This is a genomic window from Streptomyces sp. AC1-42W (assembly GCF_003248355.1).
Taxonomy (GTDB): Bacteria; Actinomycetota; Actinomycetes; order Streptomycetales; family Streptomycetaceae; genus Streptomyces.
On record NZ_QKWY01000002.1, the window covers coordinates 509,862 to 622,045 of the forward strand.

Annotated in this window: 105 protein-coding genes and 3 pseudogenes (2 of these 108 cut by a window edge); 59 read left to right on the forward strand and 49 right to left on the reverse strand. The window is 71.0% G+C overall.

All coding sequences use genetic code 11. The annotated features are described in order from the left end of the window. On the forward strand, window positions 1–526 hold the 3' end of the coding sequence (locus DNK56_RS20180; RefSeq protein WP_111336771.1) for a glycoside hydrolase family 9 protein. The gene continues 2,114 nt to the left of window position 1, outside the view; only the last 526 of its 2,640 coding nucleotides appear in the window; its start codon lies beyond the left edge, outside the window; it ends in the stop codon at window positions 524–526. 51 nt (window positions 527–577) lie between these two features. Here DNK56_RS20180 and DNK56_RS20185 read toward each other — a convergent pair. Then, window positions 578–2,651: pseudogene (locus tag DNK56_RS20185) on the reverse strand (HelD family protein). Between the two features lie 375 nt (window positions 2,652–3,026). On the opposite strand from DNK56_RS20185, the gene DNK56_RS35475 reads away from it, so the two are divergent. Continuing rightward, the gene (locus tag DNK56_RS35475; protein ID WP_199563668.1) at window positions 3,027–3,197 is read left to right on the forward strand and encodes a hypothetical protein; all 171 of its coding nucleotides are present in this window, start codon (window positions 3,027–3,029) and stop codon (window positions 3,195–3,197) included. A 37-nt stretch (window positions 3,198–3,234) separates the two neighbouring features. On the opposite strand, the gene DNK56_RS20190 is transcribed toward DNK56_RS35475, so the two are convergent. The 3 genes from DNK56_RS20190 to DNK56_RS20200 all read right to left on the reverse strand — a co-directional run bounded on the left by DNK56_RS20190 (window position 3,235) and on the right by DNK56_RS20200 (window position 8,211). Beyond that, a complete protein-coding gene (locus tag DNK56_RS20190) occupies window positions 3,235–4,878 on the reverse strand; it encodes a DNA repair helicase XPB (RefSeq protein ID WP_111336773.1) in 1,644 nt (547 codons plus the stop codon). An 81-nt stretch (window positions 4,879–4,959) separates the two neighbouring features. Then, on the reverse strand, window positions 4,960–5,493 hold the full coding sequence (locus DNK56_RS20195; protein ID WP_241990013.1) for a hypothetical protein: 534 nt from the start codon (window positions 5,491–5,493) through the stop codon (window positions 4,960–4,962). 273 nt (window positions 5,494–5,766) lie between these two features. After that, window positions 5,767–8,211: a helicase C-terminal domain-containing protein gene (locus tag DNK56_RS20200; RefSeq protein ID WP_111336775.1), complete on the reverse strand. Its 2,445-nt coding sequence runs from the start codon at window positions 8,209–8,211 to the stop codon at window positions 5,767–5,769. Window positions 8,212–8,296: 85 nt separating this feature from the next. On the opposite strand from DNK56_RS20200, the gene DNK56_RS20205 reads away from it, so the two are divergent. Both DNK56_RS20205 and DNK56_RS20210 read left to right on the forward strand, forming a co-directional pair. Next, entirely contained in the window at window positions 8,297–9,370 is a 1,074-nt protein-coding gene (locus DNK56_RS20205) for a hypothetical protein (RefSeq protein ID WP_111336777.1), read from the forward strand. A 60-nt stretch (window positions 9,371–9,430) separates the two neighbouring features. Continuing rightward, a complete protein-coding gene (locus DNK56_RS20210; protein WP_111336779.1) occupies window positions 9,431–10,090 on the forward strand; it encodes an HAD family hydrolase in 660 nt (219 codons plus the stop codon). A 16-nt stretch (window positions 10,091–10,106) separates the two neighbouring features. On the opposite strand, the gene DNK56_RS20215 is transcribed toward DNK56_RS20210, so the two are convergent. From DNK56_RS20215 to DNK56_RS20240, 6 genes are all read right to left on the reverse strand, one after another. Continuing rightward, entirely contained in the window at window positions 10,107–11,525 is a 1,419-nt protein-coding gene (locus DNK56_RS20215; protein WP_199563667.1) for a DUF6177 family protein, read from the reverse strand. 36 nt (window positions 11,526–11,561) lie between these two features. Further along, entirely contained in the window at window positions 11,562–12,422 is an 861-nt protein-coding gene (locus tag DNK56_RS20220) for a hypothetical protein (RefSeq protein WP_241990014.1), read from the reverse strand. 152 nt (window positions 12,423–12,574) lie between these two features. Further along, window positions 12,575–13,990, reverse strand: a complete 1,416-nt coding sequence (locus DNK56_RS20225; protein WP_111336783.1) for a hypothetical protein — start codon at window positions 13,988–13,990, stop codon at window positions 12,575–12,577. A 317-nt stretch (window positions 13,991–14,307) separates the two neighbouring features. Beyond that, on the reverse strand, window positions 14,308–14,934 hold the full coding sequence (locus DNK56_RS20230; RefSeq protein ID WP_111336785.1) for a hypothetical protein: 627 nt from the start codon (window positions 14,932–14,934) through the stop codon (window positions 14,308–14,310). Window positions 14,935–14,939: 5 nt separating this feature from the next. Then, a complete protein-coding gene (locus DNK56_RS20235; RefSeq protein WP_111336787.1) occupies window positions 14,940–15,338 on the reverse strand; it encodes a DUF6507 family protein in 399 nt (132 codons plus the stop codon). A gap of 95 nt (window positions 15,339–15,433) precedes the next feature. Then, window positions 15,434–15,658: a hypothetical protein gene (locus tag DNK56_RS20240; RefSeq protein ID WP_111336789.1), complete on the reverse strand. Its 225-nt coding sequence runs from the start codon at window positions 15,656–15,658 to the stop codon at window positions 15,434–15,436. A 201-nt stretch (window positions 15,659–15,859) separates the two neighbouring features. On the opposite strand from DNK56_RS20240, the gene DNK56_RS36480 reads away from it, so the two are divergent. From DNK56_RS36480 to DNK56_RS36485, 3 genes are all read left to right on the forward strand, one after another. Beyond that, the gene (locus DNK56_RS36480; protein ID WP_111336791.1) at window positions 15,860–16,243 is read left to right on the forward strand and encodes a cold-shock protein; all 384 of its coding nucleotides are present in this window, start codon (window positions 15,860–15,862) and stop codon (window positions 16,241–16,243) included. A 94-nt stretch (window positions 16,244–16,337) separates the two neighbouring features. After that, on the forward strand, window positions 16,338–16,970 hold the full coding sequence (locus tag DNK56_RS20250; protein ID WP_146610450.1) for a hypothetical protein: 633 nt from the start codon (window positions 16,338–16,340) through the stop codon (window positions 16,968–16,970). Then, window positions 16,967–17,098 (forward strand): hypothetical protein, encoded by a 132-nt coding sequence (locus DNK56_RS36485; protein WP_274543560.1) that lies wholly within the window; start codon window positions 16,967–16,969, stop codon window positions 17,096–17,098. The genes DNK56_RS20250 and DNK56_RS36485 overlap by 4 nt, the downstream gene beginning before the upstream one ends. Window positions 17,099–17,417: 319 nt before the next feature. Here the strand turns inward: DNK56_RS36485 and DNK56_RS20255 are convergent, their stop codons facing one another. After that, window positions 17,418–18,338, reverse strand: a complete 921-nt coding sequence (locus DNK56_RS20255) for a formylglycine-generating enzyme family protein (RefSeq protein ID WP_111336795.1) — start codon at window positions 18,336–18,338, stop codon at window positions 17,418–17,420. Between the two features lie 9 nt (window positions 18,339–18,347). Next, window positions 18,348–19,130 (reverse strand): aminotransferase class IV family protein, encoded by a 783-nt coding sequence (locus DNK56_RS20260; protein ID WP_199563666.1) that lies wholly within the window; start codon window positions 19,128–19,130, stop codon window positions 18,348–18,350. A 574-nt stretch (window positions 19,131–19,704) separates the two neighbouring features. Here DNK56_RS20260 and DNK56_RS20265 point away from each other — a divergent pair. The 3 genes from DNK56_RS20265 to DNK56_RS20275 all read left to right on the forward strand — a co-directional run bounded on the left by DNK56_RS20265 (window position 19,705) and on the right by DNK56_RS20275 (window position 21,162). Continuing rightward, window positions 19,705–20,253, forward strand: a complete 549-nt coding sequence (locus tag DNK56_RS20265; RefSeq protein ID WP_241990015.1) for a hypothetical protein — start codon at window positions 19,705–19,707, stop codon at window positions 20,251–20,253. Window positions 20,254–20,372: 119 nt separating this feature from the next. Further along, complete coding sequence (locus DNK56_RS20270) at window positions 20,373–20,555, forward strand: FxLD family lanthipeptide (protein WP_111336799.1); 183 nt, start codon at window positions 20,373–20,375, stop codon at window positions 20,553–20,555. 133 nt (window positions 20,556–20,688) lie between these two features. Further along, the gene (locus DNK56_RS20275; protein ID WP_158558498.1) at window positions 20,689–21,162 is read left to right on the forward strand and encodes a lantibiotic dehydratase; all 474 of its coding nucleotides are present in this window, start codon (window positions 20,689–20,691) and stop codon (window positions 21,160–21,162) included. Window positions 21,163–21,260: 98 nt separating this feature from the next. On the opposite strand, the gene tnpA is transcribed toward DNK56_RS20275, so the two are convergent. Then, window positions 21,261–21,689: an IS200/IS605 family transposase gene (gene tnpA / locus DNK56_RS20280; RefSeq protein WP_111336803.1), complete on the reverse strand. Its 429-nt coding sequence runs from the start codon at window positions 21,687–21,689 to the stop codon at window positions 21,261–21,263. Window positions 21,690–21,712: 23 nt separating this feature from the next. On the opposite strand from tnpA, the gene DNK56_RS20285 reads away from it, so the two are divergent. The 7 genes from DNK56_RS20285 to DNK56_RS36125 all read left to right on the forward strand — a co-directional run bounded on the left by DNK56_RS20285 (window position 21,713) and on the right by DNK56_RS36125 (window position 30,895). Continuing rightward, entirely contained in the window at window positions 21,713–23,068 is a 1,356-nt protein-coding gene (locus DNK56_RS20285) for an RNA-guided endonuclease InsQ/TnpB family protein (protein ID WP_199563574.1), read from the forward strand. A 7-nt stretch (window positions 23,069–23,075) separates the two neighbouring features. After that, window positions 23,076–24,602: a lantibiotic dehydratase family protein gene (locus tag DNK56_RS20290; RefSeq protein ID WP_241990016.1), complete on the forward strand. Its 1,527-nt coding sequence runs from the start codon at window positions 23,076–23,078 to the stop codon at window positions 24,600–24,602. Next, entirely contained in the window at window positions 24,599–25,672 is a 1,074-nt protein-coding gene (locus DNK56_RS20295) for a lanthionine synthetase C family protein (RefSeq protein WP_111336807.1), read from the forward strand. Before DNK56_RS20290 ends, DNK56_RS20295 begins: the two co-directional genes overlap by 4 nt. Window positions 25,673–25,708: 36 nt before the next feature. After that, complete coding sequence (locus tag DNK56_RS20300; protein ID WP_111336809.1) at window positions 25,709–26,692, forward strand: thiopeptide-type bacteriocin biosynthesis protein; 984 nt, start codon at window positions 25,709–25,711, stop codon at window positions 26,690–26,692. Then, window positions 26,689–27,915: a methyltransferase, FxLD system gene (gene fxlM, locus DNK56_RS20305; RefSeq protein ID WP_241990017.1), complete on the forward strand. Its 1,227-nt coding sequence runs from the start codon at window positions 26,689–26,691 to the stop codon at window positions 27,913–27,915. The genes DNK56_RS20300 and fxlM overlap by 4 nt, the downstream gene beginning before the upstream one ends. Window positions 27,916–27,919: 4 nt before the next feature. Further along, the gene (locus DNK56_RS20310; RefSeq protein ID WP_111336813.1) at window positions 27,920–29,041 is read left to right on the forward strand and encodes a hypothetical protein; all 1,122 of its coding nucleotides are present in this window, start codon (window positions 27,920–27,922) and stop codon (window positions 29,039–29,041) included. 252 nt (window positions 29,042–29,293) lie between these two features. Continuing rightward, window positions 29,294–30,895: an IS1634 family transposase gene (locus DNK56_RS36125; RefSeq protein ID WP_241989718.1), complete on the forward strand. Its 1,602-nt coding sequence runs from the start codon at window positions 29,294–29,296 to the stop codon at window positions 30,893–30,895. Window positions 30,896–31,245: 350 nt separating this feature from the next. On the opposite strand, the gene DNK56_RS20325 is transcribed toward DNK56_RS36125, so the two are convergent. Genes DNK56_RS20325 through DNK56_RS20345 form a run of 5 tightly spaced genes read right to left on the reverse strand, consistent with a single transcriptional unit; the run spans window position 31,246 to window position 35,378 of the window. Continuing rightward, on the reverse strand, window positions 31,246–31,815 hold the full coding sequence (locus DNK56_RS20325) for an SMI1/KNR4 family protein (RefSeq protein ID WP_241990018.1): 570 nt from the start codon (window positions 31,813–31,815) through the stop codon (window positions 31,246–31,248). 54 nt (window positions 31,816–31,869) lie between these two features. After that, window positions 31,870–32,733, reverse strand: coding sequence for a 1,4-dihydroxy-6-naphthoate synthase (locus DNK56_RS20330; protein WP_111336815.1), 864 nt, complete (start codon window positions 32,731–32,733; stop codon window positions 31,870–31,872). Continuing rightward, window positions 32,708–33,412 (reverse strand): futalosine hydrolase, encoded by a 705-nt coding sequence (locus tag DNK56_RS20335; protein WP_111336817.1) that lies wholly within the window; start codon window positions 33,410–33,412, stop codon window positions 32,708–32,710. Before DNK56_RS20335 ends, DNK56_RS20330 begins: the two co-directional genes overlap by 26 nt. 25 nt (window positions 33,413–33,437) lie before the next feature. After that, window positions 33,438–33,929 (reverse strand): DUF2771 domain-containing protein, encoded by a 492-nt coding sequence (locus DNK56_RS20340; protein ID WP_111336819.1) that lies wholly within the window; start codon window positions 33,927–33,929, stop codon window positions 33,438–33,440. 27 nt (window positions 33,930–33,956) lie between these two features. Beyond that, window positions 33,957–35,378: an MFS transporter gene (locus tag DNK56_RS20345; RefSeq protein WP_111336821.1), complete on the reverse strand. Its 1,422-nt coding sequence runs from the start codon at window positions 35,376–35,378 to the stop codon at window positions 33,957–33,959. A gap of 380 nt (window positions 35,379–35,758) precedes the next feature. Between DNK56_RS20345 and DNK56_RS20350 the strand changes: the two genes are divergently transcribed. Both DNK56_RS20350 and DNK56_RS20355 read left to right on the forward strand, forming a co-directional pair. Then, the gene (locus DNK56_RS20350; protein WP_199563664.1) at window positions 35,759–36,670 is read left to right on the forward strand and encodes a DUF3027 domain-containing protein; all 912 of its coding nucleotides are present in this window, start codon (window positions 35,759–35,761) and stop codon (window positions 36,668–36,670) included. Between the two features lie 88 nt (window positions 36,671–36,758). Next, entirely contained in the window at window positions 36,759–39,965 is a 3,207-nt protein-coding gene (locus DNK56_RS20355) for a sacsin N-terminal ATP-binding-like domain-containing protein (RefSeq protein ID WP_111336825.1), read from the forward strand. 40 nt (window positions 39,966–40,005) lie between these two features. Here DNK56_RS20355 and DNK56_RS20360 read toward each other — a convergent pair whose 3' ends face one another. Continuing rightward, a complete protein-coding gene (locus tag DNK56_RS20360; protein WP_111336827.1) occupies window positions 40,006–42,477 on the reverse strand; it encodes an HAD-IC family P-type ATPase in 2,472 nt (823 codons plus the stop codon). A 101-nt stretch (window positions 42,478–42,578) separates the two neighbouring features. Beyond that, window positions 42,579–42,863, reverse strand: coding sequence for a DUF2530 domain-containing protein (locus DNK56_RS20365; RefSeq protein WP_111336829.1), 285 nt, complete (start codon window positions 42,861–42,863; stop codon window positions 42,579–42,581). 193 nt (window positions 42,864–43,056) lie between these two features. On the opposite strand from DNK56_RS20365, the gene DNK56_RS20370 reads away from it, so the two are divergent. Further along, window positions 43,057–44,511, forward strand: a complete 1,455-nt coding sequence (locus tag DNK56_RS20370) for an NCS2 family permease (RefSeq protein WP_111336831.1) — start codon at window positions 43,057–43,059, stop codon at window positions 44,509–44,511. A gap of 20 nt (window positions 44,512–44,531) precedes the next feature. On the opposite strand, the gene DNK56_RS20375 is transcribed toward DNK56_RS20370, so the two are convergent. Beyond that, window positions 44,532–44,720 carry a ribbon-helix-helix protein, CopG family gene (locus DNK56_RS20375; RefSeq protein ID WP_111336834.1) on the reverse strand — a complete coding sequence of 63 codons (189 nt, stop codon included), beginning with the start codon at window positions 44,718–44,720 and terminating at the stop codon, window positions 44,532–44,534. Window positions 44,721–44,877: 157 nt separating this feature from the next. On the opposite strand from DNK56_RS20375, the gene DNK56_RS20380 reads away from it, so the two are divergent. The 3 genes from DNK56_RS20380 (at window position 44,878) to DNK56_RS20390 (ending at window position 48,028) form a co-directional block, all read left to right on the forward strand. Further along, window positions 44,878–45,318, forward strand: coding sequence for a MarR family winged helix-turn-helix transcriptional regulator (locus DNK56_RS20380; RefSeq protein WP_111336836.1), 441 nt, complete (start codon window positions 44,878–44,880; stop codon window positions 45,316–45,318). A 57-nt stretch (window positions 45,319–45,375) separates the two neighbouring features. Then, a complete protein-coding gene (locus tag DNK56_RS20385) occupies window positions 45,376–46,710 on the forward strand; it encodes an MFS transporter (RefSeq protein ID WP_111336838.1) in 1,335 nt (444 codons plus the stop codon). Between the two features lie 328 nt (window positions 46,711–47,038). Then, window positions 47,039–48,028, forward strand: a complete 990-nt coding sequence (locus DNK56_RS20390; RefSeq protein WP_111336840.1) for an aldo/keto reductase — start codon at window positions 47,039–47,041, stop codon at window positions 48,026–48,028. 59 nt (window positions 48,029–48,087) lie between these two features. On the opposite strand, the gene DNK56_RS20395 is transcribed toward DNK56_RS20390, so the two are convergent. The 5 genes from DNK56_RS20395 to pip all read right to left on the reverse strand — a co-directional run bounded on the left by DNK56_RS20395 (window position 48,088) and on the right by pip (window position 52,361). Continuing rightward, complete coding sequence (locus DNK56_RS20395; RefSeq protein ID WP_146610449.1) at window positions 48,088–48,924, reverse strand: hypothetical protein; 837 nt, start codon at window positions 48,922–48,924, stop codon at window positions 48,088–48,090. A 65-nt stretch (window positions 48,925–48,989) separates the two neighbouring features. Next, window positions 48,990–49,925 (reverse strand): ABC transporter ATP-binding protein, encoded by a 936-nt coding sequence (locus tag DNK56_RS20400; protein WP_111336844.1) that lies wholly within the window; start codon window positions 49,923–49,925, stop codon window positions 48,990–48,992. A gap of 19 nt (window positions 49,926–49,944) precedes the next feature. Beyond that, window positions 49,945–50,214 (reverse strand): hypothetical protein, encoded by a 270-nt coding sequence (locus DNK56_RS20405; RefSeq protein WP_111336846.1) that lies wholly within the window; start codon window positions 50,212–50,214, stop codon window positions 49,945–49,947. A gap of 95 nt (window positions 50,215–50,309) precedes the next feature. Beyond that, entirely contained in the window at window positions 50,310–50,774 is a 465-nt protein-coding gene (locus DNK56_RS20410; RefSeq protein ID WP_146610448.1) for a hypothetical protein, read from the reverse strand. Between the two features lie 459 nt (window positions 50,775–51,233). Next, a complete protein-coding gene (gene pip / locus DNK56_RS20415) occupies window positions 51,234–52,361 on the reverse strand; it encodes a prolyl aminopeptidase (RefSeq protein ID WP_111336850.1) in 1,128 nt (375 codons plus the stop codon). Between the two features lie 126 nt (window positions 52,362–52,487). On the opposite strand from pip, the gene DNK56_RS20420 reads away from it, so the two are divergent. The 6 genes from DNK56_RS20420 to DNK56_RS20445 all read left to right on the forward strand — a co-directional run bounded on the left by DNK56_RS20420 (window position 52,488) and on the right by DNK56_RS20445 (window position 57,086). Then, window positions 52,488–52,979 (forward strand): hypothetical protein, encoded by a 492-nt coding sequence (locus tag DNK56_RS20420; RefSeq protein ID WP_111336852.1) that lies wholly within the window; start codon window positions 52,488–52,490, stop codon window positions 52,977–52,979. Window positions 52,980–53,108: 129 nt separating this feature from the next. After that, window positions 53,109–53,954, forward strand: coding sequence for a hypothetical protein (locus tag DNK56_RS20425; protein ID WP_111336854.1), 846 nt, complete (start codon window positions 53,109–53,111; stop codon window positions 53,952–53,954). Then, window positions 53,951–54,625 (forward strand): DUF4166 domain-containing protein, encoded by a 675-nt coding sequence (locus DNK56_RS20430; RefSeq protein WP_111336856.1) that lies wholly within the window; start codon window positions 53,951–53,953, stop codon window positions 54,623–54,625. The genes DNK56_RS20425 and DNK56_RS20430 overlap by 4 nt, the downstream gene beginning before the upstream one ends. Next, window positions 54,622–55,329, forward strand: a complete 708-nt coding sequence (locus tag DNK56_RS20435; RefSeq protein WP_241990019.1) for a TetR/AcrR family transcriptional regulator — start codon at window positions 54,622–54,624, stop codon at window positions 55,327–55,329. The genes DNK56_RS20430 and DNK56_RS20435 overlap by 4 nt, the downstream gene beginning before the upstream one ends. After that, on the forward strand, window positions 55,326–56,285 hold the full coding sequence (locus tag DNK56_RS20440; protein ID WP_111336858.1) for an endonuclease/exonuclease/phosphatase family protein: 960 nt from the start codon (window positions 55,326–55,328) through the stop codon (window positions 56,283–56,285). Before DNK56_RS20435 ends, DNK56_RS20440 begins: the two co-directional genes overlap by 4 nt. A gap of 105 nt (window positions 56,286–56,390) precedes the next feature. Then, the gene (locus DNK56_RS20445; RefSeq protein ID WP_111336860.1) at window positions 56,391–57,086 is read left to right on the forward strand and encodes a VOC family protein; all 696 of its coding nucleotides are present in this window, start codon (window positions 56,391–56,393) and stop codon (window positions 57,084–57,086) included. Window positions 57,087–57,115: 29 nt separating this feature from the next. On the opposite strand, the gene DNK56_RS20450 is transcribed toward DNK56_RS20445, so the two are convergent. Further along, window positions 57,116–57,658 (reverse strand): NUDIX hydrolase, encoded by a 543-nt coding sequence (locus DNK56_RS20450; protein ID WP_111336862.1) that lies wholly within the window; start codon window positions 57,656–57,658, stop codon window positions 57,116–57,118. A 182-nt stretch (window positions 57,659–57,840) separates the two neighbouring features. After that, window positions 57,841–58,146 carry a hypothetical protein gene (locus DNK56_RS36800; RefSeq protein ID WP_446750475.1) on the reverse strand — a complete coding sequence of 102 codons (306 nt, stop codon included), beginning with the start codon at window positions 58,144–58,146 and terminating at the stop codon, window positions 57,841–57,843. Here DNK56_RS36800 and DNK56_RS36805 point away from each other — a divergent pair. The 6 genes and pseudogenes from DNK56_RS36805 to DNK56_RS20475 all read left to right on the forward strand — a co-directional run bounded on the left by DNK56_RS36805 (window position 58,030) and on the right by DNK56_RS20475 (window position 62,570). Next, entirely contained in the window at window positions 58,030–58,395 is a 366-nt protein-coding gene (locus DNK56_RS36805) for a hypothetical protein (RefSeq protein ID WP_446750420.1), read from the forward strand. The genes DNK56_RS36800 and DNK56_RS36805 overlap by 117 nt on opposite strands. A gap of 579 nt (window positions 58,396–58,974) precedes the next feature. Beyond that, window positions 58,975–59,112: pseudogene (locus DNK56_RS35045) on the forward strand (YxiG-like protein); the annotation flags it as partial. Window positions 59,113–59,279: 167 nt separating this feature from the next. After that, a pseudogene (locus DNK56_RS36810) lies at window positions 59,280–59,615 on the forward strand (YxiG-like protein); the annotation flags it as partial. A 42-nt stretch (window positions 59,616–59,657) separates the two neighbouring features. After that, the gene (locus tag DNK56_RS20465) at window positions 59,658–60,395 is read left to right on the forward strand and encodes a class I SAM-dependent methyltransferase (RefSeq protein ID WP_241990020.1); all 738 of its coding nucleotides are present in this window, start codon (window positions 59,658–59,660) and stop codon (window positions 60,393–60,395) included. 52 nt (window positions 60,396–60,447) lie between these two features. Then, a complete protein-coding gene (locus DNK56_RS20470) occupies window positions 60,448–61,704 on the forward strand; it encodes a glycosyltransferase family 4 protein (protein WP_111336864.1) in 1,257 nt (418 codons plus the stop codon). Next, on the forward strand, window positions 61,701–62,570 hold the full coding sequence (locus DNK56_RS20475; protein WP_111336866.1) for a hypothetical protein: 870 nt from the start codon (window positions 61,701–61,703) through the stop codon (window positions 62,568–62,570). Before DNK56_RS20470 ends, DNK56_RS20475 begins: the two co-directional genes overlap by 4 nt. Window positions 62,571–62,694: 124 nt before the next feature. Here DNK56_RS20475 and DNK56_RS20480 read toward each other — a convergent pair whose 3' ends face one another. The 3 genes from DNK56_RS20480 to DNK56_RS20490 form a co-directional block, all read right to left on the reverse strand. Then, window positions 62,695–63,150 (reverse strand): NUDIX domain-containing protein, encoded by a 456-nt coding sequence (locus tag DNK56_RS20480; RefSeq protein ID WP_111336868.1) that lies wholly within the window; start codon window positions 63,148–63,150, stop codon window positions 62,695–62,697. Between the two features lie 133 nt (window positions 63,151–63,283). After that, complete coding sequence (locus DNK56_RS20485) at window positions 63,284–64,309, reverse strand: hypothetical protein (protein ID WP_241990021.1); 1,026 nt, start codon at window positions 64,307–64,309, stop codon at window positions 63,284–63,286. Next, complete coding sequence (locus tag DNK56_RS20490) at window positions 64,293–65,180, reverse strand: phosphotransferase (RefSeq protein WP_241990022.1); 888 nt, start codon at window positions 65,178–65,180, stop codon at window positions 64,293–64,295. Before DNK56_RS20490 ends, DNK56_RS20485 begins: the two co-directional genes overlap by 17 nt. Before the next feature lie 104 nt (window positions 65,181–65,284). On the opposite strand from DNK56_RS20490, the gene DNK56_RS20495 reads away from it, so the two are divergent. From DNK56_RS20495 to DNK56_RS20505, 3 genes are all read left to right on the forward strand, one after another. Then, complete coding sequence (locus DNK56_RS20495) at window positions 65,285–65,956, forward strand: histidine phosphatase family protein (protein WP_111336870.1); 672 nt, start codon at window positions 65,285–65,287, stop codon at window positions 65,954–65,956. 9 nt (window positions 65,957–65,965) lie between these two features. After that, entirely contained in the window at window positions 65,966–67,087 is a 1,122-nt protein-coding gene (locus tag DNK56_RS20500) for a hypothetical protein (protein ID WP_111336872.1), read from the forward strand. Window positions 67,088–67,301: 214 nt separating this feature from the next. Further along, window positions 67,302–68,054, forward strand: a complete 753-nt coding sequence (locus tag DNK56_RS20505; protein WP_111336874.1) for a GntR family transcriptional regulator — start codon at window positions 67,302–67,304, stop codon at window positions 68,052–68,054. A 39-nt stretch (window positions 68,055–68,093) separates the two neighbouring features. On the opposite strand, the gene DNK56_RS20510 is transcribed toward DNK56_RS20505, so the two are convergent. Continuing rightward, a complete protein-coding gene (locus DNK56_RS20510; protein ID WP_111336876.1) occupies window positions 68,094–68,750 on the reverse strand; it encodes a CatA-like O-acetyltransferase in 657 nt (218 codons plus the stop codon). An 83-nt stretch (window positions 68,751–68,833) separates the two neighbouring features. On the opposite strand from DNK56_RS20510, the gene DNK56_RS20515 reads away from it, so the two are divergent. Beyond that, complete coding sequence (locus tag DNK56_RS20515) at window positions 68,834–69,352, forward strand: DUF1203 domain-containing protein (RefSeq protein ID WP_111336878.1); 519 nt, start codon at window positions 68,834–68,836, stop codon at window positions 69,350–69,352. On the opposite strand, the gene DNK56_RS20520 is transcribed toward DNK56_RS20515, so the two are convergent. Beyond that, the gene (locus DNK56_RS20520) at window positions 69,342–69,584 is read right to left on the reverse strand and encodes a DUF397 domain-containing protein (protein ID WP_111336880.1); all 243 of its coding nucleotides are present in this window, start codon (window positions 69,582–69,584) and stop codon (window positions 69,342–69,344) included. The two genes, DNK56_RS20515 and DNK56_RS20520, sit on opposite strands and share 11 nt — an antisense overlap. Beyond that, window positions 69,581–70,357, reverse strand: a complete 777-nt coding sequence (locus DNK56_RS20525; protein ID WP_111336882.1) for a helix-turn-helix domain-containing protein — start codon at window positions 70,355–70,357, stop codon at window positions 69,581–69,583. Before DNK56_RS20525 ends, DNK56_RS20520 begins: the two co-directional genes overlap by 4 nt. Window positions 70,358–70,501: 144 nt before the next feature. On the opposite strand from DNK56_RS20525, the gene DNK56_RS20530 reads away from it, so the two are divergent. The 4 genes from DNK56_RS20530 to DNK56_RS20545 all read left to right on the forward strand — a co-directional run bounded on the left by DNK56_RS20530 (window position 70,502) and on the right by DNK56_RS20545 (window position 73,543). Further along, window positions 70,502–70,900, forward strand: a complete 399-nt coding sequence (locus tag DNK56_RS20530; protein WP_111339418.1) for a hypothetical protein — start codon at window positions 70,502–70,504, stop codon at window positions 70,898–70,900. Window positions 70,901–71,006: 106 nt separating this feature from the next. Next, window positions 71,007–72,107, forward strand: a complete 1,101-nt coding sequence (locus DNK56_RS20535; protein ID WP_241990023.1) for a hypothetical protein — start codon at window positions 71,007–71,009, stop codon at window positions 72,105–72,107. A gap of 9 nt (window positions 72,108–72,116) precedes the next feature. Next, complete coding sequence (locus DNK56_RS20540; RefSeq protein WP_111336884.1) at window positions 72,117–72,791, forward strand: TetR/AcrR family transcriptional regulator; 675 nt, start codon at window positions 72,117–72,119, stop codon at window positions 72,789–72,791. Window positions 72,792–72,925: 134 nt separating this feature from the next. Beyond that, complete coding sequence (locus DNK56_RS20545) at window positions 72,926–73,543, forward strand: helix-turn-helix domain-containing protein (protein ID WP_111339419.1); 618 nt, start codon at window positions 72,926–72,928, stop codon at window positions 73,541–73,543. 191 nt (window positions 73,544–73,734) lie between these two features. Here the strand turns inward: DNK56_RS20545 and DNK56_RS34755 are convergent, their stop codons facing one another. Continuing rightward, window positions 73,735–74,247, reverse strand: a complete 513-nt coding sequence (locus DNK56_RS34755; RefSeq protein WP_146610447.1) for a hypothetical protein — start codon at window positions 74,245–74,247, stop codon at window positions 73,735–73,737. After that, on the reverse strand, window positions 74,241–80,417 hold the full coding sequence (locus DNK56_RS20550; protein WP_111336886.1) for an RHS repeat domain-containing protein: 6,177 nt from the start codon (window positions 80,415–80,417) through the stop codon (window positions 74,241–74,243). Before DNK56_RS20550 ends, DNK56_RS34755 begins: the two co-directional genes overlap by 7 nt. Before the next feature lie 511 nt (window positions 80,418–80,928). On the opposite strand from DNK56_RS20550, the gene DNK56_RS20555 reads away from it, so the two are divergent. Then, a complete protein-coding gene (locus tag DNK56_RS20555; protein ID WP_199563663.1) occupies window positions 80,929–81,357 on the forward strand; it encodes a hypothetical protein in 429 nt (142 codons plus the stop codon). Between the two features lie 356 nt (window positions 81,358–81,713). On the opposite strand, the gene DNK56_RS20560 is transcribed toward DNK56_RS20555, so the two are convergent. Genes DNK56_RS20560 through DNK56_RS20570 form a run of 3 tightly spaced genes read right to left on the reverse strand, consistent with a single transcriptional unit; the run spans window position 81,714 to window position 84,408 of the window. Beyond that, a complete protein-coding gene (locus DNK56_RS20560; protein WP_241990024.1) occupies window positions 81,714–82,196 on the reverse strand; it encodes a hypothetical protein in 483 nt (160 codons plus the stop codon). Beyond that, window positions 82,193–83,668: a HAMP domain-containing sensor histidine kinase gene (locus tag DNK56_RS20565; protein WP_342211048.1), complete on the reverse strand. Its 1,476-nt coding sequence runs from the start codon at window positions 83,666–83,668 to the stop codon at window positions 82,193–82,195. Before DNK56_RS20565 ends, DNK56_RS20560 begins: the two co-directional genes overlap by 4 nt. A gap of 47 nt (window positions 83,669–83,715) precedes the next feature. Continuing rightward, entirely contained in the window at window positions 83,716–84,408 is a 693-nt protein-coding gene (locus tag DNK56_RS20570; protein WP_111336888.1) for a response regulator transcription factor, read from the reverse strand. A 134-nt stretch (window positions 84,409–84,542) separates the two neighbouring features. Between DNK56_RS20570 and DNK56_RS36130 the strand changes: the two genes are divergently transcribed. From DNK56_RS36130 to DNK56_RS20585, 4 genes are read left to right on the forward strand one after another with little or no spacing between them, the layout of a single operon-like run. Then, entirely contained in the window at window positions 84,543–85,196 is a 654-nt protein-coding gene (locus DNK56_RS36130; RefSeq protein WP_241990025.1) for a hypothetical protein, read from the forward strand. Further along, on the forward strand, window positions 85,193–86,257 hold the full coding sequence (locus tag DNK56_RS36135) for a peptidoglycan-binding protein (RefSeq protein ID WP_241990026.1): 1,065 nt from the start codon (window positions 85,193–85,195) through the stop codon (window positions 86,255–86,257). The genes DNK56_RS36130 and DNK56_RS36135 overlap by 4 nt, the downstream gene beginning before the upstream one ends. After that, on the forward strand, window positions 86,254–87,024 hold the full coding sequence (locus tag DNK56_RS20580) for an ABC transporter ATP-binding protein (RefSeq protein ID WP_111336890.1): 771 nt from the start codon (window positions 86,254–86,256) through the stop codon (window positions 87,022–87,024). Before DNK56_RS36135 ends, DNK56_RS20580 begins: the two co-directional genes overlap by 4 nt. After that, window positions 87,021–88,214, forward strand: coding sequence for an ABC transporter permease (locus DNK56_RS20585; RefSeq protein ID WP_111336892.1), 1,194 nt, complete (start codon window positions 87,021–87,023; stop codon window positions 88,212–88,214). Before DNK56_RS20580 ends, DNK56_RS20585 begins: the two co-directional genes overlap by 4 nt. 36 nt (window positions 88,215–88,250) lie before the next feature. On the opposite strand, the gene DNK56_RS20590 is transcribed toward DNK56_RS20585, so the two are convergent. Beyond that, on the reverse strand, window positions 88,251–88,967 hold the full coding sequence (locus DNK56_RS20590) for a GDSL-type esterase/lipase family protein (protein ID WP_111339424.1): 717 nt from the start codon (window positions 88,965–88,967) through the stop codon (window positions 88,251–88,253). Window positions 88,968–89,026: 59 nt separating this feature from the next. On the opposite strand from DNK56_RS20590, the gene DNK56_RS20595 reads away from it, so the two are divergent. Beyond that, window positions 89,027–90,028 carry a WD40 repeat domain-containing protein gene (locus tag DNK56_RS20595; RefSeq protein ID WP_111336894.1) on the forward strand — a complete coding sequence of 334 codons (1,002 nt, stop codon included), beginning with the start codon at window positions 89,027–89,029 and terminating at the stop codon, window positions 90,026–90,028. Between the two features lie 6 nt (window positions 90,029–90,034). Here DNK56_RS20595 and DNK56_RS20600 read toward each other — a convergent pair whose 3' ends face one another. Then, window positions 90,035–90,436: a PPOX class F420-dependent oxidoreductase gene (locus DNK56_RS20600; RefSeq protein ID WP_111336896.1), complete on the reverse strand. Its 402-nt coding sequence runs from the start codon at window positions 90,434–90,436 to the stop codon at window positions 90,035–90,037. A gap of 81 nt (window positions 90,437–90,517) precedes the next feature. On the opposite strand from DNK56_RS20600, the gene DNK56_RS20605 reads away from it, so the two are divergent. Further along, entirely contained in the window at window positions 90,518–91,024 is a 507-nt protein-coding gene (locus tag DNK56_RS20605) for a GNAT family N-acetyltransferase (RefSeq protein ID WP_111336898.1), read from the forward strand. A gap of 3 nt (window positions 91,025–91,027) precedes the next feature. On the opposite strand, the gene DNK56_RS20610 is transcribed toward DNK56_RS20605, so the two are convergent. The 6 genes from DNK56_RS20610 to DNK56_RS20635 all read right to left on the reverse strand — a co-directional run bounded on the left by DNK56_RS20610 (window position 91,028) and on the right by DNK56_RS20635 (window position 96,041). Beyond that, entirely contained in the window at window positions 91,028–91,654 is a 627-nt protein-coding gene (locus DNK56_RS20610; protein ID WP_111336900.1) for a Uma2 family endonuclease, read from the reverse strand. A 150-nt stretch (window positions 91,655–91,804) separates the two neighbouring features. Beyond that, on the reverse strand, window positions 91,805–92,923 hold the full coding sequence (gene serC, locus DNK56_RS20615; protein ID WP_111336902.1) for a phosphoserine transaminase: 1,119 nt from the start codon (window positions 92,921–92,923) through the stop codon (window positions 91,805–91,807). 101 nt (window positions 92,924–93,024) lie between these two features. Continuing rightward, window positions 93,025–93,687, reverse strand: a complete 663-nt coding sequence (locus tag DNK56_RS20620) for a GTP-binding protein (RefSeq protein WP_241990027.1) — start codon at window positions 93,685–93,687, stop codon at window positions 93,025–93,027. Next, window positions 93,668–94,033, reverse strand: coding sequence for a DUF742 domain-containing protein (locus DNK56_RS20625; RefSeq protein ID WP_111336904.1), 366 nt, complete (start codon window positions 94,031–94,033; stop codon window positions 93,668–93,670). The genes DNK56_RS20620 and DNK56_RS20625 overlap by 20 nt, the downstream gene beginning before the upstream one ends. After that, window positions 94,030–94,464: a roadblock/LC7 domain-containing protein gene (locus DNK56_RS20630; protein WP_111336906.1), complete on the reverse strand. Its 435-nt coding sequence runs from the start codon at window positions 94,462–94,464 to the stop codon at window positions 94,030–94,032. Before DNK56_RS20630 ends, DNK56_RS20625 begins: the two co-directional genes overlap by 4 nt. Next, on the reverse strand, window positions 94,461–96,041 hold the full coding sequence (locus tag DNK56_RS20635; RefSeq protein WP_111336908.1) for a sensor histidine kinase: 1,581 nt from the start codon (window positions 96,039–96,041) through the stop codon (window positions 94,461–94,463). Before DNK56_RS20635 ends, DNK56_RS20630 begins: the two co-directional genes overlap by 4 nt. A gap of 290 nt (window positions 96,042–96,331) precedes the next feature. Here DNK56_RS20635 and DNK56_RS20640 point away from each other — a divergent pair, with 290 nt between their 5' ends. Then, window positions 96,332–99,208: an FAD-binding and (Fe-S)-binding domain-containing protein gene (locus DNK56_RS20640; RefSeq protein ID WP_111336910.1), complete on the forward strand. Its 2,877-nt coding sequence runs from the start codon at window positions 96,332–96,334 to the stop codon at window positions 99,206–99,208. 152 nt (window positions 99,209–99,360) lie between these two features. Then, window positions 99,361–100,320 (forward strand): EamA family transporter, encoded by a 960-nt coding sequence (locus tag DNK56_RS20645; protein ID WP_111336912.1) that lies wholly within the window; start codon window positions 99,361–99,363, stop codon window positions 100,318–100,320. A 9-nt stretch (window positions 100,321–100,329) separates the two neighbouring features. Here DNK56_RS20645 and DNK56_RS20650 read toward each other — a convergent pair whose 3' ends face one another. Then, window positions 100,330–100,746 carry a nuclear transport factor 2 family protein gene (locus DNK56_RS20650; RefSeq protein WP_111336914.1) on the reverse strand — a complete coding sequence of 139 codons (417 nt, stop codon included), beginning with the start codon at window positions 100,744–100,746 and terminating at the stop codon, window positions 100,330–100,332. Between the two features lie 40 nt (window positions 100,747–100,786). Between DNK56_RS20650 and DNK56_RS20655 the strand changes: the two genes are divergently transcribed. From DNK56_RS20655 to DNK56_RS20685, 7 genes are all read left to right on the forward strand, one after another. Next, entirely contained in the window at window positions 100,787–101,617 is an 831-nt protein-coding gene (locus DNK56_RS20655; protein WP_111339426.1) for a helix-turn-helix transcriptional regulator, read from the forward strand. Between the two features lie 113 nt (window positions 101,618–101,730). Continuing rightward, window positions 101,731–102,525 (forward strand): TIGR03084 family metal-binding protein, encoded by a 795-nt coding sequence (locus DNK56_RS20660; protein WP_111336916.1) that lies wholly within the window; start codon window positions 101,731–101,733, stop codon window positions 102,523–102,525. Beyond that, complete coding sequence (locus tag DNK56_RS20665) at window positions 102,522–104,318, forward strand: acyclic terpene utilization AtuA family protein (protein WP_241990028.1); 1,797 nt, start codon at window positions 102,522–102,524, stop codon at window positions 104,316–104,318. Before DNK56_RS20660 ends, DNK56_RS20665 begins: the two co-directional genes overlap by 4 nt. After that, window positions 104,315–105,913, forward strand: coding sequence for an acyl-CoA carboxylase subunit beta (locus tag DNK56_RS20670; protein WP_111336918.1), 1,599 nt, complete (start codon window positions 104,315–104,317; stop codon window positions 105,911–105,913). The genes DNK56_RS20665 and DNK56_RS20670 overlap by 4 nt, the downstream gene beginning before the upstream one ends. Window positions 105,914–105,919: 6 nt before the next feature. After that, on the forward strand, window positions 105,920–107,893 hold the full coding sequence (locus tag DNK56_RS20675; protein WP_111336920.1) for an acetyl/propionyl/methylcrotonyl-CoA carboxylase subunit alpha: 1,974 nt from the start codon (window positions 105,920–105,922) through the stop codon (window positions 107,891–107,893). Next, window positions 107,890–109,056: an acyl-CoA dehydrogenase family protein gene (locus DNK56_RS20680; protein ID WP_111336922.1), complete on the forward strand. Its 1,167-nt coding sequence runs from the start codon at window positions 107,890–107,892 to the stop codon at window positions 109,054–109,056. Before DNK56_RS20675 ends, DNK56_RS20680 begins: the two co-directional genes overlap by 4 nt. 70 nt (window positions 109,057–109,126) lie before the next feature. Further along, entirely contained in the window at window positions 109,127–110,704 is a 1,578-nt protein-coding gene (locus DNK56_RS20685; RefSeq protein ID WP_111336924.1) for a 4-coumarate--CoA ligase family protein, read from the forward strand. A gap of 69 nt (window positions 110,705–110,773) precedes the next feature. Here DNK56_RS20685 and DNK56_RS20690 read toward each other — a convergent pair whose 3' ends face one another. Beyond that, window positions 110,774–112,184: the 3' portion of a hypothetical protein gene (locus DNK56_RS20690; RefSeq protein WP_111336926.1), read on the reverse strand. It continues 5 nt past the right edge of the window; the window shows 1,411 of its 1,416 coding nt (coding positions 6–1,416); its start codon lies beyond the right edge, outside the window; it ends in the stop codon at window positions 110,774–110,776.

Here is a 112,184-nt window from a genome sequence, read left to right on the forward strand (position 1 = left end):
CGGCTCCCTCGCGGGCGGACCGAACCTCACCGCCCCCACCTCGGGCGACCCGGAGGCCGCGCAGAAGCTCACGGGCTGCGCCGCCGCGATGTGCTACCTCGACGACAACGGCTCGTACGCCACCAACGAGGTCGCCATCAACTGGAACGCGCCGCTCGCCTTCATCGCCTCCTACCTGGACGACGCGGGCGACGGCACGGGCCCGGACCGCACCTGCGAGGTCACGTACTCCTCGCACCCGTGGAGCACCGGTTCGACCACCACGGTCACGGTGAAGAACACCGGCACCGAGTCCGTCAGCCCCTGGTCCCTGACCTGGCTGCTGCCCGGCGACCAGAAGCTCAGCCACACCTGGAGCGCCGAGATCGACCAGTACGGCAGGACGGTGACGGCCGCGCCGCTGTCCTGGAACCGCTCCATCGCCCCCGGGGCCTCCGTGGACTTCGGGTTCAACAGCGGCATCACCGGGCCGGCGGCCGATCCCGGCACGGTGAAGCTCAACGGGCGGGCCTGCGCCGCCGGATGACCGGGCGGGGGCGGGGGTGGACGAGGGTCCCCCCCCGCCCCCGCTCCCTCTCTACTGCGTCAACTCGTCCGGCAGCGACGCGGCGTGAAGCACCGTCAGGCCGGACACCGCGCGGGTCAGCGCCACGTACAGCCGGCGCAGGCCCGTGCGCTCGTCCGGCTCCCCGTCCACCACGGCCGCCGGCTCGTCCAGCACCACGTAGTCGTACTCCAGGCCCTTGGCCAGCGAGGCCGGGACCAGGGTCAGCCGGGTCTCGGCGGTCGTCTCCTCACCGGGCGAGAGATACGTGTGACCGGCCGCCGTCAGCGCCTCCGCCAGCGCGGGGACGCGCGCGTCGGCCGCGATCAGGCCGATGGACCCCTCATGGCCCAGCGCCTCCTCGCACGCAGCGACCACCGCCGCGTCCAGCGCGTGCGCGTCCGCCACCTTCCGTACGGACAGCGAACCGGGCGACTCACGCACCGACTCCACCGGGGTCAGCCCCGGCGAGATCACCGGCAGCAGCCGGGACGCGTACGCGATCACATCGCGCGGCACACGGAAGCCGGCCGTCAGCTCCTCCACCACCGCGTCCGCCTTGCCCAGATGGCCCAGCGCCTGCTCCCAGCTCTGCGTGGACCAGGGTCGTGCCCTGCGCCAGGTCGCCGAGGACGGTCGCCGAACCGGTCGAGCAGCGCCGGCCGACCGCGCGGTACTGCATGGGGGAGAGGTCCTGCGCCTCGTCGATGACGACATGGCCCAGTGAGTGCGTACGGGAGACCAGGTCGGCCGCCTCGTCGATCAGCACCGCGTCGGCCGCCGACCACTTCGCGGACTTCACACCGCGCACCGGCCTGGCCCAGAGGATCGCCTTCCGCTCGTCCTCGGAGAGCAGCCCCTCGGAGTGCTCCGCCAGGAAGTCCGCGTCGGACAGCAGCCGCAGGACCAGCTTGGCCGGGTCGACCGCCGGCCAGATCGCCTTCACGGCCGCCTTGACCGCCGCGTTGCGGGCCACCGCGTTCTGCACCCGGTCGTCGGGCGCCTCGCCCGCCTGCTCCATCCGCACCAGCACGGCGTGCGCGATGCGCTGCGGCAGCGCCTCGTGCGCGGCCCCGTACCGCATGTCGCGGGTCAGCAGCTCCTGGACCATCTCCTCGATCTCGTACGCCGGAACCCGCCAGCGCCGCGAGCCGCGCACCACCATGACCGGCTCGGTCGGCGGGGTCACATGCGACCGCAGCGCGCGGCGCAGCACCTCCGCCATCCGCGCGTCGCCCTTCACCACGGCCGACGCCGCCTCGTCCGTGCCCCGGACCTCGATCTGCCCGGTGACCAGGTCCTCGACGGTCGCCTGCTTCACCTCCAGCTCACCGAGGGCCGGCAGCACCTGCTCGATGTAGTGCAGGAAGGAGCGGTTCGGCCCGACGACCAGGGTGCCCGTGCGGGCGAGGCGCTCGCGGTGCGCGTACAGCAGGTACGCCACCCGGTGCAGGCCGACGGCCGTCTTCCCGGTGCCGGGCCCTCCCTGCACGCAGACCGTGCCGCCCAGCTCGCTGCGGACGATCTCGTCCTGCTCCGGCTGGATCGTCGCCACGATGTCCCGCATCGGCCCGACGCGCGGGCGCTCGATCTCCGCCTGGAGCAGCTTGCTCGTCCGCTCGGCCTCGCCGGGATCGGTCAGGTGCTCGTCCTCGTACGCGGTGAGGTCGCCGCCCGTGTAGCCGAAGCGGCGCCTGCGGCCCACGTCCAGCGGGTCCTTGCGCGACGCCCGGTAGAACGGCTGCGAGACCGGGGCGCGCCAGTCGATGACCATCGGGTCGCCCTGCGCGTCGTGCACATGGCGGCGCCCGATGTAGAACCGCTCGCCCTCCGCGCCCTCCGCCTCCTGCGCCCCGACGACGTGCAGATAGTCCAGCCGCCCGAAGAACAGCGGGGTGTGCGCGAGGTCCGCGAGGGATTTGATCCGCTCGTCGATCTGCGCCTGGAGCACCGCCGCGTTCACCCAGTTCGCGGTGACGTCGCGGATGTCCAGGTTCTGGGCGTCCTCCCGCATGGCCCGCAGCGCGGCGCGCGATGCCGCGAGATGGGCGCGTTCATGGGCGAGGGGGTCGGTGGTGGTGTCGCTCTCGAATTCGTGCGCGGGCACGGTGTTGCCTCCGCATTCAACGCAGGACGGCGGACCGCGACGTGCGCGGTCCGCTCGGGGATCGATCACTGGTACGCACGGGAGTACGTACGGTTGTCGGCCGGTTTCCGTCCGGTCGGCGGCGCTCCCCCGGCTGCCGGCACGACCCGTCACGGGCCGCCGGTACCACGGTTCGGGAGGCGGGCAGACCGGGGAGTGTACCGGGGCGCGGGGGTACGGCGCGAACCGTTTTCGCGGGGGCGTCCCCGACCCGTGCGGGTACGTCCCGTAGGGGATGCCGTGCGAGGCCGTGCGACCGGAGGCGTACGCGCGCGGCGGCCCGCTTCCGACTCCGGGGCGACGCCCCGGCACCCCCGTCCGGAGCACCATGGACATATGAGCACCGTGACTCTTGACCCGCGAAGGACCGGCGCCACCCAGGCCCCCGGTCACCCCCACAACCGCGCCTACGGCGCCCTGCGCGCCGTGAAGGCGTTCGCGCAGGCCGCGTTCGGCGTCGTCGTCCTCGGCGAGTACGCGGAGGAGGCGGGGGTACGGCGCCGCTGACCGCGCCCGCCGCCCCCGCCCGCCCGGCTTTTCCGCCTCAGCTGTCCGACAGCAGCTCGTCCGCGTCCACGATCCGGTACGCGTACCCCTGCTCCGCCAGGAACCGCTGGCGGTGCGCCGCGAAGTCCTGGTCGATCGTGTCGCGCGCGACGACCGAGTAGAACCGCGCCTCGTGCCCGTCCGCCTTCGGCCGCAGCACCCGGCCCAGGCGCTGCGCCTCCTCCTGGCGCGAACCGAACGTCCCCGACACCTGGATGGCGACCGTCGCCTCCGGCAGGTCGATGGAGAAGTTCGCCACCTTCGACACCACCAGTACGTTCAGCTCGCCGCGCCGGAACGCGTCGAACAGCTTCTCGCGCTGCGCGTTGCTCGTCTCGCCCTTGATCACCGGGGCGTCCAGATGCGCGCCCAGCTCGTCCAGCTGGTCGATGTACTGCCCGATGACCAGCGTCTGCTCGCCCTTGTGCCGGCGCACCAGCGCCTCGGTGACCTTCCGCTTCGTCGCGGTCGTCGCGCAGAACCGGTACTTCTCCTCGGCCTCGGCCGTCGCGTACGCCAGCCGCTCCGAGTCCGTGAGGTTGACCCGTACCTCCACGCAGTCCGCCGGGGCGATGTAGCCCTGCGCCTCGATCTCCTTCCACGGCGCGTCGAACCGCTTGGGGCCGATGAGCGAGAAGACGTCCGACTCGCGGCCGTCCTCGCGGACCAGCGTCGCGGTCAGCCCGAGGCGGCGGCGGGCCTGGAGGTCGGCGGTGAACTTGAAGACGGGCGCGGGGAGCAGATGCACCTCGTCGTAGACGACCAGGCCCCAGTCGCGGGAGTCGAACAGCTCCAGATGCGGGTAGACGCCCTTCCGGCGCGTCGTCAGCACCTGGTACGTGGCGATCGTGACCGGGCGGATCTCCTTCTTCGTCCCGCTGTACTCGCCGATCTCGTCCTCGGTCAGCGAGGTCCGCTTCACCAGCTCGTGCTTCCACTGGCGGGCGGAGACGGTGTTCGTCACGAGGATCAGCGTCGTCGCCTTGGCCTGCGCCATCGCGCCCGCCCCGACGAGGGTCTTGCCCGCGCCGCAGGGCAGCACGACGACCCCGGACCCGCCGTGCCAGAACCCGTCCACGGCCTGCTGCTGGTACGGGCGCAGCGCCCAGCCGTCCTCGTTCAGCTCGATCGGGTGCGCCTCGCCGTCCACGTACCCCGCGAGGTCCTCGGCGGGCCAGCCGAGCTTGAGCAGCGTCTGCTTGACCTGGCCGCGCTCGGAGGGGTGCACGGCGACGGTGTCCGGGTCGATCCGGGCGCCCACCAGGGGCTGGACCTTCTTGGACCGGAGGATCTCCTCCAGGACCGGCCGGTCCGTCGTGGTGAGGACGAGCCCGTGCACGGGGTGCTTGGAGAGGGTGAGGCGGCCGTAGCGGTCCATCGTCTCGGCGATGTCGACGAGCAGCGCGTGCGGTACGGGGTAGCGGGAGTACGTCACGAGCGCGTCCACGACCTGCTCGGCGTCGTGCCCGGCGGCGCGGGCGTTCCACAGCCCGAGCGGGGTGAGCCGGTAGGTGTGGATGTGCTCGGGCGCCCGCTCCAGCTCCGCGAACGGGGCGATGGCACGGCGGCAGGCGTCGGCCTGCTCGTGGTCGACTTCGAGGAGGAGCGTTTTGTCGCTCTGGACGATGAGGGGTCCGCTCACGCGCGTTGGCCTTTCGGCTCGGGGGAAACCTCCAGTGTGCCGCATGGGCGGGCGGTGTGTCGTGGGGCCGGGTGCCCGGACTCAGGCGGCCGGCGGGCGGTGGCCCCGGCCGCGCGGCAGGCGGCCCTCGTGCACCGCCGCGTGCACCGTGCGCGCGAGCCCGATGGCGTCCTGCGTGAACGTGTCCACCCGGATCGCCCGCCCCTCGCGGAGCCGGAACACGCAGGTGAAGCCCATGCCGCGCGCCTCGGCCAGCGGCCGGCCGTCCTCGCCGCGCGCCTCGACGGACGCGATGTCCTCCCACGGGACGAGGGTCGCGGTGCCCGCGATCCGGTGGGTGAGCCCCCGCTCGTGGACGTCGAAGCTCTGTTCCCGGGTACGGAACCCCTGGATGAACCGCCAGACGGCGAGCCCGAGTCCGATGAGCCCGACCCCGAGGAGCAGTCCGGCCAGTTCCGGGGCGCCGTCCGTGGAGCCGACGGTGGCGAGCGTGACCGGTATCCCGAAGGCCAGTCCGACCGCCCCGACGACGGTCAGTAGGACCGGCCTGCGGATGGGGGGTGGGGAAGGAGCGGGTCTGGGTGCGTGCGGCTGCAAGGCGGAGGATTGAGGCATGGCGGAGCCATGGTGATTGACGACAACGCCGCAGACGTGCGTGCCCGGGCCCGCGACGCCGCCCCCCATCCGCAGGCCGGTCCAAGGCGGCCTGGGTCAGCCGCCGGCCGCCGTCGGTGCGGTGTTCGCGGACGAAGCCGCCGAGTTGCCGGGCGGCGTCGGTGCGTCGCATGTGGATTCCCCCGTAGTCGCGGACACGCCGAAGTGTGCCCGTGCGGGGTGCGGGGCGAAACAGTTCCGGCGCGAGCTTCTGCCCGGCTCCGGCGGGCGGCCCTACTCCGCGAGTTCGGCCACGCCCGTGATCCGGTGCAGCGGGTACGTGCGCAGCTCGTCCGCCGTGTGGTCGTACGCCGTGACGAAGCCGCCCTCCACGCGGACCGGGGCGATCACCCGCTGGCTGGCCGCGCCCTCCGCGTTGACGTAGCCGATCCACACCGCGGACCCCGTCATCGCGGCGGCCTGCACGGTGACCAGGGTCTCCGCAGGGGTGGTGCGCGGCAGCGCGCCCGGCGGCGCCCCGGGGGCGTCGGACTCCTTCCGGACGTGGGCGACCGTGGCGGCCGTGTCACCGGCCCGGATCGCCCGGACCGCCGCACCGAGCAGGGTGGCGTCCGGCACGGGCGGCCCCTCGGGCACGGGCGCGGGCGCCGACCGGGGCGGGGTGCGGCGCGCACCGGCGCGGGTGATCAGGACGTCCCCGTCGGCGGACTCCGCGGCGGGCGCGTACCCCATCTCGCGCAGCCCGTCGAGGAGCGACGCGGGGTCGGCCGCGGCCGCCAGCACGGTCGGCGCGATCCGCCGCAACCGCAGCGCGGCGGCCCGCTTGTCGGCCAGGATCTCGCCGAGCACCGTCTCGTCGTCGCAGCGCACGTACGAGGACGCGGCACCGATCCGCAGGCGGCCGTGGCGGCGGGCCACGTCGTCGATGAGATAGCTGAGCGGCTGCGGCACCGGCGTACGGCTGTGCGTGGCCAGGAAGGCGTGCAGGTCGCCTGCGGTCTTCCCGGCGTCCAGGGCGCGGCGGACCGAGCCGGGTGTGAAGCGGTACACCGTGGCCCCGCCCTTGGACTCGACGTCCGCGAGGATGCCCAGCAGGTCGGCGAGCGGGCGCTCCAGCGGGCCCGGCGCCACGGCGGTCAGGTCGGCCTGGAGCAGTACGTGGTCCAGGGGCTCGGGCAGCAGCGGGGCGAGCAGGGCGGCGGCCTTCGCGGGCCCGGCGGTGAGCAGGGCGCGGGTGTGCGAGGCGAGGGCGCCGCGGCCGGTGATGCCGAGGACTTCCGCGTCGTTGAGCGTCCACAGGGCGATCCGGGACCGCAGGTCCATGCCGTCCCCGGCGGCGGCCCCGCGCAGCGGGCGTTCCCAGCGGAGCCGGGCGAGGACGGATTCCGGGTCGGGCGCGGTGCCGTCCGGCAGCGCGTCGAGGAGGGCCAGGACCCGCCCGCGCACCTCGGGCGCGGCGGAGCGGTCCAGGTCGGGGCCGAGGGCGGACAGCGCCCGCCCCTTCGCGTCCTGGCCGCCGACCAGACCGGCCGTGCGGGTCGCGGCGAGCCAGGCGGTGGCGAGGGCGGTCCAGCGCTCCTGGGCGGGCAGGTCCAGCCATTCGTCGGACGCGGGCGTCGGCGCGTACCGCTCGTCCGCCTCGCCGTCCGAGGCCAAAAGGCCGGCGCCGTAAGCCAGTTCGGCCCAGAACGCGGCGAGGGGTTCGCCGACGTCCAGCGCGGCGGCGGTCCTGCGCAGCTCGCGGACGCTGAGCCCGCCCGCGCGCAGGACGGGCGGCCCGCCGCCGTTCCACAGCTTCAGCAGCTCCTCGACGGTGGACACGGCGAGGAACGCCTGCCCGGCCGCCGCGCTGTCCACAGCCTGTGGATCGCGTTCGGCGACGGCGGTCACGGCCGGCGGCCGGGGCTCGGGCACCCGGTGGGCGCGCCCGGCCCGCAGATGCAGCGCGGCCTCGCGGGGCAGGACGACGGTCCGGGTCGACACCGGCAGCAGCAGCCCCCGGTCGCGCAGCCACCGCACCGGCGGCGTCGGGTTCGGCGTGACCTCCCCGTACGGCGGCCCCCACACCAGCCGGTCCAGCACCGCCAGGGCCTCCATGGGGGCGGTGTCCAGCAGCTCGCCCATCCGGGCGCGGTCGGTGAACAGCGAGGTCAGGGCGGTCACCGCGGACACCGGGTCGTGCGTGGCGGGCAGCCCGGCGGCGGCCAGGATCTCCTGGAGTCGGCCCGGCGACATGCCCGCGGTGGCCTCGGCGACGGTCGGGCCGAGGCCGGTGGGGGAGGGGTGCTGCGGGGACGGCGCCAGCAGCTCCCGCGCCGTACGGACCAGGCGCAGCCGGTCGTCGTCGCCCCACACCAGGGCCTGTTCGCGCAGGGTGCCGAGCGCGCCGGGCAGCGCGGCCGCGATGGCGGCGCCCGCGTCGTCGCGCTGCTCGCCGTCGTCCTGCCCGTCGCCGGTCAGCAGCCCGAGCAGCGTCCCGTACGGGGCGGGGTCGGGGGCCACCGCCAGCGCCTCGGCGGTCTGGAGCGCGAACCGGTCCAGATGCTCCACGGCCCGGACCACGGAGGCGCGGGTGGCCGCGCGGGTGGCGAGCTGGGTGATGTCGCCCGGCACGGGGGAGAGGAGATCGGGCCGCGCCCGCAGCAGCCCGGCCAGTGACTCGTCGTCCCGGGCGCGCAGCGCCTCGGCGAGCGTCCGCGGTGGTGTGGTCGTCCCCATCCGCCCCACGGTAGTCGCTCCGGACAGCCCCGAGGGCGCTACCGTCGGTGCAGGCCGGCAGCGCGGAACCGAGGGGAAGCATCGGGTGGGGATCGAGAGCGAGCAGCTGGTCCACGACTATCTGAGCCGGGTCGGGGACCTCGCCCTGCAGCAACAGCTGTCGTCGGGCGACCGGATGAGGCTCGTGGCGGACCTCCGCGCCGAGATCGACCGGCAGCGCAGCGCCCAGGCGGCGCACACACCGGGCCAGGTACGGCGCATCATCGGCACGCTCGGCACGCCCGACGAACTGGTCGCGGAGGCGGCGCGCGCGGGCATACGGAACGCGCCGGAGGCGCCGGGGGGCGCGGGCGCCCCGGACATCCCCGCACCGCGCGCCGAGGGCGGCCCGCACCGGGCGGGCACGGACGAATGGGGCCCGGATGGCGGCGGGCCGGACTGGTGGCGTGTCGAACCGGGCTCGTTCGGTGAGACGGGCTCCTTCGGTGAGGCGGGGCCGTGGGGCGAGGCGGGCCCCTTCGGCGAGTCGGGGCCCGGAGCGTTCGGCGAGTTCGGTCCCGGTACGGAGGTGGGGGGCTTCCGGGGCGGCGTGGAGATCCCGGAGCTGCTGCGCCCGCCGAAGGAGGAGCCGGAGCCGGACGCGGACGAGGGGGACGAGGGGCCGGACGCGGACGAGGCCGGGGACGGGGACGGGGACGGGGACGGGGGCGCGGTCGCGGGAGGGGCTTCCCCGCAGAAGCCGCGCCGCCGTCTGCCGAAGCTCCGCCGCAGCCGCCCCGCGCCCGAGGCCGCGGCGGCTCCGGCGGCTCCGGCGGCCGCCCGCCGGGGCTTCGGCCACCCGGTGCTGCTGCTGGCGGCGGCGCTGCTCGTGGTGGGCGCGGTGATGGGCTCGCTGCTGGCCCTGGCGGGCGGCTGGCTGCTGGCGTACAGCTCCCGCAAGCTGTCGCGCGCGGAGGCGAAGTGGGCGGCGCTGGGCCTGCCCGGCGTGGTCGGGGCGTCGGCCCTGGTCTGGCTGTGGGGCCGCATGGACGGCCGCTGGGGCGACCCCATCGCGGAGAACGGAATGAAGGACGCCCTGGCCGACACCTGGCCGCTGACGGTACGCACGGCGGCGGTGGCCTCGGCGGTGTTCCTGCTCTGGCGTGCGCGGCGGAAGTAGGAGGGCGGGGCCGGGGAACGGGGGGCCGGGAGCGGAGGGCCGGGGGCCGGGGGCGCCACAATGGTGGGCATGACCCCTCCCATAACCCCTTCTCCCACCACCCTTTCCCTGACGGTCGGCTTCGACCTGGACATGACCCTCATCGACTCCCGCCCCGGCATCAGGGCCGCGTTCCTGGTGCTCGCCGCCGAGACCGGAGCCACGATCGACGTCGACCTGGTGGTGAGCCGCCTGGGCCCGCCGCTGGAGCAGGAGATAGCGCACTGGTTCCCGGCCGACCGGGTGTCCGCGATCGCGGACCGGTACCGGGAGATCTACCCCTCGTACGCGATCACCCCGGCGCTCGCCATGCCGGGCGCGCGGGAGTCGGTAGAGGCGATCCGGGCGCTCGGGGGCCGCACGATGGTCGTCACCGCCAAGTACGAGCCGAACGCCAAGCTGCACCTCGCCCACCTCGGCATCGAGCCGGACGTCGTCGTGGGCGATCTCTGGGCCGAGCAGAAGGCCCTGGCCCTGCGGGAGCACGGCGCGACGATCTACGTGGGCGACCACACCGGCGACGTACGCGGCGCCCGCGCCGCGAACGCCCTCTCGGTGGCCGTGGCCACGGGCCCGTGCGACGCCGGCGAACTCCGCGAGGCGGGCGCGGACACGGTCCTCGCCTCGCTGACGGAGTTCCCGTCCTGGCTGGAGGCGTACACGGCGACGCAGGCCCGCTGAAACCCCACCCCGCTCGCTACCGGACTTCACCCGGCGAATCGGCCGACGCGGCCATGTGCGCATGAATCCTCCGCAGCCCGTCCCAGCCGGACGGGTCGGTTCCGTCGCCGAGTGCGTAGTGGAGACCCGGTCGTGCGGCCGGGCCGAGGCGCACCGGCACGATGTCGGAGAGGGGAGCGCCGGTGAGGCCGAGATCGGTGACGGCTTCGGACCCCAGTGTGAAGGAGACGGGTGCGGCGGGCGGCTGGTGCCGGGCCGGGGTCGTCAGATCGGCCCGGGCGGACCGCAGCTGGGCGACCATGGTGGCGAGGCCGTACCCGGCGGACAGGGACGCCGCCAGTTCCTGGAGGAGACCCAGGGGTACGTCGCGCCCCGACGTGTAACCGAGCGCGAGAGTGAGACGCTCCTCGACGCCGGCGGAGGTGTGGGACACCCGCAGGGTGGCGACTGCGGGTTGGCCGGCCCCGCCCACCGCGACCACCCGGGTGGGCAGGGACAGCCGGGCGCGACCACGCGCGAGATCGGTCAACTGGCGCGGAGACCAAGGTACGTTGACCGGCTCGGCACTGGCCCATCCGGCGGGCGGCTCGCCCGTGAGGATGCGCCAGACCAGCTCCGCCGCACCGCCGAGGACGAGGTGGTCGTGGGCTGGGTGGATGGTGCGGAGGGAAACGAGGAGCTGCCGTTCGTTCGCCGCTTCGACCACGTGCCGGAAGGCGCCGGAGATGACGGGCACGCCGTCGTGGTCGGTGACCGGGGCGAAGCGCCCGTCGTGCCAGTCGAGTACGACGCCGGAGAGCCCGTCGTAGTAGCCGCACTCCGGGTCCCGGACGATCCAGCGCGAGGGCAGCCCGTCGAGCAGGGTGTGGGCGGGGAACGTGAGCCGGGTGCCGGGCGGGGTGAGCAGCTGCAACTCCCTCCCCGTACGGGAGGCATTGCGGGCGACGTCGCTCAGCCAGGCGGTGGCCGCGACGACCGGACGGCCCTGGATCACCACGGCGGCCCGTTCGGTGAGCACGTCCACGCCCGGAGGCGCGGTGTCGGCCCGGGCCTCCGCGAGACCGCCCACCACGTCGGTGTGCCGGGCGTCGCGGGGCCAGACGGTCCCCCCGAGAACCGCTGCCAGCCGTCCCGCGACGGACCCCGCGAGCCGCCCGGCCTCTTCCGTCGCGCTGGTCGCCCGTGCCTCCGTCCACCACACGGGCGACTCGTCCCAGACGCCCTTGCCCAGCAACCATGCCACCTCCCCCGGCACTTGGAGGTACCGGGGCGCTTCCAGCGACACGAGCGTCTGCCCGGAATCCGTGCACAGCTCGGCTACGGAGCCGCCCCCGGCCTCGTTCACCCGCAGATCGGGCCCGCCGGCGTACAGCGCGGCCAGCAGGGTCTTGGTGTCGGGCATCCGGGGAGTGAGGGCGACGACGTCCTGGGTCATGCTGCTCCGTTTCGTAAGAAGGGAACGCACCGCGGGTCAGTCCCGGCCGGACAGCTCCTCCAGGGCGTCCAGGGACGGTGCTGTCGCGAAAGCCGCCGCGCTGACGACACCTGCCTGCGGCCCTGCCGGACGGCGGGCGAGTCGGTCCAGCGCGCGGAGTGGCCGAAGCCCTTCGCTGCAAGCTTCCCGCAGGCTCGACAACCAGACCGCCCCCGCGTCGAACGCCGCGTCACCGGCGGCGGTACGGGGCACGTACCCGGCGGCGGAGTCGTCGGTCGCCGCCCAGACGTACCCCAGTGTCACGCCGTCACGCCGGACCGTGGTGTACCTGACAGGTGCCTCGGTGACCTGCTCGTACTCCTCATCGCACCGGGGCAGCCGGGCGTCGAGCAGGCGGGTGCGGTCGAGCCGCTCGAACGTCCCCCAGGCGTCGTCGTAAGCGGGGCCCTCGATCCGTGGGTCCGCGAACCCGGTCTCGTTGGGTGTCGCGTACCGGTTCTCGTCACCCGGCATCGGCGGGGTACCCAGGAAGGTCGAGATGCCGTCGAGCGCGGCAGCGAGTCGGGGTGCGTTCAGAGCGTGTACGTCGGGCTGCTCCCTGCCGCGTGTGTCCATCGTGAGCCAGGCATCGGAGAAGGTCTCGAGCGTGACGACGAGCAGGGTTCCACCCCACACCTCCACCTGAATGGCGAAGAGCTTCTCCGCGCGGTGGGAGCGTACCGGCTCCAGCCACGTGCCGGGGCAGTCGACGCGCAGGACGGCGACGAGGTCGCCCTCCAGCGCTTCCGTCTGCTCCAGCGCCCGAACCACCGGCGAATTCGGCGCCCACGGCGGCGTGCCGAGCCCCAGCCCGCTCAGTTCCACGTGGACGTCCCTCGGGTCGGTCTCGTCGGACACGCGCAGAGTGGCCGAACCACCGAGAGTGGCGAGGTCCCGGTCTGCCAGTTGGTTCCACAATCCCGCCGCAGTGGGTGTGGCACTGCTGGGGCGAAATGCGGCACCGCTCGGGGAGATTTCCCACACCCACTCGCCGACTGGAGTAGTGGTGATCACAACATGTCCTTGGGGTCGGTGCGGCTCCCCGGCGGGATGACGAGATTGCCGTCTTCCAGCCGGATGACGAACGTGATGCCTCTGCCTTTTCGCCCGCGCGCGCCGCTATGGATGGCCAAGAGGTCATCGTAGGAGCCATTGGTCAGCCAGTCCCGTACGGTGCCACGGCCTCCGTCCACGAGCATCACCGGGTGGTCGGCGTCGGCGACCGCCAACTGCAACAGGTACTTGCCACGCGTGATCTCGCTGACGGGATCCTGCGGATCGTTGAGGTGCTTCATCTGGTACGCATAGATTTCGCCGGATTCGTCTCTGATGCGGACGTCCACGTCGGCACCGACCGGCACCTTCTGTTCGAAGTCGATGGCGTGGGCCGGCACACCGTTCTCCACCAACTCGTCCGCGAAAACCAACTGGTCGGCGGACGACTGAAACATGTTCGTCTTGTTCGCTCCCAGAGCGGAGACGACCTGACCGTACTCATCTGCTTGATTGAATCGGCCGGAAGCGATGATGTCGGCGACGCGCTGTCCGTTCGGCTCCGACGCAAGCCGATCCAGGACCCGCTCCAGCACATTCGGTTTTGGGCGTTTCTTTCCCGGAATCCCTTGGACGGCATCGCGGATGCGTTGTTCCGTCTCGCTTCCGCGTACGAGAGGCTCGTTCTCGGGCGGGTGGCCACCGGGCGCGCCGGGGACGTTCTCGCCGCCGGAACTCCCTGACCCGCCGTCGGAGCCACGGCCGGTGCCGGCGTCCTCATCCACGTTTCCGTCGGAAGCGTCACCTCGTTCGCCCACTGGCCCATCGCGGTGAGTGCGGTGTGTTCCCTCCCTGGCAGGGTGTGGACCGGTGCTCTGGTGCGCGTGAGCTGCGTGGTGCTCCGCCTGCCTGCCGACAGCGACCGGCCGGCGTTCGGGTTCGGCTGCCCGTTCGGGCCCCGAAGGTTCGTGTCGTGCCGGTTGTGGGTGGGGGTTGCCGTCGGGGTCGAGCGCGACGAAGGTGCCGTCCTTGTCGATGCGGTAGCGGTGGTCGAGGTCCAGGGCTCCGTCCGGGAACCTCGTGGGCGGGATGCTGAGGTGGGCGCTGACGTCGGCGAGGACCCGGGAGACCTTGGGGAGGTCGGACAGGGCCTTGGCGGCCTTGAAGGCGCCACCGAGCGGGTCGAGCGCGTCGCCGATACGGGCCACGGTGCCCGCGGCCTTCGCGAAGCTGCCGCCCTTGCCGAGCTTGGCCGCGACCCCCAGCGGGCCGGCGAAGAGGGTGAGGATGTTGAAGGTGATGATGGCGTGGCCGCGTGCCGGGTCCTCGGGCACGACGTCGTACGCGACGAGCTGCTTGCCGAACTCCTTCGCGTACGCCTTGCTCTCCCGCTGCCAGTCCGACAGGTGCTCGCCCTGGCCGAGAAGATCCATGCCGTACGCGTAACCGCCGACGGCGGTGCGACGTAAGCCGTTCCACGCCTCGTCGCGTGCCTGGGTTCCGTGGAAGCCCGCCAGCGTGCCCAGGCCGTCGATGCCGCCCCAGATACTGTCCTTGGCGAGGCCGTCCCAGGCCCAGCTCTTGGCCTAAGGGCTGTCCCGTAATCCCCGGCGGGCGCACGACGACAGCTACGGCACCTCGCTGCGTTGTCGGAACGTCCGAATACGTCCAGTATGCGAACGCCCCTCCGCCTTGCGATGCACCGCATCTGACGCCGCGCGCTGATCCACCGGGGATTACGGGACAGCCCTTAGTCCCCCCACCAGCCGAGGCTCCAGCGTTCGTACGTGCGGCCTTCCGGGCTGCCCCACGGCAGGTCCTTGATCCCCGCGAGCAGTTCCGCGTCCGGGCCGTACATGCGCGACCCGTGGGAACCGTCGTCGGCGGTCCAGCGGGGCCTGCACACGGCCGGGCTGATCGCCTCGATCGCGTTCGCGGCCTTGCGCTCGGCCTCGTGGAAGCCGTCCTGCGCCGTTGCCACGGCATCCATCAGCGCCTGGTGCTCGTCTACCTTCTTCTGGTCCTCGGTCCAGTCGTCGTCGCCCTCGACACCGTCCACGAAGTGGATCGCGTCCAGCTTCAACTGCTTGAGCCGGTCGGCGTGCGGCTTCGCGTCGTGGATGAAGGTGTCCAGGGCGTCGGCCAGTGCCGAGATGTCCGCGGCGAACTCGTCGGCCGTGTCCATGACCGGCTGTGTGGAGGAGAACAGCCGGTCGGCCTCCGGCGCCCGGTAGTAGATGGCCGTCGCCTGAAAGCGGGAATGGACGTCCTTCCCGCTGACGCGGATGCCGACCGCGTGGGTACGGAGACGGGAGGTGGCGCGTTCCAGCTGGGTGAAGTCACCGGTGTACTGCGGTATGCCCCCGGGATTGATCACGCAGGCTACTCCCCGCCCCGCTCGTCGGACGGCTGCCCGGCTGCCCGGATCTCGGCAGGGGTGGGGGCCTTCGCCGCCTCGCGCTGGGCCCGCGCGGCCATGGCGAGATCGCCTTCGAGGTACTCGGCGGTCGCCTTGACCGTGCCGTCCATGGACTTCTTGGCGCGGGCGGCCATGAAGGTGATCTTGTGCTGGGTGTCGTACACGAAGTTCAGCACGGCGGCGCCCACCGGGCCTGCCGGAGCCTCACCGCAGTACGGCCCGCTGATCGTTCCCGCGGCCAGCGCGGCGTCCTCCACGCTCGTGCCGTAGCCCTTGACGTCTTTGCTCAGATCCTCGGCTGCAAGCCCGACCAGGGACAGGATGGACTCCACCCCGCCCGGCTGGATGTCCCACCCCGTCATGCCGACCCCCCGGCGTGCGCTCCGCTTGGAGCTCCATCTCTACCAAGGGGTACGTTGCACATGCAACGTAGTTCCGGCCAAAGGCGCGCCCGGTGTCAGGGTTCCCGGGAGGTGGCGCGAGCCGTGCGGATCACGCCCGCCGCCGCGATCAGGAAGCCGACGCCCATCAGCATGCACAGGGACCAGGCGATGGGCGGCAGGGGGTCCGTGCCGAGGAAGAGGGGGGCCATGGTGGCGAGGGTGGAGAGGGCGCCGACGAAGAAGACGATGGCGCCGATCCGGACCAGCCGGTCGCCTGCGCCGGAAGTGGGAGTGCTCACCCCGTCAGGGTAGTTCCCCGGTGCGGTGGAAACGTGTCCGGGTGAAGCAGGTGCCGTTTCCGGACACAGTCCGGATGACCAGGCTTGACGAGGGGTACGTCACCTGTGAAGGCTTTAGCCAGCAGGGGAGCACGACCACAGGACGGCCTGACCTGCTGAGGGCATTCGTTCCGGCACACGGGTTGAGATGGGGTGCGTGCTTTGCCGACTGGCAAGGTCAAGTGGTTCAACAGTGAGAAGGGCTTCGGCTTCCTCTCGCGCGACGACGGCAGTGACGTCTTCGTGCACTCGTCCGTGCTCCCGGCCGGGGTCGACGCTCTCAAGCCCGGCCAGCGGGTCGAATTCGGTGTGGTCGCCGGCCAGCGCGGTGACCAGGCGCTCTCCGTGTCGATCCTCGAACCGACCCCCTCCGTCGCGGCCGCCCAGCGCCGCAAGCCGGACGAGCTGGCGTCGATCGTCCAGGACCTGACGACCCTCCTGGAGAACATCACCCCGATGCTGGAGCGCGGCCGCTACCCCGACAAGGCGGCGGGCGCCAAGATCGCCGGCCTCCTGCGCGCGGTCGCGGACCAGCTCGACGTCTGACCCCGCCGTTTCGGTCGGGGTGATGAGGCGTCGTTGACCGGACATTGTTCTGCGGCAGGAGATGCTGGGCGCTGACGCGAGGGGCCACACGGTCTTGAACGATCAGTGCCGGGCGCTCGGCATGCGCGGCGTCCTCGGTCCCGGATTGTGCACCGACATCCTCTATACTCCGTCGCGGTTCGACCTCGTGCGCGATTGGTCGGACGGCCGTGGCCCGCACTTCGCCCTCCCGCCCACCGCGATCACCCTCCGCCCGAAGGAGGGCGGGCCCGACGCGTTGCCCTTCAACGTGGTCAGCTACCGCCTTGCCTACGCCAGCGCCCAGCAGCGCCAACTGGAAGCCGAGTGGCTGACCACCTGGGCCGACAAGGGGTGGAAGGCCCCCGACGGAGGCCACCGCGTACTGCCAGCCATCATCGGTGGCGACAACAACAGCTACCCGGAGCCGGGCACCCCGGGAGACGTGCCCGTGCCCGACCTCTCCGCCATCGAGGACCGGCCTCACCGCCCGCACCGCTCGCGCCGAGGCCCCGATGGCGTCTGCGTCCCTGACACCGAACCCGACCACACGCTCCGCACTGCGGGCCTCGAAGGCATCGCCCGCTACTGGGTCAACAGGACGGCGAAGCAGGCGCGCCGGCCCGAACCGTCAACGCCAGTGAGACCCACGGACCCGACAGCCGGATCGACCGCGTCTACCTCACACCCGGCCTCCTGCCCGCCGTGACGGGCGTCGAAGTGCACGAGGTTCCTCTCGACGTCTCCGACCATCACATTCCCGTCATGACCCTGGCCAGCAGCAGTTTCGCCGACGCACTCACCAGCTACGCCCCTGGCCCGCACCTGACCGTCTGAACTCCGCCGTACGGCCTTGACCGCTGCCGGGCCGTACGGCGGACTCGGGGTTCCCCCAGTACGCAGAGTCCGCGTGCTGCACAGTCATGCAGGACCGTGGGCTGAGGGAGCGGCGCCCCCGCGCCCCGGCCCATCGGGCCGGTACAGCCAGAGCCTCAACCTTCCTCGCTATGCCCGATCGTCAGCGCACCGGAGAGCACTGCCTCTCAGAAACGCCAACGAGTCGACTTCAGTTGTCATCACACGAACCATCACCGAGAGCGCCCTGGTTCAGGACCCGACGGCCGGCCAGTCGAACGAGTTCGCCCTGAACCCTTCCCTACCGGTGGTTCTCGACGCAGCGGAAGCCGGTGTCGTTGTCCTTCATCGATTCAGCGGCTGTGTTGAACAGCGATGGTGCTGCCCGGGCGATCGGGGACGTGAAGGCCGAGCCTTTCAGGTGGTAACGGCCGTTGCCGGGCTCTTCTGCGGTGGAGCACCACTCCCATACGTTGCCGCAAAGGTCGAAGACTCCGAACGGGCTGGCGCCGGACTGATACCGGGAAACAGGGGTCGTGGCGTCGATCCCGGACTCGGCCGTGTTCGCCTTGGCGGCCGTCGGCTCATTTCCCCAGGGGTAGATGCGTCCCCTCGGTCCGCGGGCGCCCTTCTCCCACTGCTGCGCGGAGGGCAGGGACTTGCCGGCCCATCGGGCATACGTGGTCGCGTCGTGCCACGTCACCCACACCACGGGGTGAGTGGCAAGCGTGATCGGGCAGCGGCCACCGGGCCAGTGCTGGGGTGGCCGATGCCCGGTGGCCAGCACGAACTTTGCGTAGTCCTCATTCGTCGTCGGGTAGACATCCATAAGGAATGGCTCCAGCCACACCGAGCGGTTGCCGGGGCCGGAGAGGTAGATGCCCTCTTCGACGAGGGCCATGACCTTTCCGTCGACCGGATGCCGGCGAGTGGTCGGATCCCTTCGCAGGAGTTCTTCGGCCCGCTGGTCGTGCTCAACAGCGGCGCGTTCGGTCATGAGCTCGGCGAACCGCTGCTGGACATCGGGCGAAGCTTGAGCGAGAAGCGTGTCCAGGGCCGACTGGTTGTCGAGTTCGAGTTCGATCGTCTCCCCCCGACTCTTCCATCGTGGGATCTGGCGAGGGTTCACGCCGACTTGATCGGCGAAGTCGCGCTGCTTGCTGCGCATCGCTATGCGCAGCAGCTCGGCCTCTCGCCCTGTCCATCTGAGTACCCCTGCCATGGACTTGGTCTACAGGATTTCGCCGGGGATCGACAGATACATCTCTTGGAGCTGCCTCAAAACCGGGTGGTCTACAGGGAACTCGGTGTCGTCGATCGAGGCGAGGGGACGGACGCCGATCGAGGTGTTCGTGGCGAAGGCCGCAGCCATGCCTTTCGCCTGCTCCAGCGTGACGGTCGCGGTGCGATGGTCGCCTCGCTGCTGGAGCAAGGCCATGGTGACGCCGGGAAGTACAGGAGCCTCGGGCCACACGACGGTACCTGCTTGGTCCACGAACGCCACATTCCAGGTTCCGCCTTCGGAGACGAATCCGTCGCGGCCGACGAACAGAGCGTCGTCGTAATCCACCCGCTGGGCCGTACCCCGGGCGTGCAGGGCACCGAAGAGGCCAGTGTGCTTTACCTGCGGCAAGTCACGCTCGTATACCTGGCTCTGGGCTCGCAAGGGGGCCGGAGGCAGTGTGCCGGCGCCGCGAACGGACACGAGGATGTGCGGCTCGTTGGCGGCGGCCGGGTGGCCCATCTCGATCCCCGGGTCGTAGATGGTGACGCGCACGACGCACGGGAGCGTCTGTCCCTCCAGCGCCTGGCGGAGGCACTCGCGAACCCGGCCGATGTCCAGGGCCGAGCTCCACACGATCTCGCAATCACGTGTGAGGCGTTCGAGGTGAAGGGCCAGACCGCGAATGCTGCCGTGGGCATCGACGCGCATGGACGTGAAGTGCCCGACGTTCGTGAGCGCCAGGGGAAGCAAGTCATCTACGGATACGGGCTTTCCATTGAGTGTCGCCATGCCGCCCAGCATGTCAGGACCGCCCACTCCGATGGCACCCCGAGCTTGGTTACTGATGAGTCAACGTCATCTGAAAGTCATTCCCAAGCCATTGCGGCGGGGTGTTCGCTGGTCACCGCGCAACTACGTCGAGTGATCGACGGTGCGATCGATTCTGCGGGCCGCAACAGACCGGCAAGGCCCCTAATCGCAGAACGCTAGCCGACCCTTCCACTGACGAGGACGCCCATGTCCGAGAGTGTGTTCCCGACCCGGTCGGCCGCCGTCAGCCACCGCCGACGGCGGTCGCTACGGACCGATGCCTTCACGTTGCACCATGTCCGTCGTGCCGTGATCCTGCCGGTGCTGCTTCTCGCGGCGCTGCCGGCCGTCGTCTTCGCCGTCTGGTCGATCAGCGCGATGCCTCCCGGCTGGTTACTGGTCGGCCTGCTCGGTGGGGTGGCCGGCGTCGCGCTGGTCACGGCCCGCGGAGTGCATACCACCGCCGACGCCGCCGAGACAGCGGATGAACACGTCATCTGCCGAGCCGTCGCACCAGTCTCCGCTCCAGACCGCCCCGGCAACCATGTACGAGATGCACACCCTGAGCACGGACGCCGAGCGGGCGGAGGCGGTCGCGCTTGTACAGGACCGTCAACGCCAGCTCTCCGTAGGCGGCCTGCCCAAACCCGCCCGAGCAGACATACCGGCGCTGTTCCGCGACCCGCAGTCCGTACTGGCCGGGCTGTTCGAGGAGGGTGTACTGCTGGCCTGCATGATCCGCCAGCGTACGTCCAGGCACGGATGGGATGAGGGCCCGTGCCTCTTCCTGAGCTGCTTCCACACTCTGCCCGGCCACGGCGACAACGCCGTCCAGCTGATCACACTGTGGACCTCCGGCTTCGCCACCCGGCTGGGCCTGCTGCTCGTGCGAGCGGAGGTCTTTGCCCGTGATCCCCTTCACGATGATCCGATCGCCCCTTTCCTCCGTTGCGTCATCGACATGGGCTGGAACCTGCGAGGGACTGGCAAGGGGCAGCACGGCGAGCCGGTCGCCCGGCTCGAACTCATCGCCGATTGTCGGCCTGGGCTGAGAGCCCTCATCGGCTGCCAGGTGCAAACCCCGCGGCCCGCCCCAGCCTGACAGCTCGGCCCACCGACTCCAGGCGCCTCGGCCGAGGCAACTTCGCCGGCCTGCCCGTCTGGTAGCAGGCCCCGGGGCCCGACCGGGTTCCGGTATCCCCACCGCACCAGGAGGCATGCATGACCGCTATCCGGACCGAGAAGCCGACCACGCCCGCGCAGGCGGACCTCGTGACACCCGACGACCCGTTCGGGCTCAACATCACCTTCATCGAGGGCACGCCCGCGACCGAGACGGTCCTGATGTGCAGCACCGGCGACACCTGCGGCAGCTCCTGCCCCAGCGCCTGCACCACCTCGTAAGCCGGGACAGCCCGGTACAGCGTGCCGGACGGGGACTTCCCCGTCCGGCACGCCCCGCCCGTCACACCAGAAGATGAGGAGAGCGCTGATGACACGGCAACGGCCCAGACGGTACGAGGGCACAGGACAGGCCATGCTGCGCGCGGCGGTTCACGTCAACGCTCCCGCGATGCGGCCCTGGCCGGGGTCCACAGCGCCTGCCGAGGTGTGGCGCGCGTGGCTCAGCACGGTGTGGTCGGATACCGCCTTTCGAAGCGCCGTGTCGCACGCGAGTCCTCACCTGGCCGAGCAGGTGCAGGCCATCATCACGGGCCGCACTCCGAAAGTGCGCCGGATGCGCCGAGCGGCGCTGGCCACCGCCCGCTACGCGATCCGCCACGCCCACCGCTCAACCCCTTTCGGCCTGTTCGCCGGAGTCGCGCAACTCGACTTCGGCCAGTCCGGCTCCATCCGGTTCGGGAATGACCACCAGGCCGTCACCCGGCCCGACCCCGTCCGTCTCGACGAGATACTGACCGCCTGGGAGAGCGATGCCGGGCGCATGGCTGACGCCGAGGTCTGCGTCAACCCCCTTCTCCGGAAGAACAGCCAGCAGGTCTACCTCTGATCTTGGCCAGTGCTCCGCCCTTCAGGGCGGGGGTGAAGGCCATCCTTGGCGCGGAGGCGCGCAGCGCCGGAGTTCGCTGCGAGCCTCCGGGGCAACGGTCAGATGGGCCGCTTCTGGTTCTCGATGTACTGCTTGACCGCGGTCAGCGGTGCGCCGCCGCAGGAGCCTGCGAAGTAGGAGCCGGACCAGAAGTGTCCGCCCCACAGATATCGGCGCACGTGGCTGTCGTACTCCTTGCGCAGCAGCCGGGCCGAGACTCCCTTGAGGCTGTTGACCAGCTTGGAGAGCTGGACCTTTGGCGGGTGGTGCACCAGGAGATGCACGTGGTCGTCCTCGCCGTTGAACTGTTTCAGCTCGGCCTCGAAGTAGCTGCACACCTCCCGCATGATCTCTTCGCACCGCGTCAGCATGGCGTCGGTCATGGCCTTGCGTCGGTACTTCGTTACGAAAACCAAGTGGACGTGCAAGTTGTAGACGACGTGACGTCCTGTGCGTACATCGGGATTGGGGTTCCATCGTGGTGACATAAACCTATGCTAGGGTGAAGATCATGGGTCAGGAAATCGCGTACGAGAAGCGGCAGTTCGGGCACCGCGCCCGACTGGCGCTCACTCCTGCGCAAGTCCGGCTCATGGACGACCAGGGCCACGCGGCGCGTACGACGTGGAACCTGCTGCACGACTTCTGGACGATGACGCCGAAGTACCGCCGCGACTTGAAGGCTGCGGACGAGGCGATCCGGCAGGCCCGCAAAGAGATCGACTGGCTCGGTGTGCTGCCCGCACAGGCGGCACAGGCCGTCCTCAAGACGTATTTCCAGGCATGGAAGAACTGCTGGGAAGGACGGGCGGACGAGCCGAACTTCAAGGCCCGCATCCGCACTCCGCTGACGGTGGACGTGCCGCAGGGCCGGGATCTGAACATCGTTCGGATCAACCGCCGCTGGGGCGAGGCCCAGATCCCGAAGATCGGACGGGTCCGGTTCCGCTGGACCCGCGACCTTCCCATCGGCAAGCGGGCCGACACCGACAACCGGATCACCGGGGCACGGCTGGTCAAGGACTCGCTCGGCTGGCACATCGCCTTCCGCGTCCAGACCCGAGAGGCCGTCCCGGCCCCGCACACCGGTCCCGAGATCGGCATCGACTTCGGCGTGAACCTCCCCCTCGCCCTATCGGACGGCAACCACCAGGACCACAGCCACGCGCCGCGCCTTCCCGACGGCACCGCCGACCGGGACAAGTGGCTCACCGAGAAGGAAAAAACCGTGCTGCTCCGCCTTGAGCAGCACGCCGCACGTCTCAAGCAGCACCGCAAGCGCGGAGAGAAGTTCTCAGGCCGCCTGCGCGCTGTGTACCGCCGGATCGGCAGACTCCGAGCAACAGCCACGCGACGAGCAACCGACTGGCAGCACCAGACCACCACCATGCTCGCCCGCACGTATGGCGTGATCGTGGTGGAAGACCTGCACATCACGAACATGACCAAGAGCGCCAAGGGCACCATCGAGGAGCCGGGCAGGAACGTCGCGGCCAAGGCCGGACTGAACCGCTCCATAGCCCAAGAGGCATGGGGCCGGACCATGACCATGCTCGGGTACAAGACCGCCCGAAACGGGGGCACCCTGGTCAAGGTCCCGGCCCCGTACACCTCCCAGCGCTGCCACGCCTGCGGGCTCGTCACACCCGGCAGCCGCGAGGACCAGGCCACGTTCGTGTGCAAGAACAGCATGTGCGGATGGACCGGCAACGCCGACGAGAACGCGGCCCGGAACATCCTGCACCTGTACCGGATCGGCCACACCGTGGTCATCCCGGCTGCCGGGAGGGCAGTCGTCAGGCGGCGTAAGCCGTCCAACCCACCGGCGCAAGCCAGGCGGGAATCTCCCTCGTTCACGAGGGAGTGAGCTTCAAGTGCCGTCCGAAGGAAATGCCGAGTTCCTGCTTGCCCTCGGCCCCGCGCTGCGTCTCGTCCTAGATCTGGCCCGGACACCGATCGCGTACAGCCAGTTGGCCGACAAACTGAGCGCGGAGTTCCCCGCCGTGAGCGGCGTACAGCGCGACCGGTTTCTGGGCGAGCTGCTACAGGTCCGGCTGCTGCGCTCCTCCCTGCGCTCCCCCGCGACCATTACCAACCCAGCAGACGTCCTACCGCCTGCGGTGGATTTCCAGACGACGGACCTGATGACAGCTAGCGACCTGCGGCTGGACGCCGACGTGCGACTGCCCGTGCAGGTGCTGGCCGAGGCGGAGACGGCAGCGACCGTCCTGGCCCGTCTGGTCACCCATCCGAACGGGACACCAGCCTGGCGTCGGTGGACCAAGCAGTTCACCGAGCGCTACGGGGAGAACTCCACAGTGCCGGTGGAGATGGCCACGGATCCCGACCACGGCCTGGGCTTCCCGGCAGGGTTCGTCACAGCGAGCGAACCGCCCCGGCCGATGTCCCGGCGTGACCGCCTGCTGCTGGAGCTGGCCGGTAGCGCCGCCGCCGAAGGCCGTCACAGCATTGCGCTGACCGGGGCGATGATCGAGGAGCTGGAAGCTGCGGCCGAAGGCGAGTCGCAAGGGCTGGCGCCCCACCTCGAACTGGCCGCCCAAGTGCACTCCGCATCCGTCCAAGCTCTGGACCGGGGCGACTTCCGGCTGCGCGTTCTGACCGTGTCCCGCTCGGCCGGATCGATGACCGGCCGCTTCTGGCACCTGTTCCCCGGCACTGAGACAGCGTACGCGAGCCTTCCCACGGTCGATCCGGAGGCGGAGCTCGCGCAGCTGTCCTTCCACGCCGGGAGGGTGCCGGCTGACCTGCTCACGCGCGCACCGCAGGCCCTGCCCCGCGTGGTGAGCGTCGGTGAATTCCGTCACCCAGCCCCGCACGTCCTGTTCCCCCGCGACCTGTCGGTCACCGTCACCGGGGGCAGCGCGCGACTGGTGGAGTCCGTGACGGGCAAGCCGCTGGAGTTGCTGGCACCCACCGCCATCAACTTCCTGTGGAACAACTACACCCCGCCGATGGCCCGCTTCCTCGGCGAGATCAGCAGGGCCGCCAGCCCGCAGGTGACCTGGTTCGACTGGGGCGCCGCTTGGGCCCTGCCCTTCACTCCGGCCCTCACCTACCGGCGTATCGTTCTTACAGCCGCCCGGTGGAAAATCCGCAGCCGCACGCTTCCCCACCGCACCGCACCACTCCATGAATGGGCGGACCAACTTGGCTTCTGGCGGGCGCGAATGAGGGTGCCGGAGCGGGTCCTGCTCGCCGAGGACGACCAACAGCTCCCGCTCGACCTGTCCCGCGACGTCGACCTGGACATCCTGCGCGCGCACCTGGACGCCAGCCCCTTCGGTGTCGCCACCCTGCACGAGGCGCCCCCGACTGGCGCCGACGGGTGGATCGGCGGCCGGGCCCACAGCATCGTGCTCCCTCTGGCCAGGCGCTCATGACCACGACGACCGTGCCCCGTACGCAGGACCTGTCCGAGGGTGCCTTGGGGATGGCCCTGCTCGACATCGAGCGCCGTGACCTGCCCACAGCGCGCCGCCACCTCGCCCAGGCCACCGCCCGGGGGGTCAGTACGGGCAGCAACGCCAGCCTCTTCCACGGCGCTCCCGCCCTGGAGTTCGTCCTGGCCCGCGCCCACGGGGCCGGCGACGGTGTCCGGATGGCGGTCGACCGCGTCGTGGACGCCCGGCTCGCCGCCGCCCACCACCGTCAGGCGGCCGGCGAGTTGCCCCACCTCGCCGAGTGGGACCTCATCCGCGGCCTGACAGGGCTCGCCGCCCTGCTGCTCTCCCGCCAACCTCCCGCTCCCCGGTTGCCCGACGTGCTCGCCTGCCTCGTCGCACTCGCCCGCCCCACCCGGGGTAGCGGCCGGCTGCTGCCCGGATGGTGGTCGGCACTCGGCCCGGACGGGAAAGAGATGCCCGGCGGGCACGGCAACAACGGCATGGCCCACGGCATCGCCGGGCCCCTGGCCGTGCTCTCCCTCGCCCTGCGAGAAGGAGTGACCGTCCCCGGTCAGGAAGAAGCCGTCGGCACGATCGCAACCTGGCTCGACCGGCACGGCACCCACTACTGGTCCACCGCAGCCCACCTGGATGCAGAGCAACCGCCCGCACCGCCGGAACCGGCCCGCCAGTCCTGGTGCTACGGCCGGCCCGGCATCGCGCGCGCCCAGCAACTCGCCGCGCTCGCCCTCGGCGACACCGCCCGCCGCCGCGCGGCCGAGGACATCGTCGTGACAATCCTGGCTGACCCGCTGCGCCTCGCCCACATCACCGACTCCACGCTCTGCCACGGCTGGGCCGGGCTGCTGACGCTCACCCGCGCGGTCGCCGCCGACAGCCCCGCCCCCGCACGTTTCACCCCGATCGTCCAGGACCTGCGCCGACGGCTCGCCACCACCTGGGAACACCTGCCCGGAACAGGCTTCATGGAGGGCCGTGCCGGAGCCCAACTCGCCTTGCACGCCGCCGACATCACCGGCTGGAGCCGCGCACTCCTGCTCACCTGACTCCTGAACCCGAACCTTGCGAGGAGCTGCCGACTGATGACCTTCAACGACGAGAACCTGCCGGTCCCTGAGAACACGTCCTGGTGGCACGCATCCGTGGCCTTCCCTGCCCAGCACAGTGACGCCGCCCGAGCGTTGGCGACCGCACTGGCCGAACAGCGCTTCCACTTCCTGCGCAAGAACGCCGGCGTGCGCCTGCGCACCGAACAGCCCGCCACTGGCCTCCTGGACCAGCTCGTCGCTGACCGCCTGCTCACCAGCTGGACGGGCGGGATCTACGAGCCGGAGACTCATGCCTTCGGCGGACCGGAAGGCATGGCGGTCGCCCACGACGTGTTCTGCGCCGACAGCCCGGCCGCGCTCGCCCAGACAGGCGCCCCCGGAGCCCGCGAGCGCGCCGTGATGCTGCTGTCCGCCATGATTCGCGCGGTCGGGCTGGACCCGTTCGAAGCCGGCGACGTCTACGCCCAGTGGGCGGTTCTGCGGCCCCCCGTCGCCCCGCCGCACGGGCCCGCCCTCGACACAGCCCTCTCCGCGATGCGGCGGCTGATGAACGCGGACGCCGCTCTGCGCCCCGACGCGGAAGCGGGCTGGGCAGAGCGCGTCGCCGCGTTTGAGGACGCCGGCCGCCGCCTGCGCCTGCTCGCCGACGACGGCCGGCTGATACGCGGAATCCGGGGCGTCCTCGCCCACCACGCGATCTTCGCTTTCAACCGCGCGGGCGTACCTGTCGAAGCGCAGGCCGCCACCGCGTGGCTCGGCCGTCACGTCGCCTTCTCCGGCGGAGAAGGCGACGTGTCTACCCGCAGGTCCGCTCTGGCGGAACCTAAGGGCTGTCCCGTAATCCCCGGCGGGCGCACGACGACAGCTACGGCACCTCGCTGCGTTGTCGGAACGTCCGAATACGTCCAGTATGCGAACGCCCCTCCGCCTTGCGATGCACCGCATCTGACGCCGCGCGCTGATCCACCGGGGATTACGGGACAGCCCTTAGCCTCCCTCGAATGGAGACCACCGTGACATCCGCAACCGACCCTCACCAGTACCGCGAAGCCCTCGCCCAGCGGCTCGTCGACAGCGGCCGCCTGCGCAGCCAAGGGGCCATTGACGCCTTCCGCACCACCGACCGCCACGCCTTCCTGCCTGATATCGACCTGGAGAACGCATACAAGGAGGACGCGGTCCCGATCAAGCACGACGTGCACGGCGAGATGATCTCCTGCATCTCCGCGCCGTCCATCGTCGCCACCCAGCTCGAACAGCTCGGCGCCCAGCCCGGCCACAAGGTCCTGGAAGCCGGAGCCGCCACCGGCTACAACGCTGCTCTCCTCGGCAAGATCGTCTCCCCCGGCGGACAGGTGTGGACCCTCGACGTCGACCAGGACCTCGTCGCCGGGGCAGGCAAACACCTTGCCCAAGCAGGCGTCGACAACGCCACCGCGGTGATGGCCGACGGCGCGGCGGGCCTGCCCGAACACGCACCGTACGACCGGATCATCTTCACCGTCGGCGCCGGCGACGTACCCGTGAAGATCCTCGACCAGCTCGCCCCCGGCGGGCGCCTGGTCCTGCCGATGCGCATCCGCGGCAGCATCTCCCGCAGCTTCGCCTTCGAACGCGACGGAGAGACGTGGAAAACCGTCTCCTGCGAGATGGCCACCTTCATCCCGTTGCGCAAGGGCGTCTGCGACGACATGTACACCCTCGTGCCCATGGCCGGGGACGGCAACGTGCGCCTGGAGACGTTCAGCGAGCAGGACATCGACCGCGACGCCCTGCGCACCGTTCTCGACCAGCAGCAGACCAAGCTCTACACCGGGGTGAAGTTCCGGCAAGGCTCCGCCTGGGAGTGGCTGTACCTGTACCTGGCCTGCGTGCTGTCCAACGGCCTCTCTCGGCTGCCGGGACAGCGCCCCGGGTTCACCCCGCACTTCGGCTGGGGCTCCATGGCCGCCCTCGACGGCGGATCACTCGCGTACCTGACCATCCGCGAAGGCGAGGACACCGAGGGACGGTACTGGGAGATCGGCGTGATTGGCCACGGCGAGGCGGGTACCGACCTCGCCGAGCGCGTCGTCGACGAGATCCGCGCCTGGGACGCGACCGGTGGCAACGGCGCCCCCGAGCCGGGCTTCCGAATGGCCGTAGCCGACTCCCGTGACCGGCTGGCGTCCAGCGACCCGCGCTTCGTCGTCGACAAGCCCTGCAGCCGCCTGGTCGTCGACTGGACGCGCAAGGGCTGAACCGATGATTCCCGCGATAGCCAGCCGTATCCCCCTGGTCCGCCGCACCAAGGCGCCCGCGCTCCCGCTCCGGGAGCGCATCAACCACCTCACCGGGCTGACCGTCGCGCCCGCAGGTGCGGGCCACCATGACCTGGTGGCCCGCGCCTGCGGGGTCCTCAACTACGCCGCGCTGATCGCTTCCGATATCGGCCTGTCCGGTCTGGCCGAAGACTTGTGCTGGCGCCAGCACCAGGTCTTTGCCGACGCCGGACGCCTCAGTGGACGGGTTGCTGTGATGTCGCTGATGCCACTGGTCAACCTCTCCCGGCTACTAACCCGCGACGGCCGGGGTGAAGCCGCCTACGACCTGCTGATCCGCCTCAACCACGCCGCGCGACAGCAGGAGAAGACCGAGGTCGACGGACGCGCCGTCGACCTCTCGGCCCTGACCGCCACGGACGAGGACCACCGCACGGTGTGCCAGGAGCTGTACGTCGCCCTCCTCGTGGACGGCGCCCGTGCCCTCGCCCGCATCGGCCGGTGGGCCGAGGCCGCCGACGCCATGACCCAGCACCGTGGCATCGGCAACCGCCTCCTCGACGGCCGTCAGATCAAGGTCATGGCTCTGATGGAGCAGGGCCGGGACCGACAGGCTCACGACCTGATCGACACTACGCAGCCCGCCGAGCCCTGGGAGGGCGCCGTCGCCGACCTTATGCGCGTCCACTGCCTATCCGGCGCGGCCCCGCTTCCGCCGACCGATCTCGACCGGGCCCAGCGTGCAGTGACCACACTGCTGGTCAACCCCGAGCCCCCGTACGCCGTGTTCCAGACTCGAGCGGGCCTGGCCGCGCTGGACCTCGACGGATGCGGGCCGCATACCAGCTCACTGGCCTCCGCCCTCGCCGAAGCGGCCGGCCTCGACGCCTATGCCGCGCGTGAGGTGCTGGACCACGGAGCCGCCCGGGCAGCCCTCGGTACCGCGCGGGTATCCGCACTCGGCGCGGTGGTTACGAACGCAGGTCTCGGGACCGGCGCCCTGCCCGCGAACCACCACCGAGCCCTGTCCAAGTCCGTCGCCCTCGGCGAAGCCGAGCTGAGGCGGCTGCTCCGAGAACAACAGCGCCACCACGCAATCCCCTGAAGGAAGTGCCGCAACCCACACGAGTGATCGAACGCAGCATCACAGCCCGCCCGACCAGTCCGCAGAAGGCGAGAACCTGGAAAACGCATACAGGTTCTAGTCCCGTACTTCGCGGGTCGTTGATTCGTATGGTGTGACCGGTCTGGGAGTGTCCCGGGCCGGTCGTATGGCGTTGGTCCGGATGTGTCGATGACTTCCCGGTCCCCGCGGCCACGATCTGAGCGTCAGCGCCTTGAAGTGGTGGTGACGTCCGTGGTGGAGAAGCGTCTGGGCGCTCTGCCTGTCGCTGCCGAGTTTCTGCGCCGGCTGGACGTCGCGGGGATCGTCGACGAAGTGTGTCCAGGCGGTGCGAGCGCCCATCTGACGCACGGGCAGGTCATCGAGGCACTGGTGGCCAACCGGCTGACCTCGCCCGCACCACTGGTGCGCGTCGGGGACTGGGCGAGGACCTGGGCGGTGGAGGAGGTCTTCGGTATCACGCCGGACCTCCTCAATGATGACCGCCTGGCCCGCGCCCTGGACGCGATCGCTCCGAAGCTGGAGGTCATCGCGGGCACGGTCGGCGCTCGGGCGATCACCGAGTTCGGGATCGATGTCTCGCGGCTGCACTGGGACATGACCAGCATGTCCGTCCATGGCGCTTTCCCTGCCGAGGAGCAGGACGAGCGGTACCCGCTCATCGCCTGCAACGGGCATCCAAAGGACCGGCGCGTGGATCTGAAACAGATCCAGTCCGGGCTCGCGGTCTCGGCCGACGGCGGTATCCCCGTCCACTCCCGGGTCTTCGACGGCGCCGCGGCCGAGGCCAGCCAGGTCGTCGGGGCGATGAAAGACCTGCGGTCGATGGCCGGCACCCACGAGTTTCTGATGGTCGCCGACTCCAAACTGGTGTCCTACTCCAACATCACCGCCCTGCTTGAGGCCGGTGTGGAGTTCATCGCGCCCGTCCCGGCCGCGCAGATCAAGGACGAGGTCTACGCGGTCCTGGATCCCCAGCAGGCGCAGGCCGTCGACTGGGTGCCCGGGCGGGACGAGAGGAAACCGGAGACGGAACGGGAGACCTACCGAGTCCTGGAGGACATTCACACGCTGACCGGGCGCCGCAAAAGCGACCCGTCGCTGACGGTGCGCCGGATCCTGGTGCATTCCACCGCCGTCGCGGCCGGCCAGCGGGCGGCCCGGGCCAAGCGACTGGCCAAGGCCGCCGAAGACCTCGACAAGCTCGCCGGTGCGGCAGGCGGACGGCACTACAAGACCCGGGAGAAGATCGTCGCCCGGATCGGCGTCGTCACCGCCAAGCGCCGTGTCACCTCCTGCCTGCGCTGGCAGATCACCGCCGACGAGCAGGGCACCCCGGGCCTCACCTGGCACTTCGACCAGGACGTGCTGGAAGCCGAAGCCGCCGTTGACGGCTGGTGGGCGCTGATCACCAGCGTCCCGGCCGAGAAGGCCGGACCCGCCCACGTCCTGATTCAGTACAAGGGCCAGGGCACCGTCGAGCGGCGCTACCACGACTTCAAGGGCCCCCTCGCGGTCGCACCGGTCTTCGTGCAGCACAACCGGCGCGTCGCCGCGCTCATCCAGGTCATCTGCCTGGCCCTGCTCGTCTTCTGTCTGATTGAGCGGCAGGTCAGACGCGCTCTGGGCCCCGACGAGACCATGGCCGGCCTCTACCCGGACAACCGACGGGTCCGCCCTACCGGCCGCATGATCCTCTACCACCTCGGCGAACTCACCCTCCGGATCGGAAACGTCACCGACCCGCCAACCGTCCAGATCAACCGCGGCGTCCAACTCCACCTCCTCGACCTCCTCGACACCGACATCGGACAAACCCGCTGGCCACAGACCTGAAACGGTCACCCGCGAAGTACGGGTCTAGTGTCCTGCGTCGATAGTTCGCGTGCGGTTATAGGGTGGGGTGATGCCTGGCCCGAAGCCGTTGCCGCTGGAGCTGTCCGATGGCGAACGCCGGGTGCTGCGGGGCTGGTTGCGCAAGCGGACCGAGTCGCAGGCCCTGGTGCTGCGGTCGAGGACCGTACTGGAGTGCGCGGAGGGCCTGTCGAACGCGCGGATCGCGGACGGCCTGGGTGTCTCGCGGGAGACGGTACGCGAGTGCTCGAAAGTCTCTCTGTGGGCGCCCCTGCCGGGGCGCCCACAGGCGTGTTTGGCGCGCCCGGGGAAAAAGCGGCAGGAAGCCGGCCTCAGTCGAGGGTGACGCGGCCGTCCAGGATGCGCTGACCGGTCTCCTCCGGACCGAGGATTCGCTCCAGATCCGCGAGTACCGATGCGAAGAACTCCGGCAGATCCGCGAAGAGATCCAGGTCCTCCACGTCGCCGTCACTCCACTGCCCCACCGAACCCGTCTCCGCGTCGATGAAGAAGCCGTACATCTCACCGCACGCGTAGGACTCGGCGGCGAAGGGAATCCACTCCTTGCGCCAATAGGCCGTGTCCTCGTTCGGGCCGGGCATCATCTGGTGGTGGAGCCGCTCGATGCTCGACAGCGGCAGCAGCGCCCATCCGCCGGCGAGGAACTCGCCCTCCGGGCAGGAACCCGTCAGCCCGTTCGACTCGTCGAGCCGGGTGACGGTCCCGTTGTTGGCCTTCAGATAGGTACGCAGATCCGCCGGGAACCGCACGCCCGTCTTCTCCTCGACGACGGCGATCTCCTCCTCGCTCGCCGCGTCCCCCAGCGCACGGTGACTGACCGGCGCGTTCTCACGCAGCCAGGACACGACACGCTGCCACGACTCGCCCACACCACTCGGCACGCATACCCCCATCGGAGACTCGGAGAATCGGAGAATCCACTGATCCAGCGGACGCTACGGGAACGCCAGCGCGCCCGGGCCCAGGGCGGGCACCAGGCCCTCGGCCGCCGCACGGGTCAGCAGACCGCGGATCGCGGCGTAGCCGTCCTCGCCCAGGTCCGCCGTGAACTCGTTCACGTACAGGCCGATGTGCTGGTCCGCGACGGACGGGTCCATCTCCTGGGCGTGGGCCGCGACGTACGGGCGGGACGCCTCGGGGTCGTCCCAGGCCATGCGGACCGAGGCGCGCACCGACTCCGCGAGGAGCTTCAGCGCGGCCGCGCCCAGCGAGCGCTTGGCGATGATCGCGCCCAGGGGGATCGGGAGCCCGGTGGTGTCCTCCCAGTGCCGGCCCATGTCCGCGAGGTTGTGCAGCCCGTAGTTCCGGTACGTGAAGCGCGCCTCGTGGATGACCAGGCCCGCGTCCACCTCGCCGTCCCGGACCGCCGGCATGATCCGGTCGAACGGCATGACGACGATCTCGCCGACCCCGCCCGGCACCACCTCCGCCGCCCACAGGCGGAACAGCAGATACGCGGTCGAGCGCTCGCTCGGTACGGCGACCGTCTTCCCGGTCAGGTCCGTGCCCGGCTCGCGGGTGAGGACGAGCGGCCCGCAGCCCCGGCCCAGCGCCCCGCCGCACGGCAGCAGCGCGTACTCGTCCAGCACCCACGGCAGCACCGCGTACGACACCTTGAGGACGTCCAGCTCGCCGCGCTCGGCCATGCCGTTGGTCAGGTCGATGTCCGCGAACGTGACGTCCAGCGCCGGCGCGCCGGGGACCCTGCCGTGCGCCCAGGCGTCGAAGACGAAGGTGTCGTTCGGGCAGGGCGAGAAGGCGATGCGCAGCGCGTCAGTCTGCGGTGTCGTCGCGGTCATGGCGGGTCCAGCCTTCCAGTACGGGGATGAGCTTCCCGAACGCCCCGGTCAGCGCGGTCAGCGCGTCGCCGATGCGCCAGGCGTCGCGGTCGCGCGGGCCGACCGCGTTCGACACGGCCCTGAGCTCCAGGACCGGTACGCCGGCGAGGTCCGCCGCCTCCGCGACCCCGAACCCCTCCATGGCCTCGGCCAGGGCGCCGGGGTGGGCGGTGAGCAGGGCGGCGGCGCGGTCGGCGCTGCCGGTCACGGTGGAGACGGTGAGGATGTCGCCGACGGCCGCCCCGGTCGCCCCGGCGGCGGCGCGGACGAGGGAGGCGGGCGGGACGTGCCAGCTGCGGCCGAAGCCGAGGTCGGTGACCGGCACGAAACCGGCCGACGTCTCGGCGCCCAGGTCCGCCGCGCCGATGCGGCGGGAGACGACCAGCGAGCCGACCGGCGCCACCGGGGCGAAGCCGCCGCCGATGCCCGCCGAGACCACCAGGTCGTAGCGGCCGGCCGCCAGCGCGAACGCCGCCGACGCCGCCGCGGCGGCCGGGCCCGCGCCGCCCGCGAGCACGTCCAGCGGCCCGGCCCGGTGGAGCTCCGCGCCGCGCACCGGCCGCACCCCGGGCTCGTCCCCGTACGCACGCGTGACCGCGTCCCGTTCCACCGGGACCGCGGTCACGACCAGCACACGCATCAGGGGCAGCCCTCCGAAGGGGCGGTCAGTCCGTCTTCACCAGCTTGAAGTGCCAGATGCCGGCCACGCCGGTCTTCTCGCCCTCGCCCTTGGTCTCGACGACGCTGATCTGCGTCTCGTCGGCGGCCTCGCCGGTCTGGCTGGAGAAGAAGGCGCTGCCCGAGATGGAGCGGTAGGTCTTCTTGAACGGCTCCTGCTCGGCCTGCTGGCCGTTGATGAAGAGCGTCCAGCCGTTGTCCGCGATCTCCGGGTCGACGCCGAAGTGCACGGTGTCCGACATCGAGACCTCGATGGTCTTCTCCGCCTCCTTGTTGAGACAGGACTTGACCTCGGAGGGCTTGATGGTCTTGCCGTCGTTGTAGCAGGCGGCCTCGGTGTGCACCGAGTTGTCGCCGACCGTCACGGTGGCGAGCGGCGTCGGCTTGTCGCAGGCGGAGAGGACAAGGAGTCCCGCGGACACGGCACCAAGAGCGACGCCGATTCGACGGCCCTTACCGGAGAAGAACGCAACGGTCATGGGCCGAAGGCTATCGGTCGCTCCCGCTCACGCCACGCGGGGGTGCGGCGAGCCGCGCCGCGCGGCGCCCAGCAGCCCCCGTACGGACGCGGAAGCGCCGAGCGCCAGCAGCCCGGCGGCGACCGACATGCCCAGTACGCCGTTGAGGGGGAGGGCGATCCCGATCGCGCCGCCCACCACCCAGGACATCTGGAGCAGCGTCTCGGACCGGGCGAACGCCGACGTCCGCACCTCCTCCGGCACATCGCGCTGGATCATCGCGTCCAGCGACAGCTTCGACAGGGCCTGGGTGAGCCCCGCCGTCGCGGCGAGCGCGGCCACCATCACCGTGCTGAAGAAGACGGCCGCCAGGATTGCCACGCCCAGCGCCAGGCCCAGCACCGAGGCGACGATGATCTCCGGGCCGCGCGCCCGCAGCCAGGAGCCCACCGCCGTGCCCAGCGCGTTGCCCACGCCCGCCGCCACGCCGACGATGCCCAGCGAGATCGCCGCACTCTGCCCGGCCAGCGGATGCTCGCGCAGCAGGAACGCCAGGAAGAAGATCAGGAAGCCGGAGAGCGCGCGGTGCGCGGCGTTCGCCTGGAGGCCGTGCAGCACGGACGGGCCGACCGACCGCAGCCCCGGCCGCCGCTCGCCGTTCTCCCGCCGCCTGCGGCCCGAGAGCGTCGACGCGGACCGGGACGGCTCCGGGCGGGGCGCGGGCTCGCCCGGCGGCGGGACCAGCCGCACCCGGCGCTCGCCCTTCGCCGAGTCCACCTTCGGCGGCAGCGTGAACGCCAGCACCGCGCCGCCCGAGAAGATCGCGCACGCCCCGTACAGCGGCCACGGCGGGCCGATCAGCTGGAGCGCCGCGCCGATCGGCGCGGCGGCCCCGGTGGCCAGCAGGCCGGCCAGGGTGACCCGCGAGTTCGCCTTCACCAGCGAGAACTTCGGTGGCAGCAGCCGGGGCACGACGGCGCTGCGCACCACCCCGTACGCCTTCGAGCAGACCAGCACGCCGAGTGCGGCCGGATACAGCTCCAGGCCCCCGGTGGCGACCGCGCCGGACATGGTGAGCGCCAGGACGGCCCGCGCAAGCATGGAACCGGCCATCGCCATGCGGCGGCCGTGCGGCAGCCGGTCCAGGAGCGGGCCGATGACCGGGGCGAGCAGGATGAACGGCGCCATCGTGACCGCGAGGTACAGCGCGACCCGGCCGCGCGCCTGGTCGGTCGGTACGGAGAAGAACACGGTGGACGCGAGGGCGACCGTGATCATCACGTCGCCCGCGCCGTTCACCGCGTGCAGTTCGATGAGCTTGCCGAGACCGCTCTCACCGGCCCCGTGCGCGTGGGTGGCCCGGCGGATGCCGCGCGCGGTGCCGGTGAACGGCGTTCTCAGGGCACGGCCGACCGCCCGCCCCGCCCTGCGGAGCGGGCCGGGACCGTCGTGCGACCGGGCAGAAGCCACTTGGTCATAGTGCCCCAGGACCGCGCGATGCGAACCGGCATCCCGGCGGGACGCGGGCGGGACCGCCCCGTCGGGTCAGTGATCTGCCAGGTGACGGGGGGCGTCGGGGCATGGCCGATACGGCGTCGTTAGGGACGGCAGGTGGGCGGGGAGCGGCGGAGAGGGTAGCGTGCTTAGCGCGCCACCGGCGGTTGTTCTCGGCCGCGCGCCTCTCGGCGATCCCGCAGAATGGATCGCGGAAGGCGTGCCCGAGGTCGGCTCAACGGGTACGGACGTCGACGCGGCCCCCAGGTCCGCTCCGTCCGTGACCGTATGGCCGAAATCGATGGTCGATGTGCTGGCGCGCTCGTGAGACTGGCGTATGGAGAGAAGCGAGACCTGTGAGTGCTGCGACGACGCGAGGCCGTACGGCCCGTACCGCCCGTACCCCCGCTCCCGACCGGTTGTGCGCCGAGGCCGTTGACCTCGCCCGCGCGGCGGCCGAGGAGGCGGCCGCTCCGGGGGTCGTGGGTGAGCATGTGGCCGTGGTCTCCGAGGGGGACCGCGTCGTCACGCACTACTTCGAGTGCGAGGACCCCGGCTACCGGGGCTGGCGCTGGGCGGTGACGGTCGCGCGGGCCTCCCGCGCGAAGAACGTCACGCTGGACGAGACGGTGCTGCTGCCCGGCAGTGACGCGATCCTGGCGCCGGAGTGGGTGCCGTGGAGTGAGCGGCTGCGGCCCGGCGACATGGGGCCCGGCGACCTGCTGCCGACCGAGGCGGACGACCTGCGCCTGGAGCCGGGGTACACCGGCGCGGACGAGGTCCCGCCGAACTCGGCGGTCGGCGAGGTCAGCGGCGAGCTGGCCGACCTGGTGGACGTGGAGGACGCCGAGCTGACGACCCGCCCGGACGCGACCGCGCGAGGCTCGATCGCCTCGGTGGCCGACGAGCTGGGCATGCGCCGGGCGCGGGTGCTCTCGCGGTACGGGCTGCACTCGGCGGCGGACCGCTGGGACGAGGCGTTCGGGCCGAAGACGCCGATGGCGCAGGCCGCGCCGGCCTCCTGTGTCTCCTGCGCCTTCCTGATGCCGCTCGCGGGCTCGCTGCGGCAGGCGTTCGGGGTGTGCGCCAACGAGTTCGGTCCGGCGGACGGGCACGTGGTGTCACTGGCGTACGGGTGCGGTGGGCACTCGGAGGCGGCGGTCATGCCGAAGCCGCCCGCGGCGGTGCCGCACGCGTTGGACACGGTGCGGGTCGACGAGTATCCGTTGCACGGTGAGGCTTCCGCCTCGGGGACCCCGGAGGACTAGGTGCTCCGGGGGCGGTGAGTGGGTGGGTTCGGGCGGTACCCGGTAGCTTCGCGGGGTACGCGTTCCGGACCGGCAGAGGGAGCACCCCATGGGCATCAACGCGACGGAGGGCGACCCGTTCGGCACCGCGCGGCTGCGGCGCGGCGTACTCGACGCCTGGGGCGCCGGGCCCGCCCGGTTCCGGGAGGACGCCAACGCCGAGGAGGACCTCGCGCTCGGCGGCTACCGCGACCGCCTCGTCGTCGAGCTGGCCCAGAACGCCGCCGACGCCGCCGCCCGCGCCGGAGTCCCCGGCCGCCTCCGGCTCACCCTGCGCCCCGCGACGGACGGCGCCCCCGCCGTCCTCGCCGCCGCGAACACCGGCGCCCCGCTGGACGCCACCGGCGTCGAGTCGCTGTCCACGCTGCGCGCCTCCGCGAAGCGCGAGGGCCACGAGGGCGCCGTGGGCCGGTTCGGCGTCGGGTTCGCCGCCGTCCTCGCGGTCAGCGACGAACCGGCGATCGTCGGCCGGCACGGCGGCGTCCGCTGGTCCCTCGCCGAGGCCCGCGAACTGGCCGGGCAGGCGGCGATCGGCAGCCCCGGACTGGGCGACGAGCTGCGCCGCCGCGACGGCCACGTACCGCTGCTGCGCCTCCCGCTGCCCGCCGAGGGCACCGCGCCCGACGGCTACGACACCGTCGTCGTGCTGCCGCTGCGCGACGGGGTCGCCGAGGACCTGGTGGGCCGGCTACTGGCCGCCGTGGACGACGCGCTGCTGCTCACGCTGACCGGCCTTGACGAGGTGACCGTCGAGACGCCGGAGGCCGTACGCACGCTCCGCCGCTCGCAGCACGGCCCGTACACGCACATCGAGGACTCCGCGCACGGCACCCACCGCTGGCGCACCGCCGCACAGCACGGCCCGATCGAGCCCGCCCTGCTCACCGGCCGGCCGCTGGAGGAGCGGCTGCGCCCGCACTGGTCGGTGACCTGGGCCGTCCCGGTCGACGCGGACGGCGCCCCGCTCCACCCGCGCACCGCCCCCGTCGTGCACGCGCCGACGCCCACCGACGAGCCGCTCGGCCTGCCCGCGCTGCTCATCGCCACGCTGCCGCTGGACACCACCCGCAGGCACCCCGCGCCCGGACCGCTCACCGACTTCCTGGTCGAGCGCGCGGCCGACGCGTACGCGGAACTGCTCGCCGACTGGGAGCCGGTCTCCGTCGCGACGATCGGCCTGGTGCCGGGCCCGCTGGGGCAGGGCGGGCTGGACGGCGCGCTGCGCGGCGCGATCCTGGAGCGGCTGCCGCGCGTGGCGTTCCTGGCGCCCGCCGCCCCGCGCGACCCGGCCGCCGAGCCGGAGCGCTGGGACGGCTGGGACGGCGAGGAGAGCGTCCGCAAGGACACCGTCGCGCTGCGGCCGGTCGAGGCGGAGGTGGTGGAGGGCGTCGGCGAGCGGACGGTGACCGTGCTCGCCGAGGTGCTGCCGTGCCTGCTGCCCGCCGGGCTCGAACGGCGCGTGGAGCTGCGCACGCTGGGCGTCGCCCGGGTGCCGCTGACGGAGGCGATCGACCGGCTGGCGGGCCTGGAACGCGATCCGGCCTGGTGGCGGCGGCTGTACGACAGCCTGGCCGGTGTGGACCCGGACCGTCTGTCGGGGCTGCCGGTCCCGCTGGCGGGCACGGGCTCGGCGGGCGGCGACCTCGAAGCGCCCGCGCCGCCGCGCACCACCATCGGCCCCCGTCAGGTCCTGCTGCCGGTCCCCGACGCGCTGTCCGGGCCCGTTCTCGACCGGCTGGGCCGCCTCGGGCTCAAGGTCGCCCACCCCGACGCCGCGCATCCGCTGCTGGAGAAGCTGGGCGCCCTGCCCGCCACCCCGCGCGCGGTCCTGACGACCCCGCAGGTGCGGGCCGCCGTCGCCGGTTCGCTGGACGCGGGCGAGATCTGGGACGAGGACGCGCTCGACGGGGACGAGCTGGTGGAGACCGTGCTCACCCTCGTCCGGGACGCCGGTCTGGAGCCGAGCGACGAGCCCTGGCTCGGGGCCCTCGCGCTGACCGACGAGGACGGCGAACTCGCCCCCGCCGGGGAACTCGTGCTGCCGGACAGCCCGTTCGCCGCCGTGATGCGCGAGGGCGAACTCGCCCTGTGCGACGCGGAGCTGGCCGACCGCTGGGGCGAACAGCCGCTCACCGCCTGCGGGGTGCTCGCCGGCTTCGCCCTGGTACGGGCCACCGACGTCGTCCTGGACCCGGACGAACTGGAGCCCCGCGACGGCGACTTCGCGGAGCCGGACGACGCCGGGCTGCTGGACGCGGTGGACGTGTGGTGCGAGGACATCCTCGACCAGTTCCCGGACAGCCCGGTGCCGCCGGTCGCCACCGAACTGGTCGCCGTACGCGATCTGGACCTCGTGGACGACGACGCCTGGCCGCAGGCCCTCGCGATGCTCGCCCGGCCGCCGCTGCGCGACGCGCTCACCCAGCCGGTCCGGGTGCTGCTGCCGGACGGCACCACGCGATCCGTCCGCCCGTACACCGCGTGGTGGCTGCGCGGCCACCCCGTCCTGGACGGCCGCCGCCCGGCCGGTCTGCGCGCGCACCGCGGCGACCCCCGGCTCGCCGGGCTGTACGACCCCGCCGACGCGACCGGCTTCGAGGACGCCGAGGTGCTGCGCGCCCTGGGCGTACGGACCTCGGTCGACGCCCTCCTGGACGAGCCGGGCGGGGCCGCCGAGCTGCTGGGCCGGCTCGCCGACGAGGACCGCCCGGTCAGCGGCGTACAGCTGCACGCCCTGTACACGGCGCTGGCCGCGCTGGACCCGGAACAGGTGACGCTGCCGGACGCGCTGCGGGCCGTAGTGGACGGCGAGGTGCGGGTGGTGGACGCGGCGGACGCGGTGATCGCGGACGCGCCGGACCTGCTGCCGCTCACCGAGGGGCTGCCGCTGCTGCCGGTCGCCCCGGCGCACGCGGCGGAGCTGGCCGAGCTGTTCCAGGTGCGGCGGCTCGGCGAGAGCGTCGAGGCCGGGGTCACGAGCGACGGCGAGGAGCACGAGGTGCCGGAGTCCGTCCGCGTACTGCTCGGGCCCGCGACCCCGGACACCTACGTCGAGCACGGCGAACTGCGGGCCGGCGGCGTCGAGCTGGACTGGCGGCGCACCCCGGACGGGGTGGTGCACGCCGCGACGCTGGAGGGCGTCGCGGCCGGGCTGGCCTGGTCGGCGGGCCAGTGGCCCCGCCGCTTCGAGGTCGCGGCCCTGCTGGAGGACCCGTCCCGCACGGAGGAGCTGGCCCGCGACCGCTGGTTCGACTGAACCCGTACCGCACCGCCGCTCCTCCGCGCCGGGGGAGCGGCTACGCCCCGAACCGGCGGCCCACCAGCCGCCACGCGTACTCCAGCGCCGCCGCCGCGACCACCGCGATGCCCACGGCCGTCCACGGCATTTGCGTGCCCACCAGCTTCAGCGCGAAGAAGTCCTGGAGCCACGGCACCGCCAGCACCACCAGGAACGCCAGCCCCATCGCGGCCACCAGGCAGATCCGCCACCAGGTGTAGGGCCGGGCGATGATCGCGAGCACCCACATCGAGACCAGGAACAGCGTCAGCGTGGCCGCGCTCGTCTCCGCGTCCAGCGCGCCCGTACCGGCGTAGTGGCTCCGGGCGATCAGATACGTCACGAAGGTCGCCGCGGCGGCGATGACGCCCGAGGGGATCGCGTACCGCATGACGCGGCGCACGAAGTGCGGATGGGCGCGCTCCTTGTTGGGGGCCAGCGCCAGGAAGAACGCCGGGACGCCGATCGTCAGCGTGGACAGCAGCGTCAGGTGGCGCGGCAGGAACGGGTACTCGACCTGGAAGCAGACCACGAGTACGGCCAGCAGCACCGAGTACACGGTCTTCGTCAGGAACAGCGTCGCCACCCGCGTGATGTTGCCGATCACCCGGCGGCCCTCGGCGACCACGGACGGCAGGGTCGCGAAGCTGTTGTTCAGCAGCACGATCTGGGCGACCGCGCGGGTCGCCTCGGAGCCCGAGCCCATCGAGACGCCGATGTCCGCGTCCTTGAGCGCGAGGACGTCGTTGACGCCGTCGCCGGTCATCGCGACGGTGTGCCCGCGCGACTGGAGCGCGGCGACCATCTCCCGCTTCTGCTGCGGGGTGACGCGGCCGAAGACCGCGTTCTCCTCCATCACCGTGGCCATCTCGTCCGGGTCCGCGGGCAGCCGCCGCGCGTCCACCGGGTGCTCCGCGCCCGGCATCCCGAGCTTCGCGGCGACCGCGCCGACGGAGACCGCGTTGTCCCCGGAGATCACCTTCGTGGCGACGCGCTGGTCCCCGAAGTAGGCGAGGGTCTGCCCGGCGTCCGGCCGCAGCCGCTGCTCCAGGACGACCAGGGCGGCCGGTTCGGCGCCCTTCGCCGCGTCCGCGGCCTCCAGCTCGCCCCGCGCACGGGCCAGCAGCAGCACGCGCAGCCCCTGCTCGTTGAGCCGGTCCACCTCCGTGAGCGCCGGATCGTCCTCGGTGAGCAGCACGTCGGGGGCGCCCAGCAGCCAGGCGGAGGACGCGCCGCCGTCCTCGGTGAACGCGGCGCCGCTGTACTTGCGGGCGGAGGAGAACGGCAGCGTGCCTGTGACCTGCCAGCCGCCCTCCGCGGGCGCCGGGTAGGCGTCGATGATCGCCTGGAGGCTGGCGTTGGGGCGGGGCTCGGACGCGCCGAAGGCCCCCAGCACACGGCGCAGATACGGTTCGTCGGCGTCGCCGCCCAGCGCCCGCAGCTCCGTGACGTCCATGCCGCCCTCGGTGAGCGTGCCGGTCTTGTCCAGGCAGACGACGTCGACCCGGGCCAGGCCCTCGATGGCGGGCAGCTCCTGGACGAGGCACTGCTTGCGGCCCAGGCGCACGACGCCGATCGCGAAGGCCACCGAGGTCAGCAGGACCAGACCCTCCGGGATCATCGGGACGATCCCGCCGACCGTGCGGGCGATCGAGTCCTTGATGTTGTTGTCCTTGACCACCAGCTGGCTGATCACCAGCCCGATCGCGGTCGGCACCATCATCCAGGTGACGTACTTGAGGATCGTCGAGATGCCGGTGCGCAGCTCGGAGCGGACGAGCGTGAAGCGGGACGCCTCCTCGGCGAGCTGCGCCGCGTACGCCTCGCGCCCGACCTTCGTCGCGGTGAACGCGCCGCCGCCGGCGACGACGAAGCTCCCCGACATCACCGTGTCGCCGGTCCGCTTGAGGACCGGGTCCGCCTCGCCGGTGAGCAGGGACTCGTCCACCTCCAGGCCGTCCGCCTCGGCGACCGTACCGTCCACGACGACCTTGTCGCCGGGGCCCAGCTCGACCAAGTCGCCCAGGACGATCTCGGAGGTGTGGATCGGGGCCGCCGTGCCGTCGCGCCGGACCACGGGCTTGGCCTCGCCGATGACCGCGAGGCTGTCCAGCGTCTTCTTGGCCCGCCACTCCTGCACGATGCCGATGCCGGTGTTGGCGACGATCACGAACCCGAACAGGCTGTCCTGGATCGGCGCCACGAACAGCATGATCACCCAGAGCACGCCGATGATCAGGTTGAACCGGGTGAAGACGTTGGCCCGGACGATCTCGGCCATCGACCGCGAGGACCGCACCGGTACGTCGTTGACCTCGCCGCGCGCGACCCGCTCGGCCACCTCCGCCGAGGTCAGCCCGCCCCCGGCGGGCGGGTCCGGCAGCTCGACCGGGTGGACCGGGTCGAGCTCCGCCCCGGCGTCGATCGTGGCCGGCCGCCCGGTGGCGCCGGTTCGCTGCTCCCCGGAGGGATTGGATGCCCGCTGCGTCATGGTTCAGACGGTACGGGTGGAACGTCCGCGACACCCGCCGGGGGTACGAAGATCAGACCGGGGGAGGAGAGAAATGGTCCCGTGGTTGTACGGGCGGGGCCTTATTCGGCCTGCGGGCCCGCCGCCGTCTCCGTCTCCGCCGCGGCTGCCGCGCGCTTGAGGGCCGCGTCGCGGCCGCGTACGTACCAGATGCCGATCAGGCCCAGGCCCGCGCCGGCCAGGCAGGTCCACACCCACCACAGGCGGCCGTGGTCGTCGAACCAGTTGTAGAACGGGATCTGGACGAGGAAGAGGACGAACCAGAGGATCGTGCCGCCGGTGATCGTCGCGACGATCGGGCCCTCCAGGGGCTCCGGTGCCTCGTGCTTCGGTGTCCACTTCGCCATGCGGTCAGTGTATGCGGCCCATACACGAGCGTCGCCGGGCCGGTCGGGCGAAGGGTCTACGCGCGGAGATAGCGATCTTCGCCTTATGTATTCATACTGAATCTGCTTCAGACTGGCTCGAATTATTCGTGTGAAAGTCCAAAGCTGACCACTTTTAACCCCTTGTGCGTACGTACTGATACTGAGGTCATCCATGTCCCCCTCGGCCACCGCCAAGGTCGATGCCACGCCGCCCCCGGCTCCCCAGCCCTCCGGCGGCCTGGACCGCTTCTTCAAGATCTCCGAGCGGGGGTCGACGGTAGGCCGCGAGATCCGTGGCGGATTCGCGACCTTCTTCGCGATGGCCTACATCATCGTGCTGAACCCGATCATCCTCGGCAGCGCGAAGGACGTGAACGAGCAGTTCCTCAACGGCGGCCAGCTGGTCACCGCGACCGTCATCACCGCCGCGTTCTCCACGCTGCTCATGGGCGTCATCGGCAACGTGCCGATCGCGCTGGCGGCCGGGCTCGGCGTCAACACCGTCGTCGCCCTCCAGCTCGCCCCCCGGATGACCTGGCCGGACGCCATGGGCATGGTGGTCCTCGCGGGCATCGTGGTCATGCTGCTGGTCGCGACCGGCCTGCGGGAACGGGTGATGACCGCCGTACCGGGGTCGCTCCGCAAGGGCATCGCCATCGGTATCGGCCTGTTCATCCTGCTGATCGGCCTGGTGGACTCGGGCTTCGTCTCCCGCATCCCCGACAAGGCGATGACCACGGTCCCGCTCCAGCTCGGCGGCGACGGCCACCTCAACGGCTGGCCGGTCCTGATCTTCGTCCTCGGCGCGCTGCTCACGCTGATCCTGCTCGTCCGCAAGGTGCCGGGCGCGATCCTGATCTCCATCGTGGCGATGACCGTCCTCGCGCTGGTCGTCAACGCCGTGGCGGACCTGCCGGCCAAGGCGTGGGGGCTGACCGTCCCGGAGTGGCCGGGCAATCCGGTGTCGACGCCGGACTTCGGGCTGCTGGGTGAGTTCAGCCTGTTCGGCGGCTTCCAGAAGGTCGGCGTGCTGACCGGCATCCTGTTCGTCTTCACCGTGCTGCTGTCCTGCTTCTTCGACGCGATGGGCACCATCCTCGGCGTCGGCGACGAGGCGAAGCTGACGGACCCCGAGGGCAACTTCCCCGGCATCAACAAGGTGCTGTTCATCGACGGTGTCGCGGTCGCCGCGGGCGGTGCCAGCTCCTCGTCCGCCTCGACCTGCTTCGTGGAGTCCACGGCCGGCGTCGGCGAGGGGGCCCGTACGGGGCTGGCCGGCGTCGTCACGGGCCTGCTGTTCACGGTGGCGCTGTTCCTCACGCCGCTGGCGACCATGGTCCCGTCGCAGGCGGCCACCCCCGCGCTGCTCGCGGTGGGCTTCCTGATCATCGCCGGTTCGGTGCGGGACATCGACTGGAGCGACTACACGCTCGCGATCCCGGCGTTCCTCGCCATGGTCATGATGCCGTTCACGTACTCGATCACCAACGGCATCGGCATCGGCTTCATCGCGTTCAGCGTGCTGCGGCTGGCCGCCGGGCGCGGTCGCGAGGTGCCGGTGGCCATGTACGTCGTGTCGGCGGTCTTCGTCTTCTACTACATGATGCCCGCGCTGGGCCTCACGTAAGGGCGTCGCGGGGCCGGCGGTCAGCCGGCCTCGTCGGCGTAGAACTTCTCCGTCTCCTCGACGGCCGACTGGAAACGTTCGTCGAAGTCGTCGCGAATGAGCGTCCGGACCACATAGTCCTGGACGCTCATTCCGCGTTTTGCGGCATGCTGCTTGAGCCGGTCGAGCAGCTCACCGTCTATGCGCAGGCTGAGCACTGTCGATCCCATGGCATGCAGGGTTACGTCCCGCAGGCCCGTCGTGCGTGATTTTCCACCGCCGACTCACTCGTTCGGGTGATCGATTGGTGGTCTCGCCAGGTGATCCCGCTCTCGCGCGTGTAACACAAGTGGTCTTTAGAGTAGGTAATGAGTTACGCTAACAAACATGCCTGACCTGATCCACGACAGCGACAGTGCCGCCGCCGTGAGCTCCCTTCGTTCCGCCGTCATGCTGCTCGGCCGGCGCCTCAAGCACCAGCGCGTCGACGAGTCGCTCAGCCCGACCGAGATGTCGGTGCTCGGGACCCTCGCCCGTTGTGGTTCGGCCACTCCCGGTGAGCTCGCCCGCAAGGAGCACGTACAGCCTCCGTCGATGACCCGCATCGTCGCGTTGCTGGAATCGAAGGGCCTGGTCAGGCTGGAACCGCACCCCGACGACCGTCGCCAGAAGGTGGTCAGCCAGACCGAGCGGGCCGAGGCCATGCTCGCCGAGAGCCGCAAGAAGCGGAACGCCTGGCTCACCACCCTGGCCGAGGGCCTGGACGAGGACGAGTGGGAGACGCTGCGCAACGCGGCGCCCGTGCTGGAGAAGCTGGCCCACCTGTAGGCCCGTACCGGGCCCTCGTCAGTCACACACCGTTCACGCCCGAGGAGGCGAACCCTTTTGAGTACGGGAACCGGAGCAGACTCCGCCCCCGCACCGACTTCCACCCACGAGAGCAAGACCGGCGGGACCTTCTCGTCGCTGAAGATACGCAACTACCGCCTGTTCGCCACGGGCGCCGTGATCTCCAACACCGGTACCTGGATGTCCCGCATCACGCAGGACTGGCTCGTCCTGAGCCTCACCGGGTCCGCCGCGGCCGTGGGCATCACCACGGCCCTCCAGTTCCTCCCCATGCTGCTGTTCGGCCTGTACGGCGGTGTCATCGCCGACCGGGTGCCGAAGCGGCAGCTCCTGCTCGTCAGCCAGGCGGCCCTCGGCGCCTGCGGCGTCGTGCTCGCCGCCCTCACGCTCTCCGGCGTGGTGCAGGTGTGGCACGTCTATCTCATCGCGTTCCTGCTCGGCATGGTCACCGTCGTCGACAACCCGGCGCGGCAGGCCTTCGTCTCCGAGATGGTCGGCCCCGCCCAGCTGCGCAACGCGGTCAGCCTGAACTCGGCGAACTTCCAGTCCGCCCGGCTCATCGGCCCCGCCGTCGCCGGTGTGCTGATCACCACGGTCGGCAGCGGCTGGGCCTTCATGTTCAACGGTCTCTCGTTCGCCGCCCCGATCATCGGCCTGCTGATGATGCGCCCCGCCGAGCTGCACAAGGCCGTCATCGTGCCGCGCGCCAAGGGCCAGCTGCGGGAAGGGCTGCGGTACGTCTCGGGCCGCCCCGAGCTGGTCTGGCCCATCGTCCTGGTCGGCTTCGTCGGCACCTTCGGCTTCAACTTCCCGATCTGGCTGACGGCCTTCGCGGACGAGATCTTCCACGGCGGCGCCGGGATGTACTCGTTCTTCAACATCCTCATGGCCGCCGGCTCGCTGGCCGGCGCCCTGCTCGCCGCCCGCCGCCGCTCCTCGCGGCTGCGGATGCTGGTCGTCGCCGCCACGGCTTTCGGCCTGCTGGAGATCGTCGCGGCGCTCGCACCGGCCGTCTGGATCTTCGCGCTGCTGCTCGTCCCGATCGGCATGATCGGCCTGACGACCAACATCAGCGCCAACACCAGCGTCCAGATGGCGTCCGACCCGGCCATGCGGGGCCGGGTGATGAGCCTGTACATGATGGTGTTCGTCGGCGGTACGCCGGTCGGCGCCCCGATCGTCGGCTGGATCAGCGACGCGTACGGCGCCCGCACCGGCATGGTGTTCGGCGGCGCGCTGTCCATGCTGGCGGCCCTCGTCATCGGCGCGATCCTGGTCCGCGTCGGCGGCCTGCGCCTCAAGGTGGGCCTGCACCAGGGCCGCCCCCAGGTGCGCGTGGTGCCGCGCGAGCGCCTCGCCACGGTGGCGTAGCCCTACGCGGACGCCTCGGCGGCCCCGTCCCGGTGCTCCGGGGCGGGGCCGCTTCGTGGTCACGGGGGCCAGTCCGGTTACGCTCGTCGGGTGGACCCGAAGACCAGAAACCGCGTCATGGCCGTGGTGCTCGTGCTGATGTTCGCCGTCGTCGCCGTGGCAGCCGCCTTCGGCTAGGCCAGGGCAGGCCCTGCCCTGCCAGGAGTGTGCGTCCCGGAGGCCCCTGTGGGCCTCGCGCGTCGCGTCGTAGAGGCATCCGGGGGGACTTCCGTCGGCATCGCCGGGCTTCCTTGCCTGGAGGGCGCTCGAAGCAGTTGGCTGGTGGACCATGAAGTACACCCAGCTCGGACGTACTGGTCTCAAGGTCAGCCGACTCGTCCTCGGCACGATGAACTTCGGTCCGCAGACCGACGAGTCGGCCAGTCACAGCATCCTGGACGCCGCGCTCGACGCGGGTCTGAACTTCGTGGACACCGCAAATGTGTACGGGTGGGGCGAGAACAAGGGCCGCACCGAGGAGATCATCGGTAACTGGTTCGCCCAGGGCGGCGACCGGCGTGACAAAACCGTGCTCGCCACCAAGGTGTACGGGAACATGGCGGGCGACGGCGAGCCGTGGCCCAACCACGACAGGCTCTCCGCAGCGAATATCCGCCGGGCCGTCGATGCCTCCCTCAAGCGGTTGCAGACCGACTACATCGACGTCTACCAGTTCCATCACATCGACCGGTCGACGCCGTTCGAAGAGATCTGGCAGGCGATCGACGTCCTGGTTCAGCAGGGCAAGATCCTCTACGCGGGGTCATCCAACTTTCCTGGCTACAAGATCGCCCAGGCCAATGAGGTCGCAGCCCGGCGCGGAACGTACGGCCTGGTCAGCGAGCAGTGCCTCTACAACCTCGCCGAGCGCCGTGCCGAGATGGAAGTCATTCCAGCCGCACAGGATTACGGCCTGGGTGTCATTCCGTGGTCCCCGCTCCACGGGGGGCTGCTCGGCGGTGTCCTGCAGAAGGAGTCCGGGCAGGGACGTCGCGCCGGCGGTCGCGCGGCAGAAGCCCTCAAGGACGCCGGAACGCGTGAGCAGATCCAGGCGTACGAAGACCTCCTCGGCGAGAACGGCCTCCAGCCCGGCGAAGTGGCGCTCGCGTGGTTGTTGACCCGTCCTGGCGTCACCGGCCCCATTGTCGGTCCCCGTACCGCTGAGCAGCTGGAAAGTGCCGTCAGGGCCCTGGAACTGGAACTGAGCGACGAGATTCTTGCGGGGCTGGACGACATCTTCCCGGGACCGGGGCCATCCCCCGAGGCATTCGCCTGGTGAGCGGACCGGGCAACGTGGTGGGGCGCCGCTGCCCGACCTGTCGGTGAAGAGTGTGGGCATCAGCCGCTCGGGGCCTCCCTGCGGCTGTACACCCAGTAGCCCGCCGTGGTCAGCACTGTCGTGTAGAGCAGGAAGACCATCAGAGCCACGGGCGTCGAGAGATCCGAGCCCACCATGGCCGTCGCGAATGATTGATCCTCTTCCGGCAGCGCCGAGATGTCGGTGAGCATCGCCCGGCCGGCCGCGAAGGGTAGCCAGTCGGCCACCCCATCCAGGCCAGGCACGAGTTCCAGCAGCAGACCTGCCAGTCGCTCGGCCAGCAGCGGCCACATGCAAAGCACCAGCACCGGAACAATTCTGTTCCGCATCAGCGCCACCAGCGCCATGCACAGCAGTGCCCAGCAGCCCATCCACAGCACGAACCGGAGCACCGGGACCAACACCGCGCCCCACGTCGGTTGCGGTGCTCCGGAAACAGCGAGAACGATGGCTGCCGAGATCGCGCCCACCAGCGCGCTGGCGGTCGCGACGAGAGCGCCCACCAGGAACCCGACCGCTCCCTTTGCCGCGTATGCCACTCGACACCCGTTGACAGCCAGCCATGTCGTGCGCGCCGCGCCCCGGACCAGGTCGGTGGAGACCGGGCCCGTACCGAGAATCAGCACGAAGAAGCACAGCATGGGGAGCTGGGTCGCCATGGGTGCCCATGCCAGCAAGTCGCCCATCGACGCGGCGCTGATCTCCCGCGTCCTGTCCAGGTCGAACAGGAGGCCAGGTCCGGTCAGCAGGCTCAGCGTTGCCACCACACCCAGAAGAACCCATGTGGAGCGCAGGCCTGTGAGATGTCGCCACTCGTATCGGCACGCGTTGCGGAACGCTTTGTTGACCGGGATCACTCGCGGCATAACAGACGGGGGTACGGATACACCGGCGGAGGGAGAAGTGCGTGCCGGGGACTCGGTCATGAGATCCTGAACTCCTCTTCCGCAATGGAGAGATAGAAGTCCTCCAGTGACGGCATTTCCTCGGACAGCCAGTGCAGGGGCACACGGCTCTCCGCTGCCATGGTGGCAACCTTGATCCGATCCAGGCCCGTGATGCGCGCGCTCGACCCACCCGCCGGTTCGAGTTCGCCACCCTTCTCCTTCACCAGACGCGAGAGTTTCGGCATGTCCGGCGTCTGCACGGTTACCACAGCCTGGCCGCGCGCTCTCGTTAACAGGGTTGCGATCGACGAGGCGGCCACGACGCGGCCCCGCGACAGCACCACTACACGGTCCGCGAGTTGCTCCATCTCGCCCAGCAGGTGACTGGACACCATCACTGCCCTGCCCTGAGCGGCCTGGGCCCGCAAGAAGTCACGCAGCCAGCGGATCGCGTGCGGGTCGAGACCGTTTGCGGGCTCGTCCAGAATGAGTACCGGGGGGTCGCCCAGCAACGCTTGCGCGATTCCCAAGCGTTGTGCCATTCCGAGGGAGAGCTGTGACAGTTTCAGCCGGGCGGCCTGCGCGAGCCCCACCTGCTCCAGCACATCCTCGACACGTCGGTCGGACGCGCCGCAACCGGCTGCCACCATCCGTAGGTGCGACCGGACCCGGTGCTTCGGGTGGCCCGCCACTCCACCGAGCACTGCGCCCACGATGCTTCCGGGGGAACCCCAATCATGCAGCGGCCGGCCAAGGAAGAGTGTTTTCCCCCCACCCCGGGCAAGATCCAGCATCAACCGGATGGCGGTCGTCTTCCCAGCACCATTTGCGCCGACCAAGCCGGTTACCTTGCCTGCGTGCAAGGTCAATGACACGTCATCAAGCACAGACCTGCTGCCGAACGAGCGCCGCAGGTTCCGCGCCTCGGCCAGTACGTCCCCTCGCGGCACAGCATGTTCCTTACGTTCCACATGTGATCCTGGCTCCTGGTCAGGGCCAGGTGAATCCCTTGGTGAGGCCGAAGAGCACTGAGATCAGAGCCACCGCCCCGAGTGGGAAGATCACGAACGCGCCAGGCCATTCACGGCGGACAGCGCTCCAGACCGCAGCAGCGAACGGCCCCAGAAGACTGGTTGCCATCAGGCCCCAACCCCAGCCTTGGCTGTCGAACACGTTGAACGAGATGAACGCCGGAGTGATGAAGTAGGCGGACGAGAGCCACAGGTGTATCAGGCCGGGAGGTGGTTTGGTGGTAGCCATCGGAATGCTTCTCTCCAGAAACCGCGGTCTGGACGCACGCCGCAGGGACATTGCGGCGGCGGGTGGTGCCCCGGTGCCGGGGCACCACCCTTCTCCTACACCGCCAGGTCGCGGAGGAAGAGGTACAGCTGGTAGTGGGTCTCCCCGCTGGCCGCGATCCAGGCAATGCGCGCCGGGTGATACCAGGGCAGACCCTGCATGTACGCCCGGAGCTGGCTGTACCCGGCCTTGGCGGCCTTGGCCGCCCGCTTCAGGGTCTTCCCGCTCTTCTTCAGCAGATTGAAGATGGCCTTGGCGGCACCACCCAGGCCGCGGAGGGTCTCAGCCTCGGTGGCGGTGCCGTTGGCGACCGAGCGCAACGCCTGCGCTTCCCCCGCCGTCAGTTCGGCCGTGATGGCCGGGCTTGCGAGGAGGGCGCGGGCGTCGGCTGCGGACAGGGTTGTCTGGATGGTGGCCGGACGCGTGTTGGTCTCCGACGCCTGAGCCAAACCGGCGCCGGTGCCGACGGTGAGAGCGGCCACGGCCGAAACCGCCGCCATGCGGACAGTGTTTCGGTTCATGTAGAATCTCCTTGCGTTAAATCGCAAGGGGAGGAAGCCCGCTTGGGCGACCTGAACTGGCGTGGAAACCTAAAAGGTCCCCCGCAGGCTTGCTCCCCCTCAACTCTTCCCGTATGCAGACCCGGTTGGTCTGGCCGGGATGTGCTCAAGGAACGTACCCCGCGACACTGTCCCGATCAACCACGGATAGCGGGAGGCAAGTTGTGTGCGACACGCGGCGAAACCCTTTGCGCACGCAAGCCGATGGCCACTCACATGTGGCCCCGCTGAAGCCGTCTACTGTCGGGCGACCCGCAATGTCAGTACTATCGGCCACTGTGGCGCAAAATCGTTGGGCGATTCCTCTAGATTCGACGGATGAAATTGGATAGCCGACCCGCTCTGGTTGAAGCAGAAGCGGAATTTCGCGAGATCGGCGGTCGGTGCTTTTGGCGTAACGCCGAAGGAAATGGCAATAAATCAGTGGTCTGTTGACGTGATTCCTTCTCTGGTCGAGCCTGCCGAACGGATGTGCTGCTGCTGAGGCACGCGTACCGACACGGACAGGTTGCTGCCGATCCTGCAGTGCTCCTGAGCGGTCGGCGTAAGGCCGAGGTGGATATGGGGCTGCCGGAACCCTCGGCGGCCGGCGAACCGGTTCAGTGCCGCGATGAGCGCCCGGCGGGTCGCCGTTCCGCCGAGGTGGCCGGCGTCGTCGATCACGGTGAGTTCGGCGTCCGGCCACGCCCTGGCCAGCTCCCACGCGGTGATCAGCGGTCCGCCCATGTCCATCCGCCCGTGCACCAGCACTCCGGGAATCCCGGCGAGCCGCCCCGCGTCCCGGATCAGCTGCCCCTCCTCCAGCCAGGCGCCGTGCGAGAAGTAGTGCGCGCAGATCCGGACCAGGGCCTGCCGCGCCCGGTCGGGCCGGCCGCTGAACGGGGGCGGGCCGGTGTACGCCTCCTGGGACAGCACCGCGTCCTCCCAGGCGCACCAGTCGGCCGTCGCCCGCGCCCGGACCTCCGGGTCGGGGTCCGCGGTGCGCCGGGCGTACGCGGCGAGCACGTCCGGTGTGGCGTCGCTCGCCGCCTCCGGGACGCCCGCCCGGAACAGCTCCCACGCCTCCGGGAAGAAGCGGCCCGCGCCCCGGTACAGCCAGTCGATCTCGGAGCGCCGGGTCGTGGTCACCGAGGGGATGACGATCTCGCTGACCCGCTCCGGGTACCGCTCGGCGTACGCCAGGATCAGCGTGGAGCCCCAGGAGCCGCCGTGCAGCAGCCAGCGGTCGATGCCCAGGTGGACGCGGAGGCGTTCCATGTCGCCTATCAGGTGGTCCGTGGTGTTGTGCCGCAGGTCCACGGCCGGGTCGCTCGCGTGCGGGGTGGACCGGCCGCAGTTGCGCTGGTCGAAGAGGACGACCCGGTACCGCTCCGGGTCGAAGACCCGCCGCGCCCCCACTCCGCAGCCCGAACCGGGCCCGCCGTGCACGACGGCGGCGGGCTTCCCCTCGGGGTTCCCGCACACCTCCCAGTACACGTGGTTGCCGTCACCGACGTCGAGCATGCCGTGCTCGTACGGTTCGATCGGCGGGTACTTCTCATCGGACATGACGCGGCGTCTCCTCGCTGGGGTGCGTACGGCCGCGTGCGGCGGCGTGCGGCGGCGTGCGGCGGTTTCGGCGGTGGGGCGTACGGGAAGGGCGCACAGCTTACGCGCGGTCGTAGCCTGGGCGTCGTGAACGCGACTCCCGAGATACTCGCCGTGCTGGATGACCTGCTCGCCGCCGCGGGCCCCGATGACCGGGGTGCTCTGTGGCAGCTCGACCGGCGGGGGAGGGAGCTGGACGCCAATCTGGTGCGGCTGCCGCCGGGGGCCGAGGTGGGGGAGCACCAGGAGGACGCGCTCGACGTTCTCCTCGTGGTTCTCGCGGGCGGCGGCCGGCTCGTTCCCGGTGACGGCTCCGAGCCCCTGACGCTGACCCCGAGCACCGCCACCTGGCTGCCCCGTACGTCGCGGCGCTCCCTGACGGCGGGCCCGGAGGGGCTGGCCTATCTGACCGTGCACCGCCGCCGCCCCGGCCTCGCGATCAAGCCGGCGGTGCGGGCGTACGAGGGTGGCGAGGCGCCGTGCTCGCTGGACCGGGTCTGCCCGGAGTGCGGGCGGATGTCCCAGGAGTCGGCGCCGGTGTTCTGCAGCGCGTGCGGGGAGCGGTTTCCGGGGCGCTGAGCGGGGCGGGGGCGCGCCCTTCCCCGTGACGGCCGCCCCAAGCATTTGAGCAGTCGCTCAAACTCCTCTACTCTCTGCCGGGAAACGATTTGAGCGACCGCTCAAACCGTCTGTACGGGGGTGGGGCCGATGGCCGGTGGTCTGTATGTGGAGGCCCGGATACGGGCCGGCCTGGAGTGCGTCTGGGAACGCAGCCAGGACCCGGCCCAGCACCAGCGGTGGGACCTGCGGTTCACGCGCATCGTGTATCTGCCGGTCGCCGAGGGGGAGCCGCAGCGCTTCACGTACGGGGTGCGGGTGCTGCCCGGCCTCCTCGTGGCCGGCACGGGCGTCTCGGCCGGCGAGCGCCACCGCCCGGACAGCACGCGCACCTCGGCCCTCCGCTTCGCCTGCGCGCATCCGCTGTCGTTCCTCACGGAGGGGCGGGGGTACTGGCGTTACGTGCCCGGCCCGGACGGGCTCCGCTTCCTCACCGGGTACGACTACGAGCCACGCTGGGGCCGGCCGGGCCGGCTCGCGGACCGCCTGGTCTTCCGGCCGCTGATGGGCTGGGCGACCGCCTGGTCGTTCGACCGGTTGCGGCTGTGGTGCGAGCGGGGGGTCACCCCGGAACGGGCGCTCCTGCGGGGCCTCGCGGAGGCGGCGGTCCGCGCGGGGGCGGTGGCCGGAGCGGTGTGGGTGGCGGGGGCGTCGGCCGCCGGGGCATGGGCCGCCGGGGCATGGGGCGCCGGTTCCTGGGGCGCCGGTTCCTGGGGCGCCGGTTCCTGGGGCGGAGGGCCCTGGGCCACCGGGCTCGGCTCCGTGCCCGCCCTCCTCGTCGCCGTAGCCGTCCTGCTCGCCGCCCTCCTCCTGCCGCCGCTGCCCGGCACCCCGTCCGCCCGCCGCTGCCTGCGCCGCCCGCCGGGGCGCGGCACCGGCACCGGCACCGACGCCGGCGCGCCGCCCGCCCTTCTCGACCGCCTGGAGCAGCCGTGACCTCGATCTTCCAGCAGGCACTGGGGGCCGACTTCGACCGCCTCCACCCGCAGATCCGGCGCCGCTTCTCCGTGGGGCTGGCCGGCGGCGAGTCCTGCACGGGGCGCGGGGTGATGGACCGGGTGTGGCACGGCGGCAGCTGGGTACGCCCGTTCCTCGCGCTGGGCGCCACCCGCAACATCCTGCTCCCGCGCTCCGGCCGGAACATCCCGTTCACCATCGAGAACGTGCCCTTCACGGACTCCTACGGCCGCGAAACGGTCACCTTCGTCCGGACGTTCGCCTTCCCGGACGGCCCCCGGCGCTTCGACGCGACGATGGTCCACAGCCCGGAGCGCGGTTGCGTGGTCGACTACCTGGGAACACACCAGCACCTCGCCACGGATCTGCACCTCTCGGTGGACGGGGCCGGCGCCCTCGTCATCCGCTCCGGCGAACACCGCTTCCGGGAGGGCCGCGTGGACGCCCGGGTGCCCGCGCTGATCGGGGGCGACGCGGTGGTGCGGGAGTCGTACGACGAGGCGGCGGGCCGCTTCCGCATCCGGGTCGAGGTCACCAACCGCCGCTTCGGCCCGCTGTTCGGCTATCAGGGCTCGTTCACCGCCGAGTACGCGCCGGCCGGCCGCGTACGGCAGGATCTGCGGCCGGTACGCGAGGAGGCACGGGCATGAGCGAGGGCGTGAGCGCACGCGTGAAGAAGGCGGGCGGGGACTTGAAAGGTGCGGGCGGCGGCGGGGCCGAGACCCGTACGAAGCTGTTGGACGGTGCGCTCGCCACGCTCACCGAGCAGGGCATCGCCAAGACGTCCGCGCGGAGCATCGCCGCGACCGCCGGGGTCAACCAGGCCCTGGTCTTCTACCACTTCGGCACGGTGGACGAGCTGCTGGCCGCCGCCTGCCGACACGGCGCCGAACAGCGCCTCGCGACCTACCGCGAGCGGCTGGATCAGGTGCGCTCGCTGGGTGAACTCCTTGCCGTGGCCCGCGAACTGAACGCCTCCGAGCGGGCAGGCGGCCATGTCGCCGTACTCGGTCAGCTCCTCGCCGGCGGCCAGACCCAGCCCCGCCTGGCGACCGCCACGGCCGCCGGGCTCACGCTGTGGACGGACGAGATCGAAAACGTCCTGATCCGCGTCCTGGCGGGCAGTCCGCTGGCGGAGTTCGTGGACATTCCGGGGCTGGCGAAGGCGGCATCGGCGGCCTTCGTCGGCCTGGAACTGTACGAGGGCGTGGACCCGGCGGGCGCCGAACGCGCCCTGGCCTCCCTCGACCAACTGGCCGCCCTGGCCACGGCGCTGGACGACCTGGGCCCGGTCGCCCAGCGGGCGGTGCGCTCGCGCCTGCGCAGGACGACGGGGAACCGGGGGCGGGGGTGACACGGGAGGCCGACGCGCCGTCGCGGTGGCGGCGCGGCAGGGTCCTGGCCGGGCTCGCCGCCCTGACGGCCGCGCTGCTCGTCGGGCACCGGGCCGTGCCCAACACGCCGGGCCGGCTGGGCAGTCTCCTGGAGGCGTTCCTGCCGTGGCTCGGGCTCGCCGTCGTCCCCCTGCTCGCGCTCGCCGCGCTGCGCCGGGCGCCGCTCGCCCTGCTCGCGGTGGTGCTGCCGGTCACGGCGTGGGCGTACGCGTTCGGCGGGCTGCTGCTCCCGGCGGCGGACCCGGCCGACGGGGCGCGGGACCTGCTCGTCGTGCAGCACAACGTGAGCGATGTGAACGCCGACCCCACGGGCACCGCGCGCGTCCTGGCCGCCGAGGGCGCCGACCTGATCGCCCTGGAGGAACTGGTGCCGGACGCGCTGCCCGCGTACGAGAAGGCGCTCGCGCCCGCGTATCCGTTCCACGAGGTCCGGGGCACCGTGGGCCTCTGGTCGCGGCACCCCCTGACCGGCACCCGGACGGTGGACATCCGGCCCGCGGACATCGAGGAGCCGTGGAGCCGGGGCCTGCGCACGGTGGCCGCGACGCCGCACGGCGAGGTCGCGGTGTACGTGGCGCACCTGCCGTCGATCCGGATCGGCGTGACCGGTCTGGCGTCGGCCCGCCGCGACGAGAGCGCCCGGCTGCTGGGCGCGGCCCTGGACGCGGAGGAGACGGCCGGCCCGCTGCTCGTGCTCGGCGACCTCAACGCGACGGTGGACGACCGGGGCCTGGCGCCCCTGACCTCGCGCCTCTCCGTCCCCCGGCGCGGCTTCGCGTTCAGCTTCCCGGCGTCCTTCCCACTGACCCGGATCGACCAGGTGCTGGCCCGTGACGCGACGGTCGACCGCGTACGAACCCTCCCCAGGACGGGCAGCGACCACCTCCCGGTGGCGGCCAGGGTGACCCTGGACTGAGGACCGGGGCGGCGTAGCCGGTGCGCGGGAAATCGGGGTGCGCCGCGCGTACGCGCTTCCTAGGATGCGCGGGTTCGCCGCCAACAGACCGGAGACGTACGGATCATGGCCCTCCACCTCTCAGCGATCGGCTTCCACGCGAGCGACCCCGAGGCCCTGTCCCGTTTCTGGGCCGACCTTCTGGGCCGGGAGCGGGCGGCCGACGGCACGGTCCTGCCGCCGGACGGCGGCGAGGGCTTCGCCCTCCGCTTCACGGCGAGCCGGGAGCCGAAGACCCGCCAGAACCAGGCCCACTTCGACCTGACGAGCGCCACCCCGGAGCAGCAGGCGGCCACGGTGGCCCGCGCCCTCGAACTGGGCGGCCGGCACATCGACATCGGCCAGTCCCCGGAGGAGACGCACGTCGTCCTCGCCGACCCGGACGGCAACGAGTTCTGTGTGATCGCGGCGGGCAACAAGTTCCTCGCGGACACCGCGTTCATCGGCGCGGTCGCCTGCGACGGCACCCAGGCGGTCGGCTACTTCTGGAGCGAGGCGCTGGGCTGGCCGCTGGTGTGGGACCAGGACGAGGAGACGGCCATCCAGTCCCCCCGGGGCGGCACGAAGCTCACCTGGGGCGGCCCCCCGGTGAACCCCAAGACCGACACCAACCGCCTGTACTTCGAACTGACCCTCCCGCCGGACGCCGACGAGGCGCAGGAGATCGCCCGCCTGACATCCCTGGGCGCCCACCACACGGAGTCCGGCACCCTGCTGGACCCGGACGGCAACGAATTCATCCTGCGCCGGGCGCCGGCCTGACCAGCACACGGGCCCGGCGGCGAACCTACCTAGCGGAGCGCGGCAGCGACCCGCGAGCGCAGGACATCATCAGAGATCGTGTCCACGCTGCGCCACGCGTACCCGCTCACCTCTTCCTGTTGCAGCTTCACGGCCTGGTCGCCGCTCATGCGGAAGAGGAAACGGAAGTCCGCGTGCCAGTGGGCGCCCTCCCCCTTGCTGTCGTTGGCGGGGATGGGGTGCACGTCGATGTGCACGGGGGTCGCTTGCACGGGGGAGACGCTGAGCGTAATTCCCGTTTCCTCGATGAGCTCACGCAGCGCCGCGCCCGTCAGGTTCGCGTCTTCGGGTTCCAGGTGCCCGCCGGGGGTCAGCCATTTGTCGAGTGCCACGTGACGGATGAACAGAGCTTCCCCCTGGTCGTTGACGAGAACCGCCCCGGCGGTCACGTGCCCCCGGAACTCCTTCCGGCTCGTCACGTCGGCCCCCAGGTCCAGCAGCTCACCGAGCGGGGCCAGCGTGTGCTTGTCCTCGGGGTGCGCGTTGGCGTACTCGGCGACGGTCGTACGGATGTGGTCTGCTGTGATGGGCATTCGATCACCTGTTGTAGTAGTGGAGCCAGGCAGCCGCGATGGCTTCCCGGTCGGCGGTGGACACCTCATGCATAGCGCTGTTCAGGTCCCCCCGGGCGAGTTTGGCGGCGCCTGCCAAGAGTTCGCCCTGAACGAGCGCGATGAACGGTCCAACGCTCGCGCCATGGATGAAGTTGACCGCTTCACCCCCGTTGAGCAGATGGAAGTAGTGCCCCCGAGTGCTGTAGCAGGTCACGTGCTCGCCGGCACTGTCGCGGGTGTAACCCGAGGGGAGCCCGCTCAACTCCAACGCGTCTTCCGAGCTGGTCACGGTCTCGGGCCACCTCGAACCCCTGCGCCATGGCCTGTGCTCGGCGCACGGGGTCCACGTCGTGGACGATGACACGAACGCCTTTGACGTGCGGCAGCCGCGCGATCGAACTCCCCAGCTTTCCGGTGCCGATGACCAGGGCGGGGCGCCCGTGCAGGATGTCGTTCCGCTGTCGCAGAAGCGCTTCCGTGGAGAACACGACAGGCTGCCCGACCAGGAAGTCTTCCGGTTCCTTGAGCGGCGAGCGAGCCACGCTGACGACGGGGCACGGAAGCTTGCCCCGCTCGGTGTAGCGACGGTGCCCGTTCTCCAGGTAGCCCACGGTCGTGTCGGGGTCGCTGAACAGCTCCCGGGACAGCTCGTCGCACGGGTGCGCCCTTTCGATCTCGCGGCCGGCGCTCGCGTGGATGGATTTGGGCTTGGGTAGCACCGCGCGGAGCTGTGTCACTCGTGAAGAACGGGTCAAGTCTCGCGCGCTCGGTGGTTCCTTCGGGAAATCCTCGCGCTAGCCGAAGAAGTATGTCGCGACTTCGCAGGGCCGGACGCGGTTGCTATCGCAGACGGTGGCACCACGTATGTTGTTGAGTGCAAGTCCTATCGGCAGCAGACGAAACGGGCGCACGCTCGCCTTTGGGTGGCGGCCAACCTGCAATCGCCTACAACGGCGCGTGAACGTCGCCAAGCCGTACCGGAGTTCTGCGCAGCAGCCGCCGAGTTGATTGCACAGATTCTCGCGTACCTGGCATGCGTACTCTTACGCCTTCTCTCGGGTTCTCGGCCGCACGGCCACCGCCGATGTAGACGTGTAAATGCCCAAACCGCTGAGCGAACACCTGATATCGCCCCCCCGAGGGCCGTACTCTGCCTTCCCCGTGAGCATGCACCAGGGCGGGCACTGCCGCAGCACGCTGGGGGAGCGTCGTACTAGGAATTGTCCGGGCGATCTCTGACCAACGCATGTGCAGCTCGTTGTCGAGGGCCTCGACGAGTGAGATAGAAATGCAGTATGGATACCGCCGCACTTGAAGAGATGCTGAACGAGACCTTCGACCGCGCTGTCGTGCACCACGGATACACCAACTACATGCGCGACTACGAGGTCATCATCTACGCGACCGCTGCACCCAGTACTGGCATCGCGCCCGCCTAAGGGCTGTCCCGTAATCCCCGGTGGATCAGCGCGCGGCGTCAGATGCGGTGCATCGCAAGGCGGAGGGGCGTTCGCATACTGGACGTATTCGGACGTTCCGACAACGCAGCGAGGTGCCGTAGCTGTCGTCGTGCGCCCGCCGGGGATTACGGGACAGCCCTTACCTGCGGTATCTCTTCCGGTACTGCGTCGAGGCCCAATGCGAGACGTCAGTGACCGCGGAGACTTGGCGAGACTCCTTGGACGATCGTCTCCTTGACCACGAGACCGCTGACCCAGATCTCGGCGGTTACGTCTGGGGCGTGAAGTGTCACAGCATGTATCCAGGAGCTGCGCTTCTCGCTGAGTCCGAGGCGACCCGCCGCTGGTCGAAGGCCGTCGGGATCGACTTCCATGGGGTGCGCATTGAAACAAACGCGCACAACTTGACCTTGATCTTCTCAGACCTGCAGGTGAGTGAAGTCCCGGTCGGATACGCTCCCTTTGTCACGGATTAGGGATCAGGGATTCGCGAGCTTGCATGCGGCGGGCAGCGTCGCGTGCTGGTCCAGCGGGGCAACGAGATGCCCGAGGCGTCGCTGCGGGCCTGGGTCGGGCTGATCGCTTCCTATGCGCACCGGCCGTCGCCGTCCGTCGTCGAGATCGGATCGGGAACGGGCGTCTTCTCGGCCGCGATGGCGCGTTGGATCGAGGGAAGTGAGGTGATGGCCGTCGATGCGTCGGAGGCGATGCTTGCCGAGGCACGACGGCATCATCCGCATCCCGCGGTGCGGTATCTGCCGGGGGAGGCGGAGGCGGTGCCCGCCGCTGGGGGCGCCTTCGACCTGGCCCTGATGTCTCGCGTGATCCATCACATTCCCGACCGCCGGCGAGCGGCCCGGGAACTGGTCCGCGTGCTGCGCGTCGGCGGAAGGGTTGTCGTGCGCACCACGTTCCGCGAACGGCTGGACGCGCTGGTGTACGACTTCTGGCCCCGGCTCCGGGCGATCGACGAGCGACGCTTCCCGAGCGAAGGGGAAGTGGTCGGCGACTTCGTCGCTGCCGGGCTCACCTTGGACGAGGTGACCTCCTTCGCCCAGCCGGTCGCGGCGAACCTGGCGGAGTACCACGCCAGGCTGGTCAGCCGGCCTCAGTCGAAGTTCACCCATCTCACCGATGAGGAATTCCATCGGGGCCTGGTCCGCTTGAAGGCCGAGGCCGAGGCCCAAAGCGAGGCGTTGGGCGAGCCCCGGCCAGTCCTCGAACGCTACGACGTGGCCGTCTTCACCCGCTCGTAACCGACGAGATCAAGAGCGCAACCGCCGGGTGGGGTTGAGGGTCCTTCTGGGTATGAAGATCTGTTTCCTCATACACAACGCGTACGCGATAGGAGGGACGATCACCACCACCTTCAACTTGGCCCGCGCGCTGGCCGAGCGGCATGACGTGGAGGTCATCTCCGCGTTGCGGAGCCGGGAGCGGCCGAGTGTCGTGCTCGATCCGCGGGTGCGGCTGCGGGCGTTGGTGGACTTACGGCATGAGAAGGACGACCCGAGGCACCGGGCGCCCGCGAAGGTGTTCCCCGCGGCGGAGAACCGTTACGGGGAGTACAGCGCGCTCACCGATGAGCGCATCGGCGCGGCGCTGGCGGGCATCGACGCGGATGTGGTCGTGGGGACGCGGCCCGGGCTCAACGTGCACCTGGCGCTCCAGGCCCCCGAGCGGGTGGTCCGGGTCGGGCAGGAGCACCTGATGCTCGACCAGCACGCGCCGCGCCTGCGGAACGCGTTGCGCAAGGCGTACCCCCGGCTGGACGCGCTCACCCCCGTCACGGAGGCCGACGCGGCCGTGTACCGGCGGAAGATGCGGCTGCCGGGCGTCCGGTTGCAGGCACTCCCCAACAGCGTCCCCGCACCGACGCTTCCGCCGGCGGACGGCCGGGGCCGGATCGTCGTCGCGGCCGGGCGGCTGACCCCGGTGAAACGATTCGACCTGCTGATCGAGGCGTTCGCGGCGGTCGCGGCCGCGCACCCCGACTGGACGTTGCGCATTTACGGCCGGGGCGAGGAGAAGGACCGGCTGCGGGCGCTCATCGACCGGCTCGGGCTGTACGAGAACGTCTTCCTCATGGGCGCGGTCACCCCGATGGAGGCCGAGTGGGTCAAGGGCTCGATCGGGGCGGTGGCGTCCTCGTACGAGTCCTTCGGCATGACCGTCGTCGAGGCGATGAGCTGCGGCCTGCCCGTGGTGAGCACGGACTGCCCGTACGGCCCCGGCGAGATCATCAGCCCCGGCGAGGACGGCCTGCTCGTCCCGGTCGGTGACCGGGAGGCGCTGTCCGGCGCCCTGCTGCGGCTCGTGGCCGACGACGAACTGCGCCGCCGCATGGGCCGCACCGCGCGGGACAACGCCCTCCGCTACCGCCCCGACACCGTCGTCGCCCAGGCCGAACGGCTCTTCGAGGAGCTGTTGGCGGCCCGGCGGGACGGCCGCGCGGCAGCGCGCACACATGACCGCGCCCTGACGACGAGCGGCTACGCGGCCGGGGACACCCTGCTCGCGGCGGCCGGTGCCGTCGTACGGGCCGCACGGAAGGTACGACGATGAGCGGCGAGCACGTGACCGACCCGGTGGAGAGCCCGCGCGCGGCGGTGACGGCGGAGGAGGACGGCCGGCTGCTCATCCGGGTCCGCCTCGCCGGCCAGGACGAGCCGCCCCGGCTCCTGCTCCAGCGGCGCCCCGGAAAGGGGAAGCCGGAGGAGCCCGGCCGCCACCTCGTACTGGAGCGCGAGGGGCCGGAGGAGTGGCGGGCCGTCCTGGAAACGGAACCGGCCCTGGAGGAGGGCCGCTGGGACGCGTACGTGGTGGACGCGCCGGACGGGGAGCGGGTGCCGCTGCTGCCGGGCCTGCGCGACGTGCGCGCGCTGATGCCGGGCGGCGGCGCCCACGGCGTACGGGCGGTGGCCACGCCCCTGGCGGTACGCATTCCGTACGCCACCAAGGACGGCCGCCTGGCCATACGCGCCTGGCATCGCGCTACCCACGCCGAGGCCGGCCGAATCACCCTTTCGGGCGACACGATGACCGTCGCAGCCCGGCTGTACGGTGCCCGCCTCGGCGAGGGCGCGGAGGCGTCCCTTCACCGCCGCGGCCGCAACCCGGCCGAGATCCGCGTCCCGCTCCGGGCCACGGACGACCGGGAGTTCACGTTCACCGTCGACTACGGCACCCTGGTCCCGAAACCCGGTGAGGGCGGGCAGCCAGGGGACACCCCGGTCGTCTGGGACGTGTACGTACACCCCGCGACGGGTACGCCGCGCATCCGGGCCGCCCGCCTCCTGGACGACCTGGCGGACCGCAAACAGGTCTTCGTCTACCCGCACACCCGCGTGGGCGACTGGTCGGCCCACCCGTACTACACGCTGGACAACGACCTGTCGGTGCAACTCACCCGAAGCCGACCGGGGGAGTAGCCCCGCAGAGCGTCGGCGGGTTCGGGGATGCCGAAGCGTAGGGCGGTCCGCCGGGCGCCGAAGCGCATTCTGCGGGCCGCCAAGGCGCGCGCTCCGGCGACGGACTCGTTCGGGGCGAGTTCCGTCAGTTCGGCGAACTCGATTTGATGAGCTGGATGTGAGACTCCTGCATTCCTTCCGGGAGTGTGTCCGGGCTGAACCACTGTGCCTCCAGGATCTCGAAGCTGTCGATCTTCAGCGTTCCGCCGACATACAGAGCCTCGTACGCGATCTCCACGCGGAGCTTGTAGCCGCTGGTCACCCGAACCAGCCGCCCCGGCACCACGTCCAGACCCGTCTCCTCCCGGACTTCCCGGACCACGGTCTGCGGGAACTCCTCGCTTTTGACGGCGTACCCGGTCGGCAGACCCCACGGGCGGTCGGCCGGCCACATGCGGTGTTTCAGCAGCAGGACTTCGCCCGCCTCGTTGCGTACGACGCCCGTGACACCGACCATGAACTTGGCGTGGGCGAACCACAGCACACGCCATTGGAGCGGGCCCCGGATGAGCCGCCAGAGCCGGGCCACGACACGCTTCATGAGCAAGCCTTTCGAGGGGAGACGGTCCGAAAGAGTGCCGGACACGGCGCCAACCCGGCAGATGCCTCGGCCCGGAGCGCGCGGCGTCGGATCGGGAAGCGCCGGGAGTCGTCCGGGAGTCGTCCGGGAGAGGCTATCGGGCGAGGGTGGCGAGGTAGGACTCGGCGGCGCTCCACGGAGTGAGCTCGATGCCGAAGCCGGAACGTGCCCCGTCCTCGGTATGGACGAGCCGGCCCGACAGGTAGACCGTGTCGCCGGTGCGGAACGCGCCGGTGTACGCGCCCAGGTAGGAACGCATGTGGGTGATGCGGCGGGCGAAGACTTCGGGGTCGTCGACGGTGGACTGGATGACGGTGTCGACGCCGATCCCGTACAGCGCCGGCGTGGCCAGGCCCTGGGCGTCGTCGGTGACGGTGGCGACGACGCTGATGGCACCGACCTCCTTGGTGGTGACGCCGGTGAAGGTGGCATCACCGTCCTCGCGCAGGGGCTCGCAGTTGATGTGCGCGTCGGCCCCGGCCGTGAGTCCCTGTAGCTTGCGGGCTTCCTGCCGTATCAGGACGTCGAAGGAGCTGCCCGTCATGTACTTCGCGCGGCGCAAGTAGAGCTGGGTCAGCGTGTCGCCCTCGTAGGGGCGGATGAGCGTACGGTCGGAGAAGAGTTCGCGGGCGGCCTCGTAGCCGCGGGGCCCGTAGCAGACGAGGTCGATGTCGGAACGTGCGTTGAAGCAGCCGACGAGGAATGAGCCGGTCACACCGATCACGTCCTGGGCGTCGAGTTCAGCGACACGGTCGATGACGGCCTCAAGGTCACGGGAGACGCCGAATTCGCCGAGGAGCTCGGGCACCTGGTGAAGGACGGCCAGGGCGTGGCGGCACGAGTAGTGCCGGGTGACGTCCTGGCGGGGCACTCCGGTGATGACGCAGCCGATCGTGTCGGAGTACAGGTAGCACTCGGGCCGGTTGGCGAGGATGCCGAACGCCTTGGAGACGACTGTGTTCTGCCGGTAGGTGCGCCCGAACAACTGCCGGTCGCCTTTGTCGTCCGGGTAGTACTTCACGTACCCGAGGTAGTGGGTGGACGGGTGCACATCGCCGATGACCTTGAAGACCACGCCGTGGCGGTCCAGGAGGTAGTCCCGGTCACGCACCGTCGGCACGGCAGTGCTCAGGCTGAGCGGCGAAGTCGTCGAGGCTGGGGAAGGCGGCGGTGTCGATGCGGCCGGTGCGCTCATACTGCTCGACTCCCATCGTGAACAGGGCACGGCGGTAGTGCCATTTCAGGACCTTGTCGGTGTTTGCGAGGTCGGCCGGCTTCATGAGCGCGAGGAAGAACATGGCCTTGACGAGCAGGAATTCGCCCAGGTGCCGGCCCGGCCTGGTCCCCAGGGCGCGCAGGGCGGCTTCGTCGAGCGCGGCCGTGTACCGCTCGCGCTGGGCGGCGGTGGCGTAGTAGCCCTTGGCGCCGCCTTTGAAGGCGATGATCTCCAGGGCCGGGTAGGTGTCGTAGCCGATCGGGGCGAGCCCGTGGTGCTGCCAGTCGATGACGCCTGCGGGGAACGCGTTGGGCAGGCCGTAGTCGTAGTGGGCCCAGCACATCGGCGTATAGGTGAGCCGGTTCAGCGCGGTCTCCAGCATGACGCGGGTGTGGGGGGTGTCGAGGTCGGGGTTCTCGTTGAAGACATTGCCCGTCCAACCCGCCTCGGTCACCCAGGTGTCGAGCGCATCGCGGGTGGCCGGTTCGGCGTGGGCGGCCTGGGCGGCGAGCAGCCGTGCGCCGGTGGCCGCAGCCGCGTCGACTACCTCGTCGGGCATCGGCCCGGTGGCGTCGCCGACGGCGTTCCGGGCCGCGTCATGCAGTGACGTCGGCCCGAGCGAGGGCTCTACGAAGAAGAACTCCGCATCGTCGGAGCCGGTCTCCAGGACAGCTGGGACGGGGTATCCCAGGATGGCGACCCGCTGCTGGAACATCGCCTCGCTCTTCAGCTGCCGGCCCCCGGTGCGCCGGTAGCGGGAGCGATCCTGGTTCACCCAAACGGAGCCTTCGGCCGCAGTCCGCTTCTTGACGAACATCCACTCGTCTTCCACCGCATTCCTCTTTTCTCGGGAGATATCAAGGCTTATCGTTCGACGGCATGAGACTGGCGGTGGTACGGCACGCGGAGTCGGTCGAGAACGCCGACAAACACAACGGCTTCTACCAGGACCCCCGCCCGTGGTCGGGCACGGCCGCGCACGCCCTGTCGCGGGACGTCATCGGATTGACGGCGCGGGGCTTTCGCCAGACGGTGTGGCTGAGCGAGACCTTGCCTCGGATAGTGGGGGAACGGCCGCAGGTATTCGTCTCGCAGTACCGGCGGGCTCGGGACACTGCCGAGCTCGCTCTGCCGACGATTCAGGCGGAGGTCACGGGGCTGCTGAACGAACAGCACTACGGTGACGCCACCTACATGACGATGCGGGAGTTGTTCGACACCTTTCCCGGAGGAGCGGACGACCGCCGCAGCCGCAAGCACATGTGGACCCCACCAGGTGAGGATGGTGAGTCCCTGGCGGGCGGAGTCCACGCACGGGTAACCGAGTTCCTGGCCCTGCTCGCCTCCGCTGCCGTCGAGGGCGGCCGGAACGTGGCCGCCTGCACCCACCACACCGCGATTCTCGGCCTGCGCGCTGTCCTGGAGCAGCGCCCCGTGACCGAGATCGTCGAGGAATCGCGCGCCCGCAAGTTGCCCAACGCCGCCGTGCTCGTCTACCGGGCGGTCACAGTCGGATACGAGTTGGAGCAGGTCATCGAGCCTCCCGCATAAGGAGAGATCGTGCGCATCGTCTTCTTCAACGGACCCGTCCAGAACGGTGACTTCATCTTCGCCGACAAGCCTGGCAAGGCAGTCGGCATCCGCGCGGCCGCCGCCCTCAACAGCCTCCTCGGCGAGCCCGCAGTCCCCCATCTGTGGAACACGGTCACCCTTGTAGGCGACTTGCGCCATCAGGCAGAGCTCGCCTCCGGCGTGGACCGGTACCAGCATGAGCATGACCTCATCCGCGCGAAGTACCCCGAGGGTGTGCTTCCTGCGGCGGGGGTGTTCACCGACACGGACCCGGTAGTCGCGCGACTTGCCCATGCCCTGATCCGGGACCGGCTGGAGACGGGTGTCCTGAGCGTGGAGAGGACGGCCACCGTAGTGTGCTCGTCCTGCGCTCACATGGCGGGCATCGGCTCGTTGGTCTGCAAGGCATGCGGCAGTACCGACCTGGTCAGACAGCTCGCGCCCCAGCTCACGGCCGGCAGATCCGCCGACGCCCCGGTACTGGGTCCGGACGATGTGCACGGGCGGCGTCTGGTTCACCTGGAGAACATCGCCCGCAACGTTCCCGACCAGCTCATCCTCTCCCGCACCCGCGCGCACGGGATCAGCCTGGCGCCGTTCGGACTGGCCGGGACGGTCCTCGACCCCCGTGCCGCTCTTCACATCGCGGTCCTGGCCGCGGCCGAGCGGCATGGCGCTGAGCGTGCCTTCATGCTGGCCACCGAGACCGCCGTCGCGCACGTCGCCGCCTACGGCCTGCCGTTCAGGAGCCACAGCGGTATCCGGCTGGGCTACGCCGTTCACGGAAAGGTGCCCTACGGTGACCCGCTGCTCCCACGACTCTGCGAGGTCCACCGTTTGGGCGAGGTGCAGCGCACGCTGTTCGAGGAGTGGTTCCTGCCGCTGTACGCGCTGCGCGAGCGGGGCGGCATCCACCCCGGCAAGCTGCCCGCGCTGGTGAAGTTCTTCCGGAAGGTCTCCCTGGCCCTTCGCGGGCCCGAGGCCGAAAGGGGTGTCGGCAGCGTGCGGCGTGCGGTGCGCGGAGGGGACATGGGCTGGCTGATGGACGTGCGGACCGTGCCACATCTGCTTCCAGCCTTCCCCGGCCGGGACGTCGTCGGCCGATGGTAGTGAACCTGACTGACCCGGTCTGGCGGCGACGTCCTTGAGAGCGATGGTGTTCCTCGAACGTAGGGAAGCCCCGGTAAGCTGTCAATACAGTCCGCTTCTGCCTTGTCAGCAGTGACTGGTTCTCAGCGACCAGCACTGTCAATACAGTTGAAGTCCTGGCTTGACACAGCATCAGGGCCCGAGCCAGGCATCGCCGCCGAGCCGGAGGACACACATGGACGCCAGCGCGATCGCAGCGCAACTACGGCAGAAGATCATCGAAGGCGAGTACCCGCACGGGAGCAAACTTCCGACCGTGCGGGACCTCGCGGCAGAACACGGAGTAAGCCAGCAGACGGCATCCGCCGCCTACGCCGCACTGGGCGCGCTCGGTTTGGTCCGTACCGACGCCCGCAGCGGAACCCGCGTCACGGCGTCCCGCCAGACCGACGCCCATTTGGGCACCTTCACGCCCCCGGACCTGTCGATCGCCCAGGCATGGAAGCCGACCGCTCAGGGAACCGCGACGGAGGAGACGACGCTGGTACGACAGCTCGACGCCCCGGCCCAGATGACGGCGTGGGGCATTACGGAGGGCGCGACCGTTGTTGAACGCACCCGCATCCGGTCGGTTGACGGCGTCCCGGTGCAGCACAAGATGACTGTGATGCCTTATGGAATCGCCGCCAAGGTGCCCGATGGGTACGAAGGCACCCCTCCGATGCTCACTCCTGCCGGTGAGGCGTCACCGAAGGCCCCGGCCGGCATCCGCGTCGCGGACTGGCTCGGGTGGGACATCGCGCGCACCGAATCGGCAATCACCGCCGAACCGATGGACGAGGCCATCTGCGCGGCCCTCGGCATCCCGGCCGGAGCGCCCGGATTCCGGATCGTCGGCATCACCCGTAACTCCGAGGGCGAGACGGTGTTTGTGACGATCACCTCGGCGCAGCTCCACCACCGCGTGACCCTGGACATCATTGGATGAACAAGCGGGCAATGGCCCCCAGGGTTCGTACGGGTCCCCTTACGCGTCCACCCACGCAGGGTCCCCCACCAACTCCTCCAGGTCCCGGACCAGGCGGCCCACGTGGAAGCCGTCCGTGACCGCGTGGTTCACCTGGGCGGCCAGGGGGAGGAGGACGCGGCCGTCCCGTTCTGCGTAGCGGGCCAGGGTGAAGATCGGGGCGAAGTGGTCCGCGTCCTTCGCGATGTTGAGGTTGAAGGAGGTGAAGGAGGTCCACGGGAGGCTGGAGATGTCGAAGGTGTTCGGGGGGAACGTGTCCTGGGGGAAGAAGGACGTGGCGCGGGCGTGCTCCGCGAGCAGCGGGGCCGTCGCCTCGTGGAACGCGCCGAAGTCCGGGTCGTAGCGCGCCCATACGCACGCGAACGTCTCCCGGTCCGCGTTGAACACCGTGAACGCCGGATGCGCCACCGGCCACACCGCCGGGTCGCCCGACTCGGTGAGGCACATCCTGAACTCCTCGTGCCGGTTCACCACGTTGGCGAGCGCCCAGACCTGCGCCACGTACGACTTGCGCCGCGAGGCCCGCAGCGCGGCCGTGAACGCGGTGACGTCGATCTCCACCGTCATCGAGTACGTACACGGCACACGCTCGCGGTAGTGCGTGAAGTGCTCGCGGCGCGGCCAGGCGGCCAGGTCTACGGGGATCGGGGCGTCCATCGGCGCATCATCGCAGCCGCCCGATCGAACGCGAAGTCGTTTTACCGCCAGCGCGGGCGCCCCCGGCCGCGCACCCTGGAGCCATGACAAACGTGACTTTCCGGCCCACCGCCATCGCCCCCCACGTCCTCGACCGGCTCCGCGAACGCGACGACGCGGGGGCGGGCGTCCACAGCCGTGTGGACGACGCGGGCGGCGCGCCCCTGCGCTGCTGCCTGCGCCGCAGCCGTGTCGGCGACCGGATCGCGCTCGTCTCGTACGCACCGCTGCGCCGCTGGGCGGCGGAGACGGGCGCCGAGCCGGGGGCGTACGACGAGGTGGGCCCGGTCTTCATCCACACCGACCGCTGCACCGGCCCGGACCCGGCCGCCGGGCACCCGTTCACCGAGACCGGCGCCCGACGTGTCCTCCGCCGCTACAGCGGTGACGGCCACATCGCCGGGGGCACGCTCGTCCAGCTGCCCGACGACCCCGACAAGGCCCAGGCCGTCATGGACGCGGCCCTGTACGAGGCGTTCGCGGACGCCGCCGTCGCCCTCGTCCACGTACGGGCGGTGGAGTACGGCTGCTTCCAGTACGAGGTGCGCAGGCTCAGGCCGTAGCCGCGTGCTGGACGAACACCGTCCAGGCGTCGGGCGACACAGCCAGGGCCGGGACGGTGATGTCCTTCGAATCGCGCACGTGGATGGTGTGGGGGCAGGTGGCGACCTCAACGCAGTTGCCGCCGCCCTCGCCGCTGTAGCTGGACTTGGACCAGGAGAGGGCGACCTCGACGCAGTTGCCACCGTTGGTCCCGCTGTAGCTGCTCTTGAACCACTTCAGGTCAGTGCTCATAGTCCTTCTGCTATCCGCTCGATCAACTCGCGTGATTCTTCCAGCCCGAGAGCCTGGGTGCGCAGCATCCCATACAAGGCGAACAGGTCTCCAAGCTGCGGTTGTTCGCTGACAAGGAAGCTTCGAGCCTGCACCTCCAGGTACGCAAGCCTCCGCCGGTCATCGGTCTCCAGCAGGACGAAGGGCCCGTTCAGACCGACGTGAGTCTCCCGGTCGGGGGACATCACCTGAATGTGGACATTCCGCAGCTTGCTCAGCTCAAGCAGGTGCCGGAGCTGAGCCCGATGTACTTCGCGTCCACCGATGGGTCGTCGGAGCGCGCTGGCTTCCAGGACGAAGCTGATGTCAGGCAGAGGCTTGCGCGTCAGCAGGGCCTGCCGTGCCATCCGCCCCGCTACCAGGCGCTCGATCTCGTCATCGTCGAGTGGCGGGCACGCTCCCCTGTGCGCGGCGTACGCGTGTGCCTCCGTCTGGAGCAGGCCGGGGATGGTGCTGGAATCGTACTCGTACCGAGCCACCGCCTTCGCCTCCTCCTCGGCAAAGGGTTCGAACCACGAGGCCAACACGCCGAACGACATCTTCGACGCCGCCCTCACCAGTGCACCCCGTGCATTGAGCGCGTCGTCCGCCTTCTGGACGAAGTCCTCCTTCGGTGGTCGATGGCCCCGTTCCACCATCGCCACCTGCGACTTCGAGAAGCCGATCCGCTTCCCCAGGCCCTCTTGCGAGAGGCCGGCCAGCTCTCGGAAGTGGCGTAACAGCACGCCGAACATCTCTGCGGTCCCGCCGCCAGTACTACTGGAGTGCACAGCGCCACCTCCAAGTGCACAGTGATGCACAGTTCCCTTGTGTCCCTGGTCACAGTACGTGCGGGCGCCGACGCTTTCCGTATGGACCAGAAAAATTCACCGGACCTGATGCACGCCTGGATTCCCGCGAGCGGTCACGTCCTGCGTCACGCCGGCATCCACTTCGACGCCGTCCGGATCTCCGGCATCTTCGGCGAGCAAGTCGCGTACGAGATCATGCAGTTCACGGACTTCCAGGCCGGGCCGATCGTCCGCTCCCGGATCGGGATGCGGAGCATGTACTTCCTCGTGCCGCCCGGCACCGCGAGTGCCTATCGCTGGCCGGCCGGGGCGGATGCCCTCGTGCGCAAGGGGTCGGACTTCGTCGGCGTACCGGCGCTGCACGGGCACACGTACCCGCTGGACTGGCGCTCTCGCCCGACAGTTGACGATCCGTTCGTGGAAACGAAACTGCTGTTCGAGCTGGTGAGGAAGGTGGTGGAGGACTCGATTTTTGCGGTACGGTGATTGCGTAGTTACGCTCCGTGTGCACGGCACACGGAGCGGCCCCCGGCGGTGCAGCAACACCGGACCGAGGGCCTTCACTCGTCGATGGATACAGGAGTCCACCGGAATGCTTTGGCATGCTATCGCGCCTTCCTACGGTTATGTGAAGGCCGCGCACGAAATCGTGCGTCATCCGCGACTCGGCAGTGACGCGAAGGTTCTGATCACGTACGTGCAAGGGCTGCCGGAAAGCCGCCTGACCGGCATGGCGTTGAGCGATCACGCGAAGAAGCTGGGGATCAAGGGCCGCGCGTACCAGAGGGCCAAGGGCCAGCTCAAGGACGAGGGGTTCGTCCACGAGTGGCGGCGGCAGGGTGAGGGCGGGCTGTGGGTGACGGACCAGCTGTTCTCCAACGTTTCGCTCTCGGAGGCCGACGCGCGGCTGCTGCGGGACGCGAACGCCCAGGTGGCACCGAGTGAGCGGGTACCGACGGGCGGTCAACCGGTTACCCGGTCGGTCGGTGGTTATCCACCAGAGGTGGAAGAAGAACGCGAGGAGAACTCTCCCCACCCACCCTCCAAGGCGCAGGCGCCGGAACCGCCGCGGCGACCGGAGCGACCGCAACGACCTCCTGCGGCGGAGCCCGCCGCCCCGGTGCAGCCAGAAGTCGTAGCGGCCGAGCGCGTGTTGCTGTCGCTGCGGCACGCGAACCCACAACTGCACCTGGGCGTACGCGAGGCGCGCGGCCTCGCCGAATCGGCGGCGGACTGGCTGCGACGCGGCGTCAAGGCGACGGAGCTGCGGCTCGCGCTGGTGAGTGAACTACCGGCGGATGGGGTTCGTTCGGCGGTAGGGTTCCTGCGTCATCGGCTCGTACACAAGCTGCCGGAAGAACCGGCGTACGCGCCCGAGGTGCGGCCGTGCGTGCCGTGCGAGGGCGAAGGGCCGGAGCATGTGTTCCGCCCCCACGCGGACGAGACGTTGTGCGGGCCGTGCGCGCAGAAGGCGGCCTGGGAGAAGCACAACGCGAAGTGGGCGCCTGCGCGGGCGGACGAGAATGCCGAGGACGCCGAAGAACCGGAACGCCTTTCCTGGCGGGAGCGGGTCGCGGCGGTCCTGGAGAAGGATTCCGACGAACGGCCGGAGGTACGGCCGTTCGGCGGTGTGGCGGTTCCACCGCGGACGCGGTGGAGCGAGCAGAGTGGGCGCGGGGGCCTGACGGTCTGAGGAGGACCCGTGGTGGATGCCGTGGTGGAACTTTGGGACGGCGTACGAGCGGTGCGCGACCCCGCGCAGTGCCGCGCGCGACTCATGACGGCCGGGCGGACGTTGTTCGCCGTGTACGGCTACGTACACACCTCCGTCAAGGACCTGTGCGCTGCCGCGCAGGTGGAAGTACGCGACTTCCAGCGTGAGTTCGAATCGCGCGAGGCGCTGCTCACCGACCTGTACGACGAGGTCGCGATGGCCGGAATGCAGGCGTCGCAGGCGGAGTTGTCGGCGAAGGGCATGGACACGTGTCCGACCGAGGAGCGGGTGTACCGGCTGTTCGACGCGTATGTGAAGGCGGTGACGCGTGAGCCGCACGCGGCGCGGGTGGCGTTCGTGGAGGTGCTGGGCGTCAGCCCGGCGATGGACGAGCACCTGACGATGTGGCGCTCCGTGTGGACGGAGTTCCTGTCCCACGAGGCGGAGCGCGCCCGGGGGCGCGGGCACGCGGTGGACGGTGACCTGGCGGTCGTCGTGAAGGTGCTCACCCGTTCGGTGGACGAGCTGCTCGCCCACCACGGACGGCGGCCCCGCCAGATGCCGCCCCGGCTGCTGACCAGCGAGCTGACTCGGCTGTCGATGGCGATGATCGGTCCGGCGGAGCCGGGGTCGGTGGGGGCGGTGGGGGGCTCGGCGGGCTGAGGGCTCGGGGGCCGGTCCGTTTGACAAGGCCGCTTGCCGGGTCGGCAAATGGAGTCATGGCGGACAACGGACGGAACGGGTCTGGGCGCGGCGAGGCGGCCTCCGGGGGCGGGGCGGCCTCCGGGGGCGGTGCGATGCGGGGCGACGAGCTGACGGCCGTCCTGACGGGCGTCGGGCCCCGGCTGCGGGCCCTGCGCACCGAGCGCGGGACGACGCTGACGCAGCTCAGCGAGCTGACCGGGATCTCCCTGAGCACCCTCTCCCGCCTGGAATCGGGCGGCCGCAGGCCCACGCTCGAACTGCTGCTGCCGCTGGCCAAGGCGTACGGGGTCCAGCTGGACGAACTCGTCGGCGCGCCGGAGACGGGTGACCCACGGGTCACGTTCCGCCCGTTCAAGCGCCACGGGATGACCTTCGTGCCGCTCACCCGGCACCTGGGCGGCGTCAACGCGTACAAGCAGGTCATGCCGGGTGCGACCGACCCCTCCAGCCCGTCCGGCCCCGTCGAGCAACGGGTGCACGAGGGCTACGAGTGGCTGTACGTCCTCTCCGGCCGGCTCCGCCTGGTCCTGGGCGACCACGACCTGGTCCTCACGGCGGGCGAAGCGGCCGAGTTCGACACCCACACCCCCCACTGGTGGGGCCCGGCGGGCCCGGAACCAGTGGAGTTCCTGAGCCTGTTCGGCCCCCAGGGCGAGCGGATGCACGTACGCGCAAAACCGGGCCGGGGCCCGGGCGCGGGGGAGGCGTGAGCCGGATGTTGGTTCGGGGGGTGAGGGGGACGCGTGGCGTTGACTGGGTAGGGCTCGGCCGAGGTCCGCGTCGCATGGGCTCGGGTCGGCATCCTGTTGCGCGTGCCTATCGCTTGACGCGCTGGGGCCTTGGCGGCTGCCAAGGCCCCAGCACCCTTGGCCTGAGTCCGGCTGCGAAGAGCCTGGTCAGGTCAGCGGTTGCAAGGCAGTTGGTTGTTCACCCACTGCCTGCTGACGATCTTTCCGCGGGACGTGATGTATTCGCCGGGCTTGAGAGGCAATTTCGGTCGCATCGACTGGTCCACCCAGTCCTCTCTGGAAGAGGTGGGATCACCGTCGGCAGTCTCTTCTTCTGCTGCGACGTAGAAGCCCTGGGGAAGCGCCGTTCGGAGGCGTAGCTTCTCCGTCCCGAAGCTGCTGGATGTTCCGACCGAGAAGACGCCTCTCTCCACTTCCTGAGAGACGGGCTTCTTGGCGCTCCACAGTGTTTTGAAATCCAGTTCGTCGCCATGCGTCTGCTCCACGGTGACTCGCGCTCCAGTCACCTTGTCTCCTGGGCAGAGAGGGTAGGCGATCACGACGTTCCCCGAGCCGTCCCAGCGGTATCCGAATCTCACCGAACTCGGGCCGGGGCCCTGGCACGAACTCATGGTCGCGACGACAAGCAGGGCGCCGATGGCTGATATGCCCGGCCGTTTCAGCACTTGTATCCACCCTTCTTCAGGCCGGCCTCGATCTCGTACGAGTTGTGACAGGGGTTGATTCCCTGCCCGAAGATGCCGAAGTACTGGGGGATGTAGAAGAAGCCGTTTTCGTTCCACTGCTTCGTGTGAACCCGCTCATGCTCCAGCCTCTTCTGCGTAACGTATGCTTTATCCTTACCGGTCACGTATGTGCCGCCCACGTTGGTGCCGCCTCGCCCGTACATGGGCTGAGCTGTCTGGCAAACCGTCAGGCCCTTGTTTTCTTGGCATTCTGCCCCAGCCACAAGCGCTAGAACTTCGTAGGTTTCGCCGGCAATGCGGCTTTCGAACCTGGCGACAGCCTGCGACATGCTATTGATCTTTTCTTTTCCAGCTCCGAAATCACCCTTGAGGATGCTGACAAGGACGCCATCTCGTCGCCGCCGCTCTGCTTGTGCTCTGGCCCGGGCTGCTGCCTCAGCCTTCTTCCTTGCCGCAGCCGCTGCCTTGGCGTCGTAGTGGAAGACCTTGTAGTTGCGGGGGTTCGCCCGGTAGGCCCGGTAGCGGAGGTCGAACCAGCTCCTGGGGGTGAAGTGCCAGACCCACTTGCCGCTCTTGTAGGTGTAGCCGGAGTATCCGCCCCGGTCCTCAGACCATCGGTCGTCGTTGTAGCTCGCGCCGCCGGCGGGGCCGTCGGGGCGGAGGCCGTCGGGGTCGGACTTGGTGAGCGGGTTGTTGTGGGCGTAGCTGTAGGCGTTCATCTGCGCGGGTTCCGCTGTGTCGATGATGGGGTCGACGCTGAGGAAGCGGCCGAGAACGGGGTCGTACTCGCGGGCGCCCAGGTGGGTGAGGCCGGTGGGGTCGTTGGTTCCGCCGACGAAGCCGTGGTTCCCGAAGGCCGCTGACTGCTGGGACCTGAGCTGCCCGAAGGGGAGTTGCTTTCTTCGGGTGATGGCGAGGGTTCCGGCGGCGACGGCGGTCATCGCGGTGCCCTGGTGGTCGTTGATCAGGTAGGAGATGGTGCTGCCGGTGCGGACGGCGACGGTTTCGCCGTTGTGGGTGTAGTAGCGGGTGGCGGTCTTGGTGCCGTTCGCGGCGACGTTGAGCTGGTCGCCGTTGGGCAGCGTCAGGATGCTTGATCCGTCGGCATTCCTGGTGATGAAACGGTTGCCGTCCGCGTCGTACAGGTAGCTGCTGGTCTTGCCGCTCTCGGCGAGGGCGGCAAGGTGACCTTCCGCGTCCCAGGTCAGGTTCTGGGCGGTGGCGCCGATGGTGCGCTTGGTGGTGTTGCCGGCCTCGTCGTACTCGAAGGTGCTGGTGCGTCCGTTGTCGGGCCCGCCGGCGACGGTGGCCTGCTGCACCCCGTGCGGCAGACCCGTGCCGGGCGCGGGGTGGGTGTAGGTGGTGGTCGCGTCCGCGCCCGCCGTCGTGGTGGCGTGGTCGGTCAGCTTCGTACGGTTGCCCAGCGTGTCATAGCCGAAGCTCTGCCAGTAGGCGTCCGGTCCACCGACGGTGGTCTTCGAAGGGGCGGTTGAGCAGTCCGTCTTCGCGGTCCACGCCTCGGTGAGCCGGCCCAGGACATCGTTGGTGAAGCACTGGGTGTCCGTGGACTTCTGCGCGTCCTGCCCGCTGACCGAGGTCACCCCGGTGACGTTACCGGAGGGGTCGTACGCGTACGAGGTGTCGTCCACGCGCTGGGGGGCGAGATCCCGGTCCGTGATCTGCTGCGTGACGCGGCCGGTGTGCTCGTCGTAGACCTGGGTCCGGTAGACCTTCTTGCCCACGGCGGCACCGAACTCAAGGCGCTGCGAGCGGGAGTACACGTCGTAGGAGGTGTTGGACACCAGCGCGCCGGGTGCGCCGCTGGTCCGGAAGGGCAGATCGTCGCTGTTGTAGTTGGTGGTGACCCGCTCGGCGGCGATGTTGCCGATCGCGGGGTTCCGGGTCCAGAGCGTGGCTCCGGTTTCGGGGCTGTATCCGTAGGTCCAGGTGTACGTCCCGGCGAGGCCCATGGCTGCGGAAGGGATGGTGGTCGTGGTCGAGGTGGGCTGGTAGCGGTCGTTGAACGCGTCGGTCGCCGTCGTGTACGCGGCGCCGTCCACGTAACGGGTACTGCTCGTGAGCTGCCCCTTCGCCAGCGTGTCGTAGGTCCACTTGGCCAGGACGGTGCTGCCCTTCTTCACGGCGGTCTTGCGGCCGAGCTCGTCGTACTGAGTGGTCAAAGTGACATTGCGGGCATCGGTGACCGCGGTGATGCGGCCCTCGGCGTCGTAGGTGTTGCGTGCCACGCCCTGGTCGGGATCGTCGATCACCGTCTTCTGGCCGCGGCTGTCGAAGGTGTACTTCCAGGTGTTTCCGGCCGGGTCGGTGACCGACTTCGGCTCGTCGTACTTGCCGTAGGCGTACGTCGTCTTCTGCGAAGTGGTACGGGCCGCGTCGGTGTACTCCAGCAACGAGGTCGTACGGCCGCGGGCGTCGGTCACGGCGGTCGAGGCGGTGCCGCCCTTCGGGGGGATCACCGTGGTGCGGTCGCCCTCGTACACCTTCTTCGTACGCCACTGCTCGTCGCCGTACTTCAGCGACAGGGCGTCGGTGACCCGGCCCGTGCCGTCGTACAGATTCTGCGTGGCCGCCGGGACCTTGTTGACCGTTGTGGACTGAAGAGTGGCAGACGGAAGGCCGGACGCGTAGTAGGCGGCGAAGGACTGCCAGGCCCAGCCGCGGGTGTCGTACATCGTCTCGGTCACGATGCGGTCCTGGGTGCCCGTGGCAGGGGCCTGCGTCTGGCGCTCGCGCAGGAGACCGTCGTAGATCTGGTAGGTGGTCCGGTAGTCGCCGTTCTGCTTGAGCGTCTTGGTGGCGACGGCGTTGGCGGCGGTACGGGAGATGGTGTAGGCGTACTCGACCGACGGCTTGTCGGCGTGGTCGGCCTTGGCCCAGCCCGGCTGCCACACCTTCAGCAGACGGCCGAGACCGTCGTACGTCGCATCGGTCCGCTTGCCGTTGGCGTCCACTTCCGCGACAGCGACGCCGCGGGCGGGGTCGTACGACGTGGTGGTCTCGTGCTGGGCCGCGTTGGTCACCTTCACCGAGGTCGGTGCCTCGGTCGTGCTGGGTGTGTACGCGGTGGTCGTGGTGTTCTGCAGCGCGTCGGTCGCGGTCAACTCGCGACCGTGCTGGTCATAGGTGTGGGTGGCGGTCGTGAGGTACCCGGTGCCCTCGGCGTCCTGTTCGTCCAGCCGGGTCACGTCACCCTTGACGGGGGCGGTCGAAAGGCTGGTCGCACCGTCGTAGTAGTTCCGCTGGGCCGAGATCAGGTCCGTAGGCAGGTCGGGGGGAGTCCCACAGGCCTTGGCGACGGTCTTGGCCTCGGAGACGAGGCCCAGGATGTTCTTGGCCGTGTTGCGGGCGTAGGTCGTGGTGGTACAGCGCTCGTCGCCGGACTTCGAGGTGTCCCCGAGCTCCGATTCGGTCAGGATCTGGCCGACCGTGTCGAAGGTCCGCTCGATCCGGGTGGTGCGCCAGTCCTCGCCCACCGCGGTGCGCGTCTCCTGGTTCCCGGCGGATGTGGCGTACGCCTTGCGCGCGGGCAGCCCTTCGGAGCGGGTCTCGGTGGCCGTCGCGGCGGAGATCCAAGGTTCGTAGCTGGTGGTGGTCTCCAGCTTGCCTCCGACACCGTTGTAGGTCGCCTCTTCGCGGGTCATGCCTGCGAAGGCTTCCTTGTCAGTGATAGCGGTGCCCTTGTGGTCCTTGACAGCCGCCCCGTCGATGCCCCTGAAGTAGCGGTACTCCTTCAGCGTCTGCTTGTCGGGAGCCGCTCCGGTGCGGACCTGGACGCGGCCGTAGCCCTTGCGATCGCTGTAGGTGAGGTGCTTGGCCGTGGTGAACTCGTCGTCCTTGGACTTCGCCCAGGCCATGCCGTCCAGGTAGCTGTAGTCGGTCTCCTTGACCGGCGCTCCGCCCGTGTTGTCGGACTCCAGGATCTGCGTCACGACATACGAGTGGAACCAGTCCAGGTAGGGCTCGTAGTTCGCGGCGGGTGCGTCGGGCGGCGACCACTTCACCGGGTAGCAGCGCCGCTTGTTGTTCTCGGGGGTGGGTACGTCCCCCGCCTTGCAGTCGGTCGGCGAATAGGTGATGCCGAGGGTGCTGCCCGATTCCGTGCTGATGCCGTAGACGCGGTAGCGCCACATCGCCGGCACGGGGTCGGGGTCTCCGCCGGTCGTGGCGCCTTCGACGCGGTTCGGCAGCGTATGGCCCTTGAAGGTCACGGGGGGCAGTTCGACGTCGCCTGTGCCCGTGTGTCCGGTACGGGTGATGGAAGCCAGCCACAGGGCCGGGTCGCTGCCGTCACCGGTGCTCGGGAACTGATGAGTAAGGGCCCAGGTGTCGACCGGCTTGTACGTGCCGCCGGTGAGCACCGAGGTGTCGATCTTGGTGATGCGGTTACGGCTCCAGAAGGACGGCGAGTACCGGTCCTTGCACTCGGTGCCCGAGGCGCAGTAGCGGTCGAACGGGACATCGGGCCAGTTCTTCGCGTGCGCCTTGTCGAAGGTGCTGCAGTCGCTCAGACAGCGAGGCGATAGGGTGAAGTCAACCTTGGCCGCGGGCTTCGCGTAGAAGTTGTCGGAGCGCAGACCGTACTCGATGCGCTTGAGGGAGCCGCCGCGGTCGTAGACAGTGGCGGTGGAGCCACCGGTCGACGGGTTGACGTTCCGGCCGTAGTAGTTGGATTCCTTGTCCCAGTAGTACGTCATGGCGTCGCCGTGCCGGTCGATGACGGCGTCGAGGTTCCAGCGCCATGCCTGCTGGCACCATGAGTCCTTGAAGGCGGTGGCGTGGCACGGCTCGCCGGACTGGTTTCCGTAGACGGGCACGGTCCAGGTCGACTTCGTCTCGTCCTTGCCGGTGGCCCAGCCGTTGGGGCGGTTGTAACCGAAGTAGTAGCGGGTTCCGTCAGGGGTCGTGACGCGCCAGTACTCCCCGTCGTTGTCGCCGTTCTTCAGATCGGTGTTGGTGAGCTTGACGACCTTCGTGCCGTCGTCGCTCTCCAGGTGCCACTCGCCCGATTCCGTGTCCTTGACCAAAACGTTGGACTGGCCGCCGAGATTGATCACGGCGTTGTCCTTCTTCCAGCACAGGTCACCGACCTTGGCGGTGGTGTTGCTGTTCTTCGTGTCGTCCGTGCACGAGATGTACTGGCGCTCGATGTACCCCGGCTCCATCGACCAGCCGTCGCCGATGTTGTTGGCCTGGTTGTTCGTGGAGGCGGTACGCCCGTCAATTGACTGCGATGAGTAGGCGAGTTTCAGGTCCGGCGCTGTCTCACCAGGCACGTCCGGGACGGTGATGGGGTAGTTCCATGAGAACGCGCCGTTCGATCCGCCGGCCACCCAGGAAGCGGACGGGGAGAGGGAAGTCGCCTTGAAGTTGCCCGAAGGCCCTGACTCCGCTGCGGTCGCGGCGAGGAGTACGGTCCCCTGGGCCACCGACAGGTTCTGGCCGGACGCCGCCACAGGCGCGGTCGGCGCTGGGGCCAGCGTGGCGGGTGCGGGGGCCGGAAGCTCCACCCGGGTGCTCAGGGAGCCGACCTTGACGTCATTGTCCGTGGGCAGCGTGCGCCCGACGGCACACCCCTTCTTGCCAGGGGTGGTGACGGCACAGACGGGCAGTTCGCGCAGGGTCAGGCGGGAAGCCCAGTCGCCGCCGTACGCGTTGCGGAAGCCGGAGTAGTCGACCTGGACGTCAATGGCGCCCTTGGTGCCTTCGGCGGGCCTGAGCGCGAGCACGATCCCGTCGACGCCCAGATCCTGCGTGGCCGCGCGGTCGAGTACCTGGACCTGGACCGAGTCCGGTCCCGTCCCACTCGACCGCCGCTCCTTGCCCGAAGTGCGCGCCAGGCGTACGGGCAGTTCACCGGTTCCGAGAGCATCGGCCCCGGAGAGCCTGGCGGTCGCGGTGCCAGACTTCGGCCAGGTGACCTTCGGCTTCTTCCACTGATGCCGAAGCGTCTCATCGTGTATCGAAGCGGGCTGCTTCTTGACTTCGGACGTCGGCACGGGATCGCTCTCCCGTAGCTTCTCCAGGTGCAGTTCGGCTGCTGCCACGACAGGCCCGGACAGCAGACTTGCAAAGAGAAACCCGACCAGCGCGACGGCTATCAGCCGTGTCCGCTGCGCTATGCGTCTCATATCGACGCCCCCACCCCAGTGCATGTGCGGAAATCCCCCAACTACTCGACTTATGGAACACAGTTGGGCACGGAAGGTAGCAGCAATGTTTACACGATCTTCGCGCTAACTGTGTAGAACGTCGAGCACTTTCGGCCAATCTGAACGTGTAGGGCGCATCAAATCTTCACCATTTGCCACTTTACGCCCGATTTTATGAGGCGTATTTACGTCAAGCTGTGCTGGATCTGAAACCGCGTCCTCTTCGCAACGGCAAAATCGCACCCTTCACGACTCCGTCACGATCTAGTGTTCGACTCGATCGGATCCGGGAGGGGATTTTGTTATGGCTCATTGGAGACGCAAATGCAGGAAAAGGACATTGTGGAAGGTTGCGGTACGCGTCGCGGCGGTGGCTGTCGCCGCGACGGTCTGCTTGCCATTGCAAACAGCTTCTGTCGCGGCGGCCGCGGCGGGGCCTCAGCCTGGGGGGCCGGCGACTGGCCAGCGGCTCAGTGCGGATGAGAGCGCGTTGGTCGAGGCGGCCGACACCGGCCAGCCGGCTGAGGTGCTCGCGCGACGCTCGGAGACGTCACAGGTGTTCGCCAATCCGGATGGAACGTTCACGCAGAACACCTATGTCCTGCCGCAGTTCGTACGGCAGGACGAGAAGCTCGTGCCGATCGACACCGATCTAGCACCCAACCCGGATGGAACGTATTCGCCGAAGGCTGCCGAAGTGGGCGTGCGGGTCTCCGGCGGCGGTGAGGGGCCGTTGGCGACGATCACGCGCAACGGCCGTAGCATGTCGTGGTCCTGGCCCGCCGCCCTGCCGGAACCCGAGGCCGACGGGGACACCCTGACTTTCGCGAACGTTTTGGATGACGTGGACCTCAAGGTGAGAGTCGGCTCGTCGGGCACAGGTAGGAACAAGGAGAGAGTCATGGAGAAGAACATCTGAGCAACCTTGTCAGGTAAGGGCTGGAGGATGGGGTGTGGGAGGTTGCGGGTCAGCTCACCAGCTCTCGGACGGAGATGTATATGAAACTCAGGAACAAGAGGACACCCAACCCGATGGTGAAGCTGCCTGCGACCCTGGCTCCGTGCCAGGACCAGGACCTTTCGTGAAGCAATGGTGTGCGGCTCACGTGTTTGCCCGAAAGCTCATCCGTGAGTCCCCGCCAGTTCCGTCGTAGTGCCAATCCGGCCGTAATGAAGATGGCAGAGGCTACGATGAGCATCGCTCCGTGCCTTTCCAGTGGAATATGTCTGATTGCGTGGGATCGTGTAGCGCCGTGGCCATGGTTCCGGGTGTGCTCATCGGGTGAAGTAGTCCGCGCAGCGGTAGGGGCCCTGGGTGGGGCCTTGGGTGGGGGTCAGGGTGACCTCCACCTTTTCGCTGTCCACCTTTGGGTCGGCCACCGACAGGGCGCTTGTCAGGGTGCAGACCATTTGGCCTGTGCCCAGGTCGCGGCCCGTCCCTCCGTAGGTGCCCTCGATGTGGACCGTGATCCGCGAGCCCTTGGCGGAGACCTCGTAGCCGTTCAGTTGGAGGAGGTTGACGAATCCCTCGGGGGGCTGGAAGAGCAGTTTCAGGACGCCGCCGAAGTTCTCGCCGACCTCCCGGTCGATCAGCGGGACCGCGCGCAGGCCGCTCGACGAGACGTAGTAGAGGCGTAGCCCGCGTGTCAGGCCCGACGCCGGTTCGCCCGCGCCGATCACGCCCGTCGGCTGGACCCCGCACCCCGCCACGGACAGGGCCAGGGCCAGGGCGGCGGCCGGGGCGCCTCGCCGGATCACTCGCACTCCGGGTCCTCCTCCTGCCGCCGCAGAGGCAGCCGCAGCGTGAACACCGCGCCCGGCTCGCCGTCCACGTCCGACACCTCGATCGTGCCGCCGTGCAGCCTGGCGTTCTCCAGCGCTATCGCCGTGCCCAGGCCGCTGCCCTGCCCGCTGTCGTCCGCCGCGCCGCGCGTACGGGCCGCGTCCGCCTTGTAGAACCGGTCGAAGACCCGCGCCCGCGTCTCCGGGGGCAACCCCGGACCCCGGTCCGCGACGGACAGCAGCACCCACTCCCCGTCCTCCGCCCGGCACGTCCGCAGGGCCACCGTGACCGGCGGGGCGCCGTGCCGCAGCGCGTTGCCCACCAGGTTCGCCACGACCACGTCGATCCGGCGCCGGTCCACCACCGCCCACAGCTCCTCCGGCAGGTCCACCCGTACCCGGTCCGTCCAGCCGCGCAGCGCCAGCGACGAGCGCACGGTGGCGGCGAGGTCCGTCAACGCGTCGTTCAGCCGGGCCGCCTTCGCGTCGAAGCGCGAGATCTCCATCAGGTCCTCCACCAGCCGGGCCAGCCGCGCCGTCTCCGCGCCCACCGTGCGCGCCGCCTGCGCCGCGTCCGGGGGCAGCTGGTCGGCCTCCTCCTCCAGGACCGTCACCACCATGGTCATCGCCGCGAGCGGGGTGCGCAGTTCATGGGACACGTCCGCGACGAAGCGGCGCGCCTTCGCCTCCTGCTCCCGCAACTCGGCGTCCGACGCCTGGAGCGCGTCGGCCGTCTCGTTGAACGTACGGGCCAGGTCCGCGAGTTCGTCGTTGCCGGTGACCTCCGCCCGGATGCCGAGGTCACCGGAGGCCAGCTCGCGCGTCGCCCGGCCCAGCGAGCGCACCGGCCGCAGCACCGTCCCCGCCGCCAGCAGCGCGAGCACCGCCGTGAGCAGGACCACCGGCACGATGCCGTCCCGTACGGAATCGATCAGGGCGGCCGTGTCCGCGCTCTCCGCCCGCAAGCTGGTCAGCGTGTACACCTCCAGGCCGGAGGCGCTCCGGTCCCCGTCGACGTAGCGGACGGGCGTCCCGACGACGAGGTACGGCTCCTCCTGCCACCGCACCCGCTGGAACACCGCCCGATCGCCGGCCGTGACGGCGGCCCGCAGCTCGGCGGTGAGCCAGGGCGTCGGCCCCGCGAATGTGTCGGAGGTGGCGGACAGGGAACGGTAGCGGGCGACGACGGTACGCCCGCCGGTGCGCTCCGAAACCTTCGCCGTGAACCGGAACAGCGACTTCTGATCGGGCGGCAGGTCGAAGTCGGCGGACACCGTGCCGACCTGGTCCCGGAAGTCCTTCACGGTCGCGTTCTGGGCCCGCTGGAGCACGGCGGTGCGGGCGTCCCGGTAGGCGAGGGCGGTCGCCGTCGCCGCGCTGAGGAGGGCGACGACGACGAAGGCGAGGACGAGGCGCAGCCGCAGCCCTCCGGTGACCCGCCTCACCACGGCCCTTCCGGTGCCCCGCCTCACCACGGCCCCTCCGGTGACCCGTCTCACAACGGCCCGAAGCGGTAGCCGAAGCCCCGCACCGTCTGCACGTACCGCGGCTTGGCCGGTACGTCCTCCAGCTTGGACCGCAGCCGCGCCACCGCCGCGTCCACCAGCCGCGAATCGCCCAGGAAGCTGTGGTCCCACACCGATTCCAGCAGCTGCTCCCGGCTGAGGACCCGGCCCGGCGCGGCCGACAGCTCCAGCAGCAGCCGCATCTCGACCGGCGGCAGCGGTACGGGCACGCCGTCGCGGGTGACGGTCAGCCCGGCCCGGTCGATGACCAGCCCGGCGAGGTCGCCCTCCTGGCCCCGGCCCGGCGACGGCTCCACCCGACGCAGCGCGGCCCGGATGCGGGCCTCCAGCACCGGCGCGGTCAGCGGCTTGACCACGTAGTCGTCGGCGCCCGCCTCCAGCCCCGCCACGATGTCCTCGTCGTCACCGCGCGCGGTCAGCATGATGACCGGCAGGACTGCCGTCCGTTCCCGGATGCGGCGGCACACCTCGATGCCGTCCATGCCGGGGAGCATCAGGTCCAGCACGGCCAGCTCCACCCTGCGGCCGGCCGGGCCGTCGAGCAGGGCGAGGGCCTGCTCACCCGTGGCGGCGGTGTCCACCTCGTACCCGTGGCGGCGCAGCACCAGCTCCATTCCGTCCCGTACCGACGCGTCGTCCTCGATGAGCAGCACACACGGCATGGGCACGATTATGGGCGCTGCCCGTGCCGCTTCCAGCCCTTCCGGCCTGCGAAAAGACCGGGCCGGGGTCATTGTTACGTTCCCATCATGCGGCCATGGAGCGGCCATCACGTGCGGTCGTGACCGTGGGGCCCATGAGCTACTCGAAGCGGCCCCGAGCCGCCCTCCGACTGCGTGCCACCGCCCTCGTCACCCTGCCCCTGCTCGCCCTCGCGTCCGCCTGCGGCGACGACGGCTCCGGGACGAGGGCGGAGAACGGCACCACCTCCGTCGCCGACGTCCCGGCCCCCGAGACGTCCAAGACCTCCAAGTCCTCCGACGATGCCGGCGCTTCCAAGCCCGCAGGCAAGAGCGCCTTCTACGACGCCCAGGTGAAGTACGTCCAGTGCATGCGCGCCAAGGGCGGGTACAAGGACTACCCCGACCCCAAGCTGAGCGGATACCTCGACTGGGGCAAGATCGAGGAGATCGTCGAGCGGACCGGCGAGAACGAGGCGTACAAGGGGGGCAAGAACGGAGTCTGCGGCGACGAGATGGTCGCCGCCATGGACCTCGCGCCCGAGGTCGACCAGCAGAAGGCGTACGAATCGCTGCTCGCCCACGCCAAGTGCATGCGCGACAACGGGGTCTCGCGCTTCACCAACCCCACCATGAGCGGCGGCAACGCCATCCCCGGCGGCGACCCCAACCCCGCGTCGCCGGTGCTCGACTCCGACTCGCCCGCGTACGAGAAGGCCGAGGAAGCCTGCCGGTCGAAGCTGATCGACGCCGTGGAAGGCATGCAGTGAGGCGACGCACCGTGCTCCTCGCGGTGGCCGTGACCGCCGCCGCGGCCACCGGGGGCGTCCTGCTCCTCGGGACCGGCGGCGGCGCCGCGCCGGCGGCCGGCGGCGACCTGCCGCCCGCCACGGCGGCCGTCGTCCGTACCGATCTCGTGGAGTCCAAGACGGTCGACGGCAAGCTCGACTTCGCGCGGCGCCGCCCGATCAGGACCGCCGTCGAGGGCACCATCACGGTGGCCGCCGCCGAGGGCACGACGGTGTCCGCCGGGCAGGCGCTGTACGAGCTGAACGACAAGCCCGTCACCCTGCTCAGCGGCCCGGTCCCGATGTTCCGCGAGATGAAGAAGGGCGACCGCGGCAGCGACGTGCTCCAACTGGAGCGCAATCTGCGGGACCTGGGGTTCGGGTCGGGGCTGTACGTCGATGTCTGGTACGACCAGAACACGGAGACGGCCGTCAAGCAGTGGCAGAAATCCCTCAACCGGGAGATCACCGGCAAGGTCGGCGCCGGGCATGTCGTCTTCCAGACCGGTCCGGTCAAGGTCGTCTCCGCCGACGCCTCGCTCGCCGACCCGGTGGCACCCGGTGACACGGTCCTGACCGTGGCCTCTCCCAAGCCCGTCATCCGGGCCGAACTGGAGTCGACCGACGGCGCCCTGACGGCATCCGGCACCAAGGTCGAAGTCGCGCTGCCGAGCGGGAAGACCGTCAAGGGCAAGGTCACCGGGACGGTGCGCCCCGAGTCGGACGCCGGCGGGGAGTCGTCGCAGGACGGGATCATCGTGGAAATCGTTCTGGACGGCGGGGCCAAGGCCGCCTCCGGCGAGGACACCCGGGCGACCGCGAGCGTGCGCTTCGTCAGCGAGGCGCACAAGGACGTCCTCGCGGTTCCGGTGGAGGCGGTCGTGGCCCTGCGGGGTGAGAACGGCGGCTACGGGCTCCAGATCGTCGAGGGCGGCAAGTCCCGGCTGGTACGGGTGGAGACGGGCATGACCGCCGCCGGGAAGATAGAGGTCAGCGGTGCCGGGCTGCGCGAGGGGATGAAGGTCGGGGTGGCCGCGTCATGACGGCTCCTCCGGCGCCCCCGGCACCGCTCGTGGTCGAGTTGCGCGGCGCCACCAAGTCGTATCCGGGCGGCGTCCACGCCCTGCGCGGCGTGGATCTCGCCGTCGCGGCCGGTGAACTGCTCGCCATCGTCGGCCCGTCCGGCTCCGGCAAGTCCACGATGCTCAACATCATGGGCACCCTCGACAAGCCCACCAGCGGCACGGTCCGGATCGCCGGATACGACGTGGCCGCGCTGTCCGACGCCCGGCTCTCGGTGCTGCGGGCCCGCCACATCGGCTTCGTGTTCCAGCACTTCCACCTGGCGGCCGGCCGCGACGCGGTGGACAACGTCGCGGACGGACTGCTGTACGCGGGTGTGCCGCGCGGGGAGCGACGCGTCCGGGCACGGGACGCGCTGGCCAGGGTACGGCTGGACCACCGGGCCTCGCACACGCCCAACGAACTGTCCGGCGGCGAGAAGCAGCGGGTGGCCATCGCCCGCGCCCTGGTGGGCGAGCCCCGGCTGCTGCTGGCGGACGAACCCACCGGGGCGCTGGACACCGCGTCCGGCGAGATCGTCATGGAGCTGCTGCGCGAGCTGAACGCGGGGGGCACGACGGTGTGCGTGATCACCCATGACCAGGAGATCGCGGAGGCGCTGCCGAGGCGGGTGCGGTTCAGGGACGGGGAGATCGTGTCGGACACGGGTGCCTTGGCGGCGGGCGGTGCGGGGGCGGGTGGCTCGGGGGCACCGGCCGGTGCGCGTACGCGGGAGGGGGAGTCATGAGCGGCAACCTCAGACCCTCCCGGCTCTCTCCCGGCGACGTCCTGCGCGTCGGTGCCGTGGGCCTGCGCGCACGGCGCGCGCGGGTGGTGCTGTCGGCGCTCGGCATCGCCATCGGCATCGCGACGATGGTCGCGGTGGTCGGCCTGTCCGAGTCGAGCCGCGCGGACCTGATGGCCCGGCTCGACCGCCTCGGCACCAATCTGCTCACGGCTGAGGCCGGCAAGGACCCCGGTGGGGGCGACATCAAACTCCCGAAGAACGCGGTGGCGATGGTCGAGCGGATCGGCCCGGTGCTGCAAGCCACGGCGTCCGCCGACATCGACGCGCGTATCCGCCGCAGTGACGTGGTCCCCGAGGAGCGCACCGCGGGGGTCACCGCCCAGGCGGTCCGCCGTGATCTGCTCACGACCCTCGGCGGCGAGATGTCCCGCGGAGTCTGGCTGGACAAGGCGTCCGAACGTCTGCCGACAACGGTGCTGGGCTCGGTCGCCGCCAAGCGGCTGGGGGTGACCCGGGTCGGTGAGACGATCATGATGAACAACACCCGGGTGGTCGTCGTCGGCATCCTGAAACCCATCGAACTGGTCCCCACCCTGGACCGGCTGGCCATGGTCGGCTTCCCCTCCGCCGAGCGGTACTTCGGCTTCGACGGGCATTCGACCACCATCTTCGAACGCTCCACGGACGCCTCGGTCGAGGATGTGTGGGCGGTTCTGGCCCGCACCATCAACCCCGGCCAGAAGGGGGGCATCAAGGTCTCCCGCCCCTCGGACGCGCTGGCCGCGAAGGCCGCCACCGACGAGGGCCTGACCAAGCTCATGCTCGGCCTGGGCGCGGTGGCGCTGCTGGTCGGCGGGGTGGGCGTGGCCAACACCATGGTCATCTCGGTGCTGGAGCGCCGCCAGGAGATCGGACTGCGCCGCGCCCTGGGCGCGACCCGGGGCGCGATCAGGCTCCAGTTCCTCACGGAGTCGCTGCTGCTGTCGGCGCTGGGCGGCGTGACGGGCGCGCTCCTCGGCACAGTGGCGACGTATGGGTTCGCCCGCTTCCAGGGCTGGACGGCGGTGGTCCCACCGGAGTCCCTGGCGGCCGGCGTGGCGGCGACCCTGGTGATCGGCGTGATCGCGGGCCTCTACCCGGCGATCAGAGCCTCCCGCCTGCACCCGACGGTGGCCCTGAACACCACCTGACCCCCCACCCGCGCCAACACCGGACCACGGGCGGTCTCAGCGGCTGCCCGCGGTTGCCGGTTGCAGGGGGTTCGAGGCCGCGTACGGGGTGCCCATTGCCCAGGCTTCGTGCAGGGCGTTCGCGAAGGTGGCCGCCAGGTGGTGTTCGCCCGCGGGGTTGGGGTGGGTGCCGTCGTACGTGGCGGTGTGGATGTCGTACGCCGGGGGGTGGGGGAGCAGGAGAATGGGGGAGGCGGGGGTGGTGAGGGCGGCGACCGTGTCCGCGAGGAGTGCGTTGAAGCGGGCGCACTCCGCCGCGAACGGGGCGTCCGACTCCGCGCGTATGTTCGGGATGACGGGCAGCAGGACGCACCGGATGCGCGGGTTCGCCGTGCGGGCGGCCGTCAGGAAGGCGCGGGCGTTCTCCGCGGTCTGGGCGCTGTTCGTGTAGAAGCCGAGGTCTATCAGGCCCAGCGATACCAGCAGCACGTCCGGCCGGTGCGCGGTCACCGCGTCCGCGATGACCGGGGCCATGTGCAGCCAGCCCTCGCCCCAGCCCGCGAGGTGGCGTCGGGCGGCCGGCGGGAAGTCGTCGGCGGCGTACGCGGACGAGGTCGCCGCGCCCGTCTCCGCCTCGTACACCTCCGTACGCGGACCGACCAGTTCGTGCGGGCCGTCCGGCGCGGCCGTCAGGTGCTGCCACATGCGGTAGCGCCACGTGAAGTCGCCGGCGCGCCCGATGGTCATGGAATCGCCGACACACATGAAACGCATGGCGCCCATCATGGCCGATCCGGGCTACGCGCCGGTACGTGACGGTGGACACTTGTGCCATGCGTTCGTACCGACTGACGTCCTCCCTCGGCGCCGCCGTCCTCCTCGCCCTCGCCGCGGCCCCCGCGCTCGCCGCCGACGACGGCGGGGCCGACCGGAGCTTCACGATCGAGGACCCCCGGATCACCGAGTCCAGCGGTCTCGCCGCGAGCCGCGCCCACCCCGGGATCTACTGGACGCACAACGACAGCGACGACGGCCCCTACGTCTTCGCCGTCGACTCGCGCACCGGGAAGACGGTCGCCACGATCACCATGAAGGGCGTCGGCTCCCCGCGCGACGTCGAGGCGATCTCCCTCGGCCCGGACGGCAACCTCTACGTCGGCGACATCGGCGACAACCTCAACGGCAGCTGGGACCACGTCTGGATCTACCGCTTCCCCGAGCCGAAGGTGCTCAAGGACGCGACGATCCGGGCCACCCAGTTCGACGTCACGTACGCGGACGGCCCCCGCAACGCGGAGGCGCTGATGGTCCACCCCAAGACCGGCCGCGTCTACATCGCCTCCAAGAACGAGAACGGCGGCGGCCTCTACGAAGGGCCCGCGAAGCTCATGGCGGGCGCCGACAACGTCTTCCGGCGGGTCGGGGAGGTCCCCTGGGTGACGGACGGGGCGTTCTCGCCGGACGGCAAGGAGCTGGTCCTGCGCTCGTACTTCAGCGCCCGCGGCTACGCCTTCGCGGACGGCCGCCTCGGCAAGGACTACCCCGTCGAGTCGCCGCTGCTGCCGCAGTCGGAGTCGGTCACGTTCACGGCGGACGGCTCCGCCCTGATGTACGGCTCCGAGGGCGAGCGGAGCGATGTCGTACGGGTGGATGTGGAGAGGAAGGACGATTCCGGCGGGGGCGGTGCCGTGCACCGGGGCGACGGCAAGACGACGGGCGGCTCGGCGTCCGGCGAGGACGGGGTACCGGTGAAGGGCACGACGCTGACGGGCGTGGCCGTACTGGCGGGGATCGGACTGCTGTTCGTACTGGGGCGACGACGCCGGAAGGGGTGAGGGCGGTCAGCCTTCGGGGGTTTTCGGGCGGATCTCGTAGTGCAGGGTGCGGTCCCGTTTCAGGCGGTGGGCCAGGGGGACGAGGACGCCCTGCGACGCCGGGTACTTGCGGGAGAGCATCCGGGACGCGTGGGTGTCCTCCTTCGAGCCGGCCGGGAGGAGGCGGGCGTGGGCCTCGACCTGGGGGCCCGTGGGGCGGCCGCGCACCGTGCAGGGGCCGATGCGCACCACCGGGTGGTTGCGCATCCGTTCCACCTTCCACGCCGAGGAGAAGGTGCGGATGTACGCGTGGTCGCCCTCGACCGCGATGTGCACGGGGGTGTCGGCGTGCGTCCCGTCCTGCCGCCGCGTGCTCAGCAGGACGGTGTACTGCTTCACGAAGGGTTTGAGCTGCGGGATCGTATTCATGCCTCCATGGTCCGCCGCCACGGGCCCGTGCTCATCCGGGCAACGGGCGCCGGACGGCGTTTCGCGTAGGGTTCCCGTCTCATGACGAACGACCCCGGCCCCGAGCCCTTCACCACGCCCCGCCTGGACGCGCTGCCGCTGCGCGTGGAGTACGCCGACGAGATGGCCGCCGTACTGGGCGACCCCGCGCTGCACACCTTCACGGGCGGCGCCCCGGAGGCCCCGGAGGCCCTGCGGGCCCGCTACGAACGGCAGACGGCCGGTTCGCCGGACCCGGACGAGCTGTGGTGGAACTGGGTGCTGCGCGAGCGCGGCGAGGGCCGCCTGATCGGCTACGTCCAGGCCACGGTGCGCGGCCCCCGCGCCGAGATCGCCTGGGTCATCGGCACCCCCTGGCAGGGCCGCGGCTACGCCCGCGAGGCGGCCCGCGCCCTCGTCACCCACCTGCGCGACACCGGCCCCCGCACCGCGTACGCCCACATCCACCCCGACCACACCGCCTCCGCAGCCGTAGCCGCCGCGGCGGGCCTGCACCGAACCGGTGAGTGGGAGGACGGCGAGGAACGCTGGGAGCCGGCCGGGGCGTGAGTCTCAGGACTCGGGCGTACGGGACGGAGGCCGGCCCGCCTTGATCAGCTCGGCGACATCGAGGCTCACCTCGGCGCCGATGGAGGCGGGGAGCGGCGCCTGCTGGCCGGGCGCGTACACCTCGTGCCGGTCGTACGATCCGCCGCCCGGCTCGGTCAGGACGTGGACGCGGCCGTGCTTCCGGTCGAGGATCACGTACACCGGGATCTTCGCCTCGGCGTACGCGGCGACCTTGTGCCGCAGGTCGCTCCGGTAGTTGCTGGAGGTGACCTCCAGGACGAGGCGGAAGGCCGCCGGGTCGTAGCTGTTGTACTCGATCAGGTGCTCGTCGAAGTCCGCGTCGACCAGGGCCAGGTCGGGGATCGCGTAGTCCTCCGGACCACCGGGCAGCCATAGGCCGATGCCTTGGAGGACTCTCGACTCCGTGCCGTGAAGTCCTGCGGCGAGGAACGGAATCATGAGCGTGGTCAGCGCGTCCGCGTGCGGGCCGTCCGGGGGTGGAGTCACGGTAACGAGGCCTCCGATGATCTCGACGCGATGGCCGGGAAGCTGCTCGTTGAGCCGGCTGGCGGTGACGAGCAGGGGCTCCGGTTCATCGTCACAGGGGTACTCGACTGCTGCTGCAGACATTGCGTGCCTCCTGGAATGGCTGGTGTCGAGACCATCATCGTAGGGCGAATCGACCCCGGACCGTGTTTCTGGCATATGCCACTCGGCCGAGTGAAGCAGAAACGGCCCCGCACGCCGTGAGGTGTGCGGGGCCGTTTCTGCGCGTACGCGTTACAGCTTTTCGATCACGTAGTCGATGCAGGCCGTCAGGGCCTGGACGTCCGACGAGTCGATGGCCGGGAACATCGCGATGCGGAGCTGGTTGCGGCCCAGCTTGCGGTAGGGCTCGGTGTCCACGATGCCGTTGGCGCGGAGGGCCTTGGCGATCGCGGCGGCGTCGATCTCGTCCGCGAAGTCGATCGTGCCGATGACCTGGGAGCGCTTGGCCGGGTCCGTGACGAACGGGCTCGCGTACTTCGACTCCTCGGCCCAGCCGTACAGGTGGCCGGAGGAGGCGGCCGTGCGGCCGGTCGTGAACTCCAGGCCGCCCTGGCTGTTCATCCACGTCAGCTGCTCGTTCAGCAGGAACAGCGTGGCGAGCGCCGGGGTGTTGTACGTCTGGTTCTTGAGCGAGTTGTCGATCGCCGTGGGCAGCGAGAAGAACTCCGGGACGTGCCGGCCGGAGGCGTGGACGCGGGCCGCGCGCTCCAGGGCGGCCGGCGAGAAGACGCCGATCCACAGGCCGCCGTCCGAGGCGAAGGACTTCTGCGGGGCGAAGTAGTAGACGTCCGTCTCGGTGATGTCCACGGGCAGGCCGCCCGCGCCGGAGGTGGCGTCCACCAGGACCAGGGCGCCCTCGTCGGCGCCCGCGACGCGCTTGATCGGGGCCGCGACACCGGTCGAGGTCTCGTTGTGCGTGAAGGCGTAGACGTCCACGCCCGCCTCGGCCTGCGGCTCCGGGTGGGTGCCCGGCTCGGAGGCGATGACGGTCGGCTCGGCCAGCCACGGGGCGAGCTTGGCTGCCTTCGCGAACTTCGAGGAGAACTCGCCGAAGTTGAGGTGCTGGGACTTCGACTCGATCAGACCGTGCGTCGCGATGTCCCAGAACGCGGTGGAGCCGCCGTTGCCGAGGATCACCTCGTAGCCCTCGGGGAGGGAGAAGAGGTCGCGTACGCCGTCGCGCACCGATCCGACCAGGTTCTTCACCGGGGCCTGGCGGTGGGACGTACCGAGCAGGGACGTGCCGGTGGCGGCCAGCGCGTCGAGCGCCTCGGTCCGCACCTTGGAGGGACCGGCGCCGAAGCGCCCGTCCGCGGGCTTGATGTCAGCGGGAATCTGGATGTCGGCCACGAGTCGGAGCGTAGTCCTTCGCTGCGGTGCTCACGCACCCTGTCCGTCCGATGAGACAGGGTTTCCGACTCGTGGCCGTCGGAGCTACGTGCGACCCCCGGTCAGGGCGTGGGCTCCGGTTCCAGCGCACCGGCGACCTCCGGCACGGTGTCCCCGGCGTCCCCGGCGGCCGCCTCGGCGCTCCGCGCCGACAGCCGGTGCAGGTACTCCACCAGCGTGATCAGCACGTACTTGCTGGAGGACCGGTCGCGCGCGTCGCACTCCACCAGCGGCACGTCCGGGGAGATGTCGAGCGCCTCCCGGAGCTGCTGCTCGGTGTGGAGCGGGCCGCCGAAGTCGTTGCAGGCGACGATGAACGGCGTGCCGTGGTGCTCCAGCCGGTCTATCGCGTACCAGGAGTCGGCGAGGCGCCGGGTGTCCACGAGCACGACGGCGCCCAGGGTGCCGGAGAACAGCCGGTCCCACAGGAACCAGAAGCGCTCCTGGCCGGGCGCGCCGAACAGATAGAGCACCGAGCGCTCGTCCAGGCTGATCCGGCCGAAGTCGAAGGCGACGGTGGTGGACGTCTTGGACCGCACCCCGTCGAGGTGGTCCACCGCCTCGCCCGCACGGGTCATCGTCTCCTCCGTGTTGAGCGGACGGATCTCGCTCACGGATCGGACCATGGTGGTCTTGCCGACCCCGAAGCCGCCGACCACGACTATCTTCAGTCCGTTGTCGGCCGTCGCCTGCAGGGTGGCGCGGTCAGAGGTTGCGGAGTCCAACGAGCACCTGTTCCAGGATGTCGGGGGCGGGAAGCCGGTCCGATACGCGTGCGGTACGCGGATGGCGGGCGCTGATCCGGCCGGTGTCGAGCAGGTCGCAGAGCAGGATGCGCACGATGCTGACGGGCAGGTCGAGATCGGCGGCGATCTCGACGACGGCGGTGGGCCGTTGGCACATCCGCAGGATCGCCACGTGCTCCGACTGCATGCCGGGCGTCGGCTCGCACTCGGAGACCACGAGCGTGACCAGGTCGAAGGCGGCGGAGTCGGACCGGGTGCGGCCACCGGTGAGGGTGTAGAGCCGGTCCGGTCCGTCGTCCCTGCCGGGGCGCAGGCGCGGCGTCATACGGCGGTGCCCCGGCCGGCCACCGCGTCGGCGGGTTCGCGGGGCGGGGCGACGAGATGCTCGCCGAGCTGTTCGACCAGCTCGCTCATGTTGTGGCCGACCAGGCCCACGTCGGCGGTCTCGGCGGCGACGACGGCGAGATGGGCGCCCGCGCCCGCCTCCACGATGAACAGGATGCCGCCGTAGAACTCGGCCATGGCGGAGCGGACGCCGCCGGTGCCGTTGCCGAACTCGACGGACGCGCCGTGGGACAGGCTCTGGATGCCGGCGGAGATCGCGGCCAGCTGGTCCGCCTGGTCGACGGACAGCTCGGGGGTGCGGCACAGCTTGAGGCCGTCCCTGGACAGCACGAGGGCGTGCCGGGCGCCGGGGGTCCGTTCCAGGAGCCCCTCCAGCAGCCAGTTGAGCTTCTCGTCGGTGGTCGCGGTCATCGGGAGTCGCCTTCCGGGTGTGGGGAGTCGGGCCGTACGGCGTTGCGGAAGCTGCTGAAGCGGGCCGCGCGCGCCTTCGGGTCCGGGGCGGGGGTGGTGGACGCGGCGTCGTCGGCCGCGTCGGTGTCCCGCGCGGAGCCGGCGGCGCGTGCCCTGGCCTCGGCGGCGGCCAGGGTGCGGCCGCGCGAGCGCTTGGGCAGGCCGCTCTCGCCGAAGCGGGGGAGGTTGCCGGTGGTGTCCGAGGCCGAGTCGGAGCGGAGCGGCCCGGAGCCGGACTGCCCGGCGGGGGCGGTGTGCCGGTCGCCGGGGGCCGCCGCCGGTTCGGTGCCGGAGGTGTGTACGGGTTCCGGCTCGGCGGCCGGGGCGGGGACGCCCGGGGTCGCGGTGGCCGGGGTCCGGGTGGCCGGGGTGCTCGCGGCCGGGGCGGCGGTGCCGGTCGCGCCGGTACGGGTCTGGGTGCGGGTGATGATCTCCTGCGGGAGCATCATCAGGGCGCCGGTGCCGCCGCGCGCGGAGGGCCGGAACGAGACGGTCAGCCCGTGCTTGCGGGCCAGCCGGCCGACGACGGCGAGCCCGAGCCGGGTGCCGGTCAGGCCGGTGAGGTCGTTGTCGCCGGCGGAGACCGCGCGCTCGGCGCGGCGCAGCTGCACATCGCTCATGACCAGGCCGCTGTCCTCGACGGTGATGACGATCCCGGCCGGGACCTCCTCCACGTACACATGGACCTCGGCCGTGGGCGGCGAGAAGGCGGCGGCGTTGTCCAGGAGTTCGGCCAGGGCGTGCATGACGCCCTCGGCGGCGTGCCCGGCGACGGCGACGTCGCTGGTGGAGTGGAGCCGGACGCGCTGGTAGCCGCTGATCCGGCCCATCGCGCCGCGCAGCACGGACTCCATGACGATGGGCCTGGCCCAGCGGCGGCCGGAGCGGGCGCCGGTGAGCACGGCGATGGAGTCGGCGAGCCGGCCGGCCTGGGCGGTGCGGTGGTCCAGGTGGAGGAGGTCGGTGAGGACGTCCTCGGAGGTGTGCCGGTGCTCCATCTCGCGCAGGTCGGCGAGCATGCTGGTGGCCAGCGCCTGCATCCGGCCGGCCGCGTTGGCGCAGGCGGTGAGGGCGGCGGAGCGCTCGGTCTCGGCGCGCGAGACGCGGGCCCGCAGCTGCGCGGTCTCGGCGGTGAGGCGGCTGCGGAGTTCGGCGCCCTCGGCGGTGAGCCGGGCGGCCTCGGCGGCGGCCTCGTCCTTGGCACGGGCCGCCTCCGCGGCGGCGGCGGCCCTGACGCGGGCGTTCTCCGCGGTGAACCGCTGCGCCTCGGCGGCGGAGGCGGAGACCAGGCGGGAGACCTCCGCCGTGAACCGCCCGTTCTCCGCGGTGTGGGCCTCGCGGAGCCGGCGGATCGCGACGCGGGCGTGGACGGCGGTGGCGACGGCGGCGGCGAGCAGTACGGCGGCCGCGCCGGAGCCCCAGGCCACCGCGGCCCTGGCCGATTCGGGAGCGGCGAGGGCCGCCCAGGCGCACAGGGGTGCGGCGAGGGCCACCGTGACCAGAAGGGCCAGTGCGGTCGGCCGGGATGTGGGACGCAAAGCGGAGTCCTTGAGGGCGGACGGTGGCGGACGGGCGGTTCGAACGCGCGTGGTGCGCGGGGCGGTTCGGTCGTGCGTGGCACCTGGGGCGGGTGGGACGGGTGAGACGGGGGCGCCAACTGGAACAGGTGATTCCCAGCTAAGTCACCGTCACTATATGAGAATTGACGATCTCTTTGGGAAGAACTGGTGGTGATCCGCGTTCTGTTTAGGTTTTCAACTTGTCAATTTCCGGCTGAATAATGTCGGGCTCGGCCCCGTGCGGCGATCTTCGGCGGCATCCTTGACGCATGGCATCCGGCACCGCAGCGCATGGCAGCACCGCGTCCCCCGCCCCCGCCGACCTGGTCCGCGACCTGCGAAGGGCCATGCGCGGCGAGGTCGCCTTCGACGCCACCGCCAGGGCGCTGACCACGATGGACGCGTCCAATTACCGGCGGGTGCCGCTCGGCGTGGTCGCCCCGCGCGACGCCGCCGACATCACCGCCGCGCTCGCCGTGTGCCGCGAACACGGCGTGCCCGTCGTCCCGCGCGGCGGCGGCACCTCCATCGCCGGGCAGGCCACCGGCACCGGCGTCGTCCTCGACCTCACCCGCCATCTGCGCTCCCTCGTGGCACTGGACCCCGCCGCCCGGACGGCGGTCGTGCAGCCGGGGCTCGTCCTGGACGACCTGCGGGCCGCCGCCGCCCCGCACGGCCTGACCTTCGGCCCCGACCCCTCGACCCACAGCCGCTGCACGCTCGGCGGCATGATCGGCAACAACTCCTGCGGCTCGCACTCCGTCGCCTGGGGCACCACCGCCGACAACGTCCACGCCCTCACCGTCGCCCGCTACGGCGGCGAAACCCTGCGCCTGGAACCCGGCGGCTGGGGCCCGCCCGGCGTCCGCGAACTGATCACCGCGCACCTCGCCCCGCTGCGCACCGGCTTCCCCGCGCTCCCGCGCCGCATCTCCGGTTACGCGCTGGACGCCCTGCTGCCCGAGAACGGCCCCGACCCCGTACGCGCGTTCTGCGGCAGCGAGGGCACCCTCGGCATCGTCACCGAGGCGACGGTCCGGCTGGTCGAGGCGCCCGCCGCCCGCGCCCTCGCCGTCCTCGGCTACGCCGACGAGTCCGCCGCCGCCGAAGCCGCCCCCGGCCTCCTCGCCCACCACCCGCTGACCGTGGAGGGCATGGCCGCCGACCTCGTACGCGAACCGGCCGGGCTGCCGCGCGGCGGCGCCTGGCTGTTCGCCGAGACGGGCGGCGCCACCCCGGCCGAGGCACGGGCGCACGCCGAACGGATCGCCCGGTCCGCCGCCGGTGACGCCGTCGACACCCTCGTCGTCACCGCGCCCGGCGAGCAGCGGGCCCTGTGGCGCATCCGCGAGGACGCGGCCGGCACGGCGACCCGGATCTGGGGGTCCCCCCTGGACGGAGTCCTTGGGGGCGGCAGCGAGGCGTGGCCCGGCTGGGAGGACTGCGCGGTGCCGCCCGCCCGGCTCGGCGGCTACCTCCGCGACTTCCGCGCCCTGCTCGCCGAACACGGCCTGCGCGGCAGCCCGTACGGGCACTTCGGCGACGGCTGCATCCACGTCCGCATCGACTTCGACCTGCTCACCGGCGACGGCGTGGCCCGCTTCCGCCGCTTCTCCGAGGAGCTGGCCGCGCTCGTCGTCGCGCACGGCGGATCGCTCTCCGGCGAACACGGCGACGGCCAGGCCCGCGCCGAACTCCTGCCGAAGATGTACGGGGACGAACTGGTCGCCCTCTTCGCCCGCTACAAGGACCACTGGGACCCGGACGGCGGCCTGAACCCCGGCATCCTGGCCCGCCCGGCCCGCCTCGACGAGAACCTGCGCTTCGACGTCCTGCCGCGCCGCCCCGTCGACGTCGCCTTCGGCTACCCGCACGACGGCGGCGACTTCTCCGCCGCCGTCCGCCGCTGCGTCGGCGTCGCCAAATGCCGTACGGAGAAGACGGCCGGACCGGCCGTGATGTGCCCCTCCTTCCGGGCGACCGGCGAGGAGGCCCACTCGACGCGCGGCCGGGCCCGGCTGCTGCACGAAATGCTCGCCGGGGACGCGGGCGGCGTGATCACGGACGGCTGGCGCTCCACGGAGGTACGGGACGCGCTCGACCTGTGCCTGTCCTGCAAGGGCTGCCGCAGCGACTGCCCGGTGGGCGTGGACATGGCCACGTACAAGGCGGAGTTCCTGCACCACCACTACCGCCACCGGCCGCGCCCCGCCTCCCACTACGCGCTGGGCCGGCTGCCGCGGTGGCTCCGGCTTGCCGCGCCCCTCGCCGGGCCGCTCAACCTGCTGGCCCGCCGGCGCCCGCTCGCCGCCCTCGCCAAGCGGCTCGCCGGAATCGCGCCGGAGCGCGGGATTCCGCCGCTGGCGCGTGAGACGTTCAGCCGCTGGTTCCGGCGCCACCGGCAGGAGCCCGCCGGGGACCGGACGGTCCTGCTGTGGCCCGACACCTTCACCGAGCACCTGTCGCCCCAGGTCGGCCGGGCGGCCGTGCGCGTCCTGGAGGCCGCCGGGCGCACCCCCGTACTCCCCGGGAACGGGCTCTGCTGCGGCCTCACCTACGTCTCCACCGGCCAGCTCGACCGGGCCCGCGCCGTGATGCGGCGCACCCTGGACCGGCTCGGCGACACCGGCGGAGCGCCCCTGGTCGTCCTCGAACCGAGCTGCGCCGCGACCCTGCGCACCGATCTGCCCGAGCTGCTGCCCGACGACCCGCGCGCCGCCCGGCTCGCCGCCTCCGTGCGCACCCTCGCCCAGTACCTGGAGGAGTACGCCCCCGACTGGCGGCCCCCGCGTCTGGACCGGCCCGTCACCGGCCAGACCCACTGCCACCAGCACGCCGTGCTCGGCGACGAGGCGGACCGGCGGCTGCGCGCGAAGGCGGGCCTGACCGGCGAACTGTCCGGCGGCTGCTGCGGGCTCGCCGGCAACTTCGGCTTCGAACGGGGGCACTGGGAGGTGTCCGTCGCCTGCGCCGAGGACCAGCTGCTCCCGGCCGTCCGGGAGGCCGCCCCGGACACCGCGATCCTGGCCGACGGCTACTCCTGCCGCACCCAGCTCGACCAGCTCGCCGGCGTACCCGGCCGCCACCTCGCGGAACTGCTGGCGGAGGGGCTGGAACGGGACCTGGGGCCGGGTTCGGCGGACTGATCCCGCGCCGGACCCGGCCGCATTTCGCACGTCTTGCGCGATTCCTTACCGTGGACGGGCGGGTCCGCACAGGGTGAGTGCAGTACCGTGCACTGTGGAGTACTTCATGGTGAACTATTGATGTGCGTCGAATCGCGAAGGACAGGCCCCAGGTGAACGAGCAGACCACCGCCGCAGAACCGGTAGCAGCCGCCGTCGCCGTGCCGGAGGCGGTCGCCGCGCCCGCGCTCGCCGGGCCGGGGGGCGGGCGGGCAGGCGGGCGGCGGGCCGCGCTCGCGCCGGTCGCCCTGGTCGTCGCCGGTGGGCTCTCCGTGCAGTTCGGCGCCGCGATAGCCGTGCTGCTCATGCCCCGCGCCGGAGCGCTCGGCGTCGTCACGCTGCGGCTGGCCGCCGCCGCGCTCGTCCTGCTCGTCGTCTGCCGCCCCCGGCTGCGCGGCCACTCGCGAGCCGACTGGGGCACGGTGGCCGCCTTCGGCGTCGCCATGGGCGCCATGAACACGCTGTTCTACCAGGCCGCCGACCGCATCCCGCTCGGCGCCGCCGTCACCCTGGAGGTGCTCGGCCCGCTCGCCCTCTCCGTGATCGCCTCGCGCCGCCTGGTCAACGTCGTCTGGGCCGCCCTCGCGCTCGGCGGGGTCGTCCTGCTCAGCGGCGGCGGCTTCGACCGCCTCGACCCGGCCGGAGCCGCGTACGCGCTGGGCGCCGGCGCGATGTGGGCGGCGTACATCGTCTTCAGCGCCCGCACCGGCCGCCGCTTCCCCCAGGCGGACGGCCTCGCCCTGGCCATGGTCGTCGCCGCGCTCCTCTCGCTGCCGCTCGGCATCATGGACGCCGGCTCCCGGCTCATCGACCCGACGACGCTCGGCCTCGGCGCGGCCGTCGCGCTGCTCAGCTCCGTCCTCCCGTACACGCTGGAGCTGATCGCCCTGCGCCGGCTGCCCGCGCCCACCTTCGCCATCCTGATGAGCCTGGAGCCCGCCATCGCCGCCCTGGCCGGCTTCCTGGTCCTCGACCAGGCCCTGGCCACCACGGACGCCCTCGCCATCGCTCTGGTCATCGGCGCGAGCATGGGCGCGGTCCGCAGCCAGGTACGGGGCGTCTCCGCCCAGTGAGCGGGCCGGTCAGCGGTCCGCCGGGGCCCACCACGACAGGTTCGCCGCCGCTGCCGCCACCGGCTCGATGATCTCCCAGCCCTCCGCGATCAGCCCGCCCTCGACGCGCCAGATGTCCACCACCACGATCTGCGGGCCGCCCGGAAGCTCGCGCCGGGAGTGGACCACCACGTGCTCCTCGTCCGCCAGCAGATGATCGATCTCCACCTTCATCCCGGTCGTCGGGCCGATCGCCGCCTCCACGGCCGCCAGCCACTCCGCCTTCGTCGCGGTGTGCCCGCCGGGCCGGTGATGCCTGAAGCCGTCGCTCAGCACCGGGGCGAACGCCTCCGTGCCGCCGGTCTCCAGCAAGGTGGCCAGGGCCCAGCTCACCAGGGTCTTGTTGTCCGAGCTCTTGATGCCCGAGGTCGTGTTCCGTGCAGTCATGGGGGCAGTGTGGGCCGCCGCCGGGGCCGCCGTCGATGACATGCCATGTCATGGCGGACGGCCCGCCCGGCGGGTACGGTCGGCCCCCGTGACAGTCGGCGAACTCCTACGGCGGTGGCGGCACCGCAGGCGCGTCAGCCAGCTCGACCTCGCGCTCGCGGCCGGCGTTTCGGCACGCCACGTCAGCCTGGTGGAGACGGGGAAGACGAACCCGAGCGCCGACATGGTCCTGCGGCTCGCCGAGCGGCTGGACGTGCCCCTGCGCGAGCGCAACCGGCTGCTCCTCGCGGCCGGCTTCGCGCCCCGGTACCCGGAACGGCCCCTCGGGGACGGCGCCCTCGCGGCGGCCCGTGAGGCGGTCGAGCGGGTGCTCCGGGCGCACGAGCCGTATCCGGCGGTGGCCTTCGACCGCCGCTGGGACATCCTGCGCGCCAACCGGGCCGTCGAGCCGTTCTTCGCCGGCGTCGCCCCCGAACTGCTGCGCCCGCCGGTCAACCTCGTACGCCTCGGCCTGGACCCGCGCGGTTTCGCCCCGCTGGTCGTCAACCTCGCCGACGTCCGCGCGGTGTTCCGGGCCCGCGTCGGCCGCCAGCTCGCCGCCGCCCCCGATCCCCGGCTCGCCGCGCTGTACGACGAGCTGCTGGGACCGGCGGCCGGGGACGGCGACGACGCGGAGGCGGCGGAGCGCTCGATCGCGGCCGAATCCGACGTGGTCCTGCCGATGATCCTGCGGCTCGGCGGGCGCGAGGTGCGGATGTTCTCCACCATCACCACCTTCGGCACCCCGATGGACATCACTCTGGACGAGGTCGCCATCGAGCTGTACTACCCGGCGGACGCGGAGAGCGCGGCGTACTTCGAACAGGGCTGAGGGTCGGGGGTCGGAGCAGGGGCCCCGACAAAATCATGCAAGCATGCTTGATTGTTTTGCTTCGCGCTGGCAGGCTCCCCAGACACACCGCCACGCCCCGAGGGGAGCGCACCGTGTCCGATGCCGCAGCCGTGCTCGACGATCTGCGCGGGGAGAGCGAGGAACTCGATCTGCTGGTCGCCGGGTTGAGCGCGCCGCAGTGGGCGGGGGAGACACCCGCACCGGGGTGGACGATCGCCCACCAGGTGGCGCACCTGAGCTGGACGGACGGGGTCGCGCTGAAGGCGGTCACCGATCCGGCGGGGTTCGGCGGCGAGGTCGAGAAGGCGCTCGCGGACCCCGAGCACTTCGTGGACCGGGCCGCCGGGGAGATCGTCGCCGCGTACGCCCCCGACGCCCTGCTCGTCCGCTGGCGCGAGGGCCGCGAGCGGCTGTACGAGGCGCTGGCCGCCGCCCCCGCCGGCACGAAGTTCCCCTGGTACGGCCCGCCCATGAGCATCGCCTCCATGGCGACCGCCCGGCTCATGGAGACCTGGGCCCACGGCCAGGACATCGCCGACGCGATGGGAGCGACCCGCGCCCCGACCGCCCGGCTGCGCCATGTCGCCCGCATCGGCGTCCGGGCCCGCGACTACGCCTACTTCGTCCGGGGCGAGCGGGCCCCCGCCGAGGAGTTCCGGGTGGAACTGGAGGCGCCGGACGGCCAGTTGATCACGTACGGGCCCGAGGACGCGGCCCAGCGCGTCACCGGCCCGCTGTACGACTTCTGCCTGCTGGTCACCCAGCGCGCCCACCGCGACGACCTCGCGGTGCGGGCCGAGGGCCCGGACGCGGACGCCTGGCTCTCCATCGCCCAGGCATTCGCCGGCCCGGCGGGCGCGGGCCGGCCGCCGAAGGCGGAGCGATGAGGGGGCCGGCCGGGGAGGGGGCCGCCTCCGGGGCCGGGAACGGGGCCGGGGAGGCGCCCGCCGCCCCCGCCCCCGGCTCCGCGTCCCCACCCCTCCGCATCGGCAACGCCTCCGGCTTCTACGGCGACCGCTTCGACGCCCTGCGCGAAATGCTCACCGGCGGCCCCCTCGACATCCTCACCGGGGACTACCTCGCCGAGCTGACCATGCTCATCCTCGGCCGCAGCCGCCTCAAGGACCCGGCGCGCGGCTACGCCACCACCTTCCTGCGCCAGCTGGAGGAAGGGCTCGGCCTCGCCCGGGAACGCGGCGTGCGGATCGTCGCCAACGCGGGCGGCCTCAACCCGGCCGGGCTCGCCGACGCCATCCGGGACCTGGCCGCGAAGGCCGGGGTGCCGGTGCGCGTCGCCCATGTGGAGGGGGACGCCCTGCCCGTACCGGAGGGGTTCCTCACCGCCAACGCCTACCTCGGGGGAGCGGGCATCGCGGCCTGCCTGCGGGCCGGTGCCGAGGTCGTCGTCACCGGCCGGGTGACCGACGCCGCCCTCGTCACCGGCCCCGCCGCCGCCCACTTCGGCTGGGGCCCCGACGACCACGACGCGCTGGCCGGTGCCGTGGTCGCCGGGCACGTCCTGGAGTGCGGCACCCAGGCCACCGGCGGCAACTACGCCTTCTTCCGCGGCCACGACCTGCGCCGCCCCGGCTTCCCCGTCGCCGAGATCCACCCGGACGGCAGCTCCGTCATCACCAAGCACGACGGCACCGGCGGCGTCGTGGACGTCGGCACCGTCACCGCCCAGCTCCTGTACGAGACGGGCGGCGCCCGGTACGCGGGCCCGGACGTCACCGCCCGGCTCGACACCGTACGGCTGGTGCGGAACGGCCCGGACCGGGTCAGGATCTCCGGCGTACGCGGCGAGGCCCCGCCGCCCACCCTCAAGGCCGGGCTCACCCGGCTCGGCGGCTGGCGCAACGAGGTCGTCTTCGTCCTCACCGGGCTCGACATCGAGGCCAAGGCCCGCCTGGTGAAGACCCAGTTCGCGGACGCCTTCGCGCGCGCCGGGCGCCGGCCGCAGGACGTCCGCTGGGAGCTGGCCCGTACCGACCGGCCCGACGCCGGCACCGAGGAGGCCGCGAGCGCGCTGCTCCGGCTCGTCGTCCGCGACCCGGAACAGGAGCCCGTGGGGCGGGCGTTGTCCGGCGCGGCGATCGAGCTGGCCCTCGGCAGCTACCCCGGCTTCCACGTCACGGCGCCGCCCGGCAAGGGCGCCCCCTACGGCGTCTTCGAGGCCCGCTCCGTACCGGCGGGAGACGTCGAACACACCGCCGTACTGCCCGACGGGACCCGGCTCGCGGTCGCCCACCCCGTACACACCCGGCCCCTGCGTGACGTCGAACAGCCGCCGCTGCCACCGCCGTTGGAGCCCGGACCCACCCGTCGCGCGCCGCTCGGGCGGATCGCCGGGGCGCGGAGCGGGGACAAGGGCGGGGACGCCAACGTCGGCGTCTGGGTCCGCAGCGAGGACGCGTGGCGGTGGCTGGCGCACGAGCTGACCGTCGACCGCTTCCGCCGGCTCCTCCCGGAGACCGCCGAGCTCACCGTCGTACGCCATGTCCTGCCGAACCTGCGCGCGCTGAACTTCACCGTGCACGGGCTCCTCGGCGAGGGCGTCGCCGCGCAGCACCGCTTCGACCCGCAGGCCAAGGCCGTGGGGGAGTGGCTGCGCGCCCGCCATCTGGAGATCCCCGTGACCCTGCTGGACCGCACCGCGCACCCGGAGGTGCCCGCATGACCGTCCTGCCCACCGGGCTCGACACCGCGAGCCCCGACTACGCGGCCAACCGGGCCGCCATGCTCGACAAGCTCGCCGAACTGGACGCCGCACACGCCAAGGCCCTGGCGGGCGGCGGCGAGAAGTACGTGGAGCGGCACCGGGGGCGCGGCAAGCTGCTCGCCCGCGAGCGGATCGAGCTGCTCGTGGACCCGGACACACCGTTCCTGGAGCTGTCGCCGCTGGCGGCCTGGGGCAGCGACTACGCGGTGGGCGCCTCGCTCGTCACCGGGATCGGGGTGGTGGCGGGCGTGGAGTGCCTGATCACCGCCAACGACCCGACCGTACGCGGCGGAGCCTCCAACCCGTGGACGCTGAAGAAGGCGCTGCGGGCCAACGAGATCGCCTTCGCCAACCGGCTGCCCGTCATCAGCCTCGTCGAGTCCGGCGGCGCCGACCTGCCGTCCCAGAAGAAAATCTTCATCCCCGGCGGGGCCCTCTTCCGCGACCTCACCCGGCTCTCCGCCGCCGGCATCCCGACCGTCGCCGTCGTCTTCGGCAACTCCACCGCCGGAGGCGCGTACGTCCCCGGCATGTCCGACCACACGGTCATGATCCGGGAACGGTCCAAGGTGTTCCTGGGCGGGCCGCCGCTGGTGAAGATGGCCACCGGCGAGGAGAGCGACGACGAATCGCTCGGCGGCGCCGCGATGCACGCCCGTACGTCCGGGCTCGCCGACCACTTCGCCGTGGACGAGCACGACGCCCTGCGCCAGGCCCGCCGTATCGTCGCCCGCCTCAACCGGCGCAAGGCGCACCCCGATCCGGGTCCGGGCGAGCCGCCGAAGTACGACGAGGACGAGCTGATCGGCATCGTGCCCGGCGACCTCAAGGTGCCGTTCGACCCGCGCGAGGTCATCGCCCGGCTGGTCGACGGCTCCGACTTCGACGCGTTCAAACCGCTGTACGGGACGAGTCTTGTCACCGGCTGGGCCGCTCTGCACGGCTACCCGGTCGGCATCCTCGCCAACGCGCGGGGCGTGCTGTTCAGCGAGGAGTCGCAGAAGGCCGCCCAGTTCATCCAGCTCGCCAACCAGCGCGACATCCCGCTCCTGTTCCTGCACAACACCACCGGCTACATGGTCGGCAGGGAGTACGAGCAGGGCGGCATCATCAAGCACGGCGCGATGATGATCAACGCCGTCTCGAACTCGAAGGTCCCGCACCTGTCGGTTCTGATGGGCGCCTCCTACGGCGCCGGCCACTACGGCATGTGCGGCAGGGCGTACGACCCGCGCTTCCTGTTCGCCTGGCCCGGCAGCAAGTCCGCCGTCATGGGCCCGCAGCAACTCGCCGGGGTGCTCTCCCTCGTCGCCCGCGCCTCGGCCGCCGCCAAGGGCCGCCCGTACGACGACGAGGCGGACGCCGCCCTGCGCGCCATGGTCGAGCAGCAGATCGAGTCCGAGTCCCTGCCGATGTTCCTGTCCGGACGGCTGTACGACGACGGGGTCATCGATCCGCGCGACACCCGGACCGTCCTCGGGATGTGCCTGTCCGCCATCCACACCGCACCGATCGAGGGCGCCCGCGGCGGTTTCGGCGTCTTCCGGATGTGAGTTGAGATGATCACCAGCCTGCTCGTCGCCAACCGGGGCGAGATCGCCTGCCGGATCTTCCGCACCTGCCGGGCCCTCGGCATCGCCACCGTCGCCGTGTACTCGGACGCCGACGCCGGGGCGCTGCACGTCCGGGAGGCCGACACCGCCGTACGGCTGCCGGGCGCGGCCCCCGCCGACACCTATCTGCGCGGCGACCTCGTCGTGGCCGCCGCGCTCGCGGCCGGGGCGGACGCCGTGCACCCCGGCTACGGCTTCCTCTCCGAGAACGCCGGATTCGCCGCCGCCGTCCAGGACGCCGGGCTGCGCTGGATCGGGCCGCCCGCCGAGGCGATCGAGCTCATGGCGTCCAAGACCCGCGCCAAGGAGCTGATGGCCGCCGCCGGAGTACCGCTCCTGGCGCCCGTCGACCCGGCCGCCGCGACCGCCGGCGACCTGCCGCTGCTGCTCAAGGCGGCGGCCGGCGGCGGAGGCCGCGGGATGCGGATCGTACGGGAACCGGCCGCGCTGGCCGCGGAGTTGACGGCCGCCCGCGCGGAGGCGCTGTCCGCGTTCGGGGACGGCGAGGTGTTCGCCGAGCCGTACGTGGAGCGCGGCCGGCACGTCGAGGTCCAGGTGATGGCCGACGCGCACGGCGGCGTCTGGGCGCTCGGCACCCGCGACTGCTCGCTCCAGCGCCGCCACCAGAAGGTCATCGAGGAGGCCCCCGCGCCCGGCCTGTCCGACGAGCTGCGCGAGCGGCTGCACGAGGCCGCGGTGGCCGCCGCCCGCGCCGTCGACTACCGGGGCGCCGGAACCGTGGAGTTCCTGGTCACGGCGGACGGCCGGCCGTACTTCCTGGAGATGAACACCCGCCTCCAGGTCGAGCACCCCGTCACCGAGGAGGTGTACGGCCTCGACCTCGTCGCGCTCCAGCTCCGCGTCGCCGAGGGCGCGCCGCTGCCGTCCCCCGCACCCCCGCCGCCCGCCGGGCACGCCGTGGAGGCCCGGCTGTACGCGGAGGACCCGGCCAGGGACTGGCAGCCGCAGACCGGGACGCTGCACGCGCTCGCGGTGCCGGACGAGCCGGGGCTGCGGCTGGACACCGGATACACCGGGGGCGACACGATCGGCGTCCACTACGACCCGATGCTCGCCAAGGTGATCGCGCACGCCGGGACGCGCGCCGAGGCCGTACGGCTGCTCGCCCGCGCCCTGGAGCGGGCCCGCGTCCACGGCCCGGTCACCAACCGCGACCTCCTCGTCCGCTCCCTGCGCCACCCGGACTTCGCGGACGCCCGCCCGGACACCGGCTTCTACGATCGCAACCTGCCAGGGCTGACGGAGGTGGCCGACACGGTCGCCGTCCGGCTCGCCGCCACCGCGGCCGCCGTGGGCGAGGCGGCGCGCAACGCCACGGACACCACCGCGGGCGGCTTCGCCCGGTTCGGCGCCTGGCGCAACCTCCCCTCGCAGCCCCAGCTCCGCCGCTACCGGGCCGAACCGGACGGCGCCGAGCACGAGATCGCGTACCGGCGGACCCGGGACGGGCTGAGGGTGGAGGGCGGCGGGGGCGTCGAGGACGTCCGCGTGGTCGCCGCCGGCCGCGCCCGCGTCACCCTCGAACACGGCGGGGTCACCCGCCACTACGACGTACTCGCCCGCGACGGCAGGGTGTACGTGGACACCGCGTCCGGCGCGTACACCCTCACCGCCCTGCCGCGCTTCACCGACCCCGCCGACCGCACCGAACCCGGCTCCCTGCTCGCCCCCATGCCCGGCACGGTCGTCCGCCTCGCGGACGGCCTCGCGGAGGGGGCCGCCGTGGCCGCCGGGCAGCCGCTGATCTGGCTGGAGGCGATGAAGATGGAGCACCGCGTCCTCGCCCCCGCCGCCGGCACGCTCACCGCCCTGCACGCCGCGCCCGGCCAGCAGGTGGAGGTGGGCGCCCTGCTCGCCGTCGTCACGGAATCCGCAGACCCCGCTGAGGAGCACGCATGAGCACGAGTACCATCCTCGAAACCGAAGAGCACCAGGCCCTGCGCGCCGCCGTCGCCGCCCTCGGCAAGCGGTACGGGCGGGAGTACATGACCGGCCTCGTCAGCGGGGGCGGCCACCCGCGCGAGCTGTGGGCGGACGCCGCGAAGGCCGGCTTCCTCGGCGTGAACCTCCCCGAGGAGTACGGCGGCGGGGGCGCCGGAATGGCGGAACTGTCCATCGTGCTGGAGGAGTTGGGCGCGTCCGGCTCGCCGCTCCTGATGATGATCGTGTCGCCCGCCATCTGCGGCACGGTGATAGCCCGCTTCGGCACCGACGAACAGAAGCGGCAGTGGCTGCCCGGCCTCGCGGACGGCAGCCTGACCATGGCCTTCGGCATCACCGAGCCGGACGCCGGCTCCAACTCCCACCGCATCACCACGACCGCCCGCCGCGACGGCGACCACTGGCTGCTCACCGGCCGCAAGGTCTTCGTCTCCGGCGTGGACATCGCGGACGCCACCCTGATCGTCGGCCGCACCGAGGACGCGCGGACCGGCAAGCTCAAGGCGTGCCTGTTCATCGTCCCCCGCGACACCCCCGGCTTCCAGCGGTCCCCGATCGACATGGAGGTCCAGGCACCCGAGAAGCAGTTCGAACTCGTCCTGGACGACGTACGGCTGCCCGCCGACGCACTGGTGGGCGACGAGGACGCGGGGCTGCTCCAGCTGTTCGCCGGGCTCAACCCCGAACGCATCATGACCGCGGCCTTCGGCATCGGCATGGGCCGCTACGCGCTCGGCCGGGCGGTCGAGTACGCGAAGACGCGCCAGGTCTGGAAGGAGCCCATCGGCGCCCACCAGGCCATCGCCCACCCGCTGGCCCAGGCCCACATCGAACTCGAACTCGCCCGCCTGATGATGCAGAAGGCCGCCCGCCTGTACGACGCGGGCGACGACCTCGGCGCGGGCGAGGCCGCGAACATGGCGAAGTACGCGGCGGGCGAGGCGTGCGTACGCGCGGTGGACCAGGCGGTGCACACGCTGGGCGGCAACGGCCTCACCCGCGAATACGGGCTCGCCTCGCTGATCACGGGGGCGCGGGTCGCCCGGATCGCGCCGGTGAGCAGGGAAATGATCCTGAACTACGTGTCGCACCAGACGCTGGGGCTCCCGAAGTCGTACTGAGGGACACACACCGCTGTACGGGCGGCGGCGCCCCGCCGCCGCCCCACCCCGGAGCATCGAAGGGACCGAGATGGCGCACGTGTTCCGCAGCGACTACCCCGACATCCAGCCGCTCGACGCCGCGATCCACGACGCGGTGCTCGGGCACGCCACCGAACGGTTCGGGGACACCGTCGCCCTGATCGACGGTACGAACGACAGCAGCCGCCTCACCTACGCGCAGCTCGACGCCTTCCACCGCAGGATCGCCGCCGGGCTGGCCGCCGCCGGGGTCGTCAAGGGCGACGTGCTCGCCCTGCACAGCCCGAACACCATCGCCTACCCGGCCGTCTTCCACGCGGCGACCCGCGCGGGCGCCACGGTCACGACCGTGCACCCGCTGGCCACGGCCGAGGAGTTCGCCAAGCAGCTCCGCGACTCCGCCGCCCGCTGGATCGTCACCGTCTCCCCGCTCCTCGCGACCGCCCGCAGCGCCGCCGAACTCGCGGGCGGCGTCGAGGAGATCTTCGTCTGCGACCAGGCGGAGGGCCACCCCTCGATCCTGGACATGCTCACCACGACCGCCCCGGAACCGGTGGTGCCCGTGGACCCGGCCGAGGACATCGCGGCACTCCCGTACTCGTCGGGCACGACGGGCGCGCCGAAGGGGGTGATGCTGACGCACAGGTCGATGGCGACGAACCTGGAACAACTGAACCCCTTCGTACCGCTGGGCGAGGGGCATGTGATTCTGGCCGTCCTGCCCCTTTTTCACATCTACGGCCTGACGGCCCTGATGAACGCCCCCCTGAGACTGGGCGCCACGGTGGTGGTCCTGCCGCGCTTCGACCTGGAACAGTTCCTGGCGGCGATCGAGAAGCACCGGATCAACGGCCTGTACGTGGCCCCGCCGATCGTGCTGGCCCTGGCGAAGCACCCGGTGGTGGACCGGTACGACCTGTCCTCGCTGGAGTACATCGTCAGCGCCGCCGCCCCGCTGGACGCGGACCTGGCCACCGCCTGCTCCCGCCGCCTCGGCCTGCCCCCGGTGCGCCAGGCGTACGGCATGACGGAGCTGTCCCCCGGCACCCATGTGGTCCCGCTCTCCGCCGAGAACCCGCCACCGGGCGCGGTCGGCCGGCTGCTCCCCAGCACCGAGATGCGGATCGTGTCCCTGGACGACACCGGCGAGGACGCGGGGCCCGGCGAACCTGGCGAGATCCTGATCCGGGGCCCCCAGGTCATGAAGGGCTACCTGGGCCGCCCCGACGCCACCGCCGCGATGATCGACGCCGACGGCTGGGTGCACACGGGCGACATCGGCCGCGTCGACGAGGCGGGCTGGCTGTTCGTCGTGGACCGCGTGAAGGAGCTGATCAAGTACAAGGGCTACCAGGTCGCCCCCGCGGAGCTGGAAGCGCTGCTCCTGGCCCACGAGGACGTGACGGACGCGGCGGTGATCGGCGTCCAGGACTCCGAGGGCAACGAGATCCCGAAGGCGTACGTGGTCCGAACCCCGGACACGTCCCTCACGGAGGCCGCCCTGATGGCGTGGGTCGCGGACCGGGTGGCCCCGTACAAGAAGATCCGCCGCCTGGAATTCACGGACACGGTGCCGAGGGCAGCCTCGGGGAAGATATTGCGCCGGGAGCTACGGGACCGGGGGTGACGGGTTGCCTCGCCCGAGGGTGCGCCTTTGTAGCGCGTGGCGGAGGGGGCACACCCTCGGGGTGTGGGCTCATTCACCTGTCGGAACTAGCCACTCCGTTCCCGGATGACCCGTGACCCGCCCCTGCTTCAGCAGATAGTCAAGAACATTTTCCATGTGGTCCGTCTGCTGTGCGCCGCGTCCGCCAAGCATGGCACCGGCAAGATGGACGATGTCGTCGGGCGTTACGTTTCCGCATACCCGAACGACCTCGAATACCATTTCTGCGTCAAAAGCGAATTTTATGTCAGCAGGAAGTGGCTGTTGTACCGGAGCTTGCCGAGTCTCCCAGATCGACGTCTCGCGTGGAAGCGGCTTTCCGTTCGCGCCGAGAGCTATTTCCGTCCGGCTTAGAACGTGTACCATGAAATTCTCTAGGCCACGCCAGTCGTACCTGTCCCTCGGCAAGTCATCGCCATTACGTCGAGGGAAGTGCTCGGGAGCGTTGGACCGGACTTGGGCGACCGCCCTTCGCGCCAGTGTCCGCACGGTGAGCTCGGCAGATGAGTCCTGATTCTCCTGCGTGATCGCGATGATCCTGTCGTAGAGATCGTGTCGAACCTCTGGGTACGGCCCCAGCCGCAACTGCCGGAGGACGTTGGCGAAGTGCCATGACCGGGTGTCGTTGACGGAAGCGGTTGGAACGGCCGAGGCGTGAGCCTGAGCGGGGATGCCGGCGGCGGCCGTCGTGGGCGTTGTCGCCGGATTGGCAGTGGCGGCTGTCGAAGCAACCGCGGTCACGGATCGTGTGGACGCGGGCGATGGGACCATGCCGCGGGAGGGGCCCGCGGGTTCCTGGAGAGCTACGCTGATGGTCGGTTCGGTTCCGAACTGGGCGATCATCCCCCGGCTCAGTGCCTCCTGCAGCAGTAGCGAGATGAGGCGATGAGTCCCCGCGAGCGGGTATCGATTCTTGTCGAATCGCGGCTCTTCCATGGTCAAGAGGGTGCGGAGCTCTGTCTTGTAGACGGGGCGCCGGGCACCCGACGGCGCTTGGGCCCGCTGGAGGGCTGTCCTGAGGGCCTTTAGCGCGTCTTCCAGCGGCATGAGCGCAACGGGCCAGGAGGAGCCTTGCGGTCCGACCCGACCGGGGACGTGGTCTCGGAGGCTGTACGTGTTGATCGGCTTGTCGAGTAGAGCCAGATCTCCTTGCTTGCCGAGAACCCGGTAATGGAACGAGTAGACGGTGAAAGCGGCGTCGTCGAACTCTGCGGAATAGTTCTTGATGAGATCCGCCACAGCCTGGGCGGCCTCCAGGTCACCCGGCAGGCCGACCAGCGTTCGGTTCTCCGTTCCGATGGGAAGTGAGCTGAACTCCTCTGCCTGGTCGGCCCGTGTTACGAGGGCCAGCTTGGCGAGCCCAGGATGCCTTGCGACGACAGAATCCGTGATGGCTGCCGCTGTTCCGTTGTTGGCGCGTGTCGTGTCGACGATCAGAACG

Excerpts from the sequence above, each read along its gene's own strand:
- DNK56_RS35475 (WP_199563668.1), top strand. The coding sequence starts at position 3,027 with ATGAGCACCGTGACTCTTGACCCGCGAAGGACCGGCGCCACCCAGGCC.
- DNK56_RS20195 (WP_241990013.1), bottom strand. The coding sequence starts at position 5,493 with ATGCCTCAATCCTCCGCCTTGCAGCCGCACGCACCCAGACCCGCTCCT.
- DNK56_RS20200 (WP_111336775.1), bottom strand. The coding sequence starts at position 8,211 with ATGGGGACGACCACACCACCGCGGACGCTCGCCGAGGCGCTGCGCGCC.
- DNK56_RS20210 (WP_111336779.1), top strand. The coding sequence starts at position 9,431 with ATGGTGGGCATGACCCCTCCCATAACCCCTTCTCCCACCACCCTTTCC.
- DNK56_RS20215 (WP_199563667.1), bottom strand. The coding sequence starts at position 11,525 with ATGACCCAGGACGTCGTCGCCCTCACTCCCCGGATGCCCGACACCAAG.
- DNK56_RS20225 (WP_111336783.1), bottom strand. The coding sequence starts at position 13,990 with ATGGATCTTCTCGGCCAGGGCGAGCACCTGTCGGACTGGCAGCGGGAG.
- DNK56_RS20235 (WP_111336787.1), bottom strand. The coding sequence starts at position 15,338 with ATGACGGGGTGGGACATCCAGCCGGGCGGGGTGGAGTCCATCCTGTCC.
- DNK56_RS20255 (WP_111336795.1), bottom strand. The coding sequence starts at position 18,338 with ATGGCAGGGGTACTCAGATGGACAGGGCGAGAGGCCGAGCTGCTGCGC.
- DNK56_RS20260 (WP_199563666.1), bottom strand. The coding sequence starts at position 19,130 with ATGGCGACACTCAATGGAAAGCCCGTATCCGTAGATGACTTGCTTCCC.
- DNK56_RS20265 (WP_241990015.1), top strand. The coding sequence starts at position 19,705 with ATGCACACCCTGAGCACGGACGCCGAGCGGGCGGAGGCGGTCGCGCTT.
- DNK56_RS20270 (WP_111336799.1), top strand. The coding sequence starts at position 20,373 with ATGACCGCTATCCGGACCGAGAAGCCGACCACGCCCGCGCAGGCGGAC.
- DNK56_RS20275 (WP_158558498.1), top strand. The coding sequence starts at position 20,689 with ATGCTGCGCGCGGCGGTTCACGTCAACGCTCCCGCGATGCGGCCCTGG.
- tnpA (WP_111336803.1), bottom strand. The coding sequence starts at position 21,689 with ATGTCACCACGATGGAACCCCAATCCCGATGTACGCACAGGACGTCAC.
- DNK56_RS20285 (WP_199563574.1), top strand. The coding sequence starts at position 21,713 with ATGGGTCAGGAAATCGCGTACGAGAAGCGGCAGTTCGGGCACCGCGCC.
- DNK56_RS20295 (WP_111336807.1), top strand. The coding sequence starts at position 24,599 with ATGACCACGACGACCGTGCCCCGTACGCAGGACCTGTCCGAGGGTGCC.
- DNK56_RS20300 (WP_111336809.1), top strand. The coding sequence starts at position 25,709 with ATGACCTTCAACGACGAGAACCTGCCGGTCCCTGAGAACACGTCCTGG.
- DNK56_RS20310 (WP_111336813.1), top strand. The coding sequence starts at position 27,920 with ATGATTCCCGCGATAGCCAGCCGTATCCCCCTGGTCCGCCGCACCAAG.
- DNK56_RS20330 (WP_111336815.1), bottom strand. The coding sequence starts at position 32,733 with ATGACCGCGACGACACCGCAGACTGACGCGCTGCGCATCGCCTTCTCG.
- DNK56_RS20335 (WP_111336817.1), bottom strand. The coding sequence starts at position 33,412 with ATGCGTGTGCTGGTCGTGACCGCGGTCCCGGTGGAACGGGACGCGGTC.
- DNK56_RS20340 (WP_111336819.1), bottom strand. The coding sequence starts at position 33,929 with ATGACCGTTGCGTTCTTCTCCGGTAAGGGCCGTCGAATCGGCGTCGCT.
- DNK56_RS20355 (WP_111336825.1), top strand. The coding sequence starts at position 36,759 with ATGGGCATCAACGCGACGGAGGGCGACCCGTTCGGCACCGCGCGGCTG.
- DNK56_RS20360 (WP_111336827.1), bottom strand. The coding sequence starts at position 42,477 with ATGACGCAGCGGGCATCCAATCCCTCCGGGGAGCAGCGAACCGGCGCC.
- DNK56_RS20365 (WP_111336829.1), bottom strand. The coding sequence starts at position 42,863 with ATGGCGAAGTGGACACCGAAGCACGAGGCACCGGAGCCCCTGGAGGGC.
- DNK56_RS20370 (WP_111336831.1), top strand. The coding sequence starts at position 43,057 with ATGTCCCCCTCGGCCACCGCCAAGGTCGATGCCACGCCGCCCCCGGCT.
- DNK56_RS20375 (WP_111336834.1), bottom strand. The coding sequence starts at position 44,720 with ATGGGATCGACAGTGCTCAGCCTGCGCATAGACGGTGAGCTGCTCGAC.
- DNK56_RS20380 (WP_111336836.1), top strand. The coding sequence starts at position 44,878 with ATGCCTGACCTGATCCACGACAGCGACAGTGCCGCCGCCGTGAGCTCC.
- DNK56_RS20390 (WP_111336840.1), top strand. The coding sequence starts at position 47,039 with ATGAAGTACACCCAGCTCGGACGTACTGGTCTCAAGGTCAGCCGACTC.
- DNK56_RS20405 (WP_111336846.1), bottom strand. The coding sequence starts at position 50,214 with ATGGCTACCACCAAACCACCTCCCGGCCTGATACACCTGTGGCTCTCG.
- DNK56_RS20410 (WP_146610448.1), bottom strand. The coding sequence starts at position 50,774 with ATGAACCGAAACACTGTCCGCATGGCGGCGGTTTCGGCCGTGGCCGCT.
- pip (WP_111336850.1), bottom strand. The coding sequence starts at position 52,361 with ATGTCCGATGAGAAGTACCCGCCGATCGAACCGTACGAGCACGGCATG.
- DNK56_RS20425 (WP_111336854.1), top strand. The coding sequence starts at position 53,109 with ATGGCCGGTGGTCTGTATGTGGAGGCCCGGATACGGGCCGGCCTGGAG.
- DNK56_RS20435 (WP_241990019.1), top strand. The coding sequence starts at position 54,622 with ATGAGCGAGGGCGTGAGCGCACGCGTGAAGAAGGCGGGCGGGGACTTG.
- DNK56_RS20445 (WP_111336860.1), top strand. The coding sequence starts at position 56,391 with ATGGCCCTCCACCTCTCAGCGATCGGCTTCCACGCGAGCGACCCCGAG.
- DNK56_RS20450 (WP_111336862.1), bottom strand. The coding sequence starts at position 57,658 with ATGCCCATCACAGCAGACCACATCCGTACGACCGTCGCCGAGTACGCC.
- DNK56_RS20470 (WP_111336864.1), top strand. The coding sequence starts at position 60,448 with ATGAAGATCTGTTTCCTCATACACAACGCGTACGCGATAGGAGGGACG.
- DNK56_RS20475 (WP_111336866.1), top strand. The coding sequence starts at position 61,701 with ATGAGCGGCGAGCACGTGACCGACCCGGTGGAGAGCCCGCGCGCGGCG.
- DNK56_RS20480 (WP_111336868.1), bottom strand. The coding sequence starts at position 63,150 with ATGAAGCGTGTCGTGGCCCGGCTCTGGCGGCTCATCCGGGGCCCGCTC.
- DNK56_RS20495 (WP_111336870.1), top strand. The coding sequence starts at position 65,285 with ATGAGACTGGCGGTGGTACGGCACGCGGAGTCGGTCGAGAACGCCGAC.
- DNK56_RS20505 (WP_111336874.1), top strand. The coding sequence starts at position 67,302 with ATGGACGCCAGCGCGATCGCAGCGCAACTACGGCAGAAGATCATCGAA.
- DNK56_RS20510 (WP_111336876.1), bottom strand. The coding sequence starts at position 68,750 with ATGGACGCCCCGATCCCCGTAGACCTGGCCGCCTGGCCGCGCCGCGAG.
- DNK56_RS20515 (WP_111336878.1), top strand. The coding sequence starts at position 68,834 with ATGACAAACGTGACTTTCCGGCCCACCGCCATCGCCCCCCACGTCCTC.
- DNK56_RS20520 (WP_111336880.1), bottom strand. The coding sequence starts at position 69,584 with ATGAGCACTGACCTGAAGTGGTTCAAGAGCAGCTACAGCGGGACCAAC.
- DNK56_RS20525 (WP_111336882.1), bottom strand. The coding sequence starts at position 70,357 with ATGTTCGGCGTGCTGTTACGCCACTTCCGAGAGCTGGCCGGCCTCTCG.
- DNK56_RS20530 (WP_111339418.1), top strand. The coding sequence starts at position 70,502 with ATGCACGCCTGGATTCCCGCGAGCGGTCACGTCCTGCGTCACGCCGGC.
- DNK56_RS20535 (WP_241990023.1), top strand. The coding sequence starts at position 71,007 with ATGCTTTGGCATGCTATCGCGCCTTCCTACGGTTATGTGAAGGCCGCG.
- DNK56_RS20545 (WP_111339419.1), top strand. The coding sequence starts at position 72,926 with ATGCGGGGCGACGAGCTGACGGCCGTCCTGACGGGCGTCGGGCCCCGG.
- DNK56_RS20550 (WP_111336886.1), bottom strand. The coding sequence starts at position 80,417 with ATGAGACGCATAGCGCAGCGGACACGGCTGATAGCCGTCGCGCTGGTC.
- DNK56_RS20570 (WP_111336888.1), bottom strand. The coding sequence starts at position 84,408 with ATGCCGTGTGTGCTGCTCATCGAGGACGACGCGTCGGTACGGGACGGA.
- DNK56_RS36130 (WP_241990025.1), top strand. The coding sequence starts at position 84,543 with ATGAGCTACTCGAAGCGGCCCCGAGCCGCCCTCCGACTGCGTGCCACC.
- DNK56_RS20580 (WP_111336890.1), top strand. The coding sequence starts at position 86,254 with ATGACGGCTCCTCCGGCGCCCCCGGCACCGCTCGTGGTCGAGTTGCGC.
- DNK56_RS20585 (WP_111336892.1), top strand. The coding sequence starts at position 87,021 with ATGAGCGGCAACCTCAGACCCTCCCGGCTCTCTCCCGGCGACGTCCTG.
- DNK56_RS20590 (WP_111339424.1), bottom strand. The coding sequence starts at position 88,967 with ATGCGTTTCATGTGTGTCGGCGATTCCATGACCATCGGGCGCGCCGGC.
- DNK56_RS20595 (WP_111336894.1), top strand. The coding sequence starts at position 89,027 with ATGCGTTCGTACCGACTGACGTCCTCCCTCGGCGCCGCCGTCCTCCTC.
- DNK56_RS20600 (WP_111336896.1), bottom strand. The coding sequence starts at position 90,436 with ATGAATACGATCCCGCAGCTCAAACCCTTCGTGAAGCAGTACACCGTC.
- DNK56_RS20605 (WP_111336898.1), top strand. The coding sequence starts at position 90,518 with ATGACGAACGACCCCGGCCCCGAGCCCTTCACCACGCCCCGCCTGGAC.
- DNK56_RS20610 (WP_111336900.1), bottom strand. The coding sequence starts at position 91,654 with ATGTCTGCAGCAGCAGTCGAGTACCCCTGTGACGATGAACCGGAGCCC.
- DNK56_RS20625 (WP_111336904.1), bottom strand. The coding sequence starts at position 94,033 with ATGACGCCGCGCCTGCGCCCCGGCAGGGACGACGGACCGGACCGGCTC.
- DNK56_RS20630 (WP_111336906.1), bottom strand. The coding sequence starts at position 94,464 with ATGACCGCGACCACCGACGAGAAGCTCAACTGGCTGCTGGAGGGGCTC.
- DNK56_RS20640 (WP_111336910.1), top strand. The coding sequence starts at position 96,332 with ATGGCATCCGGCACCGCAGCGCATGGCAGCACCGCGTCCCCCGCCCCC.
- DNK56_RS20650 (WP_111336914.1), bottom strand. The coding sequence starts at position 100,746 with ATGACTGCACGGAACACGACCTCGGGCATCAAGAGCTCGGACAACAAG.
- DNK56_RS20655 (WP_111339426.1), top strand. The coding sequence starts at position 100,787 with ATGCCATGTCATGGCGGACGGCCCGCCCGGCGGGTACGGTCGGCCCCC.
- DNK56_RS20665 (WP_241990028.1), top strand. The coding sequence starts at position 102,522 with ATGAGGGGGCCGGCCGGGGAGGGGGCCGCCTCCGGGGCCGGGAACGGG.
- DNK56_RS20670 (WP_111336918.1), top strand. The coding sequence starts at position 104,315 with ATGACCGTCCTGCCCACCGGGCTCGACACCGCGAGCCCCGACTACGCG.
- DNK56_RS20675 (WP_111336920.1), top strand. The coding sequence starts at position 105,920 with ATGATCACCAGCCTGCTCGTCGCCAACCGGGGCGAGATCGCCTGCCGG.
- DNK56_RS20680 (WP_111336922.1), top strand. The coding sequence starts at position 107,890 with ATGAGCACGAGTACCATCCTCGAAACCGAAGAGCACCAGGCCCTGCGC.
- DNK56_RS20685 (WP_111336924.1), top strand. The coding sequence starts at position 109,127 with ATGGCGCACGTGTTCCGCAGCGACTACCCCGACATCCAGCCGCTCGAC.